The organism is Bhargavaea cecembensis (genome assembly GCF_001619585.1).
In the GTDB taxonomy this organism is placed as follows: Bacteria; Bacillota; Bacilli; order Bacillales_A; family Planococcaceae; genus Bhargavaea; species Bhargavaea cecembensis_A.
In genome coordinates this window covers 56,803-169,451 of record NZ_LQNT01000013.1, presented here as the reverse complement: position 1 = coordinate 169,451, position 112,649 = coordinate 56,803, and the positions used below count along the sequence as shown (strand labels likewise).

The window sequence follows — 112,649 nt, the reverse complement described above, 5'->3', positions numbered from 1 at the left end:
TGGTGAGGAGCGATCCGATACCGACCGCCAGCGCAATGGCGATGATGATCCGGCCAAGCAGACCGATTTTCTTCATGATGACTGTTCCCCCTAAAAAGACACTTGTTTTTCTGATGTGACCACTTTACCACACTACCCCATCCATTAGTAGGTCTGGTCACTTATTCAGAATACATTTACTTGTCAACGGTTACAACAGGAAATGACAGGCAGGCAGTAAAAAGCCGCCGCACCGGGATTCTTGTAAAGATACCCTGGCGCGGCGGCCTTCTGTTTATCCATATTTTATATTGTGATTATTCACCATCGACTGGGACAACCGAGCCGCCCCATTCTTCAACGATGAAGTCCTGGATTTCTTCGGAGCGGAGCACTTCAACCAGTGCCTGGATCTCTTCTTTATCTTCGTCGCCGCTGCGGACAGCAATCACGTTGACGTAAGGTGAATCGGAGTCTTCCAGTGCGATGGCATCTTCCAGCGGGTTGAGTCCTGCATCAATCGCATAGTTGGAGTTGATGAGGATCGCATCCCCTTCTTCCTGGTTGTAGAGCTGTGGCAGGAAGGATGCTTCATAGTCTGCGTCAAACTCAAGGTTTTTCGGATTTTCCACAATATCCTTCACTTCTGCCGCAGTCTTGTCGACTCCTTCATCCAATTTGATGAGACCCTGGCTTTCCAGCATGGAGAGGATCCGGCCGTGGTCTGCGACCGAGTTGCTCATAAGAATCGTCGCGCCGTCAGGCAGTTCTTCCAGGGAATCATACTTTTTGGAGTAGATGCCGATCGGCTCGATGTGGATGCCGCCGGCGTTTACGAAGTCATAGCCATGGTCAGACATCTGGGTTTCCAGGTAAGGGATGTGCTGGAAGTAGTTTGCGCCGATTTCTCCGGACTCAAGGTCTTCGTTCGGAAGAACATAATCCTGATAGGTTTCGATTTCCAGCTCGACGCCTTTCTCCTCGAGAAGCGGCTTTGCTTCTTCAAGGATGAGGGCGTGCGGTACGTTGGATGCACCGACAACGAGTTCCTTCGGCTCTCCGCCGTTTTCTCCGCCTTCAGTGCCCGAAGATGTGTCGTCTCCGCCTGCGCCGCATGCGGCCAGTGCAAGTGCGCCTGTTGCCAAAAATAGTCCTGCTGCAAATTTCTTCATGATTGTTTCCCCCTTGGGTTGTATTGTTTTTTATTAGCGTTTGTCCGTCCGCTTGACCAGCAGGTCGCCGACCCACTGGATGACGAAGACAATGATCAGAATCAGGATGGTCGCGACGATCGTGACGTCAGTGCGGCTTCTCTGGAACCCGTCCAGGTAAGCCAGGTTGCCGAGGCCGCCAGCCCCGATGATGCCGGCCATCGCCGTATAGCCGACGAGCGCGATGGCGGTCACGGTGATGCCCGAGATCAGGGCCGGCATCGATTCCGGCAGAAGGACCTTGCGGATGATTGTCCAGGTGGTCGCCCCCATCGAACGGGCCGCCTCAATGACGCCTTTATCGATCTCAGCAAGCGCGATCTGGACCATCCGTCCGTAAAATGGTGCGGATCCGATGATCAGGGCCGGCAGTGCCGCGTTCGGCCCGCGGATTGAGCCGAGCAGGAACTTCGTGAGCGGAATCAGCAGGATGATCAGGATGATGAATGGAATCGACCTGAAGATGTTGACGAATGCCGCTGTGATCAGGTTCGAAATCCGGTTCTGATAAATGCCCCTCGGTCCCGTAAGGAAAAGCAGGATGCCGAGCACCAGCCCGATCAGGAAGGTGAACAGAGTGGCGACTGCTGTCATATAAAGCGTCTCTAGTGTTGCCTCCCACATTTTATCCCAGTCGACGTTAGGAAACAGTTGTTCAATCACGTTCGATCACCTCTGTTTCTACGCCTTCCGAATGAAGGAACTCCACTGCCTCCGCCACAGCCGGCTCATCCCCCACCAGATTCAGGATGATCGAGCCGAATGTTCCGCCGTGCGTCTGCGAGACATTGGCCTGCAGGATGTTGACGTCAATGTCGAATGTCCGGATGAGCCGGGCAAGAACCGGCTCTCCCGTCCGTTCACCGACAAAACCGAGCCTGATCAGGGTACCGTCCGGATTCTCCCTGACCAGCTGGCTGATCGCCTGTTTGACATCCGGCGATTCGGTCACTTGGGATACGAATCGTTTCGTGATCGGCTGCTGTGGCGAGCGGAACACCTGGAGGACATCGCCCATCTCAACGACTCGTCCAGCTTCCATGACGGCGACCCGGTGGCAGATTTTCCGGATGACGTGCATCTCATGGGTGATGAGCACGATCGTCAGGTTCAGCCGCTTGTTAATGTCGGTCAGGAGGTCCAGGATCGAATCGGTCGTTTCCGGGTCAAGTGCCGATGTGGCTTCGTCACATAGCAGGACGTCCGGTTCATTGGCAAGTGCCCGTGCGATTCCGACACGCTGCTTCTGCCCGCCGGAAAGCTCCGACGGATAAGCGTCCTCCCGCCCCTCAAGTCCGACAAGCCGGATCAGTTCGCGCACCCTCGGCTCACGCTCCGCCTTGTTCACGCCTGCGATCTCGAGCGGAAAAGCGATATTCTCCGCCACCGTGCGGGACCAGAGCAGATTGAAGTGCTGGAAGATCATGCTGACTTTCTGGCGTGCCTTTCTGAGATCCGCTCCGGAAATCGAGGACATTTCCATGCCATTTACTGTCACACGTCCTCCGGTCGGCTTTTCAAGTCCGTTCAGCATGCGGATCAGTGTACTTTTGCCTGCACCGCTGTAGCCGATGATGCCGAATATTTCGCCTTCCCGGATCTCCAGGTCGACTGCGTCGACGGCCGTGAGTGTCCGGTTGGACAGGCGGAACTGCTTGGTTATTTGTTCTAGCTTAATCATTTGGTCACCTCTGAAATAAAAAAGACCTGTCTGCGTACAGGCAGACAGGTCGCGCAACCGTCCCGTCTCCGGCCGGCGCATTTCCTCTCATCTGCCAAAGCGATTGCGCTTTGAGTGAATTGGCACCATTTCACGTTACCGTGACGGTTGCCGGGCTTCATCGGGCACGTCCCTCCGCCTCTCTCAATAAGAGTGTTCCGTATTCGTTTATATTCATCCGCCCAGCAGATGACTGATGGATGAAACTATATCACAGCTGACCATTTTGCGTCAACTCAATTTTTCATAGAGATGCGGGACCGACCGGAAAGCATAGATTTTCTCGACCGGCCGGCCTTCTTTTGCGATCAGGAGGCACGGGACGCTCTCCACCCCGTACCTGGCTGCCACCTCCTCATGATAGTTGAGGTCAGCCTTGCCCAGCCTGACTTCAGGTAGCAGCTTCTCCACGACGTCCATCATTCTCGAGGCCACCTGGCACGTCCCGCATAGGGGTGTATAGAGATAAAAGGCGGCTGTGGCCGGGGTCTTTGATGCTTCTTCAAATTGCTGCAGATTCCATTCTTCCACCATGCTCATCCTTTATAGCAGAAATTCAGTCTTAATCTCGATGTTTGCCGAAAGCAGTTCCTCCGCCAGTACCCTGAGGGGCGTAGTGGCCACCTCCCGATATACCCGGTCCGTATAGAGATGACGCGCTTCCGGGTACTCCCGCCTGAGGAGCGCACGCAGTTTTTCCCCGGAACGGTCCGCGTCGAAAAACGCGAAAATATCCGCCCCTTCATACGGTTCAAGAAGTTCTTCGATTCTTGTCGGGCTTGCCGTCCCGTTCGTACAGATGATGTCCACCGGTTCATCCAGAAGCGGGGCGATTCGTTTCCTGTCAGAGCTACCTTCGACGACGATCACTTTTTCGGTCATCCTGATCCCTCCGCGAGCACACCGTTATGTCAGGCCGCATCCGGAACAGGCGCCGATTCCGATATCGCGGTCCTTAGTATTAGAAGATGCAAAAAACGCCGGAAGATGCCGGCGTTTCCTGCATGCAGGTCAGCCCTGCGTCATTTGATCGTATTGTTCTGCGGACATGAGTTTGTCGATTTCCGATGAATCAGACGGTTCAACAACGACCATCCATGCCTTCTCATAAGGCGATTCGTTGACGAACTCAGGGCTGTCCTCGAGATCTTCGTTCACTTCAACGACCGTGCCGCTGATCGGTGCATACAGTTCGGATACCGTCTTGACTGACTCTACGCTTCCGAAAGGCTCGTCCGCCTTGATTTCATCGCCGACTTCAGGCAGCTCGACAAATACGATGTCGCCGAGTTCGGCCTGTGCGAAGTGTGTGATACCGATGCGCGCCTTGCCGTCTTCCGTCTTTACCCATTCGTGTTCTTCGGAGTAGCGAAGTTCTGTTGGTGTGCTCATTCTGACCCCTCCAGGAATAAATTAACCATCCATCTCAGTTTGCCATACAGCGGCTGGAAACTCAATAGTCGCTTAATTCCAGGCGGATTCAAAGTCCGCTTCACGGAATCCGACGGTCGCCTTTTCACCGTCAAAGACGATCGGGCGCTTGAGCAGCATGCCGTCTGAGGCAAGAAGGCGGATCTTCTCATCTTCCGACATGTCCGGAAGACGGTCCTTGAGCCCGCTCTCGCGGTAGACTTTACCGCTTGTATTGAAAAACTTCTTGATTTCGAGTCCGCTGGCCGAAATAATCTCCCGGAGCTGTTCCTCTGATGGTGGGGCCTCCTTGATGTCGAACGCCTCATAGGCCACTCCGTGCTCATCCAGCCACTTTTTCGCCTTCCGGCAGGTGGTGCATTTCGGATACCCGTAATAGGTGATTGCCATTCCCTTGCCTCCCTGCATCTTATCTTGGAATCAGTATAACAAAAAGAATGCCCGTTCTGCTCAAGAAGCAGTCCGGGCTTTGGGAATATCCGTTTCAGACAGTGTATTTTAGCGCTTCGTTCAGCTTGTCTGCTGCTTCGCGCTTCAGAGGAATCAGGTTCTTTGGCGTGTAGCGGGTAAGCTTGCGGAGAGCGGACAGCATCATTCGCTGGTTGTCTCCCTCGACAGACGCGACAAGCACTTCTTTCGCTTCCTGTTCGATGCGCTGCATGGCTTCCTGGCAGAAGATTTCCGTGTAGAGGATCTTCTGGCGGGACTTTTCCTCGCCACTTCTGCGGATCGCCTTTTCCGAGCGGAGCAGAGCGGATTCCATCGCGAAAATGTCATTGGCGATGTTTGCGATGTTGACAAGTACTTCCTGCTCGTCTTCAAGTTTCGTACCGAATCGCTGGGCTGCCATGCCCGCCGCAAGAAGACCGATTTTCTTCGCATTTTTCACCAGGATTTTCTCCTGCGCAAGTGCTTCGTCACCCGGTTCTTCCGGCATCATCATGAGCAGTTCTTCCTGGAGCGACTGGGCCTTCTGGAGAAGCGGTAGCTCCCCTTTCATCGCTTTCTTGAGGAACGTGCCCGGAACGAGGAGGCGGTTGATCTCGTTCGTGCCTTCGAAGATCCGGTTGATGCGGGAATCACGGTACGCACGCTCGACTTCATACTCCTGCATGTAGCCGTAGCCGCCGTGCAGCTGGACCGCTTCGTCGACAACGTGATCAAGTGTCTCGGAACCGACGACTTTGTTGATTGAACATTCGATGGCATATTCCGCAATTGCCTGGGCAATCTTGCGGCCGTCCTTCTGGTCTTCCTCGCTCATCTGGCCCATGCGGTCATCAAAGTAGCCGACCGTACGGTAGATCAGACTTTCCGTCGCGTACAGTTCGGATGCAAGCGTTGCAATCTTCTCCTTGGTCAGGTTAAAGGAAGCGATGCTGCGCTTGAACTGCTGGCGTTCGTTTGTATACTTGATCGCAAGTTCGAGCGCGCGCTTGGAACCGCCCACGCCGCCTACGCCAAGCTTGTATCGGCCGATATTCAGGATGTTGAAGGCGATCACATGGCCACGGCCTTTTTCGCCGAGCAGGTTTTCGACCGGCACTTCCGCATCTTGGAGGATGAGTGTACGGGTAGAAGAAGACTTGATCCCCATCTTCTTTTCTTCGGCACCCACGGAAACACCAGGGTAATCTTTCTCGACAATGAAAGCTGTGAAATGTTCGCCGTCAATCTTGGCATAGACGACGAAGACATCCGCGAAGCCGGAGTTTGTGATCCACTGTTTTTCGCCGTTAAGGATGTAGTGCGTGCCTGCCTCATTGAGTTTCGCAGTTGTACGCGCGCCCAGAGCGTCGGATCCGGAACCTGGCTCAGTCAGGGCGTAGGCGAAGATTTTCTCAGCCGTAACCGAAGCTGGCAAGTATTTCTGCTTCTGCTCTTCGTTGCCGAAGAGAACGATCGGAAGCGTTCCGATGCCGACGTGAGCCCCGTGCGTGATGGAGAAGCCGCCGGCGACGGACATCTTTTCGGTGATGAGCGCAGACGAGATTTTATCGAGGCCGAAGCCGTCATATTCCTCAGGAATATCCGCTCCGAGAAGACCGAGTTCCCCCGCGGATTTCAGAAGGCGCACGGAGTTCTCGAATTCATGATTTTCCAGTTTGTCGATGACCGGGATGACTTCGTTTTTGACATACTCCTCCGTCGTCTTTGCGATCATCTTATGCTCTTCCGTGAAATCCTCCGGCGTGAACACCTGATCCGCATCGATGTCCTCGATGAGGAATGCACCGCCTTTGACGAGCGCCTTGTCTTTCGTTTCCGCCATAATCGTTTCCTCCTTGTTCTTTTTTGGTTTTATATCAAGTGGTCTTTGCTCTGTCGATCGCCAGCTCCGGGCGGCAGGCTATCGGCTTGGGTTACGTCCAGCTTCTCTCGGCAGGCCCTCGGGGTCATAAGTGGCTACGCTCCGCGGATCAGGATCCGCTGCGCATGCCCCCTTATGCCTGTCGGGCCTGGGTAGCCGCCCTCCGCACTTACTCTATCCAGCTTCAGGCGGTACGGGCTCGGGTCATAAGCCGTCCCGCTCCGTGAGGCAGGCCTCACTGCGCAGGCCGTCTTATGCCTGTCGCCCGTGACCAACCGCCTTCCGCTTTTAAACCAACATTTCGAATACGCCGGCGGCTCCCATGCCTCCGCCGATGCACATGGTGACGGCACCAAACTGTTCATTGCGGCGCTTGAGCTCGTTCATGAGCTTCAGCGTTAGGATGGTGCCTGTGGCACCGAGAGGGTGTCCGAGCGCAATGGCGCCGCCGTTGACGTTGACGATGTCTTCATCCAAGCCCAGATGACGGATGACCTGGATCGACTGGGAGGCGAACGCCTCGTTCAGCTCCCACAGGTTGATGTCTTCAACGGACAGGCCGGCAAGCTTCAGCGCTTTCGGCACGGCTTCGATCGGACCGATGCCCATCACTTCCGGCGGAACACCGCCGACTGCGAACGAGCGGAACTTGGCGATCGGCTTCAGTCCTTCGGCTTCCGCCTTTTCGCGGTCCATGATCAGGACCGTGCCCGCTCCGTCCGATGTCTGGGAAGCGTTCCCCGCCGTGACTGAGCCTTTCACATTAAACGCAGGCCGCAGTTTTGCGAGGGTCTCCATATTGGTTCCTTCGCGGACGCCTTCGTCCATGTCAAAGGTGAAGGTGTCTTCCTTCATTTTGCCGTCCCGGCCGACCGTTCGCCGTCTCACATCGACCGGCACAATCTCATCCCTGAACTTGCCTTCCCGGATGGCGGCGGCGGCACGCTCATGGGAGCGGACCGCGAATGCATCCTGGTCCTCGCGGCTCACGCCGTATTTCACCGCAACCTGCTCCGCCGTATGGCCCATGCCCATATAGTATTCAGGCGCCGTTTCCGCGAGTGTCGCGTTCGGGCGGATCGTGTTCCCCATCATCGGCACCATGCTCATCGATTCGGTGCCGCCCGCAAGGACAGTATCCGCGTGGCCGAGCAAGATCTGATGGGCACCGTTTGCGATCGTCTGAAGACCGGACGAGCAGAACCGGTTGACGGTCACGGCCGGCACGGTATCCGGCAGACCGGCGATGCCGCCGATCAGACGTGCAACGTTCATGCCCTGTTCCGCTTCCGGCATCGCGCATCCGACGATAAAGTCGTCGATCGGCCCATCATAGCCGCCCGCCCGCTTGAGCGTCTCCTTCACCGTCAGTGCGGCAAAGTCGTCCGGGCGCACCGTTGCAAGGGATCCTTTCTTGGCTTTACCGACCGGCGTCCTCGCGCCGGCCACAATCACTGCTTCACGCATGGTTCATCCTCCTCCGTCTGCCCTCCGCTCAGTTGCGGAGCGGCTTGCCTTTCACGAGCATGTGCTGCATCCGCTGCTGGGATTTCGGTTCTGCGACAAGCTGCAGGAACGCTTCCCGCTCCAGGTCGAGCATGTATTGTTCATCGACTTCGGTACCATACGGCACTTTACCGCCGGAAAGAACGTAAGCGAGTTTCTTCGCAATCTTCAGGTCGTGGTCACTGATGTATCCCGAAAGGTGCAAGCCTTCCGCGCCAACAATCATCGCGGCATAACCCGGCTCTCCCGCAACAGGGACGGTCCGCTTTGAAGGCGCCGTGTAGCCCCCTTCGTATAGGGCAAGCGCAGCCTGCTTCGCATCATGGATCTGGTGATCCCGGTTAACACTTACGCCATCCGCCTTGCCGAGGAAGTTGTTCTCGCGCGCTTCCTCGCCGGATGTCGAGACTTTCGCCATCGCAACGGTCTCGAACACTTTTGCTGCGATGTCGACGTAGTCTGCCTTTACGCCGTTCGGCATCCCTTCAAGATGCTTGCGGTAAAGGCTGATGTTGCCGCCCCCGCCCGGAATCAGTCCTACACCGGTTTCCACGAGCCCGATATACGTTTCCATCGTCGCCTGGATATGCGCGGCCGGCAGTGTGATTTCCGCCCCGCCGCCGAGAGTCATGCCGTGCGGCGCGACAACGACCGGTTTTTTCGAATAGCGGACCTTCATCATGGCGTCCTGGAAAGATTTGATCATATAATCCAGTTCGAAGATGTTGTCGTCCTGCGCTTCCATCAGAATCATGCCGAGGTTCGCCCCGACAGAGAAGTTTTTGCCCTGGTTGGCGATGACGAGTCCCTTGTATGCGTCGTTGTTCTCCACTTCCTCAAGCGAGTCAATGAGCATCTTGATGACGTCCGGACCGAGTGAATTCGCCTGGGAAGTGAACTCGAGCAGCGCGACGCCATCACCAAGATCAATCAGGCTTGCTCCGGTGTTTTTCTTGATGACGCCATGGCGTGCTTTCCACTTTTTCAGGTCGATCTCTTTGTCATTCACCCCGACAGGCGAGTAACCTTCACCATCAAAGTATTTCAGAACCCCTTCATCGTCCTGATAGAAAGAGGACTTCCCGGAATCCAGAAGCTTCCGGACAAATGCCGGAATCACCCGGCCCTCCTTCTTCATCCGGTCGACCGACTTCCCGACGCCGATGGCATCCCACAGCTCAAACGGACCCTGCTTCCAGCCGAAGCCCCACTTCATCGCATTGTCGATCGAGGCGATATCATCCGCAATCTCACCGACCTTCTCCGCAGAATACAGAAGTGTCGGAGCCAGGATGTTCCAAAGGAGTTCGCCCGCACGGTCATTCGCATAGACGAGCGTCTGCAGCCTGGCATCACCTTTGAGCTGCGTAGCCATTTCAATGGAAGGCGCTTTCAATTTCTTCTGTGGCGAGTATTCGAGCGTGGCAGGGTCGATTTCGCTGATCTCCTTGCCTTCCTTCAGATAGAAGCCCTGCTTCGACTTGGCGCCCAGCCATCCGTTTTCCACCATTTTTACGAGGAATTCCGGCGTGCTGAACACTTCTTTCTCGTCGCCTTCCGTCTGGTCATACACGTTTTTCGCCACATGGACGAATGTGTCAAGCCCGACAACATCCAGCGTGCGGAAAGTTGCTGACTTCGGACGTCCGATCAGCGTGCCGGTGACCGAATCGACTTCCCCCACCGAGTAGCCCCGCTCCATCATTTCACGGAGTGTGATGAGGAGACCATATGTCCCGATCCGGTTGCCGATGAAGTTCGGCGTATCCTTCGCAATGACAACACCCTTGCCGAGCCGGTCCTCCCCGAAGCGGACCATGAAGTCCAGCACTTCAGGCGCCGTATCTTTCGTCGGAATGACTTCAAGCAATTTCAGGTAGCGCGGCGGGTTAAAGAAGTGGGTGCCGAGGAAATGCTTGCGGAATTGTTCCGAACGCCCTTCTGCCATCGCTTCGATGCTGATGCCCGACGTATTTGACGAAACAATCGCATGCTCTGATCGGACTCCCTCAATCTTGTCGTAAAGGGCTTTCTTGATGTCCAGGTTCTCCACAACCACTTCGATGATCCAATCCGCATCCTTCAGCTTTTCAAGATCATCTTCCAGGTTCCCAGCCGTAATGCGGGAAAGACTATCACTGGATGCAAGCGGTGCCGGCTTCTGCTTTTTCATGTTCTTGAGCGCCTGGTCCGTCAGCCGGTTGCGGACCTTGCTGTCTTTGAGCGTAAGATTTTTTGCTTCCTCTTCGGCTGTCAGCTTATTCGGCACAATGTCCAACAGAAGAACCGGAATGCCGATGTTTGCGAGATGAGCCGCTATTCCTGAGCCCATAACACCGGAGCCGATGACAGCGGCCTTATTGATTTGGTGAGCCAATTGATTGCCTCCTTCTACCTTGAATGAATGCTCATTCATTTCATTGCCAAAAAAATAGGCAATTGCTTTATTCATAGTTTAGAATATTTCACCACGGTGTGCAACATGACCAACAGAAAAAAATGAATTTCCGCTCATCTTTTTGATTCTTCGGGGCATTCTACCTATAAACCATGCATATGAGGAGGACCTGACATGGGCATCTTCTCCAAGCCCGCCATCAAAAACGGGAATGAATCCAATGCGGGGCCTGAGCTGTTCAAGGCCGACATCGTCACCACGAGAAACATCGGCGACCTGGCGAGGATCATGGAGCTCAGCAAACTATGTGCCAAAATGTACGGAGCAGCTGCCGCTTCAACAAAGCTTCCTGATCTGAAGAAAGAATTCGAGAGCCTCCAGAAGGCTCATCAGAAGCAGACAAGTGACATCATGGAATTCCTGAAAAAAGAGAGGGACCAGGCACAATGACCGATAAAGATACCGGCAAAGAAGCAAGTCAAAGTACAGACCAGGCCACCGATAAGCAAAATCAGCAGGAATCCGGAGACGCCTCCAATAATAAACAGCAGGATCAGAATGACGGTTCCCTGAACGACAAGGAAATGGCCATCCTCCTGCTCGGGATGGAAGAACAGCTTTGTCAGCTTTACCAGTCTGCCGAAAACGCAACATACAGCAGCAAACTCGAGTCTCTGCTCTCAAGTTTCCTGCAAACCTCCAACAGCAATCGGCGCAACCTGCGCGACCTGATCACACGTCACGGCTGGATGACACCCGACGCCGCCAAACGGGAAGACTACGAGAAAGTCCTCCAAAAGTTCGAAGGGTCTGCACCGCCGGTCGTCTGAAGCAAGTGGCTACCCAATTCCCTGCCGGAAAGTGTACACTGTCCCTATGGGAGGGATAGAGATGGAAAAAATTACGACAGCAGAACAATTTAATGAAATCATCAACAACCCGGAGCAATCACTGATCAAGTTTGACGCAAGCTGGTGCCCGGACTGCCGGCGGATGGATATGTTCATCGGACCGATCGAAGAAAAGTACAATCAGTTCACCTGGTATGAAGTGGACCGCGATGCCCTTCCGGAAATCGCGGACAAGCATGAAGTGATGGGCATTCCGAGCCTGCTTGTCTTCAAAGACGGCGAGAAAAAGGCTCACCTCCACAGTGCAAATGCCAAGACACCGGATCAGGTGACCACGTTCCTCGACAGCTACAATGCTTAACCCATCAGGAAGGCGACTGCCTTCCTTTTTTATATGCCGTTTTTTGCTATAATCAATGAAACTGTCAGGACGGAGGGAGCCGTTAATGGGCCAGATCGAGTCATTCAGGGGAAAGTCGCAATATGACCCGGACATTGACCCCGGGCAACAGAATTCTGCATGCGGGGCGGTTACGGCATATACAATGATCGGCCATCTTCTGGGTGCATGTCCGATGACCGTGTCAGATCTTTACCGATCATTCGGCGGTACACCACTCGGACTGTCCGTCCGGAAATTTATCAGGGGGGCCTCCGGGATTCTCGGCAGCGGCTGGACAGTGCAGAGGTGTTCTCTTGACGATTTAAAAGATGAGATTCTGGCCGGACGTCCGGTGGCGGCAAAGTTCGACAAATGGTTTTCTTTCCGCTGGTTCGGGAAATACTCGTTTGCCTACCATTGGGTACCGGTCGTCGGCTTCAGCGAAGAAAGCGGGGATACGCTCCTGCTTGTCCATGACAACGGAGGACGCGGGCGTCCCAGCCGGATCCGCCGGGCATCCTACTCCCGGAACCGGACGATCCTGACCTTTGTCCGGATGACACCGGACCGCTGAGCATAAAGGAAAACCGCCGCTGACGGACAGCGGCGGTTTTGTATTTAAGGATCGATCAGCCGAACGGCCATTCTTCCTGTTCTCCGGATACCGGGAAAAGGTTCATGAGCCGCTTGGCTGCAGTCGGGTACCCTTCTGCCTCGAGTGCCCGGGCGGTATCAGGACCATATTCCGGAACTTCAAGTTCATCCATGTCAGCATCGAATACGACGTGGCAGTCGATCTCTGCCAGTTCACGGGACAGGTGGAGCATATCCAGCTGTTCGGTGATTTTTTTTCGGACGGCCGGCTTCAGGTCATCAAGATGCTGAAGCACCCCTTCCACGGAACCGTACTCCAGGATCAGCCCCGTAGCCGTCTTCGGCCCGATGCCTTTCACTCCGGGATAGCCGTCACTGGAATCTCCCATGAACGCCTTCAGATCGACGAACTGCCCGGGTTCGAACCCGTATTCTTCCCGGAAGCGCTCATCTGTATAAATGTCAAATACCGTGTGCCCCTTCTTCATGAAGGCGATCTGTACGCCGGGCGCGAGCAACTGGAGCAAATCCCGGTCACCGGTCACGACCAAAATATCCGCTTCGTCTTTCCAGCGCGTGATCAGCGATCCGATCAGGTCGTCCGCTTCCACACCGTTCATGCCGAAACTTTTCCAGCCGAGCAGATAGGCGGACTCCCGCCCCATATCAAATTGGGGCTTCATCTCTTCCGGGGGCTCCGGACGATTCGCCTTGTAGCCTTCGTACAGGTCATTCCGGAAGGTGTATGCGCCCATGTCCCAGCAGACGGCGATATGGGTCGGCCGGAACATGGACTGCGCTGACAAGGCATGGCCCAGAAATCCCTGGACGGCATTTGTCGGAATCCCCTCTGCATTCCTCATATAACGGCCGTATACGGACGTAGCAAAAAAGGCGCGGAACAAAACCGCCATGCCATCGATCAGAAGCAGTTTCGGCCGCTCCGTCTCCTTGCCGCTTACCGTATCCAATTTCTCCATCGTATTCATGCGATCACCTTTTCCTCATTGCGTTCCTTCCATCATACCTCAGGAACCGGCGGCTGTGTCGGAATTCAGACCCCAATTTCTGGCTTCCTCCAGAAGCCGGCGCTCCACCCCGGCAATGTCCCGGCTGAAAATCCGGTCTTCTGTAAGCGGCGGAATGATTTCGGAGAGAGCATCCCATTTCCGTCGGAGTGCGGGAGACATCTTCTCCTCCCCGCGGATTCCGCAAGCCTGGAAAGCACAAAAGGCCTCGATGGCCAGAACCTTCCTCACGTTTCCGACAATTTGGGCGGCATGCCTGGCGGCAGTTGTTCCCATGCTGACATGGTCCTCCTGATTGGCCGAGGACGGTATGGAATCCACGGAAGCAGGATGGGCCAGCGTCTTGTTCTCGGATACAATACTTGCCGCAGCGTATTGAAGGATCATGGCACCCGACTGCAGTCCCGGCTCCGGACTGAGAAACGGCGGCAGCCCCCCGTTCAGCTGAGGATTCACGAGCCGCTCAGTGCGCCGTTCGGAAATATTGGCAAGTTCCGACATACCGATTTTCAGGAAATCCATCGCGAACGCCACCGGCTGTCCATGGAAATTGCCGCCGGAGATGACAGTCTCTCCTTCGTCAAAAATGAGGGGATTGTCCGTCGCCGCATTGATTTCAATTTCAAGCTTTCCCCTGACATAATCCAGCACCTGCCAGGTTGCCCCGTGCACCTGCGGGATACAGCGGATGGAATAGGCGTCCTGAATCCTCAGCTCTCCCTGACGAGTCGTGAGACGGCTTCCCTCCAGCCAGTTTCTCATCCGTTCTGCCACCCCTGCCTGTTCCGGATAGCCTCTGGCCTCATGGACGGCCGGATGGAATGCATCCGTGATCCCCCTGAGCGCTTCAATGGACATCCCCGAGATCCACTCCGACTGCAGGGCAAGCTGTTCCGCTTCCAGAAAGGCGAGTGCACCACAAGCTGCCATCGCCTGGGTTCCGTTGATGAGAGCAAGCCCTTCTTTTGCCTGGAGACGGATTGGCCGGATGTCCTGCTTCTCCCATGCCTGCCCGGCAGGCACGGTGTTTCCGTCCAGCATCGCCTCCCCTTCCCCGATCAGCACAAGTGCCAGATGCGCCAGCGGAGCCAGGTCTCCTGACGCACCGAGCGAACCCTGGCTCGGAATGACGGCCGTGATCCCGAGGTTCACCATGTCACACAGGCGCTCGAGAACGACCGGACGGATGCCCGAGTGCCCCTTCAGAAGGGCATTCAGACGGAGGACGGCCATTGCCCTGGAGACCTCCTCCGGAAACGGCTCACCCAGTCCGCATGCATGGGATCGGACCAGGTGAAGCTGGAGTGCTTCTGTATCTTCCGCATTGATCTCTACGTCACTGAATTTGCCGAAGCCGGTGTTGATGCCGTATACCGTCCGCCCGTCGGCAATGATGTGTTCAACGGCCTCCCGGCTTTGCCTTACTTTTTTCATTGCCTCAGGACAGAGGACGACCTGCTCCCTGCCGATGACAATCCGTTTCAGTTGCCTGAGGGTCAGTCCGCTCCCGTTCAGTGTGATCATTGCTCCCACTCCTTCTGCTACCATCTTAGATGAAAATGTTAACGCTTACATCCATCTTCTTTTTTTCCTTTCCAATTAATAGGCCAGCATTTTATCCGGCGAAAGGAAATCACCGTTTCATTACAACTTTTTAGGGTATTGGAAATTGATGATACAAGAAAACGGGTCGAATTTACGGAAACCGGACAAAATTCCATCAGTCCGGTTTCATCCGGAATCCGGAGGTGCAAAATGACATTGAGGATGCGGCATGTCCATAAAGGCAAGCCGCATCCTTGACAGTAACCGAAAAATTGCGTTAAGGTCGGTGACTGTGTGCACGTTCCCGAAAATCGAATCATATTGGAGGGATTATATGAAGAAAGTATCCAGTGTTTTTTGGATTGCAGTTGCTCTCGTGATCCTCGCAGTAGGATACGGGACGTTTGCTCCGGGAAGTTTCGAGCGGGTCACGACTTCCATGACTGCATTTATCACATCCTCGTTCGGATGGTATTATCTTTTAATCGTGACGGTGATTGTCATCTTCTGCCTGGCCATGATCGTCAGCCCGCTCGGCAAGATGCGGCTGGGCAAACCTGATGATCGCCCGGAATTTTCAACGCTCAGCTGGTTTGCTATGCTGTTTTCCGCCGGCATGGGAATCGGGCTGGTTTTCTGGGGCGCGGCAGAGCCGTTGTCCCACTTCGCCATCGATCCTGCAACGGAAGAACCGGGAACACGCGAAGCGTTTGCTGAGTCAATGCGCTATACCTTCTTCCATTGGGGGATTCATGCATGGGCGGTCTACGGTGTGGTCGCGCTGGCCCTGGCCTATTTCCAGTTCCGCCGCGGCTATCCCGGCCTGATTTCTTCCACGCTGCGCCCAATTTTCGGTGAAGAGAGAATGAATGGACCGCTCGGCAAGCTGATCGATGTTCTGGCAGTATTCGCAACCGTATTCGGTGTGGCCACAACACTCGGTTTCGGTGCCATTCAGATCAATGGCGGGCTGTCTTATCTGTGGGGCATCCCGGTAAGCCTCGGCGTCCAAACGATCATCATTATCATCGTCACCATCCTGTTTTCCATCTCCGCCTGGTCAGGACTCAGCAAAGGAATCAAAATCCTGTCCAATACGAACATGGTGTTGGCAGTGATTCTCCTGATTCTCGTTCTAGCGGTCGGCCCGACGCTGCTGATCATGAACACGTTCACCGACACGATCGGGGCGTATATCCAGAACCTGCCCCGAATGAGCTTCCGATCCGCTCCGCTCAATTCGGATGCACGGGCATGGATTGACGGATGGACCATCTTCTATTGGGCATGGTGGATCTCCTGGTCGCCGTTTGTCGGCATCTTCATCGCTCGGGTATCCCGGGGGCGCACCATCAGAGAATTCCTGACAGGCGTCCTGCTCCTGCCTGCACTGGTCAGCTTTTTCTGGTTCTCGGTGTTCGGCGTGACCGCAATGGATGTACAGAGTTCCGGCACAGACCTGACAGGCCTCCTGACGGAAGAAACACTGTTCGGGGTGTTTGAACAGTTGCCGATGTTCTGGATCCTGTCCATTATTGCCATCCTGCTGGTCGCCATCTTCTTTATCACATCGGCCGACTCGGCCACGTTCGTTCTGGGCATGCAGACGACCTACGGCTCTCTGACACCTTCGAACGCGGTGAAACTGACATGGGGCGGCCTGCAGGCGACCATCGCGATCATCCTGCTGTATGCCAATGGTCTGACTGCACTCCAGAATTCACTGATTATCGCGGCCTTGCCGTTCTCCGTCATCATGATGCTGATGATGGTTTCTCTGATCAAAGCAATGAAAAACGATCATAAACGGCTCATCAAATCAGAGGAATGGAAAAAGAAGCGACCTTAACAAAAAGGGCCATCCCGAAATGGGATGGCCCTTTTTATTTGATGGGCCATGCAAAGACATCGGAAAACCCGGTCTCCAGGACAAAGGATACCTGCAACAAGGATTGGCCTGAGATTGCAGAAAAATTGGCTGCTGTTTTAGTGAAGGGTTTGAGGGTATCTGGATATAAGAGCCATTGTTTTTCTGAATGGCTGCGATTTTTACTGCATCATCCGGCAAAAGGAGGGTGTTTTTTGCCACTTCTGAAGAATTTGGACAAGTATGAAGAACTGGATTTACCGTTGAGCAAATATGCGATTTTCTTTAACAAAAACTATCGGGTGATCTCCCTGGCCAATGAAATCCTGATTGGTCTCCTGTTCATCATCGGGAGCATCTGTTTCTTCTTTAAAGACACCATGATGGCCGGGACGATTCTTTTCTTGGTCGGCAGCATCCTGCTGCTGATCAAGCCAGTTCTGAAAATGCTCCGTGCCGTCTCATTCGGTAAACAGACTTCATATTCGGATCAATCGTCCGGACACGGCAGTCACCATGGCCACTCGTGAATTTATCCGATTTTTGCAGGAATTAAGCTGTCAATCCGAACAGCTGCTGCCTGACTTCCCCGCCGTTGCCCGGCCATTCCCAAACTTCCTGCATAGAATACGGAAGGTTTGCCGGAAGGAGTGGAATCATGGTTAACAGACCCGGAGGAGGAGACATGTGGGAGTCTCCGATGGATTGGCTGCCGTGGACTGACGACATGGAGCGGGGCGGCAGAGGCAGACCGGGAAGGCCCGGGATGCCAGGAAGACCGGGAAGGCCACCGCAGCCACCGATTACGCCTCAGGCGGTTGATCCGGGAGCAATCCGCGGGTGCCTCAATCGCGTGACTATGGTCGTTCTCGAGAATGGACAGCGTTTCTGGTTCTTCCCGACATTCGTCGGGCGCCGCTCCGTCGCAGGATACAGATGGCGTTCGAGACAGCGTCGCTGGGATTATTTCGGAATCGATTTGGACGAAATCCGTTCGTTTTCCTGCCGCCGCTGACAAGTGCGCATGAAAAAGCCCCCTCATTATTTGAGGGGGCTTGAATCGTTTTTGGTTGTCATATTACTTAGTCATAATGGAGACGTTTATCAAAACCTAAAAATTTTAGCTGCTTTCCCGATTTCAATTCTTTTCGCTTTCAATCTTTTAATTAAATCAATTGTATATCTATGTGTATTATCAATAATTACAACTTTATTTTTCGCTCTAGTTAGAGCTACATAATGATTGTTTATATTATTAATACTATCCATTGTATAATCTGCTGCCCTTATTATAACTTGCTCAAATTCTAAACCTTTTGCACCAAATACTGTCATAATTTTATGCTTCTTCTCATTATTAACGAACGACACATGATATTTGGCATCCGTTAATGTTTCTAAGAATTTAATTATTTCAATATCGCTTAAATCTATATTTATAATTCCAGAAATTTTATCGAGTATGGGTTTGATTTTTCTTAAATCTAAGTTTCCTTCTTTCAATTCTCCAATCTGTTTTTCAAGTTCCTTTACTTTTTCGCGTTTAAGTTCTAAATTCAAATCAAGCATAAAATTATACACGTTATACAACTCACATAATGTTAACTTCATTAAATTCCGTAATACGAACGAGTTCAAAACACCTTCATCAATAGGTGTTCTAGGTATGAACTCAAAATCATAACCTCTGTAATTTAAATATTTTTTACATTCCTCAGCAGCCCTGTTTGCGTTAATAATAATTGTTATCTCATCATTTAATTCAACTTTTTTGTTGTTTATTATATTATAAACGGCTTCGTTGAAACTTTTATCGGTAATTCCGATATTTACTTCTTCTATTAATTCAGTTGATTTATTGTCTAGATAATTATCCAAATGCACTATATTGGCAAAGTTTGTTATATTTTCGTGCGACCTAAAGTTATGAAATAACTCGTACTTATCGAAAGTTTCATCAAATTCGTTGAAGATATTTTCTTTCGCCCCCCTCCAAATATAAATAGCTTGTTTTGAATCTCCAACAATAAACAATGGTATATTCAATCTTCTATTTATATACATGAACAACTCATGCATAAATTGATCACTGTCTTGATATTCATCTAAGAATAGCATCAAATATTTTGAAATCAAATATTGCTGAGCTGCAACAGAGTTTTTTAATATATAACAAGCGAGTTCAAATTTGAAATTTTCTTTGATATTATTGTATACTCCTAATATATTATGTTGTTTTAATAGCGCCAAACCCTCGCTTTTTGTTTGAAACTTTTTATAGTAATCCACTACAAAATCCTCTCTATATTCCTCTCCAAAAACACCCACAATAAATGGACGTATAATCTCATTTTCAACAAAACTATCATTTGTGCAAATAACTATCTCTTTACTTGATTTAAAGCTTTTTGTCCTGTCTCTTAATTCTTTTGTAGCTTTTATAGTAAAAGTAATTGCAGCAATAGTTTTATGATTATTTATTTCGTCAATAGTTTTACGTATCTTATCAATTAATATTGTGGTTTTACCACAACCGGCGCTTGCAGAGATTACAATATTCTTTATTCCAGAATTGACTATTTCATTTCTAATTTCATGATCACTCACCCTCATGCTTATTCAACTCCTTTAGTACAGCAAATTTCGGATGATCATAAAGATGTTTACAATCTTCGTAAGTTAGTTCTTTAGCCAATTCAGCCATATTAATCAACTTGGCAGATTGAAGGTATTTAATAGGATTAGAATTTCCGGTTAATTCTTCAAGTCTTGCTCCTAATGCAGCATGCAGATCATGCTCTAAATCGATTGTTGATATATATATATTATTACTGTTAATAATTCTCTTGCTAGTTTTTAGTTTTTGGAATAACCTTCTCTTTTCTTGGACGATTTTTGCACTTTTCAAATCTTTAGTATCTGATTCGTTAAATGTGATATTAATAGGCGGCATTTTCCTCTTGCCACATAACTCTAATGCCCTATTAAAACCTATTAAATCGAAAATGTTGTTTGTATTTTTCTTCCTCTTTAAATCATTATCGGTTTTAACAAAAACGTTAATCCCTAATTCCCGCAATACATCCCAATACTTTTTAAATGCAATTCCATAAACCTCTAGTATATAAGCACCATTTAACTCATATTCCGGTTTTACAGTCCCTAATACTTTTTCAAATAGAACACGTTCTGAAGGGCCTTCAATTAGTAATACCCGCTCGGAAAAAAGAGCAGTCACTAAATTTTTATTCAATTGAGTTTTTATATTTCTATAGTCATCTCCAACAACATATACATATGAAGAGGAGCATACAATTTTATCCATTGAGTGTATCCTAATTAATGAAGCATTATCCATCTCATACAATAATTCTGGTGAATGAGTGGTTAAAAAGAAATATTTATATGCTTCATTAGAAAATAACTTTTTTGAGAGTGCAATTTGTAAAGATCTATGTAAACTATTTTCGGGCTCTTCAATCAAAAAAATAGTGATTTTTTCCGAATTAAAATTTTTTGTAACGTAATTTAAAAGAGAGTAAGAAATTATTTTCTTTCTTCCATCACCGGAAGTTGGATATAAATTATCATCATCTTCTCTTTTAATATACGGTTTTAAGTCACTGAAATAGCCGTTAATGGCCATTTCAGACTTTATAGTTAGTCTGATATTTTCATGCTTTAAACTTTGATATTCTCTCGTAATTTCTCCCTCAAAATTATTAATAACATCCATTTCACCAATACTTTTATTTATTTCTTTTGTGAATTCTTTTATTTTCTCGGATTTTTCAATATCTTTTGCATTAAATTTTTCCTGATTAAAAATTGCTCTTTTATTCTTCTCGAACACCCTTTCTAAGTTTATCAAGGGGTCTATGTATACAACTTTAAAAATTCTATCTAGTTCAGTAAAACCATTTTTTTGAGGTATTTCTTTTAATTTTTCAAGACTATTCCCCCAATAAACTGTTATACCACCTATCTCTTCATTTTTTTCATATACACCATTTAATCTAATATAAATATTTTCTAAATCCTCTGAACTCCTTGCTCCCGCCATTCGTGACACGATTAGTTTTGAATGATCACTTACATCAAAATCCTTAATATCAATACAAATTGTTATAGAGATTTCTTCATCAACATCTCTAATATAGAAATCACTTTCTATAAAACCATTCTTTCTAATTTCTCTTTCGAATAAAAATCTTAAAGCAGCTAAAAAGTTACTCTTTCCTATATCGTTTAGACCGAATATTACATTTTGATTTGTTAAGTCCACTTTGATTTCCTTAAAGTTCCTGAAGTTTTTAATTTCTATCCATTTAAATTTCATTTTCTCACTACCTTTCCAAATTCATTTTACTATATAATCAATATTCAGCAATTAAAGAAGTATATGGGTAATTAAATTGTCCCATACAAAAAAGTACCATGAACGTTGATTAATCAACATTCATGGTACTCGACAAGGTTAAATACACTTTATGGAGACGGCGGGATTCGAACCCGCGTCCAGAGACTCCAACACTCCGGCTTCTACGCGTGTATCTGATCTATTGAAGTTCGCGCTGCATTCTGCCGGTCAGCAGGCGTCCTGCGCGCTATCCTGTAAATCTCTTACGTCAGCCTCAGGCGGCGGACAGACGTCGTATCCCACTGATAAGTGAGTCCTCAGATGCCACATGGGCGATGGAACCGGAGGACCGTTTCAGCAGCTTACGCTGCGAAAGCGAGGTTGTTGTTAGTTTTGCCAGTTATTGTTAAATGTCGTTGATACGGAGCCGACCCTCCGACGCGCAACCGGAGCTCAGACCATCCCTGTCGAATCCAAAACGTCCCCGTTTGGGAAGATTGGAAATCCTGAATAGGATTAGTGAAACTCGGTATACTGGCAATCTGTAACCTTATTATAGGGTATTTTGCGCCAAATGGCAAGCGGAGGGCACTCAGTACTGCTTCGCCGCTTACAGGCGGAGCGCATTCAATATTGCTGCTTCGCCTTGAATGCCCGTTCCATCTCGCGCTTGTGCTCTTTCTTCTTCAGGTCTTCCCGCTTGTCGTACTTCTTCTTGCCTTTTGCCACGCCGATCAGCACTTTTGCATAGCCGTTCTTGATGTACATCTTCAATGGGATGATCGAGAATCCCTCTTCCTTCGTCTTGCCGATCAGCTGGCCAATCTGCTTTTTGTGAAGCAGCAGCTTCCTCGCCCGAAGCGGATCGTGATTGTAGCGGTTCCCCTGCTCATACGGACTGACGTGCATATTCGAGATCCACGCTTCGTTGTTCCGGATCCGGATAAAGGCATCCCGGAGCTGGACCTTGCCGTTCCGGATTGACTTGATTTCGGTCCCCTGAAGGACGATTCCCGCTTCAATGGTATCTTCGATAAAGTAATCATGTCCGGCTTTTTTGTTTTGTGCCAGAACACGCTGGTCATTTCCTTTTGCCATCGGTTTCCCCCCTCTATAACGGACAACGGGACGGCAGGATGCCGTCCGGTGTCATGGTTTATTCAATTCGACTTAAGTTACTTCTGCCGGTTGCCGCCGCGCGGAGCGTTTCCGCGGCCGCCTCCGCCGCCGCCCCGTGACCGGTTCCTGCCACCGGAACCTCCCTGGCCGGACGGCCTGCCCGAACCGGAACCGCCGCTGCGATTGCCGCCGCGACCGCCGCCGCTTCCTCCGCTTCCACCGCGTCCGCCGCCACTGCGGCCGCCGCCGTTTCGGCCTTCCCCGCGATTTCCGCCGGAGTTGCGTCCGCCGCGTCCGCCTTCACCCCGGCCTTTGCCGCCGCCCCTTGTGTCACCCTTTGTCCGGATGACTTTCGGGCTGTCTTTGCGCGTCCGGCGTTCCGGCGCGTTCGTGCTGTCCATATCCGCCAGCTCAAAGTCGATTGCCGACTCCTCCGGCTTCACGGAGATGACACGGACTTTCACCTTGTCCCCGATCCGGAACTGCTTGGCCGTATGCTCGCCGACCATCATCAGATTGCGATCATCGAACCAATAGTAGTCATCGGTCATGTAAGAGACATGGACAAGTCCTTCGATCGTGTTTTCCAATTCGACGAACAGGCCGAAGTTTGTAACCGAGGAGATGATGCCCTCGAATTCTTCGCCGACCTTGTCCACCATGAACTGGGCCTTCTTGAGCGCTTCTGTGTCACGCTCGGCATCGACCGCCCGCCGCTCCATATCAGAAGAGTGCTCCGCGATTTCCGGAATTTCTCCCTTCCACTTTGCGACCGTTGCCGGTGAAGTGTCCGCCTCGATGAGGTACGTCCGGATCAGCCTGTGAACGAGAAGGTCAGGATACCGCCGGATCGGCGATGTGAAGTGCGTGTAGAACTCGCTGGACAGGCCGAAGTGGCCGAGGCTCAGCTCGGAATACCTCGCCTGCTGCATCGAACGCAGGAGCATCGTCGAGACGACCGGTTCTTCCGGCTCTCCGGAAATCGACTCGAGGATCTCCTGGAGGGCACGCGGGTGCACCTTGTTTGACGTCCCCCGTACAAGGAGGCCGAAGTTCGTGATGAATTCGAAAAAGCGCTCCAGCTTCTCGGATTTCGGATCTTCGTGGATCCGGTAGATGAACGGGACCCGCAGCCAGTGGAAGTGCTCGGCGACCGTCTCGTTCGCGACAAGCATGAACTCTTCAATCAGCTTTTCCGCCACCGTTCGTTCGCGCACGACGACATCGGTCGGCCAGCCCTCTTCGTCGACGATGATTTTAGATTCCTTGAAGTCGAAATCGATCGCTCCGCGGTCGAATCGGCGCTGGCGCAGGATGGCAGCCAGTTCCGCCATATGCTCGAACATCGGGACAAGCGGCTCGTAGCGCGCCCGGAGCTCCTCGTCCTTTTCTTCGATGATCTTATAAACGTCGTGATAGGTCATTCGTTCAACAGTCCGGATCACACTCTGGAAGATCTCATGGGACACAACTTTGCCCTTGCTGTCGATGACCATCTCACAGCTGAGCGTAAGCCGGTCGACATGAGGGTTCAGCGAGCAGATTCCGTTCGAAAGACGGTGAGGGATCATCGGAATGACCCGGTCTGTCAGATAAACGCTCGTCCCGCGCTCACGGGCCTCTACGTCAATCGCAGAGTTCTCAGTCACATAGTAGCTGACATCCGCGATGTGGACGCCGAGCTTATAGGTGCCGTCATCATTTTTGGTGACCGTGACGGCATCGTCAAGGTCCTTCGCTTCTGCGCCGTCGATCGTGACGATCTGCTCGCCCCGGAGGTCCCGCCGCTTGAACAGATCCTGCTCGCGGATTTCGTCCGGCACACGGTTTGCGTGTTCGATGACTTCGTCCGGAAACTCGATCTCGATGCCATACTTGTAGATGATCGAGAGGATGTCGACACCCGGGTCGTTTTTGTGTCCGAGCACTTGGACCACGATGCCTTCAGCCGACTTCCGCTCGCTCGGCCATTCGGTGATCTCCACGACGACCTTATGCCCGTCGACTGCACCGAGCGTGTTTTCCTTGGATACGAACACATCCATCGGAAGCTTCTTGTCGTCTGCGATGACGAAGCCGAAGCCGCGGTGTGCCTGGAAGGTTCCGACGACTTTCGTGTTCTTCCGCTCTGAAATCCGGATGACGGACCCTTCCTGACGGTCGCCGCCCGTTTCTTTCAGAATCTTGATGAGGACCGTATCTCCGTTCATTGCGGTATTCGTCTCGTTTGGAGGGATGAAGATATCATCCATGCCCTCCTCTTCAGGCACGACGAAGCCGAAGCCTTTGGCATGTCCGATAAAGCGGCCACGGATGATATCCATCCGCTCCGGCACGCCGTATCGGTCCGAACGGGAGCGGATGACGTAACCTTTCTCCTCGAGTTCCACGAGGACTTTCACGAGTTCCTTGAATTCCCCTGCATCCGTCAGTTCCAGTTCCTCCTGGATCTCCTGTACGGTAAGCGGTTTGTAGCTGTCTTCACGCATGAACGAAAGAAGCCGGTCACGCAATTCCTTTAAATAATCTTCCACAATATCCCTCCTGCGATGGCCTGTCTTCCTCCGGCGATTTATTCGCTCCAATCCAGTGTTTCCAGAAATGCGAGTATATCCCGGTGGAGCTGTTCCTTTTCCGGTCCGAGCGTGATAACGTGGCCCGACTCCGGATACTTTTTGATTTTCTTCTCAGGGGATCCGACGGTTTCATAGATGATGTCGGCCGACTTCGGATCAATGACCCTGTCCTGCTCAGCCTGGACCACGAAGACAGGTGCATACACCTCTTCGACGTGGTCCCGGACGTCGTGGACAAAGTCCCTCAACTCCGGAAGCGAAGCCATTCCCCGTTCACGGATCTCTTCCACTTCCTCTTCGATCCGGTCCGGTTCTTTTCCTTCATACTTTTTGAATTCCGCCGCATATTGAAGCACACCCTCGAACATGATGTCCGTGGTTTTCATGACCATGGGTGCACACATGGATACAAGCCCTTTTACGGGATAGTTATACCCTAATTTGAGCGTGAACACACCTCCGAGCGACAATCCGACCACTGCGATTTCTTCGTAGCCTTCCTCTTTTAGGCAAGCGTATGCGGCCTCTACATCAGCCCACCAGTCTGCCGGCCCGGTTTTTAGCAATTCCTCCGGCTCAACACCATGACCTGAATAGTGCGGAGCCATGCATGTGTAATCATGCTTTTCAAGGAACCGCCCAAGCATGCGGACATCCGCCGAGCTTCCGCGGAAACCGTGCAGGAGCAGGACTGCCCTCGGTCCATGTTTAAAGAAGAACGGCTTTGGAGGGGTCAATTTCACTTTTTTCATGATGGTTTCGCCTCCTATGTAAAAACGCCCAACCGCGCATGCGGCCGGGCGGATGGGTTATATTCAGAACTTCGTCACGGCAATGGCAAGCACGAAGAAAAGGACCGACAAAATGATCGTCACGCGATGAAAGACGAGATCAAGACCGCGCGCCTTCTGCTTGCCGAACAATTGCTCCGCTCCACCGGAGATGGCTCCGGAAAGACCTGCACTTTTCCCGGATTGCAACAGGACGACGACAATCAGCGCGATCGACACGATCAGCAGCAGCGTCATGAGCAGTGTATGCATTTTTCCACCTCCTGAAACATTCTCAACAATATCCATTCTATCAAAGCGGGACTGCCGCCACAACTATCTCGGGAAAACTTTGTAATAGGTTGTAGAATGTCGCCCTTCAGGAGACATGTTGCAAGTCGGCACGACATGCGGCAAGTTCGCGTGCCATGTGGCAAATTCATGTGCCATGTGGCAAGTTCGTGCGCCATGTGGCAAGTTCATATGCCATGTGGCAAGTTCATATGCCATGTGGCAAGTTCGTATGCCATGTGGCAAGTTCATATGCCATGCGGCAAGTTCGTGCGCCATGTGGCAAGTTCGTATGCCATGTGGCAAGTTCGCGTGCCATGTGGCAAGTTCATATGCCATGAGGCAAGTCGGCATGCCATGCGGCAAGTTCGCGCGCTATGCGGTTCGTGTGCCATGTGGCAAGTTCGTGTGCCATGTGGCAAGTTCGCGTGCCATGTGGCAAGTTCGTATGCCATGTGGCAAGTTCGTATGCCATGTGGCAAGTTCGCATGCCATGTGGCAAGTTCGCGTGCCATGTGGCAAATTCATGTGCCATGTGGCAAGTCCGTGCGCCATGCGGCAAGTGGGCATGCCATATTGCGAGTCGGCAATCCTGGTGCAACTCGTCACCCTATGTAGCAAACAGGCGCTCCTTATTGCAAGTCAGCACCCCATGTTGCAAGTGAGCACTCCTTATTGCAAGCAGGCACGCCAATCTTCTCCCACCCATAGAAAAAGGACCGGCATGCCAGCCGGTCCTTCTCATTATTTCTTCAGGTTGTAGAACGTCTTGACACCGGGGTACTGAGCAGTTGCAGCCAGCTGGTCCTCGATGCGGAGAAGCTGGTTGTACTTGGCGACACGGTCTGTGCGCGACGGTGCACCGGTCTTGATCTGTCCGGCGTTGACAGCGACTGCGATGTCGGCAATCGTCACATCTTCCGATTCGCCGGAGCGGTGGGAGATGACAGCCGTGTAGCCTGCGCGCTTCGCCATTTCGATCGCGTCGAATGTTTCGGTAAGCGTGCCGATCTGGTTCACCTTGACAAGGATCGAGTTGCCGACACCTTCTTCGATGCCGCGCGCCAGCTTTTTCGTGTTGGTGACGAACAGGTCGTCGCCGACAAGCTGGACCTTTTCGCCGATGCGCTCGGTCAGCAGGCGGTGACCTTCCCAGTCGTTTTCATCCAGGCCGTCCTCGATCGAGATGATCGGGTATTTGTTGCACAGCTCCTCATACCAGGAAACCATTTCTTCAGAAGTGCGGGAGATGCCTTCGCCCGACAGGTTGTACTTGCCGGATTCCTTGTCGTAGAACTCGGAAGAAGCCACATCCATCGCGAGGACGAGATCTTCGCCCGGCTTGTAGCCCGCTTTCTCGATGGCCTCCATGATTGTCGAAAGTGCTTCTTCGTTGGAGCCGAGGTTCGGAGCGAAGCCGCCCTCGTCACCCACTGCCGTGTTGAGTCCTTTATCCTTCAGCACCGCTTTCAGGGAGTGGAACACTTCTGCGCCCATGCGGAGTGCCTGGCGGAACGATTCCGCACCGACCGGCATGACCATGAATTCCTGGATGTCGACGTTGTTGTCGGCGTGCTCGCCGCCATTCAGGATATTCATCATCGGAACCGGCAGCTGCTTGGCGTTGACGCCGCCGAGGTACTGGTAAAGCGGAAGATCCAGGTAATCTGCTGCAGCATGGGCCACTGCGATGGATACGCCGAGAATGGCGTTCGCGCCTAGCTTGCCCTTGTTTTCCGTCCCGTCCAGTTCGATGAGCGCCTGGTCGATCGATACCTGATCAAGTACCGAGTACATGCCCGACAGTTCATCCGCGATAACACCGTTGACGTTGTCGACGGCTTTCAGGACGCCCTTGCCGAGATAGCGGGACTTATCCCCGTCACGCAGTTCGACCGCTTCATATTCACCGGTCGATGCGCCGGATGGCACGATGGCGCGACCATAGGCGCCGCTGTCCGTGAAGACTTCAACTTCCACTGTCGGGTTCCCTCGGGAATCGAGCACTTCACGTGCTTGGATCTGGCTGATGATTGGCATTGCATTGACACTCCCTCTGATTAGAATAGTGGTTTGCCTGTCATGTCTTCCGGCTGTTCAACACCCAGAAGCTTGAGCATGGTCGGTGCCAGGTCGGCGAGAATGCCTTCCCGTAGTTCAAGTCCTTCTTCCGTCACGATGACCGGAACAGGATTTGTCGTGTGCGCGGTCATCGGGCGGCCATCGGTCGTGACGACTTCGTCCGCATTTCCGTGGTCCGCGGTGATGATGGCCGCTCCGCCTTTTGCGAGAATGGCATCAACAACCTGTCCCAGGCATTCATCGACGGCTTCGATTGCCTTGACCGTCGGTTCGAGCATGCCGCTGTGTCCGACCATGTCGGGATTGGCGAAGTTCAGGATGATGGCGTCTGTTTCGTCCCGTCCGATCACGCCAACGAGCGCTTCCGCGACTTCATAGGCACTCATTTCGGGCTTCAGGTCATAAGTCGCGACTTTAGGCGAATCAATGAGGATCCGCTTCTCTCCCGGGAAGACCTCTTCCCTGCCGCCGCTCATGAAGAAAGTGACATGAGGATACTTCTCGGTCTCCGCAATCCGGAGCTGTCGGAGTCCCGCCTCCGAGATCACTTCGCCGACCGTTTTCCGCAGATTCACATTCGGATAGACGACCCGTGCCTGACCTTCAAATTCCTCGCTGTACTGAGTGAACGTGACGTAGGTCAGGTCTGCCGGACGGCGATAGGTTGTACCAAAGCCGGTGAAGTCATCCGAAACAAACGCGGATGTCAGCTGGATCGCACGGTCCGGCCGGAAGTTGAAGAAGATGATCGAGTCGCCGTCATTGACCGTGGCGACCGGCTTCCCATCTTCGCCGCAAACAACGAACGGAATGACAAACTCATCCGTTTCTCCCCGCTCGTAGGCGGCTTCAACGCCTTCCGCGGCAGATTGTGCAGTTGCGCCGGTACCGTCCGTGATGGCATCATAAGCCAGTTTTACCCTGTCCCACCGACGGTCGCGGTCCATCGCATAGTAGCGTCCGCTGACCGAAGCGAACCGTCCGACGCCTGCTTCTGCAAGGTGCCGTTCGGTCTCCTCGATATAGCCGAGAGCCGTTTTCGGGCCGACATCGCGGCCGTCCAGGAAGGCGTGCAGATAGATGCGTTCCAGCCCGTGCTTTTTCGCCAAATCGATCAGTGCGTGCAGGTGTCCGATATGGCTGTGGACACCCCCGTCGGACAGCAGCCCCATGATGTGGAGCGAACGCCCGGTCTCTTTGGCGTTCCGGACGGCAGACAGGAGCATCTCTTTCTCGAAGAAATCTCCTTCCCGGATCGATTTGTTGATGCGGGTCAGGCTCTGGTAGACGATCCGTCCGGCTCCGATGTTCAGGTGGCCGACTTCCGAATTGCCCATCTGGCCTTCCGGAAGGCCGACCGCCTCCCCGCTTGCCGTAAGGGTCGTTGTCGGATAATGCGCATGGTAACGGTCGAAGTTCGGCTTGTCCGCCTGTGCGACTGCATTGCCGGCCGTCTCGCCCCTCAGGCCGAAGCCGTCAAGGATGATCAGTGCGACCGGACGTTTATTCATGGCCCGCCGCCTCCGCCAGTGCGATGAACGACTCCGGCTCCAGGCTCGCGCCTCCGACCAAAGCGCCGTCGATGTCCGGCTGTGCGAGAAGTTCCTCAATGTTCTCAGGCTTCACGCTGCCGCCATACTGGATCCGGATCTGTTCTGCGGTATCCTGTCCAAAAAGATCAGCAAGCGTGCTGCGGATTTCCCCGCATGCCTCATTCGCCATTTCGGAAGTCGCGGTCTTCCCTGTCCCGATCGCCCAGATCGGTTCATAGGCGATCACAGCCCCGGCTGCATTTTCCGCGCCGATGCCATCAAGCGCAGCCCGGACCTGACCGGAAATTTTCTCGGCCGTCTTACCAGACTCGCGCTCTTCCAGTGATTCGCCGACACAGATGATCGGAACGAGTCCGTGGCCGAACGCCGCCTTCACCTTCCGGTTGACCGACTGGTCAGTTTCGTTAAAGTACTCGCGCCGCTCGGAGTGGCCGATGACGACATACCTGACGCCCAGGTCTGTCAGCATCACCGGGCTGACTTCACCGGTAAAGGCACCTTTTTCCTCTTCGTGCATCGTCTGTGCGCCGACTGCGGGCGTCGCGTCGCCGGCACGTCCTGCAAGACTTGCCAGGAAAGGCGCCGGTGCGCAGATTACTGTTTCAGCCTGACCGGCCTCCGGCAGCTTTCCTTTGACCGAGTCAAAGAACGATTCCGCTTCACCGAGGGTTTTGTGCATTTTCCAGTTGCCTGCAATGATCGGTTTTCGCATATCCGTTCCCTCCAATTTTTTGCCGATTACTTGTCGTCCAGGGCAGAAACACCCGGAAGGTCTTTTCCTTCCATGAACTCAAGGGAAGCCCCGCCGCCCGTTGACACATGGTCCATCCGGTCTGCCAAATCAAACTTCTCAACGGCAGCCGCCGAGTCCCCGCCGCCGATGATCGTGTATCCGTCTGTTTCGGCAACCGCCTGGGCGACTGTCCTGGTGCCTTCTGCAAATGCATCCATCTCGAATACGCCCATCGGCCCGTTCCAGAGGATGGTCTTGGACTGACGGATGACATCCGCATACTCGGCTGCTGTCTCCGGCCCGATATCAAGTCCCATCCAGCCTTCAGGGATCGAATCGGTCGGAACGGTCCTGGTCTCCGCATCCGCCTTGAATTCGGAAGCCACAACCGCATCAGTCGGGATATGGAGCTTCACGCCTTTTTCCTCTGCCTTTTGTATGAATGACTTTGCAAGGTCGATCTTGTCTTCCTCAACAAGCGAGTTTCCGACGTCATGGCCCTGGGCCTTTGTGAACGTGTAGGAAAGACCGCCGCCGAGAAGCAGATGATCGACCTTGTCCAGGAGATGGTCGATGACACCGATTTTATCCTTGACCTTCGCACCTCCGATGATGGCGGTAAATGGTCGCTCCGGTTCTGCCAGTGCTTTGCCGAGCACGTCCAGCTCTTTTTCCATGAGCAGGCCTGAAGCTGCAGGAAGATGCTCTGCAATGCCGGCAGTGGATGCATGCGCGCGGTGTGCGGCGCCGAAAGCGTCGTTCACATACAGGTCCGCAAGCTCCGCAAACTGCTTTGCCAGTTCCGGATCGTTCTTTTCTTCTCCTGCATGGAAGCGGACGTTTTCAAGAAGAATGACGTCGCCATCCTGCATCGATGCTACCGCTTCCTTAACAGCGTCGCCCGTGGATTCAGATAGAGCCCTGACGTCCCTGCCGAGCAGTTCGGACAGGCGCTTGCCCGCCGGAGCGAGACGCATGTCCTCATTGACCTGCCCTTTTGGCCGGCCGAGGTGGCTCGCCAGGATCACTTTTGCACCTGAATCGGCCAGTTTCTCAATCGTCGGCAGCGCGGCGCGGATCCGGGTGTCGTCCGTGATATGGCCGCCGTCGAGCGGCACGTTGAAGTCGACGCGGACAAACACGCGCTTGCCGGCGACATCGAGATCATTGATGGATTTTTTTCGGATCATGAATACCCCTCCATATTCTCCGTATGTAAAAAGGAACGGGGCGTCCGTTCCCAGCCCCATTCCATTATAGTGGTTTCTTTATGGGAAGGCTATCAGATTCCTGCCTTCGACATGTGGACCATCAGGTCGATGCAGCGGGCGGAATAGCCGCTTTCATTGTCATACCAGCTAATGACTTTGACCATATCGTCGCCGATCGCCATCGTCGACAGCGAATCGACCGTGGACGAAGCCGGCACGCCGTTGTAGTCACTGGAGACGAGCGGCAGGTCGGATACGAACAGGAGGCCCTTCAGCTCGCCTTCCGCCGCTTCCTTCATCGCCGCGTTCACATCTTCCGGGGTCGCCGGCTGTTCCAGCTGTGCAGTGAAGTCAACGAGGGAGACGTTCGGTGTCGGTACGCGTACGGCCATGCCGTCCAGCTTGCCTTTTAGCTCAGGAAGCACTTTTGTAACGGCTGTCGCAGCACCTGTTGTCGTCGGAATCATCGACTCGGCTGCTGCACGTGCACGGCGGTAGTCGCTGTGCGGGAGGTCAAGGATGCGCTGGTCGTTCGTGTACGAGTGGACAGTCGTCATAAGGCCTTTCTTCACGCCGAATTTCTCGTGGAGGACTTTCACGACCGGTGCCAGACAGTTCGTCGTGCAGGATGCGTTCGAGACGATCTGGTCCGTTTCCGGATTAAAGTCGTTTTCGTTGATGCCCATGACGAGTGTCTTGATGTCGCCCTTGCCCGGTGCGGAAAGGAGAACGCGCTTTGCGCCTGCTTCAAGGTGTTTGCCTGCAGTCTCACGGTCGCGGAAGACGCCTGTCGACTCAAGGACAACGTCGATTCCGAGGTCGCCCCAAGGAAGTGCTGCCGGGTCTTTTTCTGCAAATACGCGGATCTTCTTGCCTTCCACAATCAGGTGCTCTTCATCGCTGCTCACTTCAGCGTCAAAAATGCCATGCACAGAGTCATACTTCAGGAGATGTGCAAGCATCGCCGCATCCGTCAGGTCGTTGACCGCCACGATATCGAGTTCCGGGTTTTCCCAAGCCTGGCGGAAGACGACGCGTCCGATCCGCCCAAATCCGTTGATTGCCACTTTCAATGCCATATCTGAATCCCTCCGGTTTTTATCATTCGTTCGCTAGTATCCTTCATTCACTTCGTTTCCCCGCCTGACAGGCGGAGCATTTCTCTGGCTGCCGCTTCGTCGGTCACAAGGACCGTCCTTTCGGGTGCCTGTTTCATATAGGCGAGTATCGGTGACGCCTTTTCTGTTCCGCCTGCCACGGCAAGCGGGTGGGGAATGCGGTCGATCTGGCTCCGGCTTAGCCCGATTGTCCGAAGTCGGTGGATCACCGAGCCATCCCGGCCCAGATAGTAACCGAACGCTTCGGCTGCCGCGCCTTCTGCAGCAAGTTTTTCCAGGGTCTCTTCATCGGCTCCCCGGCGGCGTGCCAGTTCAATAGCATCACCGATGCCATGGACGATGCAGTCCGTCCGGTCATACACGGCCATCGCTTCCATCACCGACGGCTCTTCCATAAGCGGCCCGATCGAGGTTTCTGCAAGCGTCTCGGGCAGATGGAGCGGTGTCCAATCGCCGGCTGTCGCAGCAGCAAGCATGGCTGCAATCATATTGGCCTGCGATTTCACATCGCCTCCGGTGCCGCCCCGTGCTGCGATAAATCGGATCCCTTCGGGCAGGCCGGCAGCCGCCGCCTCGTCGGCAACCGCCGCGACGGTGCTTCCGCCGGTCACGGCCACAACCGCGCCCCCTTGCAGGACGCCGGCCATGTGGCCGCATGCCGCTCTCGCCATCCTGTGCTTCGTCAGGTCATCGTCATCCCCGCCGGGAACAACCATCACCTTCTGTATACCCAATTTACGGCATAGTTCAGTCCCCAATTCTTCAAGTCCTGTCCACCGCCGAATCACAGGCTGCAGCAAATCCAGCACCCTTTCCCCTTCGGGTGTCACTTTCATGCCCGAAGTTTCCGCGGTGATCAGCCCCTGTTTCCGGAGAAGGTCGCATACTGCGCGCACTTCCCTTTCGCTGAGGCCTTCCCGTCCGACAAGCGAACGCCTGCCGACGGGACCTTCCTGCCTGATGGCAGTCAGGATGCTGCAGCGCACGGACAGCAGCTCTGGCATTTCCGGGAGAACACTGAGCAATGACTGCGTAACCGCATCCATGGACATCCTCCTCACATCGGGACATTTTATGTCCCGGTGTTCTATATTATGTCCCGATTCGTACTTATTGTATTCCACGTAATGAACAGTTGCAAACTTTTTATCCAAATAAAAAAGAAGCGCTACAGGAGCGCTTCCATCACATCGCCGTAGCCGATGTTTCCGTAGAGGAGGACTTCGCCGTCCTTCTCCAGGACCGGAATCATCAGCATATATTTTTCGTGCAGTTGGTCATCCTGCCCGATGTCGACCACTTCAACATCAAGCGGGAGGTCCTCGGCTGCAAGTTTCAGATTAAGCAACGCCTCGTCGCAAAGCGGACAGTCGTTGCCGACATACAGTGTGACGTTCATTGAAACCCTTCTTTCCTCTCAGGTTACCAGCCCCGGCCGGCGCCGCCTCCGCCGGTGGATCCGCCGCCTCCGCCGAAGCCGCCGCCACCGCCAAAACCGCCGCCTCCGAAGCCGCCTCCGCCGCCGAAGGAGCCCGGGATGAATACAACCGATCGGCGCCCGCGCCTTCTTCCGCCGGGGCCACCTCCGCCGCCTCCGCGTCCTCCGCCGCCAAAGAACATATTGACGAGGACGAAGATGATGATGATCGCGACGATCGGACTGATTCCGCCTCCGCCGTCACCGTTTCCGGTTCCCGCCTGGGGCTCCGGCTGTTCGACGGTTCCGTCCCAATTGTACTCCTGGGCCACTTCGTTATGGAGCACGCGGTAGACGTTCGCGATGGCCGTGCCCGGTTGTTCCTCACGGAGATAAGGAACTCCATATTCATCAATGATCCTTCCGACTTTACCGTCCGGCAGGGCCCCTTCAAGGCCATAACCCACCGTTATTTCAAAAGCACGGTTACCGGAGGAATTCGGAACAGTGGATACCAGTAGCAGTACCCCATTGTCATCTTCCTCAGAACCAATTGCAAATTTCCGGAATGCTTCAACACCATACATCTCCGGAACCTCAATCGCATCCGGGATCGTCAATATGACAATCTGTGCTCCCGTCGCTTGCTCAAGCTGAGTTGCCATCGATTCGATTTGAGACGTCTGATCGGCTGTAAGAATCTGAGCATGGTCCTGCACAAATGTGCCGGTTGATTCCGGGACGTCCGGCTCCGCCGCCAGAGCGGGCGTTCCGGCAAAGAGAAGCAGGACGAACAGAAGGGTCCTGCCGAGCCGCTTCATCAGTTACCGTACTCCCCGAAGTCGACTTTCGGCGCTTCCTTGGCGGCTTCCGACGCTTCGAAGTATTCTTTCTGGTCAAAACCGAAGATGCCGGCGACGAGATTGCCCGGGAACCTCCGGACATTCCGGTTGAATTCGGTGGCCGCTTCGTTATAGTCCATCCTTGCGACTGCAAGCCGATTCTCTGTCCCTGCCAGTTCATCCATGAGCTGACGGAAGTTTTCGTTCGCTTTCAGGTCCGGATAATTTTCCGCAATGACAAGCAGGCGGCTCAGCGCGCCGGTGAGTTCTTCGTTGGCATTGGCCTGCTGTTCGGGCGATCCCGCCCCTGCGAGCCGTGAGCGCGCATCGGCGATGTCCGTGAAGACTTCCTCTTCATGCGCCGCATAACCTTTGGCGGTCTCCACGAGGTTCGGTATCAGATCCATCCGGCGCTGCAGCTGGTTTTCGATTTGGCTGTAGGCCTGGTTCACATCTTCCTCCAGATTCACGAAGGAATTGTACTTTGGCACCAGGATAATGGCCAGTACGACCAGAATCCCGACAATAATCAGCAGAGGCCCCATCATTTTTCTCATTCGCTTCAGTCCCCTCTCTACCTGCGATATCTAACCTACCTTACCCTAACCGATTTCTTCTTGAAACAACGAGGGTTTCACTATTCTCTACGTACAAAAGAAGGAAAAGATTCAGGAGATGTGGAATGAAAGCAGGGAGTAAAAGAGAGATGCGTGTTTCCGGGAACAACAAAAAACGCACCACCTATACAGGTGATGCGTCTGTCAGCGCCCTCGGCAGGAATCGAACCCACATCTTAAGAACCGGAATCTTACGTGCTATCCGTTGCACCACGAGGGCAGAACATTCATAGTCTCCTTACCGGACGACATCTTTTATTATACAAGTATGGTGTCCGGGATGCAAGCCCCTTTTTTGTTTTTGATGAAGCGTCCCATTTGACCTTCATTGACCAAATAGCTTATGATATTTTCAAGGGCTGGAGGGTATAGTGTTCCAGTGCAGGTATTTACTCATCCACTCAAAGGAGGAAGAACAGATGAATCTCATCCCTACAGTAATCGAACAGACGAACCGCGGTGAGCGGGCGTACGACATTTACTCGCGGCTCCTGAAAGACCGCATCATCATGCTCGGTTCGGGCATTGACGATAACGTGTCCAACTCGATCGTCGCGCAGCTTCTCTTCCTTGAAGCTGAGGACCCGGAAAAAGACATCTCGATCTACATCAACAGCCCGGGCGGCAGCATCACGGCCGGCATGGCGATCTTTGATACGATGCAGTTCATCAAGCCGGATGTGCAGACCATCTGCATCGGCATGGCGGCATCGATGGGCGCGTTCCTCCTCGCAGCAGGAACAAAAGGCAAGCGCTATGCGCTCCCTAACGCAGAAGTCATGATCCATCAGCCGCTCGGCGGCGCACAGGGACAGGCGACGGAAATCGAGATTGCGGCTAAGCGCATCCTCTTCCTCCGCGAAAAGCTCAACACCATCCTTGCCGAACGCACCGGCCAGCCTCTTGAAGTACTTGAGCGCGACACGGAGCGCGACAACTTCATGACAGCCGAACGCGCGAAAGAATACGGCCTCATCGACCACATCATCGAGCGGAACGAGCTTCAGAAAGACAAATAAGATTACCAAGCAAGTCAAAAGACCCGGCGGATGCCGGGTCTTTTCTTGTTGGTCTCATTCATAACGGCTGCTTTCACTTTGCCGCTTCATCTTCAATAATTGCAGCAAGAGCCGTGACGGCGTCTTCCTCATCATGTCCGTCTGCGCTCAGCGTCACTTCGACCCCTTTGGCGATCGCCAGGCTCATGATGCCCATGATGCTCTTGGCGTTCACCTTGCGCGCCCCCTTCTCAAGGTAGATGTCCGAGGAGAAACGGTTCGCTTCCTGGACGAACAGCGCCGCCTGCCTGGCCTGCAGGCCGGATTTCAGTTTCACCTCTAGTGTCCGTTCGGTCATGGCCGACTTCCTCCTTTGTAACCGGTTGCTTGTCTATTCCTTTATCGTATCGGAGAAGCCCGAAAAGAACAAGAACAAACTCACTTCAACGATACCCCGCCTTTGCGGAGCTTTTCCGCGATCTCGTCAATCTTGCGCAAACGGTGATTGACCCCCGACTTGCTGATGGCTGGTCCCGAAACCATTTCTCCAAGTTCCTTCAGCGTGATGTCCTGGTACTCGACACGCAGCCGGGCAATTTCCTGGAGCCGCTCCGGCAGTCCTTCGATTCCGATCATCTGATCGATGTACTGGATGTTCTCCACCTGGCGCATCGCGGCACCGATCGTCTTGTTCAGGTTCGCGGTCTCGCAGTTGACGAGACGGTTGACGCTGTTGCGCATGTCCCGCACGATTCGGACGTCCTCGAATTTGAGCAGCGCCACGTGGGCACCGATCAGGCTGAGGAAGTCGGAGATTTTCTCAGCTTCTTTCAGATAGGCGATAAAGCCTTTTTTGCGTTCAATCGATTTGGCATTCAGGGCGTAGGCGTTCATCAGCTCCACCAGCGCCTCACTGTGCTCCTGGTAGAGCGAGAAGATTTCCAGATGGTAGGAAGAGGTCTCAGGGTTATTGACCGAGCCGCCCGCCAGGAACGCCCCGCGCAGGTAGGATCGCCTGCAGCAGTCGTCCTTGATGATATCCTTCGAGACGCCTTCGGCAAAACTGATCCCTTCTCCGGTGATTTTCAGATCCTCCAGCATCGTTTTCGCGCCTTCTCGGATCCTGCATATATAGACATTGTTTTTCTTCAGCCGCATTTTTTTCCGGACGAGCAGCTCCACTTTATACGGGTAAAGCCGCCGCATGTTCGTATACATCCTGCGGGCGATCGCTGCATTCTCCGTCTGGACATCCAGGCTCATCTGCCGATTGGAAAACGACAGGACCCCGTTCATCTTAATGAAGGCCGACAGTTCCGCCCGGGTGCAGCACTCGTCCATCTCCACCTGCGTCAGTTCTTTTTTCGTATCCGATGCGAATGACACCGGCTTCCTCTCCTTTCACGGACGGCCGTCCCGACAGACTGCCGCCCCGTCCGGGCTGTTCAGGTAGTTGCAGATCAGTTCTGCCACCTTGCCCGCATCGTGACGGACCAGGCCGCCTACGATGGTTGCGATATCTGCCAGGATGACATCTTCCGCCAATTCCCCGAGTTCCTCCACATCACCCTGTACCGGAACGGACTGCTGCTGGCGGTAGACTTCCGCCACGGCGTCAAGCCCGGTGCCGTCATTGACGACGACCCCGTTGAGAAACCGGGCGCCGAGATGATCATACATCACACGGACATGGTCCGATGCACTGAACGATGACGTCTCGCCCGGCTGGGTCATGATGTTGCATATGTAGAGCCTGCTCGCCTTTGATTTAAGTACGGCTTCCCCGATTCCGGGTACGAGCAGGTTCGGCAAAATGCTGGTATACAGGCTCCCGGGGCCGATGACAATCATGTCGGCCTTGCGGATTGCACGGACCGCATCTTCCAGCGGCTCGACCTCTTCCGGGAGCAGGAATACCCGCCTGATCCGGTGACCGTAAACCGGAATCTTCGACTCGCCGTTGATGATCGAGCCGTCCTCCAGTTCCGCTGCGAGTGTGATGATCTGGTTCGCGGCAGGAAGCACGCGCCCCTTGATGTTGAGGATCCTGCTCATTTCCGCCACGGCCCTTGAGAAATCACCGGTGATGTTCGTCATCGCTGCAAGCATCAGGTTCCCGAGTGAGTGGCCGCCAAGTCCCTCCGAGGAGGCAAATCGGTACTGGAACATTTCCAGCACAAGCGGCTCGACGTCTGAAAGCGCCGCCATGACGTTCCGGATATCACCCGGAGGCGGGATCATATAATCTTTCCGGATCTTCCCCGAGCTGCCTCCGTCATCGGCGACGGTCACAATGGCCGTCAGGTCGATGTCGTACTGTTTGAGGCCGCGCAGGATCGTGGAAAGGCCGGTTCCCCCGCCGATCGCCACAACGCGCTTTTTTCCCTTTTTACCGGGCATGGGATCAGCCCTTTCTATGTTTGATATCCCGATGGGTCACCGACGTCTTGTACTCGCCGCTCAGCTTCTCCGCAAAATATTCGGCGAGTGACACGGAGCGGTGCTGGCCGCCCGTGCAGCCGAATGCGATGACCAGCTGCGCCTTGCCTTCTTCTTTGTATCTCGGGATGAGGAAGCGGAAGAGATCTTCCAGCTTTGCAATCAGTTCCTTTGTATCGTTCTGTTTCATGACATATTCATAGACTTCTGACTGGAGGCCGGTGAGGGGCTTCAGTTCCTCGATATAGTAAGGGTTTGGCAGGAACCTCACGTCCAGCGCGATGTCCGCGTCGATCGGGATGCCGTGCTTGTACCCGAACGACATGACGTTGACCGTGAACGTGCCCTTCTCTGATTCCGAGAAGCTCTCGACAATCTTTTCCCGGAGCTCCCGCGGCAGCAGTTGGGATGTATTGAACAGGTAGCGCGCCCTGCCCTTGAGTTCGGACAGCATCTCCCGCTCCTTGCGGATGCCGTCGCTGACAAGTCCGCCATGAGACAGCGGATGCTTGCGGCGGGTTTCCTTGTAGCGCTTGACGAGCGTACTGTCGTCCGCATCAAGGAAGAGCACCTGCAGATCAAACCCATCGGCCGCCTCAATCTGGTCCAGCGTCCCTGTCAGGGAATCAAAGTACTCCCTGCCGCGCATGTCCATCACGGCAGCAACCCGTTTCTGCTTGCGGTCCGAAGCTGCAAGAAGCTTCAGGAATGTCAGAAGCAGTTCAGGCGGGAGGTTGTCGATGCAGTAGTAGCCAAGATCCTCGAAACTCTGTACGGCGACCGTCTTGCCGGCGCCGGACATCCCGGTGATGACGACCAGTTCCATATTCTCTCTCTTATTTTTCATCTGCTCCGTCATGGTCCCACCCTTTCTGCCGACTGCTGGAGGTCCGCCCCGAGCAGCCGGAAATCTTCCGTATAGGTGAACGTGCCGTACTGGGTGCCCGGGCTTCCGGCAGCGAACTTCAGGTTCATCCGGTCGCCTTCGGCCATTGGCAGGGTATCAAGTTTGCCGACATCATGCCACTCAAGCTTTCCTTCCCTGTTCTCCTCAAATGGCACGCCCTCAAGCCCGCGTGCCGCGAATGTATAAAGCATCCATTCATCCAGCGTCCGGGTATTTTCCTCGTCCCGGATCACCATCGTATAAATTCCTTTCAGATGCGGCCCGACCGGCGTGGCACCGGTCTCTTCCGTAAATTCCCGGAAAGCGGCCGAATAGACGGACTCTCCCGGCTCCATCTTCCCGCCCGGCGCGACATACCAGCCGCGGCGGGGCTTTTTCAATAACAGGACTTTGCCGTCCTGGATAACCAACAGATTGGCGATCCGCTGCATCGGTCTCCCACCTTCCCGGAAAACATTCTACCCTTTATTATACTATGCTTCGGAATGGGGATACAAAAGGAATGCAAAAAAGGACGGCAGCCGGGCGTTCCGGTGCCGTCTAAAAAGTGTTGCTATCATAAAGGGGGGTCAATTTACACTTCTTACTATACACCCTTTTTATTGCAGTGCTGTTACAGAGCGGTTAAAAACGTATTAAATCAGGCTTCGGTCCCGATTTTTTCCTTGAGTGTCTCTACATACTTCTGTGCGGTTTCCGCTGCGATGCTGCCATCCCCTGTCGCCGTAACGACCTGGCGGAGCGTTTTCGCGCGAACATCACCTGCTGCGAACACACCCGGAATCGAAGTCTTCATATGTTCGTCCGTCGGGATGTAGCCGTTCTCGTCAGTGATGCCGAGCGACTTGAACGGAGCGGTGAGCGGCACCATGCCGATGTAGATGAACACGCCATCCGCTTCAAACTCGCGCTCGCTGCCGTCTTTTGTCGAAACGAGCGTGACGCTGCCGACTTTGCCTTCCTTGTCGTTGATCGACTTGAGCGTATGGCTCCAGATAAAGTCGATTTTCGGATTCGCGAAAGCACGGTCCTGCAGGATTTTTTGCGCACGCAGCTTATCGCGGCGGTGGACGATGGTGACTTTATCCGCAAAGCGCGTCAGGAAGTTGCCTTCCTCGACGGCAGAGTCGCCGCCGCCGACCACGACGAGGTTCTTGTTTTTGAAGAATGCCCCGTCACAGACCGCGCAGTAGCTGACGCCGCGGCCGCCGAGCTCAGATTCGCCCGGGATGCCCATCTTTTTGTATTCCGCGCCCGTGCCGATGATGATCGAGCGGGTCTTGTATTCCTTGCCGCCCGCGATGATCGTCTTATACTCTTCTCCGTCACGCACTTCGGATACGTCTCCGTATGCATATTCGGCGCCGAACTTCTTCGCATGCTCGAACATTTTATTGGAGAGGTCGGGACCGAGAATGCTGTCGAATCCCGGGTAGTTCTCGATGTCTTCCGTATTGGCCATCTGGCCGCCCGGGATACCGCGTTCCAGCATGAGCGTGGACATATTGGCCCGGCTCGTATATACCGCGGACGTCAAGCCGGCAGGACCGGCACCGATGATGATGACATCATAAATTTTATCTTCAGCCATGAAAAGTTCCTCCTTAAATGTGAACGCCTGTCTGCATTCATGCTATTCCATTTGCAGGCCAGGCTCAACATTTCTGCCTAACTGCGGGGGAACGGCAGGAAGCGGAACAGCTCATTGACATACTTCGTAAGTGTCTTCACCGATATCCCGTAGTCTTCCGCAATTTCTTTCTTCGTGATACCTGTATGCCGGGAAGAGCGGTACATATACTCGGCCGATGCGGCAATTGCGCGAGGATTCCTGAACGCATAGCTATCGTCGATGGCACGGCTGCACATGAGGAACCACATCTCCAGAATGGGCAGGTCCTCCTCAGTGAGCGGCTCATAGCGGCTGTAGAGCAGGTCAGTCGCTTCGAACACCCGGTTATAAAGGAGCTCCCCGCGGTCCCTGCCGGGGAGACGGTGGCCAAGGCCATTCGCAAGAAACAGCTTTTCCGTCGTGGACATTTTTTCGACGTCGGGCCATTCCGGATGGGTGAGGATGTCTTCGCGGCGCATTGACTTGCCGGTCAGGAACAGGCCGAGCAGTCGCAGCCCCTCTTCCCCGCTGTTCAGCTTACCGATGACGAACTGCGGTTCGTTTTCAGGCGTATCCGGAATCCTGGACCTCAGCCAAGGCTCCTTGCCTTCCTTCGACGGGTCCATCGAAACAAGCACCGCCCAGGCTTCACGGGCGACCTTCTCCTCTTCGATCATGGCTGCGGCATGTGCCAGCCAGAAGTAAAAGCCCGGGTCCCCTTCAAAGCCGATCCGCTGAAGGCCGCGGAGCCAGTTGTACGCCTCAGCGTGACGGCCGACCAGGGCAAGGGTTGCACCGAGCTTGTAGCGGTGGTCGACCAGCATCGGCCGGATTTTCAGCAGGACGGAGACCGTTCGGTTGAGTGCTTCCGCGTCCTGCTTGTAAAAGTGGAAGACTGCAAAGTTGCAGAGGGCATGGAGGTTGCCGTTGTCTCCCCGGAGCACCTGATTCAGGAGCGCCTCCGCCTGTTCAGAATCGCCGATATAGAAATAGGCGAGCGCCAGGTTGTTGTAGGCCGCCCAGAATTCGGGATGTTCCTCAATCGCCGACTCCAGCAGACTGACGGCTTCCCGGAATTCACCGGACTCCATCAGCCGGCGTCCGCGGTCGAGGATATAGTCGAGGCGTCCGTCGCCTTCGGCATCGTCCGGAAGTCCGTACAATTCCTGCTCGGAGAACTCGATGATGTCCACCGCCTCGTCACGGTACAGCCCTTCCGGCGCAAGCTTCAAGTATCGCTGCGCATAACGGATCGCATCCCGGAGATAACCGAGATTGACGTGCACCTCGGACAGGTAGAAAAGCGTATCCGGATCTTCAGGGCCGGAGTCATGGGCGGTCATCAGAAGGTCACGGGCATGCTCAAAACGGCCCATGTCGATCTCCAGAATGGCGTACTGCAGAAGGATGTCAGCATCCTCCGGACTCAGGTCCGCCGCACGGCTGAGAAACTTATGGGCTTTCTCCACCTCGTCGCGCTTCAGTGCGCCGAGCGCCTTCTTGTAATAGAATTCACCGTTCGGAATGAAGTTGATGACTTTATGGTTTCCCTGATGAGAGTGATTGTTCAATAAAAATTCCTCCAGATTATGGAAGCGGAAGACCGCGTATTGGCACAAATAGGTTCAAATGTTTTCAGCTACCCATTATATCATAGTGGCAGCCGCCCGGTCGCCGGTAATGGATGGGTATCATTCTGAACAAGGGCCGGTTCCGCTGATGAATCGGCGTGAGGCTATGCTTTATGGGAACGAGACGTTGCCTTAAAAAAGTGGGTCGATCCGCAGCCCCGGCATACAGAACCCCCCGTCAATGCTGACGGGGGGTTCTCTTCCGTTCCTTCAGTTGTTCGGCGGTGTAGATGATGCGGACCGGATTCCCGCCGGCGAGGCTGCCGGGCGGGATGTCGCGGTTGACGAGCGAAGCGGCGGAGACGGTGGCGCCGTCCCCGATCTCCACACCCGGAAGGATGGTCGTATTGGCTCCGATCATCACGTTGTCGCCGATGATGACGTCACCGAGCCGGTATTCATCGGTCAGGTATTCGTGTGCGAGGAGCGTCGTGTTGAACCCGATGATGGAATTCCGGCCGATTCGGATGCGCTCTGGAAACATCGTATCCGGCACCACCATGAGCGCAAGCGCCGTCTTCTCCCCGATTTTCATGCCGAGAAACGTTTGGTAGAGCCAGCGCTTCACTGACAGAAACGGTGTATACCGGCCGATCTGGATGACAACGAAGTTCTTGGCCACCTTGAAAAACGAGATGGTCCGGTACATGTGCCAGAGCGGATTGACTCCTTTGACCGGCGCAGGATGGCGGTCGGTCCGCCTCATTCCGCCCGGACCTTCCCATCCGCAATCTCCAGCAGGTCCTCGATTGCATCCAGCATATAATCCGGCTTGAGCGATTCCATGAAGGCCCTGCCCTTCGCACTCCAGGCAACTCCTGCCGTGAGCGTGCCGGCATTCCGGCCGCCTTCGATGTCATGCGAGTTGTCCCCGACCATCAGGGTCGTCGCCGGGTCTGCGCCAAGCGCGTCCATCGCTTTTTGGAGCGGTTCCGGATGAGGCTTGGCGTGAGTCACGTCATCCAGCCCGATCACGACTTCGAAGACGCCCTCCGCATCCATGAGGTCAAGACCCCTGTGAATGGTTTTGTTCCGCTTTGTGGAGACGATCGCCATCTTGAGACCGCGTTCCTTCAGCTTCTTGAGTACATCAGACACTCCCGGGAACTCTGACGTAAGCCTGTCATGGTTTTCCAGGTTCCATTTCACATACTCTTCCATCATCTGATCGACATTCTCCGGGGCCAGCTCCTCAAATGTCTCCCGCAGCGGCGGGCCCATGAACGGAAGGCAGTCCTCCCGGGCATACCGGCCCGGGAAATGCTTGCCGAGAACTGTCATGAAAGTCTCGATAATCAGATCGTTCGTGTCAAACAGTGTCCCGTCAAAGTCGAACAGGATGGTTTCGATTTTATTGGCCATGCTGCATCACGACTCCCTTTTCTTTGGATAGTTCTGCCCTCTTCCATGCCCAGGCAACCGCCATTGTCAGTACGAATGCGGTCACCACACGGATCAGCAGCAGCGGCCAGACCGGAATGCCGAGCGGCATGAAGATGAGCGTGTCCTCGATGACCGCGTGGCAACTGACAAGGAAGATGAGGACGAGCGTTGCGTCCTTTTTGCTGACGCCATCCTCTTCCACCGCCTGGATCATGACACCTGCCCCCATTGCCAGTCCTGCGACCAGCCCCGTGGCCAGGGTCATGCCGGCGTTCGGCTGGACCCCGATCAGCTTCGTGAGCGGACCTAGCTTGGCGGACAGCCTCTGCATCCAGCCTCCGTCTTTCAGGAACTGGATCGCGACCATGAGCGGAATGACGATGACCGCAAGCTGCAGAACCCCGAAACCGGCTTTTTCAAGTCCGAGAAGTGCGATGCCGCCCCAAGTTTCCGGTGCAGCTTCGGGTGCGGGCGCCATACCGTACTGCGCGATTTCCGATCCGCCCTTCCAGAACAGATTGATCAGAATGGCGGAAAATGCTGCAAGGCCGAGGCGGACGACCAGGATGACCCAGAGCCTGACCCCGACGCGCATGGCGACGCCGGATTCGATAAATAGGTTATGTGAGAACGACAGCATGACGGCGAGGATGAACACTTCCTTCACCGTCAGTTCCAGCGACAGGATACCGGCGATGCCGGCATACAGATTCAGTGCGTTGCCGAGGACGAGCGGAATCGCCGCTTCCCCCGGCAACCCGAATATTCCCATAAGCGGTGCCACGAGATTGATGATCCACGGCAGTACGGGCGTATGTTGCAGGATGACGACCAGAAGCGTAATCGGGAAGATAATCTTGCCGAGTGTCCACGTCGTATTCAGCCCCGCCCGAATTCCTTTGCGTAGAGTAGACATGTTTCAGTTCGACATCCTTTTCTTATCTTTCAGGCCCGCAAGTCGGGCCGTCAGCTGACTTATTCTCTATAGCGTGTGCGGATTTTCATCACGAATCGGCGGATCAGATAAATCAGGATCGCACCGAAGAAGCCGATGATGGATACAACCTGTGCCGCCTTCAGGCCGGAAGCCATCAGACTGTCCGTACGCATCCCTTCGATAAAGAAGCGGCCGAACGAATACCAGGCAATGTAGAACAGGAAGATGACGCCGCGTTCGGGATTCATGCGCCTGAGAACGAACAGGATGAGAAGCAGGCCGACCAGGTTCCAGACCGATTCATAAAGGAACGTCGGATGGTATGTCACCCCGTCGATCGTCATCTGATTCACGATCCAGTCCGGCAGCGCGGAATAGCCCCACCAGTCATCCGGAACCGCATCCCCGTGTGCTTCCTGGTTCACGAAGTTGCCCCAACGCCCGAGAATCTGGCCGATGAGCAGGCCCGGTGCCGTGATGTCCGCGACTTTCCAGAACGATACACCATGCTTTCTCGTATAAATAATTGCCGTTATCACTGCCGCGATCAGCGCACCATGAATGGCGAGCCCGCCTTCCCAGATTCTGAAGATTTTCCCGGGGTCGTTCTGGTAGTACTCCCACTGGAAGATGACATAGTAGAGCCGCGCGCCGACGATTGAAATCGGCACCGCCCAGATAAGGAAGTCGGTCATGAAGTCGGGGTGGAGGCCCCGCTTCACCGCTTCCCGCTGAACGACGAGGAATCCCAGCACGATTCCTGTCGCAATGAGGATCCCGTACCAGCGGACATCAATGGGTCCGAGAGAAAAGGCGATCGGATCGATCGCCGCGAGAGAAAACTGCATTCAATGATCCCTTCTTCCGTGCACGCCGGCTGAATGCCGGCTTAGTAGGACGGGTCCTGTTCCCGTCCGATCATATCGTTCAGCCGGTCGGAAAACTGCTCGGCTGCATTCATGCCCATTTGCTTCATGCGATGGTTCATCGCCGCCACCTCGACGATCGACGACATATTCCGTCCCGGACGCACCGGCACGGTGAGCCGTGTCAGCTCGGTGTCGAGGATCTTCAATTTCTCTTCCTCGAGGCCGAGTCTGTCGTAGGACCGCTCCGGATCCCAGAGTTCCAGGTCGATGACGAGCGTGATCCGCTTAAAGTCACGGATCGCGCTTGCCCCGAAGAGCATCTGCACATCAATGATGCCGAGCCCCCGGATCTCGAGCAGATGACGGAGCAGTTCCGGCGGATTGCCGACCAATGTATCTTCCGCCACCTGGCGGATCTCCACCATGTCGTCTGCGACGAGCCGGTGCCCGCGCTTGACGAGGTCGAGCGCCACCTCACTTTTGCCGATGCCGCTTTTGCCTGTGATCAGGACACCGAGCCCGTAGATGTCAAGAAGGACACCATGGACCGCCGTCATCGGTGCCAGGCGGTTCTCGAGAAAGTCGCTCAGCTTGTTCGACAGTTTGGTCGTCGTCATCGGTGACGAGAGGAGCGGCACCTGCTCCTCTTCCGCCGCTGCCACCAGCTCCGGCGGAATCCGCATGCTGTGGCAGACGACGATCATCGGCGTGTCCGGAGAGCAGAGCTTCCGGGCGCGCTCCATCTTGTCCAGACGGGGAAGCATCGAGAAAAATGAGATCTCGCTTTTTCCCAACAGCTGGATACGGTTCGCCGGATAATATTCGAAGAAACCGGCCACTTCTAGTCCGGGACGGGAAATGTCGCTGCTGGCGATATGCCGCCCGATTCCTTCCGCGCCCGCAGACAGTTCAAGTCCGAAACGTTCCATCACGTCTTTTACCGTCACGTGATCCATCGGCATTGCCCCCTTCGCTGCCGAATGTCGGCCATGCCCTATATTCTAACAAAGATTCGGTCAATGGACATCGCTTTTATCCGGAACGCCTTTATTCCGGCGTATCCGACAGGCGGGATGGTTCTATGTAACTGTCGGAGGGGGGGATGACGTTGAAGAAAATCATGCTGGATGCCGGGCACGGTCCGGCGACACCGGGCAAGCGGACGCCTGACGGAACGCTGCTGGAATTTGCGTTTAACGCATCGGTCTCCGCATATGCGGAAAAGCTGCTCAGGAACGAAGGGATTACGGTGATGACCGCACATGCGCCGGGACGCGACGTTCCGCTGGCGGAACGTGTGCGCAAGGCAAACAACTGGGGAGCGGATGCCTATATCTCCATCCACGCCAATGCATTCGGCTCCGGCTGGAATGGGGCGAACGGCATCGAGACGTATATCTATCCGCGTGCACAGCGCCAGTCCGAACTGCTCGCGGGTCATGTGCAGGCTGCGCTCATCTCCGCCACGGGCAGGAAAAACCGCGGCGTGAAGCGTGCCGACTTTGCCGTTGTGCGCAACACCCGCATGCCCGCCGTCCTGCTCGAGTGCGGATTCATGACAAACCGCGCGGAAGCCGGCCTCCTGAAAAACGACCGGTACAGGAGGCAATGCGCCCGTGCCATCGCATTCGCCGTGGTGAACTGGTACTACGGCAAGGGGCTGTGAGCGGACCAGGTGGATCTGAGTGCGCCGGTTCGTCACTTTCGGGGAGTGTTTCGTCACTTTCGCGAGGCGATTCTTCACTTTCGGAGTGCCTTTCGTCACTTTCGCAAGGCAATTCGTCACTTTCGCGAAACCGGCACCCACACAACACAAAAAGGACGGAGGCCGCCTGTGCCTTCCGTCCTTTTAATATTCTTCAGTTTCCGATATAGCCGACAATGACAGAGCCCGTCTTGGCCTCGCCCTTGATGCGGAGCGGCGGAAGATCCGGGTTGCCGCCCTGTTTGCTGAATCGGATGGATTTCTGGAGCAGCTGTTCCTGCTCTTTTGTCCGGGTGACGTCCGGCATGCGGATGTCCATCCGGCCGAAGTTTGAAGAGACCTCCCCTTCGATGCCGGTATCCTTCGGCACATAGACTTCGACGCTTCCGGACATGGCGGTCGCTTCCACCTTGCGGGATTCGGCATCGCGTGTCGTGACGATGACGTGGCCGTTCACCGACTTTGCGTCGATGTCCTTCAGCATGCCGTCGATGTCGATCCGGCCGTTGAGCGTTTCCGCCTCCACCTGTTCGCCGTGGATGTCACTCAGGCGGATTGCGCCGTTCGCGGTCTCAAACTCCGCCTCGTCGAAATGGAGATTGTGTGCCTCAATCTTGCCGTTGGCCGTGCGCACCCGCACCTGTGCCGCAGTCAGGCCCGCACCGGATGTGAATACACCGTTGAACATGCGGACAGACAGCTTCTTGTACTGCTTTTCAGGCACATGGAGCACAACATTCACCTGGGTCATCTTCTGGTCGTTCGAAATGCGGAGGCGGTTGCCGTCCGTGATGAAGAGGAAGCGCTCCTCAAATTCCCGCTTCGCCTCGGCTTCATCCTCTGCCCGGTGGACCTTCACCTCGCACTCGGCGCGGAGCTCTTCCCCTTCGCCGATCCGTACATCAAAGCTGCCCATCGACAAATCGACGGCAATTTCCTCGATGCCTTCCGCGCTTTTCGAGAAAGTCTCATGGAAGACGACTGGCTCACCGAACGGCTTATCGAGGTCAAATGTTTTTACGCGGTCGACAGCCGTCTGCATAAATTGCATGAACCGGTTGCCGATCGTCGTGAAGTCGCGCCGGACGTCATCCAGGAAATCATCCATGGATGCCTGTTTTCCGGAGCGGTGTTCTTCGCTTTCCTGCTGGGCGTCCTGATGAAAGTCCCCCTGCCAGTTGTCCCCTTCATCGCCCGCGGCTGTCGGCTGCGGTTCCGCTTCCTGCTTGTCCCCCTGCCCCTGGAGTTCGGGGTGGCTGTCCTTCACGGCTTCCCGGTTGCTCTCGAACTTTTCCAAAAGACGCAATGCTTCGTCTGCGCTGATTGTCCCTTGTTCCAGCATGTCCAGAATACGGCTTTTCTCGTCTTTCATGTGCGTTCCTCCTTCGAAAGCGGCATGGCGCTTCCGTTGATAGTTATGTTACGTGCCGGGAACAGGAAAAGTTTCACTGCCATGTCCGAAAAATCCGTCAGGCCCGACTTTCCGCTTCCGCCAGAAGCGCCTCCGACCGCTTCCGGTCGCGCTCGAGAATCGGCTTCAGGTAGCGGCCGGTATAGGATTCCCGGACTTCCGCCACTTCTTCCGGGGTGCCGGTCGCGATAATCTGGCCGCCGCGGTCGCCGCCCTCCGGTCCGAGGTCGATGATGTGGTCAACCGTCTTGATGACGTCGAGGTTGTGCTCGATGACCAATACCGTATTGCCGTTGTCGACGAGCCGGTGAAGCACTTCCAGCAGGCGTGAAATGTCATGCGCATGGAGTCCCGTCGTCGGCTCATCCAGAATGTAAAATGTCTTGCCGTTCGACCGGCGGTGCAGTTCGGATGCGAGCTTGACGCGCTGGGCTTCCCCGCCCGAGAGCGTTGTCGCCGGCTGGCCGAGCTTCACGTAACCGAGGCCGACATCGACGAGTGTCTGGAGCTTCCGGTGGATTTTCTGGATGTTCTCGAAGAACACCGCGGCATCCGACACGGTCATGTCGAGCACATCGGAGATATTCTTGCCCTTATAGCGGACTTCAAGCGTCTCCCGGTTGTACCGGCGGCCGTGGCACACTTCGCACGGAACGTAGACATCCGGCAGGAAGTGCATCTCGATCTTGATGATGCCATCCCCCCTGCATGCCTCACAGCGTCCGCCTTTGACGTTGAAGCTGAACCGCCCCTTCTGGAAACCGCGGACTTTTGCATCGTTGGTTGAGGCGAACAGATCGCGGATGTTGTCGAACACGCCGGTGTACGTTGCCGGGTTCGAACGGGGTGTCCGGCCGATCGGCGACTGGTCGATGTCGATGACTTTTTCAAGCTCTTCAAGCCCTGAAATTCCAGCATAGGCGCCCGGCTTCGACTTGGCACGGTTCAGCTTCTGGGCGAGAGTCTTATAGAGAATTTCATTGACGAGCGTCGATTTCCCGGAGCCGGACACGCCCGTGACAGCGATAAACTGGCCGAGCGGGAACTCGGCGTCGACGGTCTTCAGGTTGTTTTCCGATGCGCCTTCGATGCGGACGGTGCGGCCGTCCGGCTTACGGCGCTCAACCGGCACCGGGATGAATTTACGGCCGCTCAGATAAGCACCGGTAATCGAATCCGGATCCTCTGCCACTTCCTGCGGCGTGCCCTGGGCGATGATTTCCCCGCCGTGCAGCCCGGCCCCCGGGCCGATGTCGATAAGGTGGTCCGCAGCCATCATCGTATCTTCGTCGTGCTCGACGACGATGAGCGTATTGCCGAGATCGCGCATCTCCTTCAGCGTGCCGATCAGCTTGTCGTTGTCACGCTGGTGCAGCCCGATCGACGGCTCGTCGAGAATGTACAGGACACCCGACAGCTTCGAGCCGATTTGCGTGGCCAGCCGGATCCGCTGCGCTTCCCCGCCGGACAGCGTGCCCGCCGCCCGGGACATCGACAGGTAATCCAGCCCGACGTTCACAAGGAAACCGAGACGTGAATTGATCTCCCTAAGGATCAGCTTCGCAATCGCCCGGTCGTTCTCCGACAGATTGAGTCCCTCGAAAAAGTCGACCGCTTCCGTGATCGGGAACCGGGTCACCTGGGAGATGTTGAGGCCCGCGATTTTCACGGCAAGGGCCTCCTCCTTGAGCCGGTCGCCGCCGCAGGTCGGGCATGGCCGCTCCGCCATATACTTCTCCATCTGTTCGCGGATCCAGTCGGAACTGGTCTCCCGGTAGCGGCGCTCGACGTTCTTGAGCACCCCTTCAAAATAGATCTGGTTGTCGCGGGTCTTCCCGAATTCATTCGTATAGCGGAAGCGGATCCGGTCGCTTCCGGAGCCGTAAAGGATCTTGTCGAGCTGGCTGTCCGGAAGCTCGCTGACCGGCACGTCCATGGAAATCCCGTAATGTTTGCAGATCGCCTTCAGGAGCTCCGGATAGTACTGGGAGCTTGTCGGCTCCCACGGGGCGATGGCCCCTTCCGTGAGGGACAGGCTCTTGTCCGGAATGACGAGTTCCGGGTCGACTTCCTGTCTGGAGCCGAGCCCGTCACATTCAGGGCAGGCACCGAACGGGCTGTTGAACGAGAACAGCCGCGGCTCCAGTTCCCCGATCGAAAATCCGCACATCGGGCAGGCATGATGTTCGTTGTAAATCAGCTCTTCGCCGCCGATGATGTCGATGATCGCGCGGCCACCGGCGAGTGATGCTGCGGTCTCGAGGGAATCCGACAGGCGCCCTTCCACATCATCTTTCACGACGATCCGGTCGATGACGACTTCAATGTCGTGTTTTTTGTTTTTGTTCAGGTCGATGTCATCGTCCAGGTCATACAGTTCCCCGTTGACCCTCACACGGACATAGCCCTGCTTTTTAATATCTTCCAGAAGTTTTTTGTGCGTTCCCTTGCGTCCGGAAACGACGGGCGCGAGAATCTGGAGGCGTGTGCGCTCCGGCAGTTCCATCACCCGATCGACCATCTGCTCGACCGTCTGGGAGGAAATCTCGATTCCGTGGTTCGGACAGATCGGCTTGCCGATCCTCGCATACAGCAGCCGGAGATAGTCAGAAATCTCCGTGACCGTGCCGACGGTCGACCGCGGGTTGCGGCTCGTCGTTTTCTGGTCGATCGCGATGGCCGGCGACAGCCCTTCGATTGCGTCGACATCCGGCTTGTCCATCTGGCCGAGGAACATTCGGGCATAGGCAGACAGCGACTCCACATAGCGCCGCTGCCCTTCTGCATAGATCGTGTCGAAGGCAAGCGAGGACTTGCCCGAGCCGGACAGGCCGGTCACCACGACCAGCTTGTCCCGCGGGATGGTGACATTGATGTCCTTCAGGTTATGCGCGCGCGCACCCTGAATGACGATTTCCTGGTTTTTCATGCGAATCTCACCCCTCTGCTTTCAGTTCGAGTATCGTATCGCGGAGCGTGGCGGCCCGTTCGAAGTCGAGCGCCTTTGCCGCTTCTTTCATTTCCTTTTCGAGGGAAGCGAGGAGCGATTCTTTCTCGTCCTTCGTCAGCTTCTTCCCTTGTGTCGCCTTTTCCGCATACGTTGCCGTCTCTTCGGCCTCGTGTGTCGCGCGGATCGATTCGCGGATCTGCTTATTGATTGTCGTCGGCGTGATGCCGTGCTCTTCGTTGTAGGCAATCTGCTTCTCGCGCCTCCGTGCCGTTTCGTCGATCGCGATGCGCATCGAGTCGGTCATCCGGTCGGCGTACATGATGACGTGCCCGTTCGAGTTCCGTGCGGCACGCCCGATTGTCTGGATCAGCGAGCGCGAGGAGCGCAGGAACCCTTCCTTGTCGGCGTCGAGTATGGCGACAAGCGATACTTCCGGGATGTCCAGGCCTTCCCGCAGGAGGTTGATCCCGACGAGAACGTCATACGTCCCGAGCCGCAGCTCGCGTATAATTTCAATCCGCTCGAGCGTCTTCACTTCCGAGTGGAGGTAGTTGACCTTGATTCCGATTTCCTTCAGGTAGTCGGTGAGGTCTTCCGACATTTTCTTTGTCAGCGTCGTGATGAGGACGCGCTCGTTTTTCTTGATGCGCTCCTGGATCTCGTCGATCAGGTCATCGATCTGGCCTTCGATCGGCCGCACTTCGATGACCGGATCAAGCAGCCCCGTCGGCCTGATGATCTGTTCGACCATTTCCGGGGAATGCTCCAGTTCGTACGGGCCCGGCGTCGCCGACACATAGATGGCCTGGCGGAGCCGCGCCTCGAACTCCTCGAACTTCAGCGGACGGTTGTCGAGTGCCGACGGCAGGCGGAACCCGTGGTCCACAAGCACCTGCTTGCGCGCCTGGTCCCCGTTGTACATGCCGCGGACCTGCGGAAGAGTCACGTGGCTTTCGTCGATGATCATGAGGAAGTCATCCGGAAAGTAGTCAAGCAGCGTGTACGGCGTCGCACCCGCCGGTTTCAGGGTCAGGTGGCGGGAATAGTTCTCGATCCCCGAACAGAACCCCATCTCCTTCATCATCTCCAGGTCATAGCGCGTACGCTGTTCGAGCCGCTGGGCCTCCAGCAGCTTGTCCTCCGCGCGCATCACTTTCAGCTGTTCCTCCAGCTCGGCCTCGATGTTCTCGATTGCCTTTTTCATCTTCGCCTCGCGTGTGACGAAGTGGGAAGCCGGGAAGATGGCGACGTGCTCGCGATCGCCGAGGATCTCGCCGGTAAGCGCATCGACTTCCCGCAGCCGGTCGATCTCGTCCCCGAAAAACTCGATCCGGATGCAGCGCTCGTCGCGCGATGCCGGGAAGATCTCGACGACGTCGCCGCGCACGCGGAACGTCCCGCGGATGAAGTTCATGTCATTTCGGTTGTACTGGATGTCGACGAACCGCCTGAGCAGCTCGTTGCGGCTGATTTCCATGCCCACCCGGAGCGACACGAGCATCTCGCGGTATTCATCCGGGTTACCGAGACCATAGATGCACGACACGGACGCCACGATTAGCACGTCATTCCGCTCGAACAGCGAAGACGTCGCCGAGTGGCGCAGCTTGTCGATCTCATCATTGATGCTCGCATCTTTTTCAATATACGTATCCGTCGACGGCACGTAGGCCTCTGGCTGGTAGTAGTCGTAGTAACTGACAAAGTATTCGACGGCGTTGTTCGGGAAGAACTCCTTGAACTCGCTGTACAGCTGGCCGGCGAGCGTCTTGTTGTGTGCAATGACCAGTGTCGGCTTGTTGATCTCCGTCAGCACGTTCGAGACGGTGAACGTTTTCCCCGTTCCCGTCGCCCCGAGAAGCGTCTGATGCCGTTTGCCTTCCTTGACGCCGGCCACCAGCCGGTCGATTGCCCTGGGCTGGTCGCCCAGAGGCTCATACGGTGCCTGCAGTTCAAATTTCTGGACCATGTCCCGTCCCCTTCCGATAGCGTTCATGAAACTCAATCATGTCATTATCGTATCATATTCCCCTATTCTTCACGAGCAAAAAGCGAACAGGTGTTTTCTATTAATCTGACACCGGCTTTCTTAGGGAAACGGAGCGATCCCCCTTCCCTCCGGGCGGCCGTCTCCTGACGGGCGGAATCAGTGCCGGACACACAAAACCGCCCGCACACAGGGCTCAATCCCCTTCAGTACGGACGGTTCAACAATATGATTTCGGCATGATGTCAGCAATCCTCCAGCGTTACGGTTTCCCGGTTTCGTCGTCATCCAGCTGATTCAGCTGTTCGGTGTACAGGTTGAAGGCTTCCATGTCCTTCAGGTCGAGTGCTTCGTCGATCAGGTTGAGCAGGCGTTCCCGGTTCTGTTCACGGTGCACATGCTTCAGGAACAGGTCCATGTAGATATCGTTCAGCAGCTGCTCAGACGGACTCGCTTTACCCTTACCGACTGCCTTCAGGAATTCCGCGTACGAATAATAATGTTCCATCCCATTCACCACCTGGCGCTTTTTCCTATTATATATGCAAAAGGATGGGGAATGCAACGGTTATTTTTAAAAATTCGATATTCACAGTTAATTTGAATTAATGAGAAATAAGTATTGCTTTCCTTCCAGTGTTTTCTATAATTAGAAGTAAACATAGTCAGGGGGTCATCCATTTTGGATTTGAAACGACTGGCATCTCCTTATTATATTTCGTTCGACACATTGGTTCTTGAGCCTAAAGTGATTGATGGCAAGGTCTGCACAGTCGTTACGGAGAAGAAAGACAAGCTCCTTCTCGACAACAAGCCGCTCAATAACCTGAAACGGGCATGCGAAATGTACGGGACCACGCTTCGCCAGGCGATCCAGATTTCCAGCAAGCTGATTGGAAATCACCATAAAGTGCCCGTGCTCATCGTTCAGGATATGGGAATGCCTTGCATTTTTCTCCCGACCCTCTCACCACAATCCGAGAGCAATGTCTGGATCGGCCTTCATGGCATCGAGGATTATTGGGGGAATTCGAACGCCTGTGAAGTGCTGCTGGAGAATGGCGACACCATCCGGGTGAACGTCTCCATCCAGACGATGAACCGGCAGTATGCCCTCGCATGCCGGCTCGACAAAAAGTTTTCCCGGATGCAGTATTATCTCCGCCATCCCGGGCTCGACCGGGAATTCATCTAGATGGCGCGGTCACCCATTGCCAGGTACACGCCAAGCAGCTCCTCCGACCGGTTCCGCAGCCGGACGTTCAGGTAGCGCCGGTGATCCTCGTAGCCGCCATGGATGAATACATACTCCGTAAACATGTCGTCATGGTCCCCCTTGATCACCTTCATCGAGTGGCGGCGCATGTAAAGACGGGATTCCTTCAGGTCCTTCTGCACAAGTTTTTCCGCCTCTGCGATCATCGCGAGGTACGGGCGCTTGAGCTTGAACGGGCCTTTTTCAAATGCGAGCCGGTCACGCTCCAGAATGATGAGAAGCATCGGCAGGTAAATCTGGTTTTCAAAGTGAGGCAGTGCCTCCGGCGGGATCAGCGGCATCGTCCCTTCCCCTCCTTCCGAAGAAAAAGAACATCTGTTCGTGTTTTTATTTTACCCTATCCTTTCATCTTTATGCAATGACCTTTTTCTGTCATGCGGTGGCGGAACCTGCCGCCTCATGGTAATGTTTTTGTAAACGGGGGATTTTTCAAACAACAAGGGGGACTGTACATGGAAACGATCCGCTACGAACAAAAAGGCCATCTCGGCATCGTGACGCTCGACCGGCCGGCCGCGATGAATGCATTCAACTATGAACTCATCACCGACCTGGGGAAGGTCGTGGAATCGATCCGCATCAACCCTGACATCCGTGTCGTGCTGTTCACGGCTGCCGGCGACCGCGCCTTCAGCGTCGGTGCCGACCTGAAGGAACGCAAGACACTGCCCGATCAGCAAGTCAAACGGAATCTTTATAAAATCGGCGAGGTGTTCACCTCCATTGAAAACCTGCCGCAGCCTACCATCGCTGTCATCGGCGGCTACGCATTCGGCGGCGGAATGGAACTGGCGCTTGCCTGTGACTTCCGCGTCGCCTCGGAAACAGCCGTCATGGGTCTGACCGAAACGAGCCTCGCCATCATCCCTGGCGCCGGAGGCACACAACGCCTGCCCCGCCTGATCGGTGAAGCCAAAGCACTTGAATTGATCCTCACCGCCAAGCGGATGAAGGCGGAAGAAGCCTATCATTATGGCGTCGTCACAAAGGTCGTACCTGCCGCTCAGCTGATGGACGCTGCCGTCGAACTGGCTGACCAGATGCTCGCCAACGGACCGATCGGCCTTCAACAGGCGAAGTTCGCAGTCAAGCACGGCATGAACGCCGACATCCAGACCGGCCTCGCCATTGAGCGCAAGGCGTATGAAGTGACCATCCCGACGGAAGACCGAATTGAGGCGCTTAACGCATTTGCCGAAAAGCGGAAGCCTGAGTTTAAAGGAAGATAATGTGGAAGCCGAGAAGTCCGTTGCGGGACTTTTCGGCTTTTTGTTTGAGACGGGTCAGCTGGTTGCAATTCGGGAGCCTTGTGGCGACTTTTAATCCCATGTAGCAATTACGAGTCCCTTGCGGCATTTTCCAGGTGCTATGTGTCAATTTCGGATGCCATGTGGCAATTCCGGATGCCATGTGGCAAATTCGAATCCCATACGGCAATTCCAGAGGCCATACGGCAATTTCAGGTGCTATGCAGCAATTTCGGATGCCATGCGGCAATTCCGTTCCCCTTGTTTCAATCCGGACGGACCTCGTTGCAAAACAGATATCCTTATTGCATATTGGGTACCCTTGTTGCGAAACGGGTTGTCAATTGGCGACCGGCATTCGGTATACTGAACTCACATCGATAAAGGAGGCTCCTCCATGACACAAAACCATGAAGAACTGCTCGACATACTAAAAGAGCGCTTTGAAGAAAACATGCATCGCCATAAAGGCATCGATTGGGCGGATGTCCAATCCAGGCTGGAAGCCGCTCCGGACAAGCTACGCTCCCTCCAGGCGATGGAAGACACCGAAGGCGAACCGGATGTGGTCGGGAAAGAACCGGAGACTGGTGAGTACCTCTTTTATGACTGCTCACCCGAAAGCCCGAAAGGCCGCCGGAGCATCTGCTATGACCGCGAGGCGCTCGAGAAGCGGAAAAAGAACAAACCGGAGAATTCCGCGATGGACCTGGCCGCAGAAATGGGCATCGAGATGCTGACGGAGGAAGAGTACCGGCATCTGCAGGAGCTGGAGCAGGTGGACAAGAAAACGTCCAGCTGGGTGCAGACTCCGGAAAACATCCGCAAGCTCGGCGGCGCCATTTTCTGCGACCGCCGGTATGACACGGTGTTCCTTTACCACAACGGTGCCGATTCGTATTATGCCGCCAGAGGATTCCGCGGTTCCATCAGGGTCTGACCACAAAACATGTAAAGCCCCGGACAACATCGTCCGGGGCTTGATTCATATTCAGTTCACCTTCGTCGCGCCTTCCCAGTACATTTCACGCAGCTTGAACTTCTGGAGTTTTCCTGTTGCGGTTTTCGGGAGGGCGTCAACGATTTCGACCGACTTCGGTGCCTTGAAGTGGGCCATGTTGTCGCGGCAGAACTGGATGATGTCCTGTTCGGTCGCCGGACGGTCCTTGTGCAGGACGACGATCGCCTTCGGCACCTCGCCCCACTTCTCGTCCGGTACGGCGATGACGGCCGCTTCCAGGACAGATCCGTGCTTGTAGAGGACGCCTTCAATCTCCGTCGAGGAAATGTTCTCGCCGCCGGAAATAATCATGTCCTTGGCGCGGTCGCGGATTTCGATGTAGCCGTCCGGATAGGTTACGGCGAGGTCGCCGGTATGGAACCAGCCGTCTTTGATCGCTTCTGCGGTCTTTTCCGGATCTTTGTAATAGCCGTCCATGACGACGTTGCCGCGTGTGACGATCTCACCCAGCTCCATGCCGTCCCAATCGACTTCGGTGCCGTCTTCCCGGACGACTTTCGTCTCGCCGTTAAAGGCCAGCTCGATGCCCTGGCGCGCCTTGATCACCGCCTGCTCGTCCGCAGACTTGTCGTCGAACTCCGCCTTCCACTCGTTATACAGGATGAACGGCGACGTCTCGGTGAGGCCGTAGACGTGCATCATGTTCAGGCCGAGGAGGTCCTGGGCACGCTGGATGAGCGCTGCCGCCGGCGGGGAGCCTGCAGTCGCCATGCGCGGCTTTGTCGTGATCTCCACTTCCTGGGCCTTCGGCTCGTTGACGAGCATGTTGACGACGGTCGGAGCGCCGCACAGCAGGCTGATCTTCTTGTCTTCGAACAGGTCGAGGATCAGCGACGGGATGACTTTCCGGAGGCACACATGTGTCGCGCCGGCCGCCGTGATCGCCCATACCCCACCCCAGCCGTTTGCATGGAACATCGGAAGCGTGTGGAGATAGACGTCGTCATGCTTCACGCTCAGGTGATACATGAAGTTCGCCGCGTTCAGGTAGTTGCCGCGGTGCGTCAGCATGACACCCTTCGGACGCGATGTCGTGCCGCTCGTGTAGTTCAGCGTGAGCAGCTGGTTCTCGTCGATCTTCACTTCCGGCACCTTGGCGTCTTCCGGTACGTCCCCGATGAATGTCTCATAGTCCGCCGCAGGCAGGCCATGCTCCGCTCCGTCCACTTTCACGACGACGAACTGGTCAAAGCTCAGCTTGTCCTGGATCTCCTTGATCGGAGCGGTAAATTCCTCGTCGACGATGAGCATCCTGGAATCACTGTGATTCAGGATATATTCCATGTCCGCCGGAGAGATCCGGTAGTTGAGCGGCACCATGACCGCCCCGATCTGGCAGATGCCGTAGAAGGCCTCGAGCATGTAGTGCGTGTTCGGCAGCATCACCGCGACATGGTCCCCTTCTCGGATGCCGGCGTTGTGCAGCGCGATGGACAGCCGGTCCGCCCGCTCCGCAAACTCTCTATACGTAAACTCCTTATCTTCATCAATCACCGCAATTTTGTCCGGGTAGTACTTGACCGCCCTCCGCTTCCAATCAAGCGGCGTCAGCGCAGCAAACATGTAACCCCTCTCCCTTCAGAATCGTTTATCTTATCAGAATTATTTTAATAGAAACAGAAAACGTTTACAACAAAAGTCTCAGTTTCAAATCAATAGAGCGCCCAAAAGGACGCTCCGTCATGGTTCCGGCTGTTCTTTTTTCCTGCCGATATAGTCTAGGGAAAGAAATCAACTTAATCTATTTGCTCCCCTCGAAAAAAAGTTGACTCACTCGCCGGGAAAAATTTTGTATCATTAAACTTGCTGAGCCTATGCCAAAATACCAATGTTTAATGGTTTCTAAAATCCATAAAGGCATTTGAATTCCGGAAATTAGCGGATAGAAGTTTTTATATGCCCAAACAAGGTGTTCCCAGCGATGATCATTTCCTTCTTTCATATATTCCGATACGTCTATGATTTTCCCTCTACCATCTTGTAAAATTATATTTTTCAAATGAATATCTCTCGGATTTAATCCCCGGCTCCTGACAAACTCACGAGCTTCCTCAACGTCTTGGATGACTTGTTCAGAAATCGGAATACCTTGCAATAAACAATCATACAAAGTTATTCCTTGTTCAAAGCTTAAAACAATGTAGTTGGATCCAGCCCCATAAAATTGAGGGAAGAAACAAGACCATTTTAAACGCACGTATACATCTTTCTCGACCTCTTTTTTCTTAAATGATTTAGAAGAGTATACTTTAAATACGTAGTTCGGTATTTTGTCGTATCGAAAGACTGCTGCATCTGTTCCGATTCCAACGCAAGTTAGGCCTTCAGCAAACCCTATAATGGTAACAGGTTGATTATTTTCATGTCCTTGCACTTCAATGTTCTTTAATGCTTCATCTGCCTCTTTCCATCCTGGAATCATCGTACTCTCCCTTTTCTTCTACCGATCCTCAAATTAATCATTTATAGCAATCAAAACTAACAAAGCATGTTGGTGACTTACTTTATAGCAAGTCACTATTTATGAATGTGCGATGTTACTCCTTGTTATTATCTGGAGATATGGTATTTGAACAATATGCAGAGGCCGCAAGGGAAAGGCCTGTACACGTTGTACTCACCATCCCCAACATTTCCCCTTCGCTAATGTTTCAGAAACGTCTGCCCTTCATTTCATTATTTGCATGGTGAACCGTTTTTATTTCTGCTTTGCGGAAAACAACTAGATCATATAGAATTTATCCTCGTCTTTACTTTCTACCCCTGCACTAAAAGTAACGGTATAATACTTTATCTGATGAACCGGGAATAGCGGTTGGTGACTTATTGGGAAGAAGCTTTCCCAGTCATCATTATAATTTGCATTTTTTTCCGATAGCTGATATGATACAAATAATTATTTTTGTTCGGCGTAAAGGAAAAGATGAATATCAACTCTTCATCTTGAGGATACTTTGAGCAACGATAGTAAAAATGTGTGTGAACGCACTAGGAGGAAACAAAAATGGAACAAGGTACAGTTAAATGGTTTAACGCAGAAAAAGGTTTTGGCTTTATCGAACGTGAAGGTGGAGACGATGTATTTGTACACTTCTCCGCAATCCAAAGTGACGGTTTCAAGTCTTTGGACGAAGGTCAGCGAGTAACGTTTGACGTTGAGCAAGGTGCTCGCGGAGCTCAAGCAGCTAACGTTCAAAAAGCTTAATCTTAATCATCAACAAGTAAGACCCCGAATTGACTCGGGGTCTTTTTTTGTGGGTTGCAGTTTGCACCACTCAACGAAAGGGTTACTCGGTAATCCGCCCGGTTTTTTTCGATTTCAGGTAATGGAACGTTTCACCCATCATGATGCCGATCCCGATTGCGATCAGGGCCGTCGAATAGTCGGGCTTCTCCACCACCATGGAAATCACCGCAAACGCGGCCGCCATAGCCAAAAGCACCGGCACGTAGTGCTTGATACGAGATTTCAGATACATCCGCCCCGCTCCTTCCCTCTTATTTCCAATAATAACACATGACCTGATTACACGGGAGCCGACCGACGGGTTCAGAAAGCCCCCTGGCGACTCCCCTTTCCATCACCTTATCCAATTTAGCTCCTGCTATTTTAAGAAAATTCCCTGTTGACAGTTAAATCCCTTTTGGTTAAGATGTGGTTACTCGCTAATTGAATAGCTCGATTTCCTTATCAAGAGTCGGGGGAGGAACCTGGTCCTGAGATCCCGCAGCAACCGTTACGATGTAACAAGGTGCTAAGTCCAGCAAGCGCATGCTTGAAAGATGAGGGGCGGAATATCAAACATATGGCCTCTTCCTCATCGGGAAGGGGCTTTTTGCTGTCCTTCCCTGTGGAGCGGCCTAAACTCATCAAAGAAAAACACCGAGCCCCGTTATTCATTATCCCGACTAGACAGATAAGAGTGATTGGCGAGAAAACGAATAATGGAGGTTTTTTAGGTGAGCAAAAAACGAATCTATCTGAATGCATTTGACATGAACTGTGTCGGGCACCAGTCCCCCGGGCTATGGAAACATCCCAACGATCAATCCAGCAAATACAACACGATCGAATATTGGGTGAACCTCGCCAGGTTATTGGAGAAGGGCAAATTTGACGGCTTGTTTATCGCGGATGTGATCGGCTTGTATGACGTCTACGAAAACAGCCGTGAAGCCACCATCCGTGAAGCGACCCAGGTTCCGGTCAATGATCCCGCCATGCTGATTTCTGCCATGGCCTATGCCACCGAGCATATCGGCTTCGGCCTGACGGCATCGAGCACATTCGAACATCCGTATACGTTCGCCCGACGCATCTCCACATTGGACCACCTGACAAAAGGACGGATCGCCTGGAATATCGTCACTTCCTATCTGGAAAGCGGGACCAAAAACATTGAGATCGGCGACAAGTTCGAGCATACAAAACGCTATGACATCGCGGATGAATACCTGGAAGTCTGCTATAAGCTGTGGGAATCCAGCTGGGAAGACGGTGCCGTTGTCAGGGACGCCGGCCGCGGCGTGTTTACGGATCCGGATAAGGTCCACGAAATCGGCCACCAGGGAGAATACTTCAACGTTCCCGGCATTCACTTGTGCGAGCCGTCGCCGCAGCGCACCCCGGTTCTTTACCAGGCCGGTGCCTCCTCCCGCGGGACTCAATTCGCCGCCAAGCATGCGGAGCTTACGTTCATCTCGACACCATCCAAAGAAGCGACTGCGACTTATGTGAAAAACTTGCGGTCAGAATCCGCAAAGCAAGGCAGAGACCCGGAAAGCCTCAAGGTTCTCGCGTTGGCAACGGTGATTGTCGGGCAAACGGAAGAAGAAGCCCAAGCCAAGTATGAAGACCTTGCCCAATATGTGAGCTACGAGGGTGCGATGACCCTGCTGAGCGGCTGGTCGGGCGTCGACTTTTCCAAGTTCGATCCTGACGAAGAGCTGCAGTACATTGAGACGAACGCCGTCAAGTCCATGCTGGAAGGGTTGACGAAAGCCAGTCCGAACAAAAAATGGACACCGCGTGAACTCGCCAACTTTGCCGGCATCGGCGGATTGGGGCCTGTGTTCATTGGGACACCGGAGAAAATCGCAGACCTGTTCGAAGAATGGATCGATGAAACCGACATTGACGGCTTTAACCTGGCATACGCGATTACTCCCGGCACCTTTGAAGATATCGTCGAGCTGGTGATCCCGGAATTGCAGAAGCGCGGAATCTTCAAGAAAGAATACGGCGAAGGCACGCTGCGCGAAAAACTTTTCGGCGAGTCACCTTATCTCCGGAGAGATCATATTGGACACAGCTATAAAAGAATCGCTGAACCAGTTAAATAACCAATAGGAGGCTTTGCAAATTGACAGTTAAAGAACAAGCCGTCCAATACGGCACTTCCCAATTTGACGAACTGATTGCTGCTGTCCGGAATGATGCAAAACGGAGACGTGAATTGCCCGGAACTGAACATCCCCACCAGTCCATCCGCCTGCTGAAAGAGGCAAGGTTCGGCGCATTGCGCCTGCCGGTTGCCTTCGGAGGCGGCGGTGCCACCATACCGGAGCTTTTTGAAGCCCTGATCCGGCTGGCTGAAGCGGATCCTGATGTCGCACATATTTTGCGCGCCCACTTCTGGCAGGTGGAAGCCTATTTAATGGACACTGAAGCCCCCGGGAATAAAAAATGGCTTGAAAAAGTCGCAGACGGCGCAATCCTGGGCAATGCCTATACGGAAATCTCATCGAAGAACGTAGGGAAACTGCAGTTCAACACGACCCTCCTCCCGGACGGGGAGCGCTATGTATTGAATGGCTCGAAATACTACAGCACAGGCACGATGTACTCGGACTATATCGTCGTCACTGCAGCCAACGAGAAAAATGAAGCCGTGGCGGCAGTGGTGCCCGCTGACCGGAAGGGCGTAGAAATCATTGATGACTGGGACGGGTTTGGGCAACGTTCAACCGGCAGCGGAACCACTCATTTTCGTCATGTAGAAGTTTCCCCTGATGAGTTCAGTCTCATGGAAGCCAAAACACCGTTCAATTCGTATCTGCAGCTATTCTTGCAGGCGGTGATTGCCGGCATTACGCAAGAAATTTTATCCGATGCGAAGGAGATCATCCTCTCCCGCAACCGGACCTTTACCTATGCAACGTCCAATACGCCTGCAGAAGATCCTCAGCTTCAGCAAGTGCTGGGCCGCCTCGCGAGCAATGCCTATGCCGCAAAAGCGATTGTCCTGCAGGCAGCCCATGCGCTGCAAAGAACGGTGGATAGCGTACAAAACGGCGAAGTGCAGGTAAGCGCTACGCATGAGGCAGCCCTTGAGGCTGCAGAAGCAAAAGTGATTGTCGATGAACTGGCCCTGCAATCGGCGAACCTCTTATTTGAAGTCGGCGGATCGTCCGTCGTCCGTGCAGGCAAGCAATACGACAGGCACTGGCGCAATATCCGGACGATCGCTTCCCATAACCCGGCTGTCTACAAAGAGCGATGGATCGGCAATCATCTGGTAAATGGTGTAGAACTTCCAATTCATGAGGTCTATTTCTAAGGGGGCGTGCATGTGATCAGTGCAGTCGATACAAATCGCTATGACCGTCAGTATCTGCAGTCCGTACGGAATGAGATAAGAGAATTCGTGGCGCTGAACGTGACTCCCCATGTTGAGGTCGATGACCGGGAAGGCCTGTTCCCGAGAGAGAGTCTCACGGCATTGGGCTTGGCGGGCTGGAATTCAATCCTGTTTGATGAGAGCCTGAAAGGTCTGGGCTTGGGCTATACGGAGTTTGTGATCGCTGCGGAAGAAATCGCGAAGGCTGATGCATCGACCGGCCTCGTCTATGCCATGCACATCGCGGCCTCAGAGAAAGTGTACCTTTATGGTACAGAAGACCAGAAGCGGCGTTGGCTGCTCCCGGTACGGGAAAAGGGAGCAATCACGACATTCGCCATCAGTGAAAAGTCCACAGGCGGACACGTCTGGTACAATCTGAGCCGTGCTGTTCAGGATGGCGATGAGTACATCTTAAACCTCACAAAGTCCTTTACCACAAGCGGCGGCCAGGCGGATTTCTATGTTACCCAGACCGGAACGGCAAACACGACTGAGTTGAGTGCTCAAAGCTATTTCATCGTAGATGGCCGGAATGAGGGAATTATCGCTGCGCCATGGAGCGCATTGGGCGTAAGGGGGAATCACAGCGGTCCGCTTACTTTTGAAAATGTACGTGTGCACAAGAGCGACTTATTGAACGCGACGCCTGAAGATATCTACCAAAACTCTGCAGCTATTATCGGCCTGAATGCGGTCTGGCTCGGCGTCGCCCAGGCAGCGCTAGATGCAGCGACCGATTATGTAGTGAAAACCCAAAACCAAGGCTTTCAGAATACGCTTGCCGATCATCAGGTGATCCGGACCAAGCTGGCAAAGGTCGCCATCCGAATCAAATCTTCCCGCGCATGGCTGACCGACATTGCCCGCCACCTGGATGATTTAAAAGAAACGGGTGAGCCATTAAATACAGTCACCGCTGAAGTGAACGAGTGTAAGGTCCAGGTTACCGAGCTTGCCGATTTTGCAGCCAGAATCGCCATGGACGTAGCAGGCGGCTACGGCTATCATACCGGCATTTTCGAAAAGCTTTATCGCGATGCACGCGGCGGCATTCCGATGGCGCCGTCAAACAATATCGCACTCGACCAAATCGGCAAAGCGCTGGTCGGACTGCCTCCTCTATGATGGCCCCCAAAAAAATAATAAATGAAAATGCCGGGAGCTAAAGCGCTCCCGGCTTTTGCCTTGAGGAACAGGTGGCTGAACTCTGGACCAGCAGATGTTCAATCTCTTTTCTTCCCAAACTTACACCCCGTTGGTAGAGTTTTAAATGGAAAGAAAGAGAGGGTCATCTGTTGAATGCCTACCTATTATTACTCTTTGCCATCATCAGCGAGGTGGTCGGCAGCTCGCTCCTGAAGGCGACCGACGGGTTCAGAAGGCCCCTGCCGAGCCTGGGAGTCGTCGCCGGCTACGGCTTCGCCTTCTACGCCCTTTCACTGACACTGCTCACTCTTCCCCTCGGCCTGACCTATGCCGTCTGGTCGGGTCTTGGGACTGCCCTCACCGCCATGGTCGGCGTCATCGTCTATAAAGAAGGGTTCGACAGCAGGAAGCTAGCCGGGCTCGCCATGATCATTACAGGCGTCATCCTGCTGAATGTTGGAGGTGCCGGATGAAAGGTTTTCTGTATCTCACCATTTCCATCATCACCGAAGTGTTCGGCACCGCGATGCTGAAGCTGTCGGAAGGCTTTACCGTCCTTCTTCCGTCCCTCGGTGTCGCAGCCGGTTACGGGCTGTCGTTCTACTGTCTGTCGCTCTGTCTGAGGACCGTGCCGCTCAGCCTCGCCTACGCCATCTGGTCGGGAATCGGGACCGCGCTGACCGCCCTGATTGGAGCACTTGTCTGGGGCGAACTGTTCGGCCCGCTTAAAATCGCCGGGGTGCTCCTGATTATCGGCGGTGTCATCCTCTTGAATTCGAACGGAAAGAAAGCAACGGAGGAGCCTGAAGGACCTATCTGATCAGTACGGAGGGGGACCAAAATGTTTTCTGATGTGGAACTCAAAATCAAGAAAAAGAATCAGCTGTTCTTTTCCCGTGACAGCCTTTGCCTGCAGGATTTAATCGCGCTTATTCAAATCCAGCATCATCGGACGCTCGTGATGTGGGCATTGGATTGTGCAGAAGTTACTCTGACCCAATTCGAAGATAAGTATCCCGATGAGACAAGACCGGGAACATGCCTGATCCGCTGCGAGGAATGGGCAAGAGGCAAAATCAAAATGCCTGAAGCCAGACAGGCGATCTTAGCGGCTCATGCCGTAGCAAAAGAAATTGATGACCCCGAATACGGTGCTTTATGCCATGCCATCGGCCACGCGGGGGCGACAGTACATGTGGAAACCCATGCTATGGGATTGCCGACCTATGAGCTGACGGCTATCGTAAGGAAACATGGAAGCGGCCGCTTTGAAGAACCGGTAAGAGAAAAGATTCTTTTCTATGAACAGCGGCTGCAGTACTGGCAAGAAATGACCGATCGCCTTGAACTCGATTGGGCCCCGTTTTTATTGGATGACTCGAAGCCGAACAAGGAAAAATTGTTAGGCGAAAAAAAGAAAGCCGACATAAACAGCCGCGGAACCTGAAACTTAAGGTTCTGCGGCTGCTTCTGCAGGGCCAGCATTCAAGTATTTTTCAGAATGGAATAGACGTATGTGTCATATGCCTTTCCATTTTGGTACATATATTCTCTCAAAATGCCCTCTCTTTGAAATCCGGCTTTGCTCAGTAATTGATTTGATGCTTCATTATCCAGAAACACAACAGCCCCGATGCGGGTCAGGCCCAATTCGTCAAACCCATATTGGATGACTTTGGTTACCGCTTCAAAGGTGTAACCCTTCCTCCAGTGTTCAGGGAGAATTTCGTATCCGATTTCTGCCCGTTTGTGTTTGGGAGACCAGGCATTAAATCCAATGGTTCCTATGATGCCCGGGTGCTCTTTTACTTCAATTCCCCAGCGGATCCCCCGTTTGTCCTTGTAGCTGTTTGCAAAGAAATCAACAAAAGCTTCTGCCTGTTCGATGGTGTGCACGGTTTCCTGCCCATAAAATCGGGTGACCCGATCATCCGAAAAACAGGCGAATAGACCGCCTGCATCAGCCTGGGTGATTTCTCTCAACCGCAGTCTTTCTGTATCTAATGTAGGAAACATTTTTTCTCCTCTCGCCCTCTTTTTAAATCAGTTTACCATATTTAACCTTCGTCCTTCCCAGCCTGTTCACTTTCCAATCAACTCTGCAGCCGAGGACCCCATAAAATGGGCTGTTTTTTACAGTTTTCGAACATGATGATTACAAACAGCCTTAATCACGGAGGCAATGGTATGCTGAGCTTTTAGAACGCACACCCATGGAAGGAGGAGGAGCATGCAGCAAAACGTGAAAGTGCTGGTTGTCTCGCTCATCTTGCTGATCATTGTTGCTGTTGTTGCTTTCAACCTGCTAAAAGACGATCCATCAAATGCAAGGGTGATCCTGGATCACACTCATAAAACGTATATTGCGCCTTCCTGTTTCGAGGAATCAGACCCGACCAATTTCATTGAGGAGTCGACCTTGGGAGAAGCTGAAGAACTGGGCTATCCTCCACATTCCGCTTGCACCGAGGAAGCGCTGGGTGCTCAATAATACGTAAAGCAGGCCTGGAAAACATCCGTGTTTTCCGGGCCTGCTCTATTTTTTACTCTTTTGTTTTCAAAAGCCGCAGTGAGTTGGCGACGACAATCAGGGTTGCGCCCATGTCGGCGAAGATGGCGAGCCAGAGCGTGAGCCATCCCGGGACCACTAGAAGCAATGCCGCGATCTTGACCAGAATGGCAAACGAGATGTTCTGCTTGATGATCGCCAGTGTTTTTCGGCTCAAGGCGATCGTGTACGGCAGTTTTTCAAGATCGTCGGCCATGAGGGCGACATCCGCCGTTTCCAGCGCGGCGTCCGTTCCCGCTCCTCCCATGGCAATCCCGACCGTGGCGGCAGCCAGTGCCGGAGCGTCATTGACGCCGTCACCGACCATGGCGACATTACCGCTTTGACTGCGCAGGGTTCTGATAGAATCCAGCTTATCTTCAGGCAGCAGCTCCGCCCTCGTTTCACTCAATCCCAGCTGACGGCCGATCGCCTGGCCGGTAGCCTCATTGTCCCCTGTCAGCATGACCGTCTTCTCAATCCCCAACTTATGAAGCTTTTGGATGATCGGCGCGCTGCTTTTCCTTACCTGGTCCGCCACCGCGACCAGACCTTTGATCTCCTGTCCGGTTCCGAGAAGCATGACGGTTTTGCCCTGCCTCTGAAGCTCGTTGACCTGCCGGGTGACAGGCCCCGGTATCGGAAGAATCTCCTCAAACAGGATCGGACTTCCGATGAAATAGGTTTCATTTCCGATCGAAGCTTTTGCCCCTTTGCCCGTAATGGACTGGAAATCCGTCGCAGGGAAACCATTCACACCGGTTTCCTCCGCTTTGCGGACAATCGCCGAAGCGAGTGGGTGCTGGGAGTAGGATTCAATCGCCCTGGATGTGGCCAGAATCTCATCGTTGTCCATGTCCGACAAACTGATGACATCCGTCACGGCCGGTTTGCCTTCTGTGAGCGTGCCGGTCTTGTCGAAAGCGACCACTTTCAGCTTTCCGGTCTCTTCGAGATGGATGCCGCCTTTGATCAGGACGCCTTTGCGTGCTGCGTTCCCGATCGCGGTCACGATGGCGACAGGCGTGGAAATCACGAGTGCACAAGGGCAGCCTACGACGAGGACCGCCAGTCCGCTGTACACCCACTCGGACCATGCGCCGCCGAACAGCAGCGGCGGAATGACGGCCACGAGCAATGCGACCACCATGATCGCAGGCGTGTAGTACTTCGCGAACTTGTCGACAAACTGCTGGGAAGGGGCGCGTTCCGCCTGTGCCTCTTCCACCAGATGGATGATCTTGGCGATTGTCGTGTCCTCCGCCCGCTTGGTGACCCGGACTTCCAGCGCCCCTTCTTCGTTCAGGGTGCCGGCGAACACTTCGTCTCCGATGGCTTTATGGATCGGGATTGATTCCCCGGTGATGGCGGCCTGGTTGATGGAAGACTGCCCTTGAATAACTTCGCCGTCCATGGCAAGCTTCTGGCCGGGTTTGATGAGCATGACATCGCCGATCCGGACGTCTTCCACATCGATTTCCATGACTTCCGTTCCGCGTCTGACCGTGGCGCGGTTCGGCGCAATGTCCATCAGCGCCTTGATCGACTGGCGGGCCTTATCGATGGAGTACGCTTCAAGCGCTTCACTGACCGCAAAGAGGAATACCACGACCGCTCCCTCGGCCCACTCGCCGATGATCGCCGCTCCGATGACCGCCACGGTCATCAGCGTCTTCATGTCGAACTCGAGCTTCGCCAGGTTCTGAAGCCCCACCTTGAACAGGTCAAAGCCGCCGATGAGGATCGCGAGTGCGAACAGCCCGATGGTAACCGGACTCTTTTCTCCCGCCTGGAAGTAGGAGACATACCCCGCGATGATAAACACCAGAGAGATCATTGCGGTGATGTTCTCGCGCTTTTTCCAGAAAGGCTCCGGTTTCTCCAGCCGCTCCCGTTCCGGATACACCTTGATCCCGTCAAACGCGCCCGCCTTCTCCAGCTGTTCGATGGAGGCGTCGCCCCTGACCGTAATCTTCATCGCCCCGAAGTTCAGCTGGACGTCTTCCACCGTTTCGATGGCGCGGATATTTTTCTCGAACTTGGCGGCACAGTTCGTGCAGGACAGCCCCTGAAGCCGATAGACGTTCTGGTTATCTTCCATGACGGATCCCTTCTTTTTCGTGAATCATCGCAATCGACACAAGCTGCCGGACGTGATCGTCCTCCAGCGAATAAAACACCAGTTTGCCTTCCTTCCGGTATCTGGCGAGCCCCATGTTCCGGAGCAACCTCAAGTGATGCGAAGCCGTCGCGGTCGTCGCCCCGATGATGTTGGCGACGTCGCATACACACAACTCTTTCTCCAGTGTCAGGGCATAGGCAATCTTCAGCCGGGTAGCATCCGACAACGCCTTGAAAATCATCTCGACACCGCTGACCTGGTCTATTTTCGCCTGAATGCGGCTGACTTTTTCTTCATCGTAGCAAAACGTTTCGCAAGAATCCTTGGAGAGATTGACTACTTTTCCGTCGGACATTGCCCCACCTACTCATTCTAATAGTTGTTTGAATATCATTATTGTATGCACCCTTTTGTTGATCGTCAACTGAATAATCAAACAAACGTCTAAATAACAAAAAAGACATGCCCGAAGACATGTCTTTGCCAACAGCAGCGCAGTTCAGCGCTAACAGGCCGCTCCCTTCATATACAGAGAAGATAAGCCCCGATCAAGAGGAAAGAAATCACGGCAACAAAGAGACTGTATGCATGGGAAGAGTGCCTGATTGCTTCGGGCAGAATTTCTCTGATGGCGACCATATAGATCATCCCTACCGACAAAGCAACCAAAAATGACCAAAGATAGTCACTCTCGATCCCGATCCGTTCACCGATGTAAGCACCCATTCCAAACGGGACAGCAACTAGAGCGGAAAAACCAATCAGGACAGTCATCCTGAAACCGGTCAGAATTAATGGTGCAAATAGAATCATCCCCTCGGGGATGTTGTGCATGACAACAGCAGCCAGCAAGGCGGAGGTGAGATCAGTTTGTTCGATGGAGCCGATCGTCATCCCCATCGGGAAATTATGAATCGAAATGGCGATGGTCAATAAGAAGCCCGATTTGATATGCTGCACTTTATGAGATTGGAAGGAGAAACCCAAAACCAAATGAGATAGCAGGAATAAAACCATTCCTCCTAAAAAGCCGGCGCTCATGGTAATCCAGCTTCCTTTTTCAAGAGCTTCCGGAATGATTTCAAAGCTGGCCAAACCCAGTATAATTCCCGTACATACCGAATAAATGGTCCCGATACTCCTCTTATTGCCATGGATCAGGAAAGAGAGTAATCCGCCAATCCCTATCCCCAAAGAGGTGGCAACCAATCCTGTTAGCCAAATAGAAGACAATCGCCCATCCTTCACAGTCATTTTTACTTTTTATGCACATTCCCGATGATCCATGCCTTTTCTTAGCAGGAGAAGTTCCAGCGGCCGGTTCTCTCTCTTGTCTACTGGCTTCCTACATGCATCCGTTCCCTCTCGGATCCCACTTGTACCCCACGCCTCTTACAGTAAGGAGATGATCATCTATCGGGAAGCCCGAGCTGCGGATCTTCTCACGGAGATTCCTTACATGTGAATCAACCGTCCGGTTCTCTGTCTCCGTATTCCATCCCCAAACATGCCCCAGCAGACTTTCCCGGCTGAACACCCGGTCCGGCTCACCCATCAGCTTTCCCAATAACGCAAACTCCTTCGGTGTCAGACGGATCGGTTCATTCCCATATGTAAGCGTAAAAGAATCACGTGCATAGATCAGGCCGGCCGTTTCAAGAATTCCGGCCGTCCCCGAACGTCTGAGCAGCGCACGCAGACGGGCGACCAGCTCCTCTTCTTCAAAGGGTTTTGTCAGATAGTCATCCGCACCTATTGCCAGCCCTTTCACCACGTCCTCTGTCTCACCCCGGGCCGTCAGCATCAGAATGGGGACTGCCGAACGATGACGGATTTCCCGGCAGACCGTCCATCCGTCCATGCCTGGCATCATGATATCCAGTACGATCAGATTCGGCTGATGCAGATCCAGAAGATTCAGCGCCTCTTCTCCCGACGTCGCCTTCAGGCACCGGAATCCATGCGGCTCTAAATATAGTTCGAGTAGGTCCAGCATCATCGGTTCGTCATCCACGAGCAGGATTTGCACCATCTTCTCTTCTCCTTTCCAATGTAATCTTCATAACGGTCCCCCCGCCGGTCCGGCTTTCCGCCGAAATGGTGCCGCCATGAGCCTCGACAATCTCCTTCACAATCGCAAGACCGAGGCCGGTTCCCCCGCTTTTCCTGGACCTCGACTTATCCACCCGGTAGAACCGCTCAAACACAGCCGATTGGTCGCCTTCCGGAATTCCTTCTCCTTCGTCCATGACTGTGATCCGCAGTCCTTTTTTTGCCCGGACTGCTTCAAGGGTGACCTCTTTCCCGGAAGGCGTATGTTTCAGCGCGTTATCCAAGAGGTTCAGAAGCACTTGCTGAAATCGGCCGGCATCCAATTCGGTAATCAGGTCATCCGGAATCCGGCATGACAGTTGGACGCCTTTGTCATGAAACGCCGGACCGACAAGCGACAAAACCGATTCAGCAAGTGAAGACAGACTGACAGAAGATAAGCTGACTGCAAACCCCTGCCTGTCCGACCGGGCCAGGTCCAGTAACTGGCCGACCAGCCGGTTCAGATGCCCGGCCTGATCCCTGATAATGACGTTATATTCTTTTCGTGACTGGCAATCGGTTCCGGTCTTTGATGCCAGATCTGCATAACCCTTGATATAAGTGATCGGTGTCCTGAGCTCATGGGCGACACTGGCCAGAAACTCATTCCGCTCCTCCCTCATCCGCTCCAGGTCGTTCGACAGCTTGCCGATCGAGCGTGCGAGATCCCCCAATTCATCCGATCTTGATGTATCGAGACCGGAGGGATGGTTTCCGGATGCCAACTGTTCTGTCACCCGCTTCATGCGGATCAGCGGCCGTGTAATAAAGCGGGTCAGGAACGGAATGACCAGAATCGTCAAAATCACCGAAAAGGCGCCAATTGACAGGAAACGGCGTCTCATATCCCCGACGGTCTCCCGGATCATCGAGGACGGTGCCAGCATATACACATGACCGCTGTGCCGGCCCTCAAGGGTAAGGGGACTGTCCGTGACGATGAATTCGTGATCCCGCCATCCCGATTCAAGCACTCTTCCGGCATTGGGAACCGTTTCTTCATCAGAATGGAGGATGTCCTTCAGCAAAGCCGGGTCTACGCCTCCCGAACGATCAAGGACTCCGCCTCTTCCGTCTGTAACCACGACCGTAAAGTCAGAGGCGGATTCCATCATGACCACATGGTTAAGTGTGACATCATCAAAATGGTCTTCAAGCACGTCCCGGTGAGTATTCCCCCGGGCCAACAGCTGACCGATCACTTCATCGGCCCGCTCGTCCGCAAGGGAGACATACAGCACTGCATACAACAGAATTTCGATCACAAGCAGGATGCTGAACAGGAGCAGTCCCAATCGGATGGAAAGCTTACTGAACATGACTCGAGTCTCCCCTCGGCAGGTTTCTTTCTCCATTCTATCTGAGGAAGAAGGAGATTCGGTGCAGAAACCCAACATGATTTGTCCATTTGTTCACGTTTTCTGCACAGAACCTGCACCTTAAGCGGGTAACCTATAGCTGGAACGATTTTCATTCAAGGAGGAAGATCACATGAACTTATTGAAATGGAAAACTACCGCAGCTGCTGGGACCCTTGTTCTCCTGCTTGCCGGCTGCCAGTCTGACGACACGGAACCCCAGGAAGATGCCGCCCAGCAGACTGAGGAAAGCAGCGAAACTGCCGAACAGTCGGATCAGGAAAGTAGCAGCGAAAATAGCAGCGGTCACGACTCGCACGCCATGCACAGCAGTTCCGGCGAAGTGCCGGAAGGCCTGAAGGAAGCCGAAAACCCTACATTCCCGGTTGGCAGCACAGCCGTGATGCATGCCGATCATATGCCTGGCATGAATGGAGTTGAAGCAACCATCAGCGGAGCATTCGAAACGACGGCCTATTCGATCACCTATACCCCGACTGATGGTGGCGAGCCCGTGGAAGACCATAAATGGGTGGTCCATGAAGAGCTTGAGAACCCCGGAGAAGCACCGCTTGAACCGGGAACTGAAGTGACGCTTGCCGCAGACCATATGCCGGGTATGAACGGAGCAACGGCGACGGTCGATTCAGCCGAACAGACGACCGTCTACATGGTCGACTTCGTACCGAGTGACAGCAGTGAAGAAGTCAAAAATCATAAATGGGTGACGGAAGAAGAGCTGTCCGAGGAGTAATTGAAAAGATCAATGAAAAAGACTGCAGGCGATGGAAACCCGTCTTGCCTGCAGTCTTTTTATCATTTAATACGTCCAGTAAGTCACCGTATCCAGCAACCCGATCACTATAAGAAAAATGCCGGCCGACCTCTGGATGATGGCGCCGACCTTTCTGCCGGTCTTGAGAGAGCGCCGGTCCAGATGAAGATATTCCATGATGCCCAATATGATCAGGAGCGGAAGGGATGTGGCCACCCCGAAAACCGCCGGCAAAACGAGGCCGTAGGAAGTGTCCAGGACCGTCGGGATGAGGGACAGGAAGAACAGAACAAACATCGTCGGGCAGAATGCGATGGAAAACGTGACTCCCATCAAAAATGACCCGGCCTTTCCTTTTCTCAGCGGCTGGGGGATTCTAACCGTCAGCCGGTTGACCCATTTGAGCTTTAAGGCTCCGAGCATGACCAAACCGCCCAGAACGATGAGCGGGCCGACCACCTTGCGGATTGCCGGAAAATAATCGATGACCTGGTCTTGGAATGTCTGGCCTAACAACCATGCAAACAGACCGAGACCGGTAAAGGCAGCCACTTTCCCGGCGATGAACGAACCGACATCCAGCCAGTCTGTCCGGTTCTGGAGTGTCCTGCTGCCGTAAAAGGTCAGGGCACTGATGTTCCCGGTCAGCTGACACGGAGCAACGGCACCGATCAGCCCCAAAAATAGCGCAAACAAAAACGGATTGTCGGAGTATAGGTAAGAGAGCGTGTTGAATGGCCCCCCAATGACTGCACTGATCTCGGAAAACAGCCCGTACATCCTCTTCTCCTGCCTTTCAATCTTCCTGTAACCATATTAACTGGCGCGCATGAAGAAATGATGCAGGATTCCTTACAAATACGTGAATCGTGCAACAGGAATAGGAGCCTTAACTGACCCTGCGGCTCTGAATATTTGAAACCTTTTTCTGCGGTTGACCGTAATGATAAGAAGAATTATACAGGAGGAGATCCGCTGATGAACGGACAGGAACAGGGCGGGCAAAAACGGAAGAGGAAAAAAGACAGAAGCGACATTGCGGACATTTTTTTCTGGTTCCCTGAATTGCTGATCTGGCCGTTCAGGATCCTGTGGGGCATGCTGACATGGATCGGCCGTTCGTTCGGCCGGCTGTTCGACTGGTGATGAATCAATTTTGAGCAGGCACATCCTGTTTTGTGCCCTGCTTTTTTTGTGTGTATTCAGCGCCAGTGAACCTTCCATACTTCGGAACAGCCCCTCAGTATGTTAAGCTTGCGATACACGATTTGCTAGAAAAAGGGGGAAACCTGATGTATACCGTCTTTTCAACCTTTGATGTTCCCCCGGAAAAGTCGGAGGAAGTCATCCGCATTTATCAAAATCGCTCCCGTCTCGTCGATGAGGCCGAGGGATTTGTCGATTTCCTGCTTCTGCAGAATGACCGGCGTCCCGGCGAACTGACGGTGCAGCTGATATTTGATACAAAAGAGCATTACCTCAACTGGGCACGGAGCGAGGACTTCCGCAGAATTCATGAGCTGGAGAAGAAGTATCCGGATCAGGAACTGGCATCCATCATTCCGAAAGTGTCGAAATTCAAGGTGGTGGCCAATTGAACGTCGATGAGATCGTCAATCAGGTAACCGAAAAGATCTATGAACTTGAACCGGCCCTCCTTGAACGTTTCGGCGATCAGGGAAAAGCGAAGTGCCGGGAAGATAACCACCACCATATGAAACATCTTCAGACTGCCTATGAGCTGAACGAGACAAAGATTTTTACCGATTATGCGGTCTGGCTCAACGGAATATTGACCAGGCATGGCATGAACACGAAGCACCTGATCGATAACTTTGAGATCATCAGGTCCCTCCTCACAGAAGATAAGAGCGAGCAGGCCGAAAGTTACCGTCAGGCCCTGTCCAAAGCCATCGAAACACTCAAGGAAGATGACGGGACCGAAGAGGTGGAAAATGACTCATATTGAAACGCTTGCTTCCTTTCTGCTTGAAGGCGATCCGGACAAGGCATGGACCTGTATCGAAAGCTATCCCAAAACCGCCAGGCCGGATGTCTATCATCACCTCATTACACCGGCCATGAGGCATATCGGCCACTTGTGGGAGACCAATAAAATCACGGTTGCCGACGAACACCTGGCTACTGCCACCTGTGATTTTATTCTTTCAAAATTGTCTTTTGGCATCAGGAAAGCACCATCCGCCGACAAGGCGATGTTTTTGTGTCTCGACGGTGAACAGCATTATCTGGGGCTTAAAATGGTCGACAGCCTGTTCCGGGAGCATGGCTGGGAAACACGGTACTTTGGACCGGACCTGCCCTTGGAATATGCCCTTCAGACCGCGGAAATCTGGAAACCCGACGTCATCGGGCTGTCGGTCAGCATCGTGTACCACCTTCCAAAGCTCCAACAGTATGCGGAAGCTTTGGGCAATTTGCCGGACAAGCCGAATATCCTGGTTGGCGGCCGTCTGGCAGGCATGTACGACCTCAGCCGATATGGTTCCGGGAACACAATCATTCTGAAAGACTTGCCGGAAACTGAAGAATGGCTTCTAGACTATAGGACGGGAGGCCCGCAGAGTGGAACGATTACGACTCCCACTTCCCCTCCCTTATATAAGAGTTAACAGGGACGGGAGAATTGTCAGCTATTCGGCCCTTGCCGAAGAGCAGTTTGACCTGAGCAACGGGCACATCAGATCGCTGATTGATGAAGAATCGATCAATAAGTTAGTCCGGATCAGCTCGGAAACGGGGCTGGCGCCGATCAAGATGGAGCTGAATATGATCACGAAGGAAGAGCCTTTTGCATTGTTTGATGTGCATCTCCAGTGGGACACAGAAAATTATGCAAGCATGATTTTCCTGCGAAAAGACAGTTCCAATGAAGAGCTGATTGAAAAACTGATGAACATCCAGCACCGCCTGGCCTCTTCCGACTTTGAACTGTTGGAGAAAAAAGAAGAGCTGGAAAGTGCGCTTAAACGCCTGGATGAATTATCCGGTCCGTTTATCCCCCTGTCAGACTCATTGTGCATGATTCCTTTGTTCGGCGACATTACAGCCGATAAGATCAACACCATCTCCGAAAGCTGCCTTCAATCTGTCTTCAGGGGGAACTATGAAGTGGTCCTCTTTGATCTGACAGCTGTCGGCGAGGTTCATGCGGACGGCATCGAAAAATTTATCCAGCTGGTGAAGACACTGAACTTCATGACCGGAGATATCATCAAACTGATCGGCATCAAGCCGAATCTGGCAAAAGAGCTGAATCACCATAAGCTCGACCAATGGGTCCAGTTCAACCATTCACTGAAAGAAGAATTGAGCATGTATTCGCATAAGCGGCATGATTAAAAAGCAGGAGCAGCCATGAGGGTAACCCGTTCAGTTCTGTGGTACAAACATTTAAAATGACATACTGTTTAGCAGTCGTTTTAACTCAAAATTCAGCGATGTTTAAACCTCATTTTTAAGCACCCGTTTGGGTGCTTTTTATAGTATTAGTAACAACTTAATTAGCACTATGATTAACATTAGATGAAATAATTGATCTGTATTAGCAAAAAAACAATAAGACCTGAAATGGATAGATAAAAAAGGACCTATTTAGGTCCTTTGGGCAGTATATCTTTATTAAATTGACGCACCCGTTAGTTGCAATATTTATTGCAGAATCAAAGGTGGGAGTCCACCTTCTGTTGTGAAATAAGCAAAAAGTGTAAATGCCAAAATAAGAATCGCAATAGCTATAACAATTATCGAAAAAACGGGTTTGTATTGCTTTTTTAACGATTTAATTCCAATGAATAAACTTAATAAACTTATGATAAAACAAACAATTGCACCAAGTATATTGTTCATTTTTGGGAAAATAGCTCCGAAAAATAAAATAAAGAATAATACTTGTAGACCAATTCCAACTCGCAATGTATTTTGCATCTAAACGATCCCCACTCCACCTCTATTTCAATAACGCTTGTTACATTTACTTGCTTCTTTAGTTGAACAATAACAGCCCTAATATTGATACGTTCTGAGTGAGTTGAAAGTTTCATTAATTGGAAATAAAAAATCTACTATCATTTTACTTTAGCAGCACTTTCAGCAACGGTTTTAGCAAAGTAATTAGCATCAAAATCAACAATCATTTCAACATAATTTTCAACAGTTACTTTAGCACCATTTCTTCACATTACAATAGCCGTTGTAAGCCTGTTAATTTTATTGCTGATTTATACGTCAAAATGGCATGAAAGCTTGATGTAGCAATAAAAACAGCCTCCAAAACCAGTGTTGGTTTGGAAGCTGTTTGCGGGTATAAAACTTCTTTTGAACCACTCAACTGAACGGGTTACCATGAGGGTGCTCCTGCTTTTTGCGTATTTAACTCCGCAGCACAATGCCACGGCCTTCCGGCGTCTCTTCGACGTCCAGCGTCAGGAGATCCGTATCGCTCAGCTGGGCATCGATCGCCACACGGATTCCCTTGATCTCCTGCACGACATCAAACTCCTGCGGCTCGTCAAAGGTGATGGCAAACTGAGGGCCAAAATCACCTGTTTCCACCGTCAGGCGCAGTCCCCCCAGGCCGTTCGCCGCCAGAAATTCGTCCAGAAGCTTTCTGGCTTCATCTGTAATCAACACGCTCACTCGCTCCTCCGGTCAAACAGTTGTCCTACCAAGTATACCACCGGCTGCATGAAAGCCGGTCATTGTCCGTTCCGCTTTTTCCACTCGAACGGCACTTCGCCCATTCCCACAAGAGATTGAACAGGCCGGCCAAGATACTCACACAGCCACTCGACTTCCCGGTGAAAGGCAAACTGCCACAGAGTGAGAGAGGCAAAGAGGAATACGCCGTAGCCCAAGCTGTTTTTCAGCCCGGTTTCCTCTTCAGACATTTTTCAGTAAGACAATAAAGAGCTTATGGGAGATTTCGTAAGTGCGGTCTCCAAACTGCCGGATCAGATGGGGCTTCAGGCTGGCCATGATCTGGTTTCGTTCTCCCTCTTCCAAATGCAGCATCCAGGAAAGTGTTTTGATCCGCTCACACCAGGTATCCGGGGTGAAGGGGACGGTGTAATCATCGCTGTATAGTTCTTTCAGGTCAAACCCATGTGCCTGCCATTCCTCAAACCACTCCACCGGAAAGCTGTTGATGGATTGACCGGAATCCGCCTTTCTGCCGGCAGGCTTGATCCTGCCCGGTATCGCCTTCTTCAGAAGACCCATCGTCTCTTGCACGACCGGGTCGCTGCTGACAAATCCGGAGTCCATGATGAGAAGATCCCCGTCCGGCTTCAGGATCCTCTTCACCTCTTTCAAAACTGCCTGCCCGTCAAACCAGTGCCATGCGCGCAGAGCGGTCACGGCATCGAAAGACTGTACGGGCAGGCCGGTATCTTCCGCGTACCGATTCACATATTCGATTGCCGCACCGCATTCCTCATCGATGAGCTTGGCTTGCCTGATCAGTTCGGCAGAGGGTTCGACGCCTGTCACTGCCGCTCCCTGATTCAGAAGCATCCTGGTCAGGACGCCGGTACCGGCTCCGAGGTCCGCCACTGATCGGCCTTGAAAGCTCAACCCTCTGATCTTCAGGTTCTCAAACAAATCTTCCGTCAGGTCATTCCTGTACAACGCATAGCCCTTCGCCACTTTCCCGAAGTCAGCTTTCATTGAATGCCCTCCTCAGTCCTATTCCTTGCCGCATGAATAACACCGTTTATCCTGATCTGCTTTCCCGTACATCCGAAGTTCTTTTTTCTCGCCGCAACGATCACAGACATCAAAATCGATCTGCGGGAGCACACCCGATTCCGCAAGCGGTACCCACTCTTTTTCATAAAGAGATCTGGTCATTCCGTAATCGATAAAAACCAGCTTGCGCCGCTTATTGAGTCCATAGTTGTCACTGTCTTTTAAGTCGAAGCCCTCGAATTCCCGATCAAGCGTACGCAAAGCTTCCTCATAGTGATCGGGGAGAAGGGATGCATGCTCTTTCATATCAATCTCAAACGATTGGTTGTTCATGCGCTTGATCGGTGCGCAGTATCGTTGAATGGCTATCCGTTCATCAACGTAGTGGACCTCAGCAAACATAGATCCTAGTCCCTTTGCTTTCATCGCGTTGCAGATAACCATCTCGTTTAGGGATTGCAGATGTCCGATCGGGTGAAGATGTACCTTGATGACCCATTCCCCGGCTTTGTATACCTTTCTGGACGATCCAATTCCGAGAAAGTTCTCTTCCGTGCAGTATGTACGCCAATCCCTGATCAGGTATTCCGCAAACTCTTCCCGTTCTTTCATCCTAACCACCCATCTGAAAAAGCACAAAAAGATGACAAGATACAAGTGAATTCTTCAAGTCTTTACTATATTCTATTCTATTCGCAAAAGGAAAATCCTTCATCTTTAGTCATAAATGGGAGAAACGGATTAAGGAAACCCCGTAATTCAGCATCTTGAAGAGAAGTACATAATCCAAATGGCATATCCTCTTCCTGATTCACATCACCCAATATAGATGTTACTCGGGAACTTATGACAGGGAGCCACGTGGCAGGCTCCATTTGTAATGCACGGACAGCATCCGGAGCAGCACGATCACTGCGAGCAGTGCACCGGTCATCCATGCGCTATTAATCAGGCCGAGACCGATCAGCAGGCCTCCGAGTGATGCCCAGAGCGCATAGATTTCATCGTGGAAGATCATCGGTTTTCTTCCTGCGAACACATCACGGATCATCCCGCCGCCCGCTCCGGTGAGGGTAGCGGCTACGATGGCACCGGCGAGCGAAGCTCCCGAGTGCACGGCCATCAGGGCGCCCTGGATGGCAAAGGAGGCCAGGCCGATTGCATCAAAAAAGATGCCCCATCGCTTCCAGTATTGAACCCACCAGTGAGTCGGAAACATAAACACCACCAGGATGGCGATGAAGGCTAGTATAAACAGATTACCCTGTGCCCAAATGTCCTCCACCGGGATTCCGAGAAGGAGGTTACGGATCGTCCCTCCCCCGAAAGCCGTGGTGAACCCCAAGATCATGATTCCAAAAATATCATATTTTTCTTCCATCGCCACAAGGGCACCACTGACTGCAAACGCCAGTGTCCCGATGATATTCAGCACGTCCCAAGTCATTTAAGTAGCCCCTTCCTTCCCACGAGCATCATCATGGATCTCTATTTATAGAACGCACCCGAAACGGGTTCAATCTGCAAATCTTTCGGTTACATTAAATTCAATCAATTATAGCTGATTTTTGGGGTTCTATTGATGGAAAAAAACATAAAATAGAAGAAGCGTTTTTTCGGCATCCTTCCGGCCAACAAAGCCCCGAAACTAAGCCCAATTGAAAGGAAGTCCGTCCATGCCTGAACAAATTGTAAAATGGGGATTAGTGGCCCTCCTGATCGGAACAACCGCCAGCCTGATTGTAATCCTGCAATCCTCTTATATCGCCGAAGCCATTAGCGCGAGGGCTCTCCCTCTTGCAATCGTTGCAGGACTTTCTTCTATTGCGGTAGCCATTGCGTTTCGAAAATAGTGAATGAGGCAGCGCGAAACGCGCTGCCTCTTTAAGTATGATTCATTATGTACAAATCAAATCGGGGGAGAGGAGGAAACTACAGGCTCTCGACAAGCTGGATCCCCAAATAGGCGGCAATCCCCCAGATGATAAACGCAGAGATCTGGTTGAGCCTTCTGATGATCTTTCCGTCGGTATCAAAGCCTCCAATCAACCGGCCGGCTATTGCCAAGCCAAAAAACCAAAGGAAAGACACGCTGATGCAGGCCACGGTGAACACAACAAGCTGTTCACCTTCATATGCCAGCGAGCTTGGCCCGATGACACCGATCAGATCCAGAATGGCATGCGGATTAAGCAGTGAGACTGAGGCTGCAAAAAGGATCTGCTGCTTCGGGGAAAGTGCCTCCCGCCGGCCCTTTCCGGACCCGGGAGCACTTTTGAAAATCGACCAGCCCATATACACCATGAAGACGAAGCCGACGAGGAAAATCAGGTTCTTCAGCCAGGCGAAGCTGAAGACGATCAGCGACACGCCCATCACCGCAAGCAGAATCAGAAGCATATCACAGATACCTGCGGTCACCACAGCGGGCAAAGCCCGTGAGAATTTGCGGTGCGTCGCCCCCTGGTTAAAAATAAACACATTTTGTACGCCAAGCGGCAGGATCAGCCCGAAGGCGAGGATAATTCCGTGGAATAGAGCAGTCAGCATCGGTGTTCCTCCTATATGTATATATACCAATCGTAATTGAAAGCAGGCGGCGCATCAATGCGCCGCCTGCTTTGCATTCTTTCTTATACTATTTCAAAACACATACCTTTTCACCCTAAAGGCTCTTCCCCAAACCTCTCCCATAAAGCCGGAAACATTCCTTCCAGATCTTCCTCTTCCCAATCCAGTTCGATGTCCGGCTCTAAATTCAGTCCCTTTTCCCTGAGTTTATCAAGCAATTCATCGAAGCTTTCATCATCCCACTCGGTGTCCCCTGTCTTTATGAATGTGTAGGCATCCGACCCGACCGAGATGAGGTCTTCATTTTGCGGATATCCCTCGTCGTCCAGGTTGTCTTCATCGATGTATTCGGCCAGGTATTCAGGATCGTTGATGACCTTGTGGTAGACTTCCTCTCCCTGACCGATCAGCCATCCGCGGAAATAATCAAATGTATCGTCAGAGCAGCCTCCCATTAAGACGTAGGCCGCTCCCCACAAACGGGATTGATAGCTTTCGTTCATGAAACTCTGCATGATGAACTCAAATTCGAGTGCTTCTTCGAGACTTTTTTGGGACAATTGCTCAATCAGCCATTCGGCCTGTTCATCATATTTGCCGGATTCCTCGATTAACGCCCAAAATGTCTTTTTGTCCATGTTGTTTACTCCCATCTCTTAGAGAATTGCAGAATAGCGGATACGAATGATTCTTGCGAAGAAAGCGTGCTTTATGTCATTTTATGCGTGTTTCTTTCAGGTTTAATTCTGAATGAGGAGAGGGATTTCCTCCCCGGCAATTAAAAAAGGCTCTTTTTTTTTGCTTTGCCACAGGAAAGCCGGTGTATTCAAAGTGAATACACCGGCCTCTTTCCTTACTGATTTCGCTTAAGTTCTTCCCACTCTTCCCGCAGCATCCCCATCCGGATCGAGTCGTAGTACGTGCCGTTCCAGTAGCGGACTTTGCGGATGCGGGCTTCCATCTTGAAGCCGAGCTTCTCGCCTGCCCTTATCATGCGCTCGTTGCCCGACCAGGTCGTATATCCCGTCCGGACGAGCGGCATCGTGTTGAACAGATGGTCCCGCCACAACTTGAATACAGTCGTGCCGATCCCCCCGTTCCAGTAGGCCGGATCGTAGATGGCGATGCCCATCTCGAGCCACATGGACGGCTTGTGCTCCCAATAGTAGCCGACCATTCCGATAACCGTACCTTCATGCTCAATCAGCCAGTAGTCGTCCTGGTCAACAAGCTTATCTTTCTTCTCATAGAACGCTTCCCACTCCATCGGCTCGTGCGGATAGTACGGGGCGTCCCACTTTTTCCATTCCGGGTCTTTGTCCCGGAAGCTGAGTTCCCACATGCGGCGGAGATCCGCCTCTTTGACCGGGCGGATCGTTGTGCCGTTTTCAGTGTAGGTCAACTGCTTCGTCCCTTTCTTACAGGTACTTCTCGAACCATTCCGTGATGTGGTCCAGGCGCTCGATGCGCAGGTTCGGCTTGCCGGTGCGCGACAGGTTGTGGTCGGCTTCAGGGAAGCGGACGAAGACCGTCTCCTTGCCCATATGTTTCAGAGTGATGAACAGCTGCTCCGCCTGCTCGATCGGGCAGCGGAAGTCCTTCTCGCTGTGGAGGATGAGAAGCGGCGTGTTGACGTTGGCCGCGTACTTGAGCGGCGAAATGTCCCAGAGCCCTTCCACATCGTCCATGACCACGCCGTGCTGCCATTCGCTGAAGTAGTAGCCGATGTCGGATACCCCGAAGAAGCTGATCCAGTTCGAGATCGAACGCTGGGTGACGGCCGCCTTGAACCGGTCGGTGTGGCCCACGATCCAGTTTGTCATGAAGCCGCCGTAGCTGCCTCCCGTTACGCCGAGACGCTCGGTATCGATCCAACCGTTGTTTTCAATCGCGTATTCGACGCCCGCCATGATGTCCTGATAATCGCCGTTACCGTAGTCGCGGCGCACCGCGTCGACGAATTCCTGGCTGTAGCCGTGGCTGCCGCGCGGGTTCACAAACAGTACGCCGTAGCCTTTGGAGGCGAGTACCTGGAATTCGTGGAAGAACGTGTTCGCATACATCGTGTGCGGCCCGCCGTGAATTTCCGTGATGAGCGGGTACTTCTTCCCTTCTTCAAATCCGGCCGGCTTCATAATCCAGCCGTGGACGTCCCAATCCTTAGGGCCTTTGAATACGATCGGCTCCGGTTTCGCGATTTCATGTTCTTCGATGAACTTCTGGTTGAATGCGGTGAGCGCCTTGCGTTCACCGGTCGTGATTTCCTGGACATACAGCTCGCCCGGATGGACCGGATTGCTTGCCGTGAGGAGCGCAGTCTTGCCGTCTTTCGTGATGTCATAGCCGTAAACATGCTCGTTTTCCGGTGTCGCCGGGTACAGCTCACCCTCAAGGGTCGCGTAATACAGGCGAACATCGCCCATCACGGACACCTGGAAGTAGAGCGCATCGTTCCCCGCCCAGACAGCGGCCGGAGTTTCTGTGCCCTGCTGGAAGTCGGCCGCGACGAGGTCGCCCACCGGCGCGTCAAGTGATTCCGTCAAGACGGTGAGCGAACCGGACGCCACATCATACACGTAGATATCTGTATGCGTCGCATTTTCGAGCCTGCGGTCCGCGCCGATAAAGGCAATCTTCTGGCCATCCGGCGAGAACGTGGCACCGCCATAATAGCCGTCCTGGTCGATGATGGTCGTCTCTTCCTTCGTCTCAGCATCGGACAGGTACAGCCCGCCGCGGAACTGGAAGTCCTGGTTTTCGGCGCGGTTGACGCTGAAGACGACTTTCTTGCCGTCCGGAGACACCGTGTTCAGACCGTATTGATGGTCGCCTTCCGTAAACGGTGTCACTTCACCAGACTCAAGGTCAACGACGCCGATCTGGCGGAACATGTCCTGAGGCAGGAGTCCGAGCCCGTCTGCCTTGTATTTCATCTTCTCGATGACGACCGGCTCCGGTTTCTTGTCCTTTTTCTCTTCTTCCTTATGCGTGAATGACTTGTCTTTCTTGACCGCTCCGTTCACCCACACTTTCTTGCCGCAAGGCGACCAGGCAAATGCCGATACCCCGTTTACGAAGTCGGTCACCTGTTCCGCCTCTCCACCGGCAGCACTCAGCACGTAAAGCTGATTCTTGCCGTCACGGTCGGACAGGAAAGCGATCTTGCTGCCGTCTGCAGACCACTCCGGACTGCTCACCCGGTTCTTGCCGTACGTCCATTGCGTTACCTCTCCGGATGCCAGGTCCACATGGAACAGATTCGAAATGTACTTGTTTTCTTCCTTGTCCATATGCGTCCGCACGAACACCGCCCGGCCGCCCTCCGGCGACAAGTTCGGATTCGCCACGGAATAAAGGTCAAACAGCGATTCAGCCGTAATGTACTTCTTGCTCATCAGCAACTCCCCCTTTAACAAAACCTACTGATAAGTCTAAACTATTTCGACTTACGGAACAATATTCTTCTATTATTGAACCTGAACAAGATTCAGGAAATTGTTGACGTTCCCCGTTTCCTCTTAACGACAATCATCAAAATTGCCGTGTAGATCATGGCAAACGGGATGGCCCAGAATGCCAGTTGCAGCAACTGGGAGCCTGCCGGATAAAAGAAATAAATCAGCATCCAGGCAGCGGACACAATCAAAATGACTTCTTCAAGATGCTTCACACCATCACACTCCTCTATGAGATTTGCAATCCAGTCCAGGAACGATTCGTCACTTTCAAGTGGGCTTTCGTCATTTTCAGAAGCCGTTTCGTCACTTTCAAGGCTGCTTGCGTCACTTTCATTCAAAAAAGGCCCGCGGAACCGCGGGCCTTTTCAAATCATTTACTATTGACCGCCATGTCCTTCAGCGAGCGCCGAAGGATTTTGCCGGTTGTGTTTTTCGGCAGTTCTTCGAGGAACTCGATGGATGCCGGGATTTTATATTTCGTGAGTTTTTCCGCGCTGAAGGCTTTCAGGTCTTCTTCCGTCAGGGCGGATCCGTCCTTTTTCACGACGTAGGCCTGGATGGCTTCGCCGTAGTTGGAGTCCGGTACGCCGACAACCGCGGCTTCGACCACGTCGGGGTGCGCGTAGAGCACTTCTTCGACTTCACGCGGATAGACATTGTAGCCGCCTACGATGACAAGGTCCTTTTTCCGGTCAACGATATAGAAATAACCGTTTTCGTCGCGTCGCGCCAGGTCACCCGTGTAGAGCCAGCCGTCACGGAGCGCAACTGCGGTCTCTTCCGGCATCTTGTAGTAGCCTTTCATGACATTCGGGCCGCGGACGACGAGTTCGCCCACTTCCCCGTCCGGCACTTCTTCCCCGAATTCATTGACGACCTTATTTTCCACATTAAGAATGTTGGTACCAATTGAGCCTGGAACGCGTTCTCGGTCAAGCGGATTAAAGCAAGTGACCGGGGAAGCCTCACTCAGGCCGTAGCCTTCCGACACCCGGACATTGAACTTCTCCTCGAAGTTGTGCAGCAGGGCCACCGGTAGTGACGCTCCGCCGGAGATGGCCCGATTGATCGACTTGAAGTCTTCAGGGTTCCCCTCCGGATACTGATACAGGAAGTTATACATCGTCGGAACGCCTGCGAAGATTGTCGCCTCTTTCTCGCGGATGATCCGGAACACGTCTGCCGGGCTGAACTTCGGCACAAGAAGCACCTGGGCTCCCCGAAGCAATGGCGCATTCACCACGACTGTCAGGGCAAACACGTGGAACACCGGCAATGTCGCGACAACCCGGTCTTCCGGGCTGAACTGGAGATAGTCCGCGACGTCACGGGCATTGGAATACAGGTTCTTATGTGTGAGCATTGCGCCCTTAGGGTGCCCCGTCGTCCCGGAAGTGTAGAGGATGACCGCCGTATCATCGTCATCCACTTCTGCCGCTTCAGCCGGTGCACCGCCGGACGCCACCACTTTTGTAAACGATTTCACTTTTCCGCGAACGGTTTCCGGAAGAGAAGAGATTTTCTCCTCCATCCCCGGCTCGGTTTCGCAGATGACATAGCTCTCCACCGCCGGGAACGCGTCGGAAGCCTGCTGGATCAGCGGAAGCAGCTTGTCCAGTGCGATGACCGCCTTGGCGTCACTGTTGCGGACGATGAACGCAATTTCCTCAGGCGAATAGATAGGGTTTACCGGTACTGCTGTCGCACCGATGCGCATCGTGGCATACAGCGATACGAGGAAGTGCGGTGTATTGCCGAGCAGGAAGACGACATGGTCCCCCTTGCCGATTCCGTTTTTCCGAAGGCCGGCTGCCAGAATTCCGACCGTCTGGTCAAACTCGGCGTAAGTCGTGTCTTTCCCCATGAAATGATAGGCAATCCTCTGCGGCTCCTCAAGCGCCGTCTGATGTACGCGCTCTACGAGATTCATAGCCATCCCCCTTGTTTGAATTGAATGAATAGTCATTCACTATCCCCATTTACTATTATAGAGGAATAATTTGAAGTGAACAACAGCAAAGGAGAATCACAAGGCCTGGAGAATTATTATAAGTGCAATTAAGCAAGGAGGGAATAGACGATGAGTGATAGACGGATGGCTCTCTCCAAAGTAGCCTTAATAGTCGTATCGCTGGCTCTTTTTTCCTGTAACGCGACACAAAACGAATCAGACAATGATGAAATTACCGTTCAGCAAGTAAAAAGTTACTCCGAGGATCAGTTAGAGACGTTAAAAGAGATTTCCAATGCTGATGAGATTGAGGTTATTGAACATGCAATCAATCGAGCCGTCGAGACAGACGGCATTGCAGACATGGATGAACCGGAATACAAATTAAACATGGGAAATGATGAATATTATATCTGGGTTGGTTTAGACGAAACCGCTTCGATCATGGATTCAACTGATACCAATACGGTATATACAATCTCCTCCGCCCAAGACTTTATCAATGTAATACAAAAATAAATAAAAACTTTAACAAGCCCGCCCTTTGGACAGGGCGGCTTGTTTCCCCTCATAACTCATCCCCCTTTCCATGCTCAAGGAAAATAAGGTACATTCATGATCAACAATTACGAATCCTGATTATATTCCTTCTGTAGGATAGACATGATGATTTCATCCGAAAATTCCCCGTTATAGTATAAAGAATCTCGTAAAATCCCCTCTTGTTTGAAGCCTGATTTTTCATAGGCTCTAATGCCACGCTTATTATGGCTGAATACTTCTAATTGGAGCCGATTCAATTTTAATTCTTCAAAAACAAATCTTAAGATGAGCTGAATTGCTTCCGTGCCAAAACCCTTACCCGTCAACTCAATGGCATTCATTGAAATTCTAAAACCGGCTTTCCTGTTCTCTTCATCTATATCAGAAATGGATAGTTCTCCAATCATTTGTCCATTTTCATTTAGACAAATAGCAAAATCATAGCGTGATGAATCCTCACTTGAACGTCTGATATGTTGTTGAATTTGTTCCAAAGTGAATGAACCTTTTGTTCCGGTCATGTATCGGATTTCTTCATCTTTTGTATTGCTTAAAAATATCTCTGCATCGGATTCCATTAAAGGACGCAGATAAATTCTTTTGCTTTTTAATTTCATCTTTATTCCTCCTGCATATAAAAAGCCATTTCTTTTATAATACTCTATTCTTCCAGTTAAAAATATCCAAAGATCGATTATGGTTGATGTCATACACAAAACTCATTGCATCAACGAAAATAACCTCCAAAACCAATGCTGGCTTGAAGGTTATTTTGCAGATTAAAAACTTTTTTGTACCACTGACGCTTAAGTTGGTCCTTTCACATGCGCCAGATAGCGCCAGCGGATGAGATAGAAATACAGCAGTTGAATGATGGTGAAGCCGACGAGGACGAGTGCCATTTCTTTCAGGATCGAAATGTCGGCGAATTCCTTCCAGATCGCCTGCAGGGAGATGAAGGCGAATGTGCTGTGGAGCATCGCGATTCCCCATGGCAGGAAGAACTGAGGGACCAGCTGGCGGTTAACGATCTTGATGAACTCGCGCTCCGTCATGCCGAGCCGCTTCAGAACGGCAGCCTGCCGACGGTCGCGGTCTAGCATGGTATAGAGCTTGAAGTAGATGAAGCTGCCTGCGGCGAGCAGGAACACCATGGCGACCAGCAAACCGGTCAAGAGCAGCAAGTGGAAGGTCGACCGGATGATGGAATAGTCAAGGCCCGGGTTCTTGAAGTAATACGGCAGTGCTTCCCCTTGCTGAATTTCTGACATCATCATCGACTGTTCGATTGACAGCCCGATGCCGACGGTTTCCTCCCAGTCCGGAACATCGAATGCATGAATGCGGAGGAGGCTGTCTGGCTGAGCGGAGGCGACTTTCACAAAGTCGGTTTCGCTGACAACAATCGAGTTGGTGCCAAGGCTGTAGGCCGGCAGCAGCAGACCGCCGACCACGCCCTGCACATGGACCTCGACTCCGCTTTCCTCAAGCTCTGTTCGGATGTCTGCATCCCGGAGTCTTGGGGCAGCTTCCGTTGAGTAGGGAAGGAAAATGGCCTCGCCCGGACTTAACTGCACCGGACCTGCGCCGAGCGCTTCCGCGAGCCGGTTCACCTCACCTTCACGCAGGATATTGATGGGCTGTCCCGAGAAGGAGGAATCTTCCCTGGCGACGGAAAGCGGTACGTGGGTGTACTCAAGTCCCGCGTCATCCAGTTCCTCCATCAGCCCGGTCACGTGCTCGTATTCATCCGGATTGCCGGGAAAACTCTCGTAGACGAGGCCCAGCGGGTTCAGTGCCCGATACTGGGCGGTGTAGGTGGCGAGGCTTGCCAGTGTCCCGACGGAAAGGAATGAGACGGTCGAGACGATCGCGACAATGAAAAACATGTTCGCATTGTCCCGGAGCTTTGCAGCAGTCTCGGCGAGTGACACGATCCGCGCCCTCTTCCAGTACAGGCTTTTCTGGTCCCTGAACAGGTCAAGCAGATACAGAATCGAGTGGGAAAAGAAGTAATACGTTCCGAGCGTTGCAGCTGGCGGGAGCAGCACTGACAGGTACAGGACGTTCACACGCCCGGCAAGCAGCGCCGCTCCGTACGAAGACAGCAGCAAAAGAATGCCTGCAGCCGCCCTGCCCGGCGAATAGCCGAACGGATCCGCTTCCCCGCCGATCCCCTTCCTGAATTCCGAGATATCCCTATTGGAAACGATATAGGCGGAAAGCAGCCCGATCAGAAGGAACAGGCTGAAGAACGCACCGGCGGTCATGAGGAACGGTTCCCATGAAACATACAGCGGCAGGGCCGGCAGCTGGAGCAGTTCCCTGACGATCATAAAAAAGTACTTCGAGAATGTGAATCCGAGCACGATGCCACTGGCGGTTGAGGCGGCACCAAGCAGCAGCATCTCAAGAAGCAGCAGCTTTCCGAGCTGCCGGCGCTCCATGCCGATCTGGAGCAGCAGCGCAAATTCTCCGGAGCGCGCCTGCATAAATGCACGCATCGAATAAAACAGGAAAAACAGCATGAACACATACAGGACTACATCCGCCGCAGTCATCCCGATCAGCGTGATGCCGGTGATGAACCGCTCCCCGATGCCCGGATGGAACATGAGCATCGAGTAAAGGAAAAACACCATGACGGAAAATACACTGGCCAGGAAGAACGCCGCGTAGATCCGGCGGTTCCGGACGACGTTACGGTAGGCGAACTGACGAAAGGTCATCGACGTTGCCCCCCAGAAGCGACAGGATGTTCAGGATGCGCTGGAAGAATGTCCTGCGCCGGTCGTCCTTATGGATTTCATTGTAATAGGCGCCGTCTTTGATAAAGAGTACCCGGTCACAGTAACTGGCGGCGATCGGGTCATGGGTTACCATGATGAACGTCGTCCGGTTTTCCCTGTTGATTGTCCCGAGCAAATCCAGCACTTCGCGCGCCGCATTCGAATCGAGGTTCCCCGTCGGTTCGTCGGCAAGCACGATCGATGGGCGGTGGACTAGGGCACGTGCGATCGCGACACGCTGCTCCTGGCCGCCCGATATCTCATCCGGGCGCTTGTGCAGAATATCTTCGAGTCCGAGCCGAGCCGTGATTGCCTTGACCCGCGCGTCCATCTCCGCGACGGGCAGCCGGTCAAGCGTCAGCGGCAGCACGATGTTTTCCTCGACCGTCAGCATCCGGAGCAGGTTAAAGTCCTGGAAGACGAAACCAAGTTCCTTGCGACGGAACCGGGCCAGGTCATCCGGCCGGAGTGCCGCCGGATCTGTTCCTTGGATCATCACCCTTCCAGATGTAGGCATGTCGATGCCGGAAATCAGGTTCAAGAGAGTCGTCTTGCCGCTTCCGGAAGGACCCATGACGGCAAGGAATTCCCCTTCCTCCACGTCGAAGCTCAGCCTGTCGAGCGCCCGGTGGGTCACTTTTCCCTCATAAATCTTGATGACATCCTCAATGCTGACGATCGGCATGCGCCTCTTCCTTTCCTTCTTCCTTCTTCTCCCTGAAAAGCACGGACACCGCAGTCCCCTCACCTGGTTCCGACTCGATCTTCAGGCCGTGACCGAGCTGGTCACACACTTCCTTCGCGATGAACAGCCCCATCCCGGTGGACTCACCCGTAAGCCGGCCGTTTTCCCCGGTGAAGAACGCATGGGTCACACGCTTCAGGTCCGATGCCGGAATGCCGATTCCCTCGTCCCTGACAGTGAGCCGGATGCCGTCCTCTGTCCTGTCCGCGCTGAAGTAGACGTGCTTGCCTTCCCCGCGCGTGTATTTCACGGCATTCGTGATGAACTGGGCGATGATCGTCTTCATCCATTTGGAATCTGTCGTCACCGTCAGTCCCTCTTCGATCGAGGATGACGGATAGACCCGGTTGGTGATGAACAGCTTCTTGTGCTCCGATATCACTTCGCGGACAAGCGATGCAAGATCCGCTCGGGCAATTTGCATGTCCCGTTCGAATGTACCGAGCCGCGCATTTAAAAGGACGGTCTCGAGACCCCGGCGGATCCGGTCAGCCTCTTCTCCAATCGCTTCCCGGTCCACTTCCTCTTCCTGCAGCAGCAGCGAGATGACCGACAGCGGCGTCTTCATCTGGTGCACCCACTGGTTCATGAACGTCTCATGGCGCTCGTTTTCCGAGCGCAGCGCCTGCACTTCCCTTTGATAGATGCCGTACACTTCATGACCGAAACGCTCGGCCTCCGAGGTTTCCGGGGATTTCGAGGTCCGAATGAGGAGATCTTCCATTTTGGACGGTTGCCTTAAGATCCGGTTGTAGTATGCCCTCCGCCCGATAAAGCGGGCGGCCAGGAACAGCGTGGTCAGGAGGACGACCATCACGACTGAATACACGGCCGTGTCCACGTTGCGGAAGCCGTCCAGCCAGTACAGCGACAGGATGAAAATGGTCAGCAGCGCATGGAACACGAGATAGGCAGAGTGTTCCCGGACAAATAAGCGGAGCGCCTTCATGCTTCCTCAGGCGCGGCGATAAACCGGTAGCCCGCCCCGCGTACTGTCTCAATCTGTGATTGGATGCCGTAGTCGGCGAGTTTCTTTCGCACACGGGTCATATTGACGTTCAGCGTGTTTTCGTCAACGAACGCCTGGTCATCCCACAATTCCTCAAGGAACCTTTCGCGCGACACGACTTTCGGAGATTCGGACAGGAGAAGCTCCAGGATGATGCACTCTTTTTTCTGGAGCGGGATCTCTTCCCCGTGAGCGTGCAGTTCCATCCGCTCCGGGTACAGCTCCAGACGGCCAAGGCGGATCGTGCGCTCCTCCATTTTCGGCGCGTATTCGCCGAAAGATCGGCGAAGGTGACTCCTAATCTTTGCCAGGACAATCTCGTAGTTGAACGGCTTCGTGATAAAGTCGTCCCCGCCGTTCTCGAGCGCAAACACCTGGTCCATCTCGCCGGAGCGGGCGGAAATGAACAGAATCGGCACGGTTGTCCGCTGGCGCAGCTGGCGGCACCAGTAATAGCCGTCGTAGGACGGCAGGTTGATATCAAGCAGGATCAGATGCGGAGAGAACTCGGCCTCTGCCTCCAAAATCCGATCAAAGTCATCTGCCGTACGCACATTGTAATGGTATTTCCGGAGCGTCTCTGCGAGCAGCGAGGCGATTTTCCGGTCGTCTTCAATGATGAGGATCCGATGTTGTTCCACGGTCATTCCCTCTTTTCCGATTCCGGTTCCGGCCTGTAAATCCGGCTGAAATCCGTGATTTTCACTGCTTTTATGATAGCAGAAAAGGGACCCGGCGTCTGTCGGGCCCCTTGGTATAGGCTGCAGCTGATCAGTAGATCAGGTCGATGAATTCTTCTTTCTTGATGCCGCCGAGCCGCTTCTCGATTTCGATGTCCCCGATCGCCTTTTCAATGCCTTCCGTGCTGTACTGCGCGCCTTTCAGGGCTTCTTCGATCTCGGCAACCTCTCCGACGCCGAAGAAATCTCCGAAGATCGCCGCATCTTCGATCTTGCCTTTGTTCACATCGAGCTTCACATCGATGCCGCCTACCGGGAAGCGTTTCGAGTGGGAAATGTTGAACTTCGGAGATTTTCCGTAGTTCCAGTCCCAGTTGCCGTAGCGCTTTTCGGACAGTTTTCTGATATTTTCCCAGTCGTCTTCCGTGAGCTCGACATACTCGATCTTGTCCTTGCCGCCGAAAATCTGCTCGAGAATATACTGGCGGAACTCCTCGATCGACATCGGCTCCTCGAGAAATTCGGAGATGTTCGCGACACGGGAGCGGATGGACTTGATACCCTTGGATTCGATCTTGTCTTTCTTGACCTTCAGGGCGTTCACGACTTCACCGATGTCCGTATCGAACATGAGCGTGCCGTGGCTGTACATGCGGCCCTGGGTGGAGAACTGGGCGTTGCCGGAAATCTTGCGGCCTTCGACAAGCAGGTCGTTGCGCCCCTGCAGCTCGGCCTTGACGCCAAGATTGTTGAGTGCGTCCACGACCGGCTGCGTGAACTTCCTGAAGTTGCGGAAACTCTCGCCGTCATCCTTCGTGATGAAGCTGTAGTTCAGGTTGCCGAGGTCATGGTACACGGCCCCGCCTCCGGACAGCCGGCGGACGACTTTGATGCCGTTTTTATCAACATAGCCGGCATCGATTTCCTCGATGGTGTTCTGGTTGCGGCCGACGATGATGGACGGGCCGTTAATGTAGAACAGCAGATAGGAATCCTTATCCGTATCGAATGTGTTCAGGATGTATTCCTCGATCGCGAGGTTGATGTACGGGTCGTGGTTGCCCTTGTTGTCGATGAATTTCATTGGATCGACCTCCTGTCATTTTCCTTCATTCAGTTTATCACACACCCCATGAACGCTCCCGCGATTAGACTGCCCGAAAATGTCCGGAAGCAATCTGAAAAAATATTTATAAAATTAGGTGAAAACCATTGACAGCCTACTCACTGTTATAATACACTGTGTACAACAACAGAAGTTGTATAACAAAACTTCCTCGAGAGGAGAATGCGGAATGATGGAAAGTATCGTTGAGTTCTTCAAGAACCTGCCTCCGAAAATGTGTGCTGAATGCGGTGAGAAAATCGAGGAACAACATGAGTGCTACAGCAATAAATGCGACAATTGCAACTGCAAATAACTGAAGCCAACCGACCTTAACGGCGCCCCGAATTTTCTGTCCGGGGCGTTTTTCTTCTGTTTCAAAACAGGTATGTAAGCGCTTTTATAGTACAGCTATTTTCCGTTTGTATCAGTACAGTTTGTCCCATAGAATTCGGACGAAACAGGATAAATCAGTGACGGGACAGTAAAATCGCCCGATAAAACGGACAGAAGGAGAACTGTATCCGTTCCACTGGCGTGAAACCAATCAATCTGTCATTACGTATCCCCTACATAGAAGACCCGAATTGGAGGATGAACCGTGAAACCGATTACCGGAAAACGAGTCAAGGCCTATTTGATTGATGTGGCTGTCTCAACTGCCGCTGCTGCAGGCGTGGAATACCTTCTGCGCAAGAAAATCAAAAGCGAAGCCTTCCATGCACTCGTCACCCCGACTGCCGTCATGTGGGCACTGGAATACGCCCAGCTGAGGAACAGCGGCCGGACCATCGGCTACAAAACAATGGGACTGGCCCTTGAAAACATGGACGGCACCGAACCGACCACTGGCCAAATCGTCAAGCGCATGGCCTACCGGGACACCATCAGTACATTCCAGTACCTGAAAGACCGGGAAGCCTTCGAGTCACAGGACGGGGCACTGTTCCCCCACGACCGGTTTTCAGGAACGGTTGTGACAGCACGCCAATGAAAAGGAGCCCCCGCTTTTGGCTGGGGCTCCTTTGTTTATGGTTACTGCTCCGATTTTCCGACGCAGCGTTCACATTCATGATGGAGGGACTCGACTTTCTCGACGATTTCACAACCGCACTCGACACAGATCTTCCGGGACTTTTCGATCTTCTGCTGGTTTTTCATCATTTTGATCTCCTCCTTATGGGTTTGGGGGTTATGCCAGCCGGCCGTAACCCGGCACGGTCAGGAATTCTTCAAAGTCATCGTCTTCCGTGAGTTCCTTGAACAGGTCGGCGGCTTCTTGGAAACGTCCTTCAGTGAATCGTTCCGAGCCTGCCGATTTGCGGATTTTCCACAGTTCCTCCTGAAGCAGTTGCTGGAACAGGCTTTCCGTGATTTCCCTTCCGTCATCCAGGCGGGCTTCCGGATGGCGGATCCATTGCCAGATCTGCGAGCGGGAAATCTCGGCTGTCGCGGCATCCTCCATCAGGTTGTTGATTGGCACTGCCCCGCTGCCGCAAAGCCAGGCGGCGATGTAGCGGATGCCGACGTTGATGTTCGTCCGGATTCCGCCTTCGGTGATCGTCCCTTCCGGCACCTTCAGAAGATCTTGGCCGGTCACCCGGACATCTTCGCGCTTCCGGTCCACCTGATTTTGCCCGTCTCCGATGACGGCATCGAATTCCTTCATCGCGACCGGGACGAGTCCCGGGTGTGCGACCCATGTCCCGTCATGGCCATCTGTTGCCTCGCGCCGCTTGTCTTCGGCGACTTTGCTGAAGGCATCGGCGTTGGCTTCTTCGTCGCCTTTGACCGGAATCTGGGCCGCCATGCCGCCGATCGCCATCGCGCCGCGCTTATGGCACGTTTTGATGCAGAGCTGCGTATAGGCCCTCATGAACGGCGCCGTCATCGTGACCTGGCCGCGGTCAGGAAGCAGCACACCGTCCTGGTTCCGGAACCGCTTCAGGAAGCTGAAGATATAGTCCCAGCGTCCGCAGTTCAGCCCTGCCGCATGGTCGCGCAGTTCATACAGGATTTCATCCATCTCGAACGCGGCGAGTATCGTCTCAATCAGGACGGTTGCCCGGATCGTGCCATGCGGGATGCCGAGCCGCTCCTGTGCATAAGTGAAGACGTCATTCCAGAGGCGCGCCTCCAGGTGGCTTTCCACCTTGGGAAGGTAGAAATACGGCCCAGTCCCGCGTTCGATCTGTTCTTTCGCGTTGTGGTAGAAGAAGAGCCCGAAGTCGAACAGGCTGCCGGACACCGGCTCACCGCCGACCGTCACATGGCGTTCTTCCAGATGCCAGCCGCGGGGACGCACAATCAGTACGGCTGTATCCTCGTTCAGCTTATATTCCTTGCCGTCTGACGGGCGGGTGTAGGAAATCGTCCGCCGTACGGCATCATGCATATTCTTCTGGCCCTCGATCATGTTTTCCCATGTCGGGGAGGTTGCGTCTTCGAAGCACGCCATGAAAGTTCTTGCGCCGGAGTTCAGCGCGTTGATGACCATCTTCCGCTCGACCGGCCCGGTGATTTCCACCCGGCGGTCTTTCAGGTCTTCAGGGATCGGGGCGACTTCCCAATCGCCCTCCCTGATCTGTTCCGTCTCCGGAAGAAAGTCCGGCTGCTCCCCCGCATCAAACCTTGTCTGGCGCTCCTTCCGCTTTTCAAGCAATTCAAGCCTCCGGTTGTTGAACCGCTGATGCAGTTCGCCGATGAATCGGAGTGCGTCTTCGGTCAGAATCGTGTCCGAGGACGGCGTCCGGCCGCCCGTGACATTGACTTGCCGCTCCCTTGCCGTTTCGTTCATTGTCATGTGCACCCGCTCCTTCCCTTATGCGAACTGCTCGGTTTCCGTAGATCCGGCCATCGCGGTTGTGGACGACTGGCCGCCGGAGATGACTTGCGCGACTTCGTCGAAGTAGCCGGTACCGACTTCGCGCTGGTGGCGTGTCGCCGTGTAACCTTTTTCTTCGGAGGCGAACTCGGCCTGCTGGAGACGGGAGTAGGCTGCCATGCCTTCGTCCTTGTACGCGTTTGCCAGCTCGAACATGCTGTGGTTCAGCGAGTGGAAGCCGGCGAGCGTGACGAACTGGAACTTGTAGCCCATCTTCGCGATTTCCCTCTGGTATTCTGCGATCGTTTCCTTATCGAGGTTCGCTTCCCAGTTGAATGAAGGCGAGCAGTTGTAGGCGAGCATCTTGCCAGGAAACTTCTCGTGAATCGCATCTGCGAACTTTTTCGCTTCTTCAAGCGACGGTTTTGATGTCTCGCACCAGATCAGGTCGGCATACGGTGCGTAGGCAAGGCCGCGCGCGATCGCCTGGTCGATGCCGGCGCGTGTGCGGTAGAATCCTTCCGGCGTACGATCTCCGGTGATGAACTCGTGGTCCGCCGGGTCAATGTCGCTGGTGATCAGATCGGCCGCATCAGCGTCGGTACGGGCGATGATGATTGTCGGGACGCCCATGACGTCTGCCGCAAGCCTGGCGGAGATCAGGTTCTTGACCGCGTTCTGCGTCGGGAGGAGAACCTTGCCGCCGAGATGGCCGCATTTCTTCTCGGATGCGAGCTGGTCTTCGAAGTGAACCCCTGCAGCACCTGCCTCGATCATGCCCTTCATCAGTTCGAAGACGTTCAGCGGGCCGCCGAATCCGGCTTCCGCATCCGCTACGATCGGTGCGAACCAGTCGAATCCTTCACGGCCTTCCGCGCGGTCGATCTGGTCTGCGCGCTGGAGCGCCTGGTTGATGCGTTTGACCACATGCGGCACGCTGTTTGCCGGGTAGAGGCTCTGGTCCGGGTACATCTGGCCGGCGATGTTCGCATCCGCTGCGACCTGCCAGCCGCTCAGGTAGATGGCCTGCAGGCCCGCTTTCACCTGCTGCATGGCCTGGTTCCCGGTGAGTGCGCCCAGTGCGTTGATGAACGGTTCTTCCTGAAGGGATTTCCAGAGCCGTGCCGCTCCGCGCTTCGCGAGTGTATGTTCAATCTGGACGGAGCCGCGGAGGCGGTACACATCTTCCGCCGTGTAAGGCCGTGTGATTCCGTTCCAGCGCTCATCCTGCCATCCCATTTCAATCTGCTCGATTTCCGCCTGTTTTGTCGTCATCCGAAACACACCTTTCAGAGGGTTTTATTTACGCTGTTATAAAATAGTTCTTTTAGACTGTTTCATAACAGCGTTCTTTGTTGTAACTTACTATATAACAGAACTATCTTTCTTGTCTGGGTTTTCTGACTAAAGGGGGAAATTCTTTGATGAACATGGGCGGTTCGCCGATGAATGGAGGAGATCAGATGAAAAACGGTGTGTTAGAACAGTTGGCGCAGTTTGCTTGTGAGTGGATTCCGGAAAAGGCGGCTCTTGCCGTTGCGGCTGACGGGCAATACATTCACCTGGACCAGCGGGGCCTGGACATCCCGCTGGTCCCTGGACATCCCATCACCCCGGGTGACATTGCCCACCAGGTATTGGAGACGGGCCGGCGTGCCGAAGAACGGCTGTCCTTCCCAGAACAGAACGCTTCCTATTATGGAATCGGCTATCCGGTCGAAATCGATTCGCTGCCGGGTGCTGTCATCGTCCTCCTGCCCGAAGAACGAAAAACAGAGAAGACGGAGCCGATCCGATACCTGACCGGACGAACTGACGAAGACTGGGTGCCTGTATCCGTCAGCCGCATCACCCACATCGAAAGCGCCGACAAGAAAACCTGGTTCTATGCAGACGGGGAAGAATTCGCCTCCTCCCGAACACTCAAACAGCTGGAAGCGGAACTGCCCGGCTCCTTCCTCCGGGTGCACCGCTCCTATCTCATCAACACGGAATTCATCAGCCGCATCCGCAAAGACGATTTCACCTCAGGACTCCTCATCACAACCTCGGACGGATCGGAAATCCCGGTCAGCCAGACCCATGCCCCCACTCTCAGGAAGATTCTCGGATTCTAAAATGGAAAAACGCCGTTCCGGTAGTGTCCGGAACGGCGTTTGTTATGGTCCAGTTTTCCAGGAAGCCTTCTTGTCGCGCTTGTTCAGAAGAAATAGCCATAATGCCACAAAGACCGGGATGAGCGGGACATAAATCGCCCAGGGGAAGGCCGGAGTGCCGCTGATATACCAGGCATCCGGATAAATCAGGACTGCGCTTGCCAGCATCCATAACCATGAGCGCAAAATCAGCCCCAGGACAAATGCAATTGCCGACATCACAATCAATGGATAAAACAATTGCAAAGTACCCAACAGCAATCCCATCAACGACTCCATTTCGCCAGCTCCCCTTTACTCAATGCATGATATGACCCGATCCCCCTACTTAGTTCGCCGACGAACTGTGAAACTGGCGATGAAGCCCCCGTACCTGCTCCGCGAGTTCAGGAACAGGCCCGTCTGCCTCGGCGTCCCGAATCACTTCGTGGATCGCAAGGTTCCGGACACGTGATGGTGCGACGCCCAGCTCACCGAGCCATTCGGCCAGCTGTTCCGATGAAGACGCATAGACGATCCGGCCCAAGCCAACCCAGCCATGTGCCGCGGCGCACATCGGGCAGTGCTCGCCGGAGGTGTAGACGGTCGCTCCGCTTCTCTCTTCAGGAGACAGGTTCTCTGCCGCCCATCTGGCCAGCGCGAATTCCGGATGCTGGGTATGGTCACCCCCTGCCACGTGGTTATGGTCTTCGGCAAGCACTTCCCCGTCTTCTGAGACAAGGACCGAACCGAACGGCTCGTCCCCTTTTTCCAGTGCTGTTTTAGCCAATTCGACGCAACGCCGCAAATGCTTCAGATCCGTATCCGTAATCATCTCGATCTCCTCCTATCTATGTCATGACCATCTTAATAGAGAAAGAGTCTTTGGACCAAGAAAAATCGGGAACGGCACTGAGCCGTCCCCGATCCGTTCATTTCTTATTTCAGTACGTCCATGACCGCATCTGCCATCGCATCTACGAACAACGGATGGGTTTTCGGCATTTCCGGACGGTAGTAGGAAGCGCCGACTTCATCACAGACCACTTTGCACTCATAGTCGTTGTCGTAAAGCACTTCGAGGTGCTCCGCTACGAATCCGAGCGGAGTGTAAACGAACGCCTTGTAGCCATGTTCCTTGTGGAGGTCGCGTGTCAGGTCCTGGACATCCGGACCGAGCCATGGATCCGGCGTATTGCCTTCGGACTGCCAGCCGACCGCGTAAGTCTTTACATCTGCCGCTTCCGCTACGAGCTTGGCCGTTTCATCCAGCTGATCCGGATACGGGTCGCCGTGCTCTTTGATCTTTTCAGGAAGGGAGTGCGCGGAGACGACGAGGCATGCGTTTTCGCGTTCGTCTGCCGGCATCGAGTCGTAGGCTTCGCGGATCTTTTCTTCCCAGTACTGGATGAACTTCGGCTGGCGGTAGAAGTCCTTGACCGAACGGATCTGCATATCGCCGAGCTCAGCCGCCTTTTCCTTAGCGCGCTTGTTGTATGACTCGACGGAAAATGACGAGTAATGCGGCGCAAGAACAATCGTGACCGCTTCGGTGATTCCATCCTGATGCATCTTCTCCACCGTGTCCTCGATGAACGGATGGATGTGCTTCAGGCCGACGTATACCTTGAACTCGATGTCATCCTGCACTTCGTTGAGCCGCTTGCCGAGCGCTTCCGCCTGTTCGTCGGTCGTTTTGGCCAGCGGGGAGATTCCGCCGATTGCCTCATAACGGTCCTTCAGGTCCTGAAGCTGCTCGGGAGCTGGCGGGCGTCCGCGGCGGATATGCGTGTAATACGGTTCGATGTCTTCTTCTTTATAAGGGGTTCCATAGGCCATGACGAGCAGGCCCATCGTCTTTTTCGCCATTTGTTTCACCTTCCGATTAAAGGGTTTAGGTTACTTCCTCAGTTGTGCGGAGTACGTATGGACGAACTCTGTCAGTTTTTTCAATGTCGCCGGCTGGACTTCCGGGAAGACGCCGTGGCCGAGGTTGAAGATATGTGCGCCGTGCTCGACGCCCTGTTCGATGATGTCCTTTGCACGTTCTTCAATGACGTTCCAATCCGCGATGAGAAGCGTCGGGTCAAGGTTGCCTTGGACCGGCTTCGTTACACCGCGCTCTTCCGCTTCGCGGATCTGCATACGCCAGTCGAGTCCGACGACATCAACAGGAAGGTCATGCCATTCGTTGACGAGGTGGCTTGCCCCTACACCAAATGTAATGACCGGCACACCCGTCTTCTTCACTTCGGAGACGATCCGAGTCATGGTCGGCTTGATGAACTTCCTGTAGTCCGCAACATGAAGTGCACCGACCCACGAGTCGAATACCTGAACGATTTTCGCGCCTGCCGCGATCTGCGCCTTCAGATAAGCAATGGTCATGTCACCGAGCTTGTCCATAAGTGCCTGCCAGGCTTCCGGCTCCGACACCATGAACGATTTTGTGAGGTTGTAGCTGCGCGACGGGCCGCCTTCAATCATGTAGCTGGCCAGGGTGAACGGTGCACCCGCGAAGCCGATCAGGGGTACATTGAGCTGTTCCTGTGTCAGGATTTTGATGGTATCAAGTACGTACGGCACCTGTTCTTCTGCATGGAACTCGCCGAGGCGGTCGATGTCCGCACGCGAACGGATCGGGTTGGAGATCACCGGTCCGACGCCGGACTTGATCTTTACATCCACCCCGATGCCTGCAAGCGGCGTGACGATATCCTTGTAGAGGATCGCCCCATCGACGTTGTATTGGTCGACCGGGAGCTTTGTCACATAGGCACAAAGCTCCGGCTGGTGAGTGATTTCCTCCAGCGAGTACTTCTCCTTCAGCTTCCGGTACTCCGGCTGGGAACGTCCCGCCTGGCGCATATACCAGACCGGCGTGTGTTCCGTCTTTTCCCCGCGAGCTGCGCGAAGCAGCGTGTCGTTAAACTTGGTCATGTGATGATTCCTACTTTCTTCGTAATCATTCCGTTTTAACTATAGGCTGTCCATTATTTATTGTATAGATTGCCCCGGCAAATGTCATAGAATTTAACCTTTCCGGACAAGGTTCTGACACACATTCCGTCAAGGTTTGGTCACACTTGTTTTATCAGGCCCGGCTATGGGAAAATTAAGGCAAGTACATGCAGATACGGGAGGTATGTCAAATGAACTTATACACCACATCCGGCACGCCGGAATTCATGGAGAAAGTCAGAGAAAAACACAGTGGGGAAGACATGGTGCTGCTCCACGGTGCAGGGAACTCGCTTCTCCTGCACGAGACAGAGGGCAAGACCGTTTTCCAGACGCCCAAGCGCTATGAGGTGATCGGCGCAAGCGGACCGCTCGCCAAGCACGGCTATTACATCGTGAACAACATTCCGGTTACTGACGAAGGACGGCCGATCTTCGAGCACCGCTTCCAGAACCGCGCGAATATGGTCGACGGCCAGCCGGGCTTCCTCACCTTTAGGCTTCTCCGTCCGATTAAGGATGATACGTACCGCGTCGTGACCGCCTGGGAGTCGAAGGACCACTACGAACTGTGGAAAGGCTCGCAGGCTTTCAAGAGCGCGCATGACCGGAAGGAACAAACACCGCCGGCAGAGAAAACGCAGCACATTTTCAGCGCGGCCTCCTACATTACCGAATACGAAACAGAAAAGCCGGAAGACGAGAAGATCTGAGCCGGCTGCTTGAACGGCGCCACGGCGCCGTTTTTTTCGTGCGTAAACTTCCTTGATTTGTATCTGAATCCTGGGGGAGCAGTATTTTTCATACGCAAACCGCTCCGATTTCGTACGCGAACTTTTTGGATGAACAAACACAGGTATGTGAGTATCTATGCTTCTCCTGACATTCACATATTTTGTAATGTTTCGGGCTATTGCCCTTCTCCCGGAACAGGTCTATAATTAACTAACATTCTAATTATTTCGCTTTCCGGAGGGATTTCTATGACCGAACAGACAGTGAGCACCGAGAATCTGCAGGAACGCCTCTTCTCGAAACTGGAAGCTTCGAACGAAGACATGATCAGCATCCGCCGTTACCTGCATATGCATCCGGAGCTTTCATTTAAAGAATACAAGACCGCCCAATATATCCAGGATTTCTATACAGAGCTTGGCGTGGGTTTCCGCGCGAATGTCGGCGGCAATGGCGTCGTCGCCCGCATCAAGGGTGCAAAACCGGGCAAGACGGTCGCGCTTCGTGCCGACTTTGACGCCCTGCCGATCCAGGACCAGAAAGACGTCGAGTATAAGTCGACGGTTGACGGCGTCATGCACGCTTGCGGACACGACGGCCACACGGCAACGCTTCTGACACTCGCCAAAGCGCTCCATGAACTGCGCGATGAGCTGACCGGTGAATACGTGATGATCCACCAGCACGCGGAAGAGTTCGCCCCGGGCGGCGCCATTGCGATGATCGAGGACGGCTGCCTGGAAGGTGTCGATGCCATCTTCGGCACACATCTCTGGTCACTCACTCCATACGGTACAGTCGAATACCGTACCGGACCGGTCATGGCGGCAGCCGACCGGTTCGAGATCAAGGTACAGGGCCGTGGCGGACATGGCGCGAACCCGCATCAGACAAAAGACGCCGTCGTAATCGGCTCCCAGCTGGTGCAGAACCTCCAGCAGCTCGTCTCCCGCCGCGTTGATCCGATCGAATCGGCCGTACTGTCGGTTGGCTCGTTTGTCGCGGAGAACGCGTTCAACGTCATCGCTGACTCCGCTGAGCTCAAAGGTACAGTACGTACGTTCCAGCCGGAAATCCGTGACCTCATGGAAAACGAAATCGCCCGTGTCGTCAAAGGAACCGCGATCTCGACGGACAGCGAAATCGACTGCAAATACTTCCGCGGTTATCCGGCGGTCGTCAACCATGCGGCCGAGACAGACTTCCTCGTGAAGACGATCGAGGGACTCGAAGGCGTGAAAGCTGTCGAAGGCGCGCCTCAGATGGGCGGCGAAGACTTCGCCTACTATCTGGAGAACGTGCCGGGAACCTTCTTCTTCACCGGCGCCGCTCCGGAAGAGCCATACCCGCACCACCACCCGCGCTTCGACTTTGATGAGCGCGCGATGCTTCAGGCAGCGAAGATTCTTGGCGCAGCTGCAACGGGCTATCAGGTCGAAAAATAATATGTCAGATGCACCCGGACCCTTTTGGGACTCCGGGTGTTTTTGAAACTCGAAAGGGGTGGTCACTTTGAAATTAACTGAAAAAGGTTCTTCATTCATGGTGCGGGGAGGTCGTACCGTAAAATAGCCTCCATCAAATTTAAGGCCACTGAAAAACCCCATGCAGCTGGCACGGGATTCCTACGGGAACAGCGGGCCAGTCGAGACCCCCGCAGGAAGCAATCCGATGAGGCTCCAGGATCGAATGCCCGTAGTGTAATCAGCTTGCTGCAATTTATCAGTGCCCTCACCTATTTAGGAGGTCTTACATGGAAATTAGAGAATATCGGGAAGAAGATAGGACTTCGTGGGTTCGTTGCCGGGTACTTTCCTTCATGGATAGCAGTTACTTTGATGATGTACAAAACTATCGCGAAGAGTACGAGAACCCGGTCATTCAAATCGTTGCCGTCGATCAAGACCAGGTTGTCGGTTTTCTAGACTGTGAGTATGAAGAACAACCAGGGGATGTCTGCTATTTTGAGGGCTCCATCGGCGGTGTCATTTGGCATTTGGGTGTGTTGCCCGAGTATAGGGAACATGGGCTCGCAACGAAAATGTGGAACATGGCAAAAGAGATGTTGAAGGATAACCATGTACACCGTGTGGAAGTATGGACACAAGATGACCCGGAGGCTACCCGGTGGTATCTTAAGAAAGGGTTCGTCTTCAAGGAAGCGTACTTAAATGCTTTCTTAAAAGGGAATCCCGGCGATCCCATACTCAAAAAATTTCTTAACCAATCAGATTGCGGCGAACTTTACGGCATACGCAACCTAAACTTTGAAGCACCCATTGAGCGAAAAGAAGAGCTGGCGAAGATTTGTTACCGGCTCCATGAGGTGCGGATTTACGAGGCCGAAATTTAAGTGGAATGGTTCACCCGGACCCTATTCAGGGAGCCGGGTGTTTTTCAGTTTGCCTTCCTCCCTTGACCGATTGCGCCGGGTTACGTCAAGATGAAAAGATGACTGTTGTAAAGGATGGAATCAGATGAGAGAGATCTACAGCGACGTGGTCCAGTTCCGCGGCTCGCATTATGACTTCGGCCGCCTGCAGGGAGAGCGGCTGTGCGACTCCCTGACGCTCCATAACCGCAGGACCAAGTGGCGGACGATGAAGCCCCGTTTCCGCATCGATGTTGCCGAAGCGGAAGCCGTCTTCGGCCGGTTCGCCCCTCAGCTGTGGGAAGAGCTGAACGGCATGCGCGATGCGCTCGACCTGCCGATGGAGGAGATTCTCCGGGATTTCGGGGGCTACCGGACAGAAACTATCCGCGCAGGCTGCTCGGTCCTGACAGGCAGTGACTTCATCGTACGGAACTATGACTTCCACCCGAACACCTACGAAGGGCTTTATACCGTTTTCCAGCCCGACGACGGGGGCTACGCCATCATCGGCCCCGCACAGCGGATCACCGGACGGATGGACGGCCTGAACGAGAAAGGTCTGGCGATGGGCTACAACTTCACGAACCGCAAGCGGCCGGGCGACGGATTTGTCTGCTGGATGGTCGGCAGGCTCATCCTGGAGACATGCGCAGATGTGGAGGAAGCCGTCCAATTTCTTAAGGACCTCCCCCACCGCGGCTCGTTCAGCTACAACCTGCTCGACAAAACCGGCAACCGTGCACTAGTCGAGGCGGGACCGCGTGGTGTGATCGTGCGCGACTCCTCATATTGCACAAACCATTTCGAGCAGCAGACTGAAGAAAACCGCCGTTACCTGAAAGACTCCATCGAACGGATGGACGCCATGAAAGAGCGGCCGGAAGCCCTGTCAGATGCCCAGCAGGCATGGCGGCTCCTGAATGACACCGACAAAGGCGTCTTTGCCGACAATTACAGGAGCTGGGCAGGTACGATCCACACCTCCGCCTACTTCCCGCAGACGCTCACCGCCTGGTTCGCACTCGGAGGGGACACGGATCCGGTCGAATTCGACTTTGATGCCTGGCTCCGCGGCGAAGATGACGATCGGTCAACGATCACGGGACATGTCGACACGGAGATCGGGTTTGCAAACATGGACAAGCTGCGGAACTGAGCGGATTCAGCTTAAAACGTTGATGATCTTCATTAAAACGTTGACGTACCGCATTGATCCACATAAAAACTGGCTTCGCGCAATTGCGAAGCCAGTTTTTCTTATGATTTCTTCCCCGACATCCGGAGTGTGACTTCCGAGATCACAAGCACGGCCACCGCGAGCAGCAGCATCCCTGCCCCAATCCCGTACTGGAACCACGCAGCGACTAGGACAAGCAGTGCCTGGACTGCCTGCGCGCTGCGGACCGTGCGGCGCACCGCAGAGGCACGCACCGCCTCCGTCACCGGATAAAGCCGGTCCATCCGGAACTCATGCTGGCTGGCGAGTGCGTCCCGCAGCTGATAGGCCGTCGCGAAGGCAAGTGCCCCGCTGAAGACGGCGGCGACCGCCGGCATCGGGATAAAGAGCGCGCCGATCATCGAGATCGCCGTCAGCCGGACCCACAGGAGGAACAGGTCATCCGAGCGGATAAACGTCCTCATCGCCAGGTACCGCGGCGAAGCTTTCGTTTCGAACGATGCCTTTCCGTACACCCAGTCGAGCCACGCCCTCCTGTGGACCGCTCCGCGCAGATGCGGAACGTCCGTGAACTGATTGGCGAACCGGTAGAACCGGCTCATCCGACCGCGCTCCAGTTCGATAAAGTGAAGGAACGGGAACGGCTTGCCTTCGCTTGTCCGCTGTTTCAGCATGCCATACACCACGATCGGGATCAGCAGTGCCGCGCCGAGCCACCACTTGCCGTACATGGCAACAACGAGGGGGATCGCCGTCAGGACAAAGCGGATGACCCTGTCGCCCCATGCCCCTTCTCCCTGCTCTGCCCAGCGGTGGGCGAACTCCGTGCGCACGTTCCAGACGTGGAGCGCGGCAATGCCGAGGACCAGGGCAAGAAGCCCGATCCCTTTGAGTCCGTACACCGCATTCAGGAGCGGGATTGAGACGATGAATGCAAGGACCGGCAACAGGATCCCCGACACGGACGTCCATTTAAGAGCGCTCTGCATATAGCCGCCGAGCTTTTCCTCCATCGGCAGGAAAAACACGGCGTCGGCCTCTTTCAGCAGTGTGACAGGCGGTGCATAGGCAAGAATCGCGGCAAGAATGATGCCGGCGAGAGGAGCGGCCGGAAAATCCGCGGCCACCGTCTTGAGCCAGCCGCTGTACGCATACCCCCCCGCTCCGATCAGAAAGACGAGGACGATGGCGAGGTGCCCGGTAAAGATGAATTTCGTGTAGCGCTGCAGCTCCTCCGTGTAGTGGGTGAAGCGGCTGCGCCACACGTCACGCAGGCTGCCCATCGTCCGGCTCCCCTGCCATCTCGATATACAGATCATCCAGTGTCGCACCCGGCATGCCAAACTGTTCGCGAAGATCATCCATCGTTCCCGCCGCACGCAGCCTGCCCTCGTGCAAGAGCAGGATCCGGTCACAGTACTTCTCGGCAGTGGCAAGAATATGCGTCGACATGAGGACGGATGCCCCGTCCGCCTTTTTCTCGCTCATCTGCTCGAGCAACGAACGGATGCCGAGCGGGTCAAGTCCGACAAACGGCTCGTCGATGATATAGAGCGACGGGTTAACAAGAAACGCGCACATGATCATGACCTTCTGCCGCATCCCCTTCGAGAAATGCGACGGGAACCAGCGGAGCCTCTTTTCCATCCGGAACTCGCGCAGGAGCGCCGCGGACCTTGCCTCGAACACGTCCTTGGGAATGCCGTACGCCATCGCCGTCAGCTCCAGATGCTCTCGGAGCGTCAGCTCATCATAGAGGACCGGCGTCTCGGGGATATAGGAAAACGAGCTCCTGTATTTCTCGGGATCATCACGGAAAGCCGTTCCGCCTATCCGGATTTCCCCTTCCGACGGTTCCATGAGCCCAATAATGTGCTTGATCGTTGTACTTTTCCCGGCGCCGTTCAGCCCGATGAGCCCGACCAGTTCGCCGGAGCCGACTTCAAATGACAGATCATGAAGCACCGGCTTGCGCGTATATCCGCCGGTGATCTTTTCCACTTCCAATACGTTCATGTTTCCACCCCATTCATGCCTCCATTTTAGCAAATCCGGACCGCTTATGCCTCGAATGCCTGTCCTCTATTTTCTGAATATATGATATCCTGTTGTCAGGATATGAAAAGGAGATGTTGACCGATGACCGAATGCATTTTCTGCAAGATGGTGGAAGGGGAGATCCCTGCAGCCAAAGTATATGAGGACGAACATGTCCTCGCCTTCATGGACATCATGCCGACGACTAAAGGCCATGTCCTGCTGATCCCGAAAGTGCACCGCGAGAACATCTATGAGTTCAGCGAAGACGAGGCGGCACAGCTGTTCTCCGCCGCTCCGAAAATCGCACGTGCGCTAAAAGCCGAGTTCGAGCCGGCCGGCATGAACCTCCTGAACAACACCGGAGCCGCTGCCAGCCAGAGCGTGTACCATTTCCATCTTCACTTCATCCCGCGCTATGACCGCCAGACGGACGGCTTCGGGCTGCACTGGGAGACAAAAGAAGATGAGTTTCCTAAAGAGAAGCTGCAGGAAATCGCATCCGCGATCGGCGCACAGATCAAAAACTGACTGATTGAAAATCCCGTTCAAAAACGGTACAATCGAACTACGCAACCTGCCGTCGGCCACAAGGGCACGCCGGGGGAGGCAAAATTTAGCTTAGCTGAGGAGAGATGAGCAATGAAAACGAAAAATCTGGTTTTGATGGCTTTACTGATCGGGATCGGGACGGCGCTGTACTTGGTGATTCCGGGGATTAACGGGGGCATGAAGCCCGACTTCATGCTGACGATGATGTTCATCGGCATCCTGCTGTTCCGCGACATCAGGAGCGTACTCGTCATGTCGGTCTCCACGGGTATCCTGTCCGGCCTGTTCACGACATTCCCGGGCGGATTCATCCCGAACGTGATCGACAAGACGGTGACGGGAATCGTCTTCTTCGGCGTGGTGCTCCTTATCGGGAAGCTCGCCGACAAGCTGGCCGCGGCAACTGTAATGGCCGCACTCGGAACCGTGCTGTCGGGTTCGATCTTCCTGTCCGTCGCGATCTTCCTGCTCGGCGGGGACTTTCCGTTCATGGCTCTGTTCCTGACGGTCGTCCTGCCGGCGATCGCCATGAATGCCATCGCCTTCTTTATCATCTATCCGATCGTTCTCCGGCTCGCCCAGCGCTCGAACTACGTGCCGGCGCCGTCCCACTGATCGGACACAGGCAAACACCCCGACCCGGAAGCGGCCGGGGTGTTCGTCTGTTGTCTCCCCCTCTCCCCGCATGTTTTAATAAAGAGGCGGAAAGGAATATTGAACGATATAGAGAAGGGAGAGTGCCCTCATGAAGGCATCATCATTTTTCCTCGGACTTGTACTCGGTGCAGCGGGCAGCGCCGCAGCAGTCCTGCTGAGTGCCCCTCAGTCAGGCAAAGAGCTGCGCTATTCCGTCAAGAGTTCGTCCGACAACCTGAAACCTAAAATTGAAGATGTAAAAGCAAAAACGAATGATCTGAAAGCTTCGGTCAAACACTTGGTCAACGAAGCGAAAACCCGCCTCCCAGAGGCCGCAGACGAGCTGAAAACGTCAGTGGACGTCTGGAACCGCGATACTGAGCTGAACCGTGAGAGAATCCAGAAGCGCGTCCAGCAGATTCAGACTTCCATTGCCGAGCTTGAACAGGCGGTCGGATCGATCAAGAAGTAAGGCACCGCGTCTGCCGGTTATGGCCCTCTTCAGATTAATTACACTCACCCGGCGATTCATCCGGGACCTGGGACTCCAAAAGCCGGCAAGAACGGCTGGAGTCCTTCTCTATTTTTATTCCCCCCTGTTCTTCCCCGGTGCAACCGACCGTTTTCCCCATGAAAAGATAAAATGTGACAATTGTTACAGAACCCCTTCTTTCCGACCTACTTTATTGATATACTATTCTTAAACTATCCGAACATTGAGAAAGAAGGTGAGAATTTGGCGGAACAATCCTATACCCTGCCTGAAGCCATGCTGTACAGCCAGCGGATGGCCCAGCTTTCAAAGGCGCTGTGGAAAGCCGTCGAAAAAGACTGGCAGCAGTGGATCAAGCCATTCGGCCTGAACATAAACGAACACCATATCCTCTGGATTGCAGCGCATCTGAAAGGCGCAACGATTTCCGAGGTGGCGAAGTTCGGTGTCATGCATGTTTCAACTGCATTCAACTTCTCCAAGAAATTGGAGGAACGCGGATTTCTGTCTTTCTCCAAGCGCGAGGATGACAAACGCAGTACATATGTCGAAGTGACCGAGCAGGGCCACGTTCTTCTGCTTGAGATCAACAATCATTACTTCGACACGGAACATTCTGTTTTGGAAGGTTCACTTCCCGTACGCCAGCTATACGGGCGCTTCCCCGAATTCATCGAACTGATGGCGGTCATCCGCAACATATACGGAGACGACTTCATGGATATTTTCGAACAGGGATTCAGGAACATGGAGCAGCTTTATGGTAATGAAACGCACGCTGCCGCAGTTGACGAACGCCATGACTCCTCCGTCGAATCTGAGGATTCTGCTGTAAAGGAAAAAGACGAAGTATCCTAAACTTATTTTTTCATATAAAACGGTTGATTTTTATCGCAAATCGCAGTACGGTATGTATCGTCCATTTTGGAATCCATTTAAGGAGATGCAGCTGATGCGATGCTGGAAGACCATCAACGTGAAGAAGCACTACGGGCTCAGCCGACTGTTCCTGCTTTCTTCCATCCTGATGATTGCCGTCTTCATCATTTCATATATCGGTTTTGAACTGACACGGGAAACCGGCCAATCCGATGCGTTTTTCGCCGTATTCCTCGCCGCGGTGATTCTGCTTTATCCTGTACACAAAGCGATTCACTTTGCAGTCCTGTGGAAATACCGCAAGCGGATCACGCTTGTCATCAACCGGGACTGGACGTTTTTCCCGCTCTTCCTGCTGCGCATCTGCGAGCCGATCCCGAAAAAGCGGTTTGCCGTCTCTCTCGTGGCACCGTTTTTCTTCCTCAACCCGCTTTTTATCACGGGTGGGGTCCTGCTGCCGGCGTTTTCGCATTACTTTACGGCACTGCTCGCCTACCACTGCGGCATTTGCCTGATCGACTTCGTTTACTTCAAGAATCTGTCGCGATCTCCGAAAGCCTGCTACATCGAGGAGACCGACAATGGTTACGAAATTCTGGTTCCTCTGCCAGATTGAGCGGTTTTCTTTTAACCGTTCTTCTGGTATGCTAAGTCAATAGTCGTGTAGAAAGGGGGAAATGGAATGATCATTCTTGTCACTGTGCTGTTTTCGATCTTCTATCTTTTCCAGATCAA

Annotated in this window: 122 protein-coding genes, 1 tRNA gene, 1 other RNA gene and 2 riboswitches (2 of these 126 only partly in view); of the genes, 41 read left to right on the top strand and 83 right to left on the bottom strand. The window is 53.6% G+C overall.

The genetic code is table 11. The annotated features are described in order from the left end of the window. The 11 genes from AV656_RS15470 to AV656_RS15420 all read right to left on the bottom strand — a co-directional run. Positions 1-76, bottom strand: the 5' end (the start) of a protein-coding gene (locus AV656_RS15470; protein ID WP_063183724.1) for a dicarboxylate/amino acid:cation symporter. The gene continues 1,142 nt to the left of window position 1, outside the view; 76 of the gene's 1,218 nt are visible here — the first part of the coding sequence; its start codon is at positions 74-76; its stop codon lies beyond the left edge, outside the window. A gap of 220 nt (positions 77-296) precedes the next feature. Then, positions 297-1,151 (bottom strand): MetQ/NlpA family ABC transporter substrate-binding protein, encoded by an 855-nt coding sequence (locus AV656_RS15465; RefSeq protein WP_063183721.1) that lies wholly within the window; start codon positions 1,149-1,151, stop codon positions 297-299. Between the two features lie 33 nt (positions 1,152-1,184). Beyond that, positions 1,185-1,853, bottom strand: coding sequence for a methionine ABC transporter permease (locus AV656_RS15460; RefSeq protein ID WP_063183719.1), 669 nt, complete (start codon positions 1,851-1,853; stop codon positions 1,185-1,187). Beyond that, a complete protein-coding gene (locus AV656_RS15455) occupies positions 1,846-2,871 on the bottom strand; it encodes a methionine ABC transporter ATP-binding protein (RefSeq protein ID WP_063183717.1) in 1,026 nt (341 codons plus the stop codon). Before AV656_RS15455 ends, AV656_RS15460 begins: the two co-directional genes overlap by 8 nt. Positions 2,872-2,955: 84 nt before the next feature. Then, a riboswitch (SAM riboswitch) is annotated at positions 2,956-3,064 on the bottom strand. 77 nt (positions 3,065-3,141) lie between these two features. Next, positions 3,142-3,444: a thioredoxin family protein gene (locus tag AV656_RS15450; RefSeq protein WP_156484894.1), complete on the bottom strand. Its 303-nt coding sequence runs from the start codon at positions 3,442-3,444 to the stop codon at positions 3,142-3,144. A 9-nt stretch (positions 3,445-3,453) separates the two neighbouring features. Next, on the bottom strand, positions 3,454-3,792 hold the full coding sequence (locus AV656_RS15445) for a toprim domain-containing protein (protein ID WP_063183715.1): 339 nt from the start codon (positions 3,790-3,792) through the stop codon (positions 3,454-3,456). A gap of 129 nt (positions 3,793-3,921) precedes the next feature. Then, positions 3,922-4,302: a glycine cleavage system protein GcvH gene (gene gcvH, locus AV656_RS15440; RefSeq protein WP_063183712.1), complete on the bottom strand. Its 381-nt coding sequence runs from the start codon at positions 4,300-4,302 to the stop codon at positions 3,922-3,924. A 72-nt stretch (positions 4,303-4,374) separates the two neighbouring features. Beyond that, positions 4,375-4,731: an arsenate reductase family protein gene (locus AV656_RS15435; RefSeq protein WP_063183709.1), complete on the bottom strand. Its 357-nt coding sequence runs from the start codon at positions 4,729-4,731 to the stop codon at positions 4,375-4,377. A gap of 94 nt (positions 4,732-4,825) precedes the next feature. Continuing rightward, a complete protein-coding gene (locus tag AV656_RS15430; RefSeq protein ID WP_063183707.1) occupies positions 4,826-6,613 on the bottom strand; it encodes an acyl-CoA dehydrogenase family protein in 1,788 nt (595 codons plus the stop codon). A gap of 327 nt (positions 6,614-6,940) precedes the next feature. Then, positions 6,941-8,119 carry an acetyl-CoA C-acetyltransferase gene (locus tag AV656_RS15425; RefSeq protein WP_063183704.1) on the bottom strand — a complete coding sequence of 393 codons (1,179 nt, stop codon included), beginning with the start codon at positions 8,117-8,119 and terminating at the stop codon, positions 6,941-6,943. A 28-nt stretch (positions 8,120-8,147) separates the two neighbouring features. Further along, the gene (locus AV656_RS15420; protein WP_063183702.1) at positions 8,148-10,535 is read right to left on the bottom strand and encodes a 3-hydroxyacyl-CoA dehydrogenase/enoyl-CoA hydratase family protein; all 2,388 of its coding nucleotides are present in this window, start codon (positions 10,533-10,535) and stop codon (positions 8,148-8,150) included. 195 nt (positions 10,536-10,730) lie between these two features. Between AV656_RS15420 and AV656_RS15415 the strand changes: the two genes are divergently transcribed. From AV656_RS15415 to AV656_RS15400, 4 genes are all read left to right on the top strand, one after another. Continuing rightward, entirely contained in the window at positions 10,731-11,006 is a 276-nt protein-coding gene (locus tag AV656_RS15415) for a hypothetical protein (RefSeq protein ID WP_063183700.1), read from the top strand. Next, positions 11,003-11,386, top strand: coding sequence for a hypothetical protein (locus AV656_RS15410; protein ID WP_063183697.1), 384 nt, complete (start codon positions 11,003-11,005; stop codon positions 11,384-11,386). The genes AV656_RS15415 and AV656_RS15410 overlap by 4 nt, the downstream gene beginning before the upstream one ends. Before the next feature lie 61 nt (positions 11,387-11,447). Then, positions 11,448-11,768, top strand: a complete 321-nt coding sequence (locus AV656_RS15405; RefSeq protein ID WP_008300318.1) for a thioredoxin family protein — start codon at positions 11,448-11,450, stop codon at positions 11,766-11,768. An 85-nt stretch (positions 11,769-11,853) separates the two neighbouring features. Next, positions 11,854-12,363 (top strand): hypothetical protein, encoded by a 510-nt coding sequence (locus AV656_RS15400; protein ID WP_063183695.1) that lies wholly within the window; start codon positions 11,854-11,856, stop codon positions 12,361-12,363. Positions 12,364-12,418: 55 nt separating this feature from the next. Here AV656_RS15400 and AV656_RS15395 read toward each other — a convergent pair whose 3' ends face one another. Further along, positions 12,419-13,372: a 5'-3' exonuclease gene (locus AV656_RS15395; RefSeq protein WP_082818797.1), complete on the bottom strand. Its 954-nt coding sequence runs from the start codon at positions 13,370-13,372 to the stop codon at positions 12,419-12,421. 39 nt (positions 13,373-13,411) lie between these two features. Continuing rightward, positions 13,412-14,935: a histidine ammonia-lyase gene (gene hutH, locus AV656_RS15390; RefSeq protein ID WP_063183693.1), complete on the bottom strand. Its 1,524-nt coding sequence runs from the start codon at positions 14,933-14,935 to the stop codon at positions 13,412-13,414. A gap of 355 nt (positions 14,936-15,290) precedes the next feature. Here hutH and AV656_RS15385 point away from each other — a divergent pair, with 355 nt between their 5' ends. From AV656_RS15385 to AV656_RS16235, 3 genes are all read left to right on the top strand, one after another. Next, positions 15,291-16,805, top strand: coding sequence for a glycine betaine uptake BCCT transporter (locus AV656_RS15385; RefSeq protein ID WP_063183691.1), 1,515 nt, complete (start codon positions 15,291-15,293; stop codon positions 16,803-16,805). Then, positions 16,784-17,353: a YrhK family protein gene (locus AV656_RS16240; protein ID WP_082818796.1), complete on the top strand. Its 570-nt coding sequence runs from the start codon at positions 16,784-16,786 to the stop codon at positions 17,351-17,353. The genes AV656_RS15385 and AV656_RS16240 overlap by 22 nt, the downstream gene beginning before the upstream one ends. Before the next feature lie 170 nt (positions 17,354-17,523). Beyond that, complete coding sequence (locus AV656_RS16235; RefSeq protein WP_419865565.1) at positions 17,524-17,838, top strand: transporter; 315 nt, start codon at positions 17,524-17,526, stop codon at positions 17,836-17,838. An 89-nt stretch (positions 17,839-17,927) separates the two neighbouring features. On the opposite strand, the gene AV656_RS15375 is transcribed toward AV656_RS16235, so the two are convergent. The 17 genes from AV656_RS15375 to AV656_RS15295 all read right to left on the bottom strand — a co-directional run bounded on the left by AV656_RS15375 (position 17,928) and on the right by AV656_RS15295 (position 35,732). Continuing rightward, the gene (locus AV656_RS15375) at positions 17,928-19,436 is read right to left on the bottom strand and encodes a UvrD-helicase domain-containing protein (RefSeq protein ID WP_063183686.1); all 1,509 of its coding nucleotides are present in this window, start codon (positions 19,434-19,436) and stop codon (positions 17,928-17,930) included. Beyond that, positions 19,423-21,162, bottom strand: a complete 1,740-nt coding sequence (locus AV656_RS15370) for an ATP-dependent nuclease (protein ID WP_063183684.1) — start codon at positions 21,160-21,162, stop codon at positions 19,423-19,425. Before AV656_RS15370 ends, AV656_RS15375 begins: the two co-directional genes overlap by 14 nt. Positions 21,163-21,311: 149 nt before the next feature. After that, positions 21,312-21,669, bottom strand: a transfer-messenger RNA (tmRNA) gene (gene ssrA / locus AV656_RS15365). Positions 21,670-21,810: 141 nt separating this feature from the next. Next, positions 21,811-22,281, bottom strand: a complete 471-nt coding sequence (smpB, locus tag AV656_RS15360) for an SsrA-binding protein SmpB (protein WP_063183681.1) — start codon at positions 22,279-22,281, stop codon at positions 21,811-21,813. Between the two features lie 77 nt (positions 22,282-22,358). After that, complete coding sequence (gene rnr, locus AV656_RS15355; RefSeq protein WP_063183679.1) at positions 22,359-24,836, bottom strand: ribonuclease R; 2,478 nt, start codon at positions 24,834-24,836, stop codon at positions 22,359-22,361. 38 nt (positions 24,837-24,874) lie between these two features. Then, positions 24,875-25,630 carry an alpha/beta hydrolase gene (locus AV656_RS15350; RefSeq protein ID WP_082818795.1) on the bottom strand — a complete coding sequence of 252 codons (756 nt, stop codon included), beginning with the start codon at positions 25,628-25,630 and terminating at the stop codon, positions 24,875-24,877. Positions 25,631-25,693: 63 nt separating this feature from the next. Beyond that, a complete protein-coding gene (gene secG / locus AV656_RS15345) occupies positions 25,694-25,921 on the bottom strand; it encodes a preprotein translocase subunit SecG (RefSeq protein WP_008300301.1) in 228 nt (75 codons plus the stop codon). 762 nt (positions 25,922-26,683) lie between these two features. After that, positions 26,684-27,979: a phosphopyruvate hydratase gene (gene eno, locus AV656_RS15340; RefSeq protein ID WP_063183677.1), complete on the bottom strand. Its 1,296-nt coding sequence runs from the start codon at positions 27,977-27,979 to the stop codon at positions 26,684-26,686. A 20-nt stretch (positions 27,980-27,999) separates the two neighbouring features. Next, positions 28,000-29,532 (bottom strand): 2,3-bisphosphoglycerate-independent phosphoglycerate mutase, encoded by a 1,533-nt coding sequence (gene gpmI, locus AV656_RS15335; RefSeq protein WP_063183675.1) that lies wholly within the window; start codon positions 29,530-29,532, stop codon positions 28,000-28,002. Further along, the gene (gene tpiA / locus AV656_RS15330; protein WP_063183672.1) at positions 29,525-30,286 is read right to left on the bottom strand and encodes a triose-phosphate isomerase; all 762 of its coding nucleotides are present in this window, start codon (positions 30,284-30,286) and stop codon (positions 29,525-29,527) included. Before tpiA ends, gpmI begins: the two co-directional genes overlap by 8 nt. Before the next feature lie 26 nt (positions 30,287-30,312). Next, positions 30,313-31,497, bottom strand: coding sequence for a phosphoglycerate kinase (locus tag AV656_RS15325; RefSeq protein WP_063183670.1), 1,185 nt, complete (start codon positions 31,495-31,497; stop codon positions 30,313-30,315). A 92-nt stretch (positions 31,498-31,589) separates the two neighbouring features. Then, complete coding sequence (gene gap, locus AV656_RS15320; protein WP_063183668.1) at positions 31,590-32,597, bottom strand: type I glyceraldehyde-3-phosphate dehydrogenase; 1,008 nt, start codon at positions 32,595-32,597, stop codon at positions 31,590-31,592. A gap of 47 nt (positions 32,598-32,644) precedes the next feature. Beyond that, complete coding sequence (locus AV656_RS15315) at positions 32,645-33,682, bottom strand: sugar-binding domain-containing protein (protein ID WP_063183666.1); 1,038 nt, start codon at positions 33,680-33,682, stop codon at positions 32,645-32,647. A 122-nt stretch (positions 33,683-33,804) separates the two neighbouring features. Further along, positions 33,805-34,035: a glutaredoxin family protein gene (locus tag AV656_RS15310; RefSeq protein WP_063183663.1), complete on the bottom strand. Its 231-nt coding sequence runs from the start codon at positions 34,033-34,035 to the stop codon at positions 33,805-33,807. Positions 34,036-34,058: 23 nt separating this feature from the next. After that, a complete protein-coding gene (locus AV656_RS16700; protein WP_063183661.1) occupies positions 34,059-34,874 on the bottom strand; it encodes a TPM domain-containing protein in 816 nt (271 codons plus the stop codon). Then, positions 34,874-35,452: a LemA family protein gene (locus AV656_RS15300; protein ID WP_063183659.1), complete on the bottom strand. Its 579-nt coding sequence runs from the start codon at positions 35,450-35,452 to the stop codon at positions 34,874-34,876. The genes AV656_RS16700 and AV656_RS15300 overlap by 1 nt, the downstream gene beginning before the upstream one ends. Positions 35,453-35,660: 208 nt before the next feature. Next, positions 35,661-35,732 (bottom strand) — tRNA-Arg (locus AV656_RS15295). Between the two features lie 175 nt (positions 35,733-35,907). On the opposite strand from AV656_RS15295, the gene clpP reads away from it, so the two are divergent. Beyond that, complete coding sequence (gene clpP / locus AV656_RS15290; protein ID WP_269447390.1) at positions 35,908-36,531, top strand: ATP-dependent Clp endopeptidase proteolytic subunit ClpP; 624 nt, start codon at positions 35,908-35,910, stop codon at positions 36,529-36,531. Positions 36,532-36,604: 73 nt separating this feature from the next. Here clpP and AV656_RS15285 read toward each other — a convergent pair whose 3' ends face one another. The 12 genes from AV656_RS15285 to hprK form a co-directional block, all read right to left on the bottom strand. Beyond that, a complete protein-coding gene (locus AV656_RS15285; RefSeq protein WP_063183655.1) occupies positions 36,605-36,868 on the bottom strand; it encodes an HPr family phosphocarrier protein in 264 nt (87 codons plus the stop codon). Between the two features lie 80 nt (positions 36,869-36,948). Then, complete coding sequence (whiA, locus tag AV656_RS15280; protein ID WP_063183653.1) at positions 36,949-37,896, bottom strand: DNA-binding protein WhiA; 948 nt, start codon at positions 37,894-37,896, stop codon at positions 36,949-36,951. Positions 37,897-37,911: 15 nt separating this feature from the next. Continuing rightward, complete coding sequence (locus AV656_RS15275; protein WP_063183651.1) at positions 37,912-38,910, bottom strand: gluconeogenesis factor YvcK family protein; 999 nt, start codon at positions 38,908-38,910, stop codon at positions 37,912-37,914. A 4-nt stretch (positions 38,911-38,914) separates the two neighbouring features. Next, entirely contained in the window at positions 38,915-39,808 is an 894-nt protein-coding gene (gene rapZ / locus AV656_RS15270) for an RNase adapter RapZ (protein ID WP_156484893.1), read from the bottom strand. Further along, positions 39,805-40,287, bottom strand: a complete 483-nt coding sequence (locus tag AV656_RS15265; RefSeq protein ID WP_063183649.1) for an NUDIX domain-containing protein — start codon at positions 40,285-40,287, stop codon at positions 39,805-39,807. Before AV656_RS15265 ends, rapZ begins: the two co-directional genes overlap by 4 nt. Before the next feature lie 209 nt (positions 40,288-40,496). Next, positions 40,497-41,447 carry a thioredoxin-disulfide reductase gene (gene trxB / locus AV656_RS15260; RefSeq protein WP_063183646.1) on the bottom strand — a complete coding sequence of 317 codons (951 nt, stop codon included), beginning with the start codon at positions 41,445-41,447 and terminating at the stop codon, positions 40,497-40,499. Positions 41,448-41,524: 77 nt separating this feature from the next. Beyond that, on the bottom strand, positions 41,525-43,039 hold the full coding sequence (locus tag AV656_RS15255; RefSeq protein ID WP_063183644.1) for a tetratricopeptide repeat protein: 1,515 nt from the start codon (positions 43,037-43,039) through the stop codon (positions 41,525-41,527). A gap of 238 nt (positions 43,040-43,277) precedes the next feature. Beyond that, positions 43,278-43,805 carry an acyltransferase gene (locus tag AV656_RS15250; protein ID WP_063183641.1) on the bottom strand — a complete coding sequence of 176 codons (528 nt, stop codon included), beginning with the start codon at positions 43,803-43,805 and terminating at the stop codon, positions 43,278-43,280. Further along, a complete protein-coding gene (gene ppaX / locus AV656_RS15245; RefSeq protein WP_063183639.1) occupies positions 43,802-44,461 on the bottom strand; it encodes a pyrophosphatase PpaX in 660 nt (219 codons plus the stop codon). Before ppaX ends, AV656_RS15250 begins: the two co-directional genes overlap by 4 nt. After that, the gene (locus AV656_RS15240; protein ID WP_063183636.1) at positions 44,451-45,398 is read right to left on the bottom strand and encodes a nucleoside recognition domain-containing protein; all 948 of its coding nucleotides are present in this window, start codon (positions 45,396-45,398) and stop codon (positions 44,451-44,453) included. Before AV656_RS15240 ends, ppaX begins: the two co-directional genes overlap by 11 nt. A gap of 59 nt (positions 45,399-45,457) precedes the next feature. Then, the gene (gene lgt, locus AV656_RS15235; RefSeq protein ID WP_063183634.1) at positions 45,458-46,267 is read right to left on the bottom strand and encodes a prolipoprotein diacylglyceryl transferase; all 810 of its coding nucleotides are present in this window, start codon (positions 46,265-46,267) and stop codon (positions 45,458-45,460) included. Positions 46,268-46,308: 41 nt separating this feature from the next. Further along, positions 46,309-47,244, bottom strand: a complete 936-nt coding sequence (hprK, locus tag AV656_RS15230) for an HPr(Ser) kinase/phosphatase (protein WP_063183632.1) — start codon at positions 47,242-47,244, stop codon at positions 46,309-46,311. A gap of 146 nt (positions 47,245-47,390) precedes the next feature. Between hprK and AV656_RS15225 the strand changes: the two genes are divergently transcribed. Continuing rightward, positions 47,391-47,954, top strand: coding sequence for an N-acetylmuramoyl-L-alanine amidase family protein (locus tag AV656_RS15225; RefSeq protein ID WP_063183630.1), 564 nt, complete (start codon positions 47,391-47,393; stop codon positions 47,952-47,954). Positions 47,955-48,147: 193 nt separating this feature from the next. Here AV656_RS15225 and AV656_RS15220 read toward each other — a convergent pair whose 3' ends face one another. From AV656_RS15220 to AV656_RS15205, 4 genes are all read right to left on the bottom strand, one after another. Continuing rightward, entirely contained in the window at positions 48,148-49,365 is a 1,218-nt protein-coding gene (locus AV656_RS15220; RefSeq protein ID WP_063183628.1) for a DUF4097 family beta strand repeat-containing protein, read from the bottom strand. Positions 49,366-49,462: 97 nt separating this feature from the next. Continuing rightward, positions 49,463-52,333: an excinuclease ABC subunit UvrA gene (gene uvrA, locus AV656_RS15215; protein ID WP_063183625.1), complete on the bottom strand. Its 2,871-nt coding sequence runs from the start codon at positions 52,331-52,333 to the stop codon at positions 49,463-49,465. 7 nt (positions 52,334-52,340) lie between these two features. Then, positions 52,341-54,323 carry an excinuclease ABC subunit UvrB gene (gene uvrB, locus AV656_RS15210; protein ID WP_063183623.1) on the bottom strand — a complete coding sequence of 661 codons (1,983 nt, stop codon included), beginning with the start codon at positions 54,321-54,323 and terminating at the stop codon, positions 52,341-52,343. Between the two features lie 280 nt (positions 54,324-54,603). Beyond that, positions 54,604-54,849, bottom strand: coding sequence for an IDEAL domain-containing protein (locus tag AV656_RS15205; protein ID WP_063183620.1), 246 nt, complete (start codon positions 54,847-54,849; stop codon positions 54,604-54,606). 174 nt (positions 54,850-55,023) lie between these two features. On the opposite strand from AV656_RS15205, the gene AV656_RS15200 reads away from it, so the two are divergent. Beyond that, on the top strand, positions 55,024-55,536 hold the full coding sequence (locus AV656_RS15200) for a competence protein ComK (protein WP_063183618.1): 513 nt from the start codon (positions 55,024-55,026) through the stop codon (positions 55,534-55,536). Here the strand turns inward: AV656_RS15200 and AV656_RS15195 are convergent. Continuing rightward, positions 55,533-55,898 (bottom strand): hypothetical protein, encoded by a 366-nt coding sequence (locus AV656_RS15195; protein ID WP_008300262.1) that lies wholly within the window; start codon positions 55,896-55,898, stop codon positions 55,533-55,535. The two genes, AV656_RS15200 and AV656_RS15195, sit on opposite strands and share 4 nt — an antisense overlap. Before the next feature lie 171 nt (positions 55,899-56,069). Between AV656_RS15195 and AV656_RS15190 the strand changes: the two genes are divergently transcribed. Further along, on the top strand, positions 56,070-56,846 hold the full coding sequence (locus AV656_RS15190) for an enoyl-CoA hydratase-related protein (protein WP_063183616.1): 777 nt from the start codon (positions 56,070-56,072) through the stop codon (positions 56,844-56,846). A gap of 415 nt (positions 56,847-57,261) precedes the next feature. Then, on the top strand, positions 57,262-57,804 hold the full coding sequence (locus AV656_RS15185; RefSeq protein ID WP_063183614.1) for a DUF4256 domain-containing protein: 543 nt from the start codon (positions 57,262-57,264) through the stop codon (positions 57,802-57,804). A gap of 51 nt (positions 57,805-57,855) precedes the next feature. Here the strand turns inward: AV656_RS15185 and AV656_RS15180 are convergent, their stop codons facing one another. Both AV656_RS15180 and AV656_RS15175 read right to left on the bottom strand, forming a co-directional pair. Further along, complete coding sequence (locus AV656_RS15180; RefSeq protein WP_063183612.1) at positions 57,856-59,448, bottom strand: long-chain-fatty-acid--CoA ligase; 1,593 nt, start codon at positions 59,446-59,448, stop codon at positions 57,856-57,858. A gap of 178 nt (positions 59,449-59,626) precedes the next feature. Then, positions 59,627-60,307: a hypothetical protein gene (locus AV656_RS15175; RefSeq protein WP_063183610.1), complete on the bottom strand. Its 681-nt coding sequence runs from the start codon at positions 60,305-60,307 to the stop codon at positions 59,627-59,629. A gap of 582 nt (positions 60,308-60,889) precedes the next feature. Here AV656_RS15175 and cspC point away from each other — a divergent pair. Beyond that, positions 60,890-61,090, top strand: coding sequence for a cold shock protein CspC (gene cspC, locus AV656_RS15170; RefSeq protein ID WP_008300256.1), 201 nt, complete (start codon positions 60,890-60,892; stop codon positions 61,088-61,090). 82 nt (positions 61,091-61,172) lie between these two features. Here cspC and AV656_RS15165 read toward each other — a convergent pair whose 3' ends face one another. Beyond that, positions 61,173-61,364: a hypothetical protein gene (locus AV656_RS15165; RefSeq protein ID WP_063183608.1), complete on the bottom strand. Its 192-nt coding sequence runs from the start codon at positions 61,362-61,364 to the stop codon at positions 61,173-61,175. A gap of 206 nt (positions 61,365-61,570) precedes the next feature. Then, positions 61,571-61,675: riboswitch (SAM riboswitch) on the top strand. A gap of 170 nt (positions 61,676-61,845) precedes the next feature. On the opposite strand from AV656_RS15165, the gene AV656_RS15160 reads away from it, so the two are divergent. From AV656_RS15160 to AV656_RS15135, 6 genes are all read left to right on the top strand, one after another. Further along, positions 61,846-63,228 (top strand): LLM class flavin-dependent oxidoreductase, encoded by a 1,383-nt coding sequence (locus AV656_RS15160; protein WP_156484892.1) that lies wholly within the window; start codon positions 61,846-61,848, stop codon positions 63,226-63,228. A gap of 20 nt (positions 63,229-63,248) precedes the next feature. Next, a complete protein-coding gene (locus AV656_RS15155; protein WP_063183607.1) occupies positions 63,249-64,445 on the top strand; it encodes an acyl-CoA dehydrogenase family protein in 1,197 nt (398 codons plus the stop codon). Positions 64,446-64,457: 12 nt separating this feature from the next. Further along, positions 64,458-65,633: an acyl-CoA dehydrogenase family protein gene (locus AV656_RS15150; RefSeq protein WP_156484891.1), complete on the top strand. Its 1,176-nt coding sequence runs from the start codon at positions 64,458-64,460 to the stop codon at positions 65,631-65,633. 170 nt (positions 65,634-65,803) lie between these two features. Continuing rightward, a complete protein-coding gene (locus AV656_RS15145) occupies positions 65,804-66,127 on the top strand; it encodes a DMT family transporter (RefSeq protein ID WP_063183605.1) in 324 nt (107 codons plus the stop codon). Continuing rightward, positions 66,124-66,474, top strand: a complete 351-nt coding sequence (locus AV656_RS15140; RefSeq protein WP_063183603.1) for a DMT family transporter — start codon at positions 66,124-66,126, stop codon at positions 66,472-66,474. Before AV656_RS15145 ends, AV656_RS15140 begins: the two co-directional genes overlap by 4 nt. Before the next feature lie 21 nt (positions 66,475-66,495). Then, the gene (locus tag AV656_RS15135; RefSeq protein WP_063183600.1) at positions 66,496-67,101 is read left to right on the top strand and encodes a putative immunity protein; all 606 of its coding nucleotides are present in this window, start codon (positions 66,496-66,498) and stop codon (positions 67,099-67,101) included. Positions 67,102-67,139: 38 nt separating this feature from the next. Here the strand turns inward: AV656_RS15135 and AV656_RS15130 are convergent, their stop codons facing one another. After that, positions 67,140-67,670, bottom strand: coding sequence for a GNAT family N-acetyltransferase (locus AV656_RS15130; RefSeq protein ID WP_063183598.1), 531 nt, complete (start codon positions 67,668-67,670; stop codon positions 67,140-67,142). 214 nt (positions 67,671-67,884) lie between these two features. Here AV656_RS15130 and AV656_RS15125 point away from each other — a divergent pair, with 214 nt between their 5' ends. Beyond that, on the top strand, positions 67,885-68,145 hold the full coding sequence (locus AV656_RS15125; RefSeq protein ID WP_082818790.1) for a hypothetical protein: 261 nt from the start codon (positions 67,885-67,887) through the stop codon (positions 68,143-68,145). Positions 68,146-68,197: 52 nt separating this feature from the next. Here AV656_RS15125 and AV656_RS15120 read toward each other — a convergent pair whose 3' ends face one another. From AV656_RS15120 to AV656_RS15100, 5 genes are all read right to left on the bottom strand, one after another. Further along, positions 68,198-70,303, bottom strand: coding sequence for a heavy metal translocating P-type ATPase (locus AV656_RS15120; protein WP_063183596.1), 2,106 nt, complete (start codon positions 70,301-70,303; stop codon positions 68,198-68,200). Then, positions 70,293-70,679: an ArsR/SmtB family transcription factor gene (locus AV656_RS15115; protein WP_063183594.1), complete on the bottom strand. Its 387-nt coding sequence runs from the start codon at positions 70,677-70,679 to the stop codon at positions 70,293-70,295. Before AV656_RS15115 ends, AV656_RS15120 begins: the two co-directional genes overlap by 11 nt. 167 nt (positions 70,680-70,846) lie before the next feature. After that, the gene (locus tag AV656_RS15110; RefSeq protein WP_082818789.1) at positions 70,847-71,557 is read right to left on the bottom strand and encodes a ZIP family metal transporter; all 711 of its coding nucleotides are present in this window, start codon (positions 71,555-71,557) and stop codon (positions 70,847-70,849) included. A gap of 112 nt (positions 71,558-71,669) precedes the next feature. After that, a complete protein-coding gene (locus AV656_RS15105) occupies positions 71,670-72,356 on the bottom strand; it encodes a response regulator transcription factor (RefSeq protein WP_063183588.1) in 687 nt (228 codons plus the stop codon). Beyond that, a complete protein-coding gene (locus AV656_RS15100) occupies positions 72,331-73,263 on the bottom strand; it encodes a sensor histidine kinase (RefSeq protein ID WP_419865564.1) in 933 nt (310 codons plus the stop codon). The genes AV656_RS15105 and AV656_RS15100 overlap by 26 nt, the downstream gene beginning before the upstream one ends. 646 nt (positions 73,264-73,909) lie before the next feature. Between AV656_RS15100 and AV656_RS15095 the strand changes: the two genes are divergently transcribed. Beyond that, entirely contained in the window at positions 73,910-74,530 is a 621-nt protein-coding gene (locus AV656_RS15095; RefSeq protein ID WP_063183583.1) for a YdhK family protein, read from the top strand. A 66-nt stretch (positions 74,531-74,596) separates the two neighbouring features. On the opposite strand, the gene AV656_RS15090 is transcribed toward AV656_RS15095, so the two are convergent. Next, on the bottom strand, positions 74,597-75,331 hold the full coding sequence (locus AV656_RS15090; protein ID WP_063183580.1) for a sulfite exporter TauE/SafE family protein: 735 nt from the start codon (positions 75,329-75,331) through the stop codon (positions 74,597-74,599). Between the two features lie 198 nt (positions 75,332-75,529). Here AV656_RS15090 and AV656_RS16455 point away from each other — a divergent pair, with 198 nt between their 5' ends. The 5 genes from AV656_RS16455 to AV656_RS15070 all read left to right on the top strand — a co-directional run bounded on the left by AV656_RS16455 (position 75,530) and on the right by AV656_RS15070 (position 77,914). Beyond that, positions 75,530-75,697, top strand: a complete 168-nt coding sequence (locus tag AV656_RS16455) for a hypothetical protein (RefSeq protein ID WP_156484890.1) — start codon at positions 75,530-75,532, stop codon at positions 75,695-75,697. A 146-nt stretch (positions 75,698-75,843) separates the two neighbouring features. Beyond that, a complete protein-coding gene (locus AV656_RS15085) occupies positions 75,844-76,149 on the top strand; it encodes an antibiotic biosynthesis monooxygenase family protein (protein WP_063183578.1) in 306 nt (101 codons plus the stop codon). Next, a complete protein-coding gene (locus AV656_RS15080) occupies positions 76,146-76,520 on the top strand; it encodes a hypothetical protein (protein ID WP_063183575.1) in 375 nt (124 codons plus the stop codon). Before AV656_RS15085 ends, AV656_RS15080 begins: the two co-directional genes overlap by 4 nt. Continuing rightward, positions 76,507-77,184 (top strand): cobalamin B12-binding domain-containing protein, encoded by a 678-nt coding sequence (locus AV656_RS15075; protein WP_063183573.1) that lies wholly within the window; start codon positions 76,507-76,509, stop codon positions 77,182-77,184. The genes AV656_RS15080 and AV656_RS15075 overlap by 14 nt, the downstream gene beginning before the upstream one ends. Next, entirely contained in the window at positions 77,138-77,914 is a 777-nt protein-coding gene (locus AV656_RS15070) for an STAS domain-containing protein (protein WP_063183571.1), read from the top strand. The genes AV656_RS15075 and AV656_RS15070 overlap by 47 nt, the downstream gene beginning before the upstream one ends. Positions 77,915-78,223: 309 nt before the next feature. Here the strand turns inward: AV656_RS15070 and AV656_RS15065 are convergent, their stop codons facing one another. The 5 genes from AV656_RS15065 to AV656_RS15045 form a co-directional block, all read right to left on the bottom strand. After that, positions 78,224-78,499, bottom strand: a complete 276-nt coding sequence (locus tag AV656_RS15065) for a hypothetical protein (protein ID WP_063183568.1) — start codon at positions 78,497-78,499, stop codon at positions 78,224-78,226. Between the two features lie 444 nt (positions 78,500-78,943). After that, positions 78,944-79,210 carry an adhesin gene (locus AV656_RS15060; RefSeq protein WP_331711555.1) on the bottom strand — a complete coding sequence of 89 codons (267 nt, stop codon included), beginning with the start codon at positions 79,208-79,210 and terminating at the stop codon, positions 78,944-78,946. Between the two features lie 243 nt (positions 79,211-79,453). Next, positions 79,454-80,239: a class I SAM-dependent methyltransferase gene (locus tag AV656_RS15055; RefSeq protein ID WP_063183564.1), complete on the bottom strand. Its 786-nt coding sequence runs from the start codon at positions 80,237-80,239 to the stop codon at positions 79,454-79,456. Between the two features lie 18 nt (positions 80,240-80,257). Beyond that, on the bottom strand, positions 80,258-80,872 hold the full coding sequence (locus AV656_RS15050; RefSeq protein WP_063183562.1) for a hypothetical protein: 615 nt from the start codon (positions 80,870-80,872) through the stop codon (positions 80,258-80,260). A gap of 232 nt (positions 80,873-81,104) precedes the next feature. After that, on the bottom strand, positions 81,105-81,707 hold the full coding sequence (locus AV656_RS15045; protein WP_063183559.1) for a trimeric intracellular cation channel family protein: 603 nt from the start codon (positions 81,705-81,707) through the stop codon (positions 81,105-81,107). Between the two features lie 229 nt (positions 81,708-81,936). Here AV656_RS15045 and AV656_RS16450 point away from each other — a divergent pair, with 229 nt between their 5' ends. Then, positions 81,937-82,113, top strand: a complete 177-nt coding sequence (locus AV656_RS16450) for a hypothetical protein (protein ID WP_156484889.1) — start codon at positions 81,937-81,939, stop codon at positions 82,111-82,113. A 79-nt stretch (positions 82,114-82,192) separates the two neighbouring features. Here the strand turns inward: AV656_RS16450 and AV656_RS15040 are convergent, their stop codons facing one another. The 6 genes from AV656_RS15040 to AV656_RS15015 all read right to left on the bottom strand — a co-directional run bounded on the left by AV656_RS15040 (position 82,193) and on the right by AV656_RS15015 (position 88,219). Next, complete coding sequence (locus tag AV656_RS15040; RefSeq protein WP_063183556.1) at positions 82,193-82,810, bottom strand: LysE/ArgO family amino acid transporter; 618 nt, start codon at positions 82,808-82,810, stop codon at positions 82,193-82,195. A gap of 110 nt (positions 82,811-82,920) precedes the next feature. Next, on the bottom strand, positions 82,921-83,469 hold the full coding sequence (locus tag AV656_RS15035; protein ID WP_063183554.1) for a DUF4240 domain-containing protein: 549 nt from the start codon (positions 83,467-83,469) through the stop codon (positions 82,921-82,923). Positions 83,470-83,684: 215 nt separating this feature from the next. Beyond that, a complete protein-coding gene (locus tag AV656_RS15030; protein WP_082818787.1) occupies positions 83,685-84,233 on the bottom strand; it encodes a GNAT family N-acetyltransferase in 549 nt (182 codons plus the stop codon). A 16-nt stretch (positions 84,234-84,249) separates the two neighbouring features. Beyond that, positions 84,250-86,226 (bottom strand): S9 family peptidase, encoded by a 1,977-nt coding sequence (locus AV656_RS15025; protein ID WP_063183552.1) that lies wholly within the window; start codon positions 86,224-86,226, stop codon positions 84,250-84,252. Between the two features lie 92 nt (positions 86,227-86,318). After that, entirely contained in the window at positions 86,319-86,627 is a 309-nt protein-coding gene (locus tag AV656_RS15020) for a hypothetical protein (RefSeq protein WP_063183549.1), read from the bottom strand. 32 nt (positions 86,628-86,659) lie between these two features. After that, positions 86,660-88,219, bottom strand: a complete 1,560-nt coding sequence (locus AV656_RS15015) for a fatty acid--CoA ligase family protein (RefSeq protein ID WP_063183547.1) — start codon at positions 88,217-88,219, stop codon at positions 86,660-86,662. Positions 88,220-88,369: 150 nt separating this feature from the next. Between AV656_RS15015 and AV656_RS15010 the strand changes: the two genes are divergently transcribed. Then, the gene (locus tag AV656_RS15010; protein WP_063183544.1) at positions 88,370-88,759 is read left to right on the top strand and encodes a hypothetical protein; all 390 of its coding nucleotides are present in this window, start codon (positions 88,370-88,372) and stop codon (positions 88,757-88,759) included. Between the two features lie 107 nt (positions 88,760-88,866). On the opposite strand, the gene AV656_RS15005 is transcribed toward AV656_RS15010, so the two are convergent. The 6 genes from AV656_RS15005 to AV656_RS14980 all read right to left on the bottom strand — a co-directional run bounded on the left by AV656_RS15005 (position 88,867) and on the right by AV656_RS14980 (position 95,090). Next, the gene (locus tag AV656_RS15005) at positions 88,867-89,400 is read right to left on the bottom strand and encodes a GNAT family N-acetyltransferase (protein WP_063183542.1); all 534 of its coding nucleotides are present in this window, start codon (positions 89,398-89,400) and stop codon (positions 88,867-88,869) included. Between the two features lie 189 nt (positions 89,401-89,589). Beyond that, positions 89,590-91,512, bottom strand: a complete 1,923-nt coding sequence (locus AV656_RS15000) for an FtsX-like permease family protein (RefSeq protein WP_063183539.1) — start codon at positions 91,510-91,512, stop codon at positions 89,590-89,592. After that, positions 91,484-92,257 (bottom strand): ABC transporter ATP-binding protein, encoded by a 774-nt coding sequence (locus AV656_RS14995; protein WP_063183537.1) that lies wholly within the window; start codon positions 92,255-92,257, stop codon positions 91,484-91,486. Before AV656_RS14995 ends, AV656_RS15000 begins: the two co-directional genes overlap by 29 nt. Further along, a complete protein-coding gene (locus tag AV656_RS14990) occupies positions 92,238-93,266 on the bottom strand; it encodes a sensor histidine kinase (protein ID WP_063183534.1) in 1,029 nt (342 codons plus the stop codon). The genes AV656_RS14995 and AV656_RS14990 overlap by 20 nt, the downstream gene beginning before the upstream one ends. Continuing rightward, positions 93,263-93,967: a response regulator transcription factor gene (locus AV656_RS14985; protein WP_156484888.1), complete on the bottom strand. Its 705-nt coding sequence runs from the start codon at positions 93,965-93,967 to the stop codon at positions 93,263-93,265. Before AV656_RS14985 ends, AV656_RS14990 begins: the two co-directional genes overlap by 4 nt. A 130-nt stretch (positions 93,968-94,097) precedes the next feature. After that, positions 94,098-95,090: a lipoate--protein ligase gene (locus AV656_RS14980; protein WP_063183530.1), complete on the bottom strand. Its 993-nt coding sequence runs from the start codon at positions 95,088-95,090 to the stop codon at positions 94,098-94,100. Between the two features lie 211 nt (positions 95,091-95,301). Here AV656_RS14980 and yhfH point away from each other — a divergent pair, with 211 nt between their 5' ends. Then, positions 95,302-95,427, top strand: a complete 126-nt coding sequence (gene yhfH, locus AV656_RS16230; RefSeq protein WP_082818786.1) for a protein YhfH — start codon at positions 95,302-95,304, stop codon at positions 95,425-95,427. 285 nt (positions 95,428-95,712) lie between these two features. Continuing rightward, positions 95,713-96,105, top strand: a complete 393-nt coding sequence (locus AV656_RS14975; RefSeq protein WP_063183527.1) for an RDD family protein — start codon at positions 95,713-95,715, stop codon at positions 96,103-96,105. A gap of 41 nt (positions 96,106-96,146) precedes the next feature. On the opposite strand, the gene AV656_RS16535 is transcribed toward AV656_RS14975, so the two are convergent. From AV656_RS16535 to aceA, 3 genes are read right to left on the bottom strand one after another with little or no spacing between them, the layout of a single operon-like run. Further along, complete coding sequence (locus tag AV656_RS16535; RefSeq protein ID WP_008300729.1) at positions 96,147-96,275, bottom strand: hypothetical protein; 129 nt, start codon at positions 96,273-96,275, stop codon at positions 96,147-96,149. Positions 96,276-96,303: 28 nt separating this feature from the next. After that, positions 96,304-97,914, bottom strand: coding sequence for a malate synthase A (aceB, locus tag AV656_RS14970; RefSeq protein ID WP_082818785.1), 1,611 nt, complete (start codon positions 97,912-97,914; stop codon positions 96,304-96,306). Between the two features lie 18 nt (positions 97,915-97,932). After that, the gene (aceA, locus tag AV656_RS14965) at positions 97,933-99,210 is read right to left on the bottom strand and encodes an isocitrate lyase (RefSeq protein ID WP_063183524.1); all 1,278 of its coding nucleotides are present in this window, start codon (positions 99,208-99,210) and stop codon (positions 97,933-97,935) included. A gap of 149 nt (positions 99,211-99,359) precedes the next feature. On the opposite strand from aceA, the gene AV656_RS14960 reads away from it, so the two are divergent. After that, the gene (locus AV656_RS14960) at positions 99,360-100,052 is read left to right on the top strand and encodes a LytR/AlgR family response regulator transcription factor (RefSeq protein ID WP_063183520.1); all 693 of its coding nucleotides are present in this window, start codon (positions 99,360-99,362) and stop codon (positions 100,050-100,052) included. Between the two features lie 42 nt (positions 100,053-100,094). Here AV656_RS14960 and AV656_RS14955 read toward each other — a convergent pair whose 3' ends face one another. The 4 genes from AV656_RS14955 to hemE all read right to left on the bottom strand — a co-directional run bounded on the left by AV656_RS14955 (position 100,095) and on the right by hemE (position 103,010). Continuing rightward, positions 100,095-100,370 (bottom strand): hypothetical protein, encoded by a 276-nt coding sequence (locus AV656_RS14955; RefSeq protein WP_063183515.1) that lies wholly within the window; start codon positions 100,368-100,370, stop codon positions 100,095-100,097. Positions 100,371-100,419: 49 nt separating this feature from the next. Continuing rightward, complete coding sequence (locus AV656_RS14950) at positions 100,420-100,905, bottom strand: nucleoside deaminase (protein WP_063183512.1); 486 nt, start codon at positions 100,903-100,905, stop codon at positions 100,420-100,422. A 104-nt stretch (positions 100,906-101,009) separates the two neighbouring features. Further along, entirely contained in the window at positions 101,010-101,939 is a 930-nt protein-coding gene (gene hemH / locus AV656_RS14945; protein ID WP_063183503.1) for a ferrochelatase, read from the bottom strand. Positions 101,940-101,969: 30 nt separating this feature from the next. Continuing rightward, positions 101,970-103,010, bottom strand: a complete 1,041-nt coding sequence (gene hemE, locus AV656_RS14940; protein ID WP_063183500.1) for a uroporphyrinogen decarboxylase — start codon at positions 103,008-103,010, stop codon at positions 101,970-101,972. Between the two features lie 212 nt (positions 103,011-103,222). Between hemE and AV656_RS14935 the strand changes: the two genes are divergently transcribed. From AV656_RS14935 to AV656_RS14920, 4 genes are all read left to right on the top strand, one after another. Next, the gene (locus AV656_RS14935) at positions 103,223-103,744 is read left to right on the top strand and encodes an antibiotic biosynthesis monooxygenase family protein (RefSeq protein WP_063183496.1); all 522 of its coding nucleotides are present in this window, start codon (positions 103,223-103,225) and stop codon (positions 103,742-103,744) included. A 300-nt stretch (positions 103,745-104,044) separates the two neighbouring features. Beyond that, positions 104,045-105,211 (top strand): M20 metallopeptidase family protein, encoded by a 1,167-nt coding sequence (locus AV656_RS14930; RefSeq protein WP_063183860.1) that lies wholly within the window; start codon positions 104,045-104,047, stop codon positions 105,209-105,211. Positions 105,212-105,519: 308 nt separating this feature from the next. Then, positions 105,520-106,119, top strand: a complete 600-nt coding sequence (locus AV656_RS14925) for a GNAT family N-acetyltransferase (protein WP_063183492.1) — start codon at positions 105,520-105,522, stop codon at positions 106,117-106,119. 124 nt (positions 106,120-106,243) lie between these two features. Then, on the top strand, positions 106,244-107,296 hold the full coding sequence (locus tag AV656_RS14920; RefSeq protein WP_063183488.1) for a C45 family autoproteolytic acyltransferase/hydolase: 1,053 nt from the start codon (positions 106,244-106,246) through the stop codon (positions 107,294-107,296). A gap of 101 nt (positions 107,297-107,397) precedes the next feature. On the opposite strand, the gene AV656_RS14915 is transcribed toward AV656_RS14920, so the two are convergent. After that, positions 107,398-108,600 (bottom strand): ABC transporter permease, encoded by a 1,203-nt coding sequence (locus AV656_RS14915; RefSeq protein ID WP_063183475.1) that lies wholly within the window; start codon positions 108,598-108,600, stop codon positions 107,398-107,400. Next, positions 108,584-109,333 carry an ABC transporter ATP-binding protein gene (locus AV656_RS14910; RefSeq protein WP_063183472.1) on the bottom strand — a complete coding sequence of 250 codons (750 nt, stop codon included), beginning with the start codon at positions 109,331-109,333 and terminating at the stop codon, positions 108,584-108,586. The genes AV656_RS14915 and AV656_RS14910 overlap by 17 nt, the downstream gene beginning before the upstream one ends. A gap of 123 nt (positions 109,334-109,456) precedes the next feature. Here AV656_RS14910 and AV656_RS14905 point away from each other — a divergent pair, with 123 nt between their 5' ends. The 6 genes from AV656_RS14905 to AV656_RS14880 all read left to right on the top strand — a co-directional run. After that, positions 109,457-109,885 (top strand): HIT family protein, encoded by a 429-nt coding sequence (locus AV656_RS14905; RefSeq protein WP_063183469.1) that lies wholly within the window; start codon positions 109,457-109,459, stop codon positions 109,883-109,885. 111 nt (positions 109,886-109,996) lie between these two features. Then, positions 109,997-110,521 (top strand): tryptophan transporter, encoded by a 525-nt coding sequence (locus AV656_RS14900; protein ID WP_063183465.1) that lies wholly within the window; start codon positions 109,997-109,999, stop codon positions 110,519-110,521. A gap of 130 nt (positions 110,522-110,651) precedes the next feature. Then, entirely contained in the window at positions 110,652-111,014 is a 363-nt protein-coding gene (locus AV656_RS14895; protein ID WP_063183462.1) for a YtxH domain-containing protein, read from the top strand. 297 nt (positions 111,015-111,311) lie between these two features. Continuing rightward, positions 111,312-111,893 carry an HTH-type transcriptional regulator Hpr gene (locus tag AV656_RS14890; protein ID WP_231877319.1) on the top strand — a complete coding sequence of 194 codons (582 nt, stop codon included), beginning with the start codon at positions 111,312-111,314 and terminating at the stop codon, positions 111,891-111,893. Positions 111,894-111,987: 94 nt separating this feature from the next. After that, a complete protein-coding gene (locus AV656_RS14885) occupies positions 111,988-112,530 on the top strand; it encodes a DUF3267 domain-containing protein (RefSeq protein WP_063183455.1) in 543 nt (180 codons plus the stop codon). 66 nt (positions 112,531-112,596) lie between these two features. Beyond that, positions 112,597-112,649: the start of a hypothetical protein gene (locus AV656_RS14880; RefSeq protein ID WP_008300758.1), read on the top strand. It continues 136 nt past the right edge of the window; the window shows 53 of its 189 coding nt (coding positions 1-53); its start codon is at positions 112,597-112,599; its stop codon lies off the right edge, out of view.

Excerpts from the sequence above, each read along its gene's own strand:
- AV656_RS15275 (WP_063183651.1), bottom strand. The coding sequence starts at position 38,910 with ATGCCCGGTAAAAAGGGAAAAAAGCGCGTTGTGGCGATCGGCGGGGGA.
- AV656_RS15285 (WP_063183655.1), bottom strand. The coding sequence starts at position 36,868 with ATGACCGAACGGACACTAGAGGTGAAACTGAAATCCGGCCTGCAGGCC.
- AV656_RS15325 (WP_063183670.1), bottom strand. The coding sequence starts at position 31,497 with ATGATCCGAAAAAAATCCATCAATGATCTCGATGTCGCCGGCAAGCGC.
- AV656_RS16455 (WP_156484890.1), top strand. The coding sequence starts at position 75,530 with ATGAACGGACAGGAACAGGGCGGGCAAAAACGGAAGAGGAAAAAAGAC.
- AV656_RS15430 (WP_063183707.1), bottom strand. The coding sequence starts at position 6,613 with ATGGCGGAAACGAAAGACAAGGCGCTCGTCAAAGGCGGTGCATTCCTC.
- AV656_RS15370 (WP_063183684.1), bottom strand. The coding sequence starts at position 21,162 with ATGAAATTTAAATGGATAGAAATTAAAAACTTCAGGAACTTTAAGGAA.
- AV656_RS15425 (WP_063183704.1), bottom strand. The coding sequence starts at position 8,119 with ATGCGTGAAGCAGTGATTGTGGCCGGCGCGAGGACGCCGGTCGGTAAA.
- AV656_RS14915 (WP_063183475.1), bottom strand. The coding sequence starts at position 108,600 with ATGGGCAGCCTGCGTGACGTGTGGCGCAGCCGCTTCACCCACTACACG.
- AV656_RS15410 (WP_063183697.1), top strand. The coding sequence starts at position 11,003 with ATGACCGATAAAGATACCGGCAAAGAAGCAAGTCAAAGTACAGACCAG.
- AV656_RS15005 (WP_063183542.1), bottom strand. The coding sequence starts at position 89,400 with ATGAAATTAAAAAGCAAAAGAATTTATCTGCGTCCTTTAATGGAATCC.
- gpmI (WP_063183675.1), bottom strand. The coding sequence starts at position 29,532 with ATGAATAAACGTCCGGTCGCACTGATCATCCTTGACGGCTTCGGCCTG.
- AV656_RS15015 (WP_063183547.1), bottom strand. The coding sequence starts at position 88,219 with ATGAATCTCGTAGAGCGCGTACATCAGACGGCGCTTGAGGAGCCGCAG.
- AV656_RS14910 (WP_063183472.1), bottom strand. The coding sequence starts at position 109,333 with ATGAACGTATTGGAAGTGGAAAAGATCACCGGCGGATATACGCGCAAG.
- AV656_RS15010 (WP_063183544.1), top strand. The coding sequence starts at position 88,370 with ATGAGTGATAGACGGATGGCTCTCTCCAAAGTAGCCTTAATAGTCGTA.
- AV656_RS15315 (WP_063183666.1), bottom strand. The coding sequence starts at position 33,682 with ATGGATGCGGTTACGCAGTCATTGCTCAGTGTTCTCCCGGAAATGCCA.
- gcvH (WP_063183712.1), bottom strand. The coding sequence starts at position 4,302 with ATGAGCACACCAACAGAACTTCGCTACTCCGAAGAACACGAATGGGTA.
- hemE (WP_063183500.1), bottom strand. The coding sequence starts at position 103,010 with ATGACCAAGTTTAACGACACGCTGCTTCGCGCAGCTCGCGGGGAAAAG.
- AV656_RS15415 (WP_063183700.1), top strand. The coding sequence starts at position 10,731 with ATGGGCATCTTCTCCAAGCCCGCCATCAAAAACGGGAATGAATCCAAT.
- trxB (WP_063183646.1), bottom strand. The coding sequence starts at position 41,447 with ATGGCTGAAGATAAAATTTATGATGTCATCATCATCGGTGCCGGTCCT.
- tpiA (WP_063183672.1), bottom strand. The coding sequence starts at position 30,286 with ATGCGAAAACCGATCATTGCAGGCAACTGGAAAATGCACAAAACCCTC.
- AV656_RS16450 (WP_156484889.1), top strand. The coding sequence starts at position 81,937 with ATGCCTGAACAAATTGTAAAATGGGGATTAGTGGCCCTCCTGATCGGA.
- hemH (WP_063183503.1), bottom strand. The coding sequence starts at position 101,939 with ATGGCGAAAAAGACGATGGGCCTGCTCGTCATGGCCTATGGAACCCCT.
- AV656_RS15090 (WP_063183580.1), bottom strand. The coding sequence starts at position 75,331 with ATGTACGGGCTGTTTTCCGAGATCAGTGCAGTCATTGGGGGGCCATTC.
- rapZ (WP_156484893.1), bottom strand. The coding sequence starts at position 39,808 with ATGACGGAGCAGATGAAAAATAAGAGAGAGAATATGGAACTGGTCGTC.
- AV656_RS15220 (WP_063183628.1), bottom strand. The coding sequence starts at position 49,365 with ATGAAAGACGAGAAAAGCCGTATTCTGGACATGCTGGAACAAGGGACA.
- AV656_RS15375 (WP_063183686.1), bottom strand. The coding sequence starts at position 19,436 with ATGAGGGTGAGTGATCATGAAATTAGAAATGAAATAGTCAATTCTGGA.
- hutH (WP_063183693.1), bottom strand. The coding sequence starts at position 14,935 with ATGATCACACTGAACGGGAGCGGACTGACCCTCAGGCAACTGAAACGG.
- AV656_RS14935 (WP_063183496.1), top strand. The coding sequence starts at position 103,223 with ATGAACTTATACACCACATCCGGCACGCCGGAATTCATGGAGAAAGTC.
- AV656_RS15400 (WP_063183695.1), top strand. The coding sequence starts at position 11,854 with ATGGGCCAGATCGAGTCATTCAGGGGAAAGTCGCAATATGACCCGGAC.
- AV656_RS15000 (WP_063183539.1), bottom strand. The coding sequence starts at position 91,512 with ATGACCTTTCGTCAGTTCGCCTACCGTAACGTCGTCCGGAACCGCCGG.
- AV656_RS15185 (WP_063183614.1), top strand. The coding sequence starts at position 57,262 with ATGACACAAAACCATGAAGAACTGCTCGACATACTAAAAGAGCGCTTT.
- eno (WP_063183677.1), bottom strand. The coding sequence starts at position 27,979 with ATGCCAATCATCAGCCAGATCCAAGCACGTGAAGTGCTCGATTCCCGA.
- ppaX (WP_063183639.1), bottom strand. The coding sequence starts at position 44,461 with ATGGCCAATAAAATCGAAACCATCCTGTTCGACTTTGACGGGACACTG.
- AV656_RS15385 (WP_063183691.1), top strand. The coding sequence starts at position 15,291 with ATGAAGAAAGTATCCAGTGTTTTTTGGATTGCAGTTGCTCTCGTGATC.
- AV656_RS15040 (WP_063183556.1), bottom strand. The coding sequence starts at position 82,810 with ATGCTGACTGCTCTATTCCACGGAATTATCCTCGCCTTCGGGCTGATC.
- cspC (WP_008300256.1), top strand. The coding sequence starts at position 60,890 with ATGGAACAAGGTACAGTTAAATGGTTTAACGCAGAAAAAGGTTTTGGC.
- AV656_RS15125 (WP_082818790.1), top strand. The coding sequence starts at position 67,885 with ATGCAGCAAAACGTGAAAGTGCTGGTTGTCTCGCTCATCTTGCTGATC.
- AV656_RS15130 (WP_063183598.1), bottom strand. The coding sequence starts at position 67,670 with ATGTTTCCTACATTAGATACAGAAAGACTGCGGTTGAGAGAAATCACC.
- AV656_RS15115 (WP_063183594.1), bottom strand. The coding sequence starts at position 70,679 with ATGTCCGACGGAAAAGTAGTCAATCTCTCCAAGGATTCTTGCGAAACG.
- AV656_RS15435 (WP_063183709.1), bottom strand. The coding sequence starts at position 4,731 with ATGGCAATCACCTATTACGGGTATCCGAAATGCACCACCTGCCGGAAG.
- AV656_RS15310 (WP_063183663.1), bottom strand. The coding sequence starts at position 34,035 with ATGAACGTCACACTGTATGTCGGCAACGACTGTCCGCTTTGCGACGAG.
- AV656_RS15065 (WP_063183568.1), bottom strand. The coding sequence starts at position 78,499 with ATGCAAAATACATTGCGAGTTGGAATTGGTCTACAAGTATTATTCTTT.
- AV656_RS14960 (WP_063183520.1), top strand. The coding sequence starts at position 99,360 with ATGAACATGGGCGGTTCGCCGATGAATGGAGGAGATCAGATGAAAAAC.
- AV656_RS15250 (WP_063183641.1), bottom strand. The coding sequence starts at position 43,805 with ATGAGGCGGACCGACCGCCATCCTGCGCCGGTCAAAGGAGTCAATCCG.
- AV656_RS16235 (WP_419865565.1), top strand. The coding sequence starts at position 17,524 with ATGGATTGGCTGCCGTGGACTGACGACATGGAGCGGGGCGGCAGAGGC.
- AV656_RS14955 (WP_063183515.1), bottom strand. The coding sequence starts at position 100,370 with ATGGAGTCGTTGATGGGATTGCTGTTGGGTACTTTGCAATTGTTTTAT.
- AV656_RS15055 (WP_063183564.1), bottom strand. The coding sequence starts at position 80,239 with ATGAAAGCTGACTTCGGGAAAGTGGCGAAGGGCTATGCGTTGTACAGG.
- yhfH (WP_082818786.1), top strand. The coding sequence starts at position 95,302 with ATGATGGAAAGTATCGTTGAGTTCTTCAAGAACCTGCCTCCGAAAATG.
- AV656_RS16700 (WP_063183661.1), bottom strand. The coding sequence starts at position 34,874 with ATGAAGCGGCTCGGCAGGACCCTTCTGTTCGTCCTGCTTCTCTTTGCC.
- AV656_RS15450 (WP_156484894.1), bottom strand. The coding sequence starts at position 3,444 with ATGGTGGAAGAATGGAATCTGCAGCAATTTGAAGAAGCATCAAAGACC.
- AV656_RS15035 (WP_063183554.1), bottom strand. The coding sequence starts at position 83,469 with ATGGACAAAAAGACATTTTGGGCGTTAATCGAGGAATCCGGCAAATAT.
- AV656_RS15190 (WP_063183616.1), top strand. The coding sequence starts at position 56,070 with ATGGAAACGATCCGCTACGAACAAAAAGGCCATCTCGGCATCGTGACG.
- AV656_RS15205 (WP_063183620.1), bottom strand. The coding sequence starts at position 54,849 with ATGGAACATTATTATTCGTACGCGGAATTCCTGAAGGCAGTCGGTAAG.
- uvrB (WP_063183623.1), bottom strand. The coding sequence starts at position 54,323 with ATGGTCCAGAAATTTGAACTGCAGGCACCGTATGAGCCTCTGGGCGAC.
- AV656_RS15180 (WP_063183612.1), bottom strand. The coding sequence starts at position 59,448 with ATGTTTGCTGCGCTGACGCCGCTTGATTGGAAGCGGAGGGCGGTCAAG.
- hprK (WP_063183632.1), bottom strand. The coding sequence starts at position 47,244 with ATGGATCACGTGACGGTAAAAGACGTGATGGAACGTTTCGGACTTGAA.
- AV656_RS15075 (WP_063183573.1), top strand. The coding sequence starts at position 76,507 with ATGACTCATATTGAAACGCTTGCTTCCTTTCTGCTTGAAGGCGATCCG.
- AV656_RS15105 (WP_063183588.1), bottom strand. The coding sequence starts at position 72,356 with ATGGTGCAAATCCTGCTCGTGGATGACGAACCGATGATGCTGGACCTA.
- aceB (WP_082818785.1), bottom strand. The coding sequence starts at position 97,914 with ATGACAATGAACGAAACGGCAAGGGAGCGGCAAGTCAATGTCACGGGC.
- AV656_RS15405 (WP_008300318.1), top strand. The coding sequence starts at position 11,448 with ATGGAAAAAATTACGACAGCAGAACAATTTAATGAAATCATCAACAAC.
- AV656_RS15045 (WP_063183559.1), bottom strand. The coding sequence starts at position 81,707 with ATGACTTGGGACGTGCTGAATATCATCGGGACACTGGCGTTTGCAGTC.
- gap (WP_063183668.1), bottom strand. The coding sequence starts at position 32,597 with ATGGCATTGAAAGTGGCAATCAACGGATTTGGGCGGATCGGACGCGTC.
- AV656_RS14905 (WP_063183469.1), top strand. The coding sequence starts at position 109,457 with ATGACCGAATGCATTTTCTGCAAGATGGTGGAAGGGGAGATCCCTGCA.
- AV656_RS15120 (WP_063183596.1), bottom strand. The coding sequence starts at position 70,303 with ATGGAAGATAACCAGAACGTCTATCGGCTTCAGGGGCTGTCCTGCACG.
- AV656_RS15050 (WP_063183562.1), bottom strand. The coding sequence starts at position 80,872 with ATGAAAGAACGGGAAGAGTTTGCGGAATACCTGATCAGGGATTGGCGT.
- lgt (WP_063183634.1), bottom strand. The coding sequence starts at position 46,267 with ATGCAGTTTTCTCTCGCGGCGATCGATCCGATCGCCTTTTCTCTCGGA.
- AV656_RS15455 (WP_063183717.1), bottom strand. The coding sequence starts at position 2,871 with ATGATTAAGCTAGAACAAATAACCAAGCAGTTCCGCCTGTCCAACCGG.
- AV656_RS15085 (WP_063183578.1), top strand. The coding sequence starts at position 75,844 with ATGTATACCGTCTTTTCAACCTTTGATGTTCCCCCGGAAAAGTCGGAG.
- AV656_RS14885 (WP_063183455.1), top strand. The coding sequence starts at position 111,988 with ATGCGATGCTGGAAGACCATCAACGTGAAGAAGCACTACGGGCTCAGC.
- secG (WP_008300301.1), bottom strand. The coding sequence starts at position 25,921 with ATGCATACACTGCTCATGACGCTGCTGCTGATCGTGTCGATCGCGCTG.
- AV656_RS16240 (WP_082818796.1), top strand. The coding sequence starts at position 16,784 with ATGGAAAAAGAAGCGACCTTAACAAAAAGGGCCATCCCGAAATGGGAT.
- AV656_RS15025 (WP_063183552.1), bottom strand. The coding sequence starts at position 86,226 with ATGAGCAAGAAGTACATTACGGCTGAATCGCTGTTTGACCTTTATTCC.
- AV656_RS15265 (WP_063183649.1), bottom strand. The coding sequence starts at position 40,287 with ATGCAGCGGATCGCCAATCTGTTGGTTATCCAGGACGGCAAAGTCCTG.
- AV656_RS15300 (WP_063183659.1), bottom strand. The coding sequence starts at position 35,452 with ATGAGAAAAATGATGGGGCCTCTGCTGATTATTGTCGGGATTCTGGTC.
- AV656_RS15465 (WP_063183721.1), bottom strand. The coding sequence starts at position 1,151 with ATGAAGAAATTTGCAGCAGGACTATTTTTGGCAACAGGCGCACTTGCA.
- AV656_RS15165 (WP_063183608.1), bottom strand. The coding sequence starts at position 61,364 with ATGTATCTGAAATCTCGTATCAAGCACTACGTGCCGGTGCTTTTGGCT.
- AV656_RS14995 (WP_063183537.1), bottom strand. The coding sequence starts at position 92,257 with ATGCCGATCGTCAGCATTGAGGATGTCATCAAGATTTATGAGGGAAAA.
- AV656_RS16535 (WP_008300729.1), bottom strand. The coding sequence starts at position 96,275 with ATGATGAAAAACCAGCAGAAGATCGAAAAGTCCCGGAAGATCTGTGTC.
- AV656_RS15175 (WP_063183610.1), bottom strand. The coding sequence starts at position 60,307 with ATGATTCCAGGATGGAAAGAGGCAGATGAAGCATTAAAGAACATTGAA.
- AV656_RS15445 (WP_063183715.1), bottom strand. The coding sequence starts at position 3,792 with ATGACCGAAAAAGTGATCGTCGTCGAAGGTAGCTCTGACAGGAAACGA.
- AV656_RS14900 (WP_063183465.1), top strand. The coding sequence starts at position 109,997 with ATGAAAACGAAAAATCTGGTTTTGATGGCTTTACTGATCGGGATCGGG.
- aceA (WP_063183524.1), bottom strand. The coding sequence starts at position 99,210 with ATGACGACAAAACAGGCGGAAATCGAGCAGATTGAAATGGGATGGCAG.
- AV656_RS14895 (WP_063183462.1), top strand. The coding sequence starts at position 110,652 with ATGAAGGCATCATCATTTTTCCTCGGACTTGTACTCGGTGCAGCGGGC.
- AV656_RS15395 (WP_082818797.1), bottom strand. The coding sequence starts at position 13,372 with ATGAATACGATGGAGAAATTGGATACGGTAAGCGGCAAGGAGACGGAG.
- AV656_RS15225 (WP_063183630.1), top strand. The coding sequence starts at position 47,391 with ATGACGTTGAAGAAAATCATGCTGGATGCCGGGCACGGTCCGGCGACA.
- AV656_RS15195 (WP_008300262.1), bottom strand. The coding sequence starts at position 55,898 with ATGCCGCTGATCCCGCCGGAGGCACTGCCTCACTTTGAAAACCAGATT.
- AV656_RS14980 (WP_063183530.1), bottom strand. The coding sequence starts at position 95,090 with ATGAAATTCATCGACAACAAGGGCAACCACGACCCGTACATCAACCTC.
- AV656_RS15350 (WP_082818795.1), bottom strand. The coding sequence starts at position 25,630 with ATGAAAAAAGTGAAATTGACCCCTCCAAAGCCGTTCTTCTTTAAACAT.
- AV656_RS15135 (WP_063183600.1), top strand. The coding sequence starts at position 66,496 with ATGTTTTCTGATGTGGAACTCAAAATCAAGAAAAAGAATCAGCTGTTC.
- AV656_RS14890 (WP_231877319.1), top strand. The coding sequence starts at position 111,312 with ATGCTGTACAGCCAGCGGATGGCCCAGCTTTCAAAGGCGCTGTGGAAA.
- uvrA (WP_063183625.1), bottom strand. The coding sequence starts at position 52,333 with ATGAAAAACCAGGAAATCGTCATTCAGGGTGCGCGCGCGCATAACCTG.
- AV656_RS14920 (WP_063183488.1), top strand. The coding sequence starts at position 106,244 with ATGAGAGAGATCTACAGCGACGTGGTCCAGTTCCGCGGCTCGCATTAT.
- AV656_RS14925 (WP_063183492.1), top strand. The coding sequence starts at position 105,520 with ATGGAAATTAGAGAATATCGGGAAGAAGATAGGACTTCGTGGGTTCGT.
- AV656_RS15140 (WP_063183603.1), top strand. The coding sequence starts at position 66,124 with ATGAAAGGTTTTCTGTATCTCACCATTTCCATCATCACCGAAGTGTTC.
- AV656_RS15100 (WP_419865564.1), bottom strand. The coding sequence starts at position 73,263 with ATGAGACGCCGTTTCCTGTCAATTGGCGCCTTTTCGGTGATTTTGACG.
- AV656_RS14990 (WP_063183534.1), bottom strand. The coding sequence starts at position 93,266 with ATGAAGGCGCTCCGCTTATTTGTCCGGGAACACTCTGCCTATCTCGTG.
- AV656_RS15095 (WP_063183583.1), top strand. The coding sequence starts at position 73,910 with ATGAACTTATTGAAATGGAAAACTACCGCAGCTGCTGGGACCCTTGTT.
- smpB (WP_063183681.1), bottom strand. The coding sequence starts at position 22,281 with ATGGCAAAAGGAAATGACCAGCGTGTTCTGGCACAAAACAAAAAAGCC.
- AV656_RS14950 (WP_063183512.1), bottom strand. The coding sequence starts at position 100,905 with ATGATTACGGATACGGATCTGAAGCATTTGCGGCGTTGCGTCGAATTG.
- AV656_RS15240 (WP_063183636.1), bottom strand. The coding sequence starts at position 45,398 with ATGTCTACTCTACGCAAAGGAATTCGGGCGGGGCTGAATACGACGTGG.